Annotated in this window: 102 protein-coding genes, 5 tRNA genes, 1 rRNA gene, 1 pseudogene and 1 riboswitch (1 of these 110 running past the window's edge); of the genes and pseudogenes, 54 read left to right on the forward strand and 55 right to left on the reverse strand. The window is 56.0% G+C overall.

Going from position 1 to position 115,343, the window contains the following annotated elements; translation table 11 throughout:
• A 16S ribosomal RNA gene (locus BFG58_RS20545) occupies window positions 1-142 on the reverse strand; the annotation flags it as partial.
• Window positions 143-703: 561 nt separating this feature from the next.
• Here BFG58_RS20545 and purH point away from each other — a divergent pair.
• Window positions 704-2,293 carry a bifunctional phosphoribosylaminoimidazolecarboxamide formyltransferase/IMP cyclohydrolase gene (gene purH / locus BFG58_RS20550; protein ID WP_069720473.1) on the forward strand — a complete coding sequence of 530 codons (1,590 nt, stop codon included), beginning with the start codon at window positions 704-706 and terminating at the stop codon, window positions 2,291-2,293.
• 15 nt (window positions 2,294-2,308) lie between these two features.
• A complete protein-coding gene (gene purD / locus BFG58_RS20555) occupies window positions 2,309-3,601 on the forward strand; it encodes a phosphoribosylamine--glycine ligase (protein ID WP_045909512.1) in 1,293 nt (430 codons plus the stop codon).
• Between the two features lie 96 nt (window positions 3,602-3,697).
• Here purD and BFG58_RS20560 read toward each other — a convergent pair whose 3' ends face one another.
• The 6 genes from BFG58_RS20560 to nudC all read right to left on the reverse strand — a co-directional run bounded on the left by BFG58_RS20560 (window position 3,698) and on the right by nudC (window position 8,050).
• The gene (locus BFG58_RS20560) at window positions 3,698-4,390 is read right to left on the reverse strand and encodes a DUF1481 domain-containing protein (protein ID WP_045909513.1); all 693 of its coding nucleotides are present in this window, start codon (window positions 4,388-4,390) and stop codon (window positions 3,698-3,700) included.
• 11 nt (window positions 4,391-4,401) lie between these two features.
• On the reverse strand, window positions 4,402-4,674 hold the full coding sequence (gene hupA / locus BFG58_RS20565) for a nucleoid-associated protein HU-alpha (RefSeq protein ID WP_002445246.1): 273 nt from the start codon (window positions 4,672-4,674) through the stop codon (window positions 4,402-4,404).
• Window positions 4,675-4,860: 186 nt separating this feature from the next.
• Window positions 4,861-5,451, reverse strand: a complete 591-nt coding sequence (locus BFG58_RS20570) for a YjaG family protein (RefSeq protein WP_008503468.1) — start codon at window positions 5,449-5,451, stop codon at window positions 4,861-4,863.
• A 41-nt stretch (window positions 5,452-5,492) separates the two neighbouring features.
• The gene (gene nfi / locus BFG58_RS20575; RefSeq protein ID WP_069720474.1) at window positions 5,493-6,164 is read right to left on the reverse strand and encodes a deoxyribonuclease V; all 672 of its coding nucleotides are present in this window, start codon (window positions 6,162-6,164) and stop codon (window positions 5,493-5,495) included.
• 9 nt (window positions 6,165-6,173) lie between these two features.
• On the reverse strand, window positions 6,174-7,238 hold the full coding sequence (gene hemE / locus BFG58_RS20580) for a uroporphyrinogen decarboxylase (protein ID WP_069720475.1): 1,065 nt from the start codon (window positions 7,236-7,238) through the stop codon (window positions 6,174-6,176).
• 38 nt (window positions 7,239-7,276) lie between these two features.
• A complete protein-coding gene (nudC, locus tag BFG58_RS20585) occupies window positions 7,277-8,050 on the reverse strand; it encodes an NAD(+) diphosphatase (protein ID WP_045909515.1) in 774 nt (257 codons plus the stop codon).
• Between the two features lie 95 nt (window positions 8,051-8,145).
• Between nudC and BFG58_RS20590 the strand changes: the two genes are divergently transcribed.
• The 10 genes from BFG58_RS20590 to BFG58_RS20635 all read left to right on the forward strand — a co-directional run bounded on the left by BFG58_RS20590 (window position 8,146) and on the right by BFG58_RS20635 (window position 16,916).
• A complete protein-coding gene (locus tag BFG58_RS20590) occupies window positions 8,146-8,631 on the forward strand; it encodes an Rsd/AlgQ family anti-sigma factor (protein ID WP_069720476.1) in 486 nt (161 codons plus the stop codon).
• 54 nt (window positions 8,632-8,685) lie between these two features.
• Window positions 8,686-8,794, forward strand: a riboswitch (TPP riboswitch).
• A 79-nt stretch (window positions 8,795-8,873) separates the two neighbouring features.
• Entirely contained in the window at window positions 8,874-10,769 is a 1,896-nt protein-coding gene (gene thiC / locus BFG58_RS20595) for a phosphomethylpyrimidine synthase ThiC (RefSeq protein ID WP_045909517.1), read from the forward strand.
• Complete coding sequence (thiE, locus tag BFG58_RS20600; RefSeq protein WP_069720477.1) at window positions 10,769-11,404, forward strand: thiamine phosphate synthase; 636 nt, start codon at window positions 10,769-10,771, stop codon at window positions 11,402-11,404. Before thiC ends, thiE begins: the two co-directional genes overlap by 1 nt.
• A complete protein-coding gene (locus BFG58_RS20605; RefSeq protein ID WP_069720478.1) occupies window positions 11,397-12,152 on the forward strand; it encodes a HesA/MoeB/ThiF family protein in 756 nt (251 codons plus the stop codon). Before thiE ends, BFG58_RS20605 begins: the two co-directional genes overlap by 8 nt.
• Window positions 12,136-12,336: a sulfur carrier protein ThiS gene (thiS, locus tag BFG58_RS20610; RefSeq protein ID WP_032644502.1), complete on the forward strand. Its 201-nt coding sequence runs from the start codon at window positions 12,136-12,138 to the stop codon at window positions 12,334-12,336. Before BFG58_RS20605 ends, thiS begins: the two co-directional genes overlap by 17 nt.
• Before the next feature lies 1 nt (window position 12,337).
• The gene (gene thiG / locus BFG58_RS20615) at window positions 12,338-13,108 is read left to right on the forward strand and encodes a thiazole synthase (RefSeq protein WP_063622995.1); all 771 of its coding nucleotides are present in this window, start codon (window positions 12,338-12,340) and stop codon (window positions 13,106-13,108) included.
• On the forward strand, window positions 13,105-14,232 hold the full coding sequence (gene thiH / locus BFG58_RS20620) for a 2-iminoacetate synthase ThiH (RefSeq protein WP_069720479.1): 1,128 nt from the start codon (window positions 13,105-13,107) through the stop codon (window positions 14,230-14,232). Before thiG ends, thiH begins: the two co-directional genes overlap by 4 nt.
• A 336-nt stretch (window positions 14,233-14,568) precedes the next feature.
• Window positions 14,569-16,110, forward strand: a complete 1,542-nt coding sequence (locus BFG58_RS20625) for a sensor domain-containing diguanylate cyclase (RefSeq protein WP_045909522.1) — start codon at window positions 14,569-14,571, stop codon at window positions 16,108-16,110.
• 180 nt (window positions 16,111-16,290) lie between these two features.
• The gene (locus tag BFG58_RS20630; protein WP_008503456.1) at window positions 16,291-16,599 is read left to right on the forward strand and encodes a PTS sugar transporter subunit IIB; all 309 of its coding nucleotides are present in this window, start codon (window positions 16,291-16,293) and stop codon (window positions 16,597-16,599) included.
• Window positions 16,599-16,916 (forward strand): PTS lactose/cellobiose transporter subunit IIA, encoded by a 318-nt coding sequence (locus tag BFG58_RS20635; RefSeq protein WP_008503455.1) that lies wholly within the window; start codon window positions 16,599-16,601, stop codon window positions 16,914-16,916. The genes BFG58_RS20630 and BFG58_RS20635 overlap by 1 nt, the downstream gene beginning before the upstream one ends.
• Before the next feature lie 57 nt (window positions 16,917-16,973).
• Here the strand turns inward: BFG58_RS20635 and rpoC are convergent, their stop codons facing one another.
• From rpoC to BFG58_RS20705, 13 genes are all read right to left on the reverse strand, one after another.
• Window positions 16,974-21,197 carry a DNA-directed RNA polymerase subunit beta' gene (gene rpoC, locus BFG58_RS20640; RefSeq protein ID WP_045909523.1) on the reverse strand — a complete coding sequence of 1,408 codons (4,224 nt, stop codon included), beginning with the start codon at window positions 21,195-21,197 and terminating at the stop codon, window positions 16,974-16,976.
• A 76-nt stretch (window positions 21,198-21,273) separates the two neighbouring features.
• A complete protein-coding gene (gene rpoB, locus BFG58_RS20645) occupies window positions 21,274-25,302 on the reverse strand; it encodes a DNA-directed RNA polymerase subunit beta (RefSeq protein ID WP_045909524.1) in 4,029 nt (1,342 codons plus the stop codon).
• A 319-nt stretch (window positions 25,303-25,621) separates the two neighbouring features.
• Entirely contained in the window at window positions 25,622-25,987 is a 366-nt protein-coding gene (gene rplL / locus BFG58_RS20650) for a 50S ribosomal protein L7/L12 (RefSeq protein WP_002445276.1), read from the reverse strand.
• A gap of 66 nt (window positions 25,988-26,053) precedes the next feature.
• Window positions 26,054-26,551, reverse strand: coding sequence for a 50S ribosomal protein L10 (gene rplJ, locus BFG58_RS20655; protein ID WP_003862338.1), 498 nt, complete (start codon window positions 26,549-26,551; stop codon window positions 26,054-26,056).
• A 291-nt stretch (window positions 26,552-26,842) separates the two neighbouring features.
• Complete coding sequence (gene rplA, locus BFG58_RS20660; RefSeq protein ID WP_006810530.1) at window positions 26,843-27,547, reverse strand: 50S ribosomal protein L1; 705 nt, start codon at window positions 27,545-27,547, stop codon at window positions 26,843-26,845.
• Between the two features lie 3 nt (window positions 27,548-27,550).
• Window positions 27,551-27,979, reverse strand: coding sequence for a 50S ribosomal protein L11 (gene rplK / locus BFG58_RS20665; protein ID WP_008503452.1), 429 nt, complete (start codon window positions 27,977-27,979; stop codon window positions 27,551-27,553).
• 155 nt (window positions 27,980-28,134) lie between these two features.
• The gene (gene nusG / locus BFG58_RS20670) at window positions 28,135-28,680 is read right to left on the reverse strand and encodes a transcription termination/antitermination protein NusG (RefSeq protein WP_003862341.1); all 546 of its coding nucleotides are present in this window, start codon (window positions 28,678-28,680) and stop codon (window positions 28,135-28,137) included.
• Between the two features lies 1 nt (window position 28,681).
• Window positions 28,682-29,065 (reverse strand): preprotein translocase subunit SecE, encoded by a 384-nt coding sequence (gene secE, locus BFG58_RS20675; RefSeq protein WP_003862342.1) that lies wholly within the window; start codon window positions 29,063-29,065, stop codon window positions 28,682-28,684.
• 229 nt (window positions 29,066-29,294) lie between these two features.
• Entirely contained in the window at window positions 29,295-30,479 is a 1,185-nt protein-coding gene (gene tuf, locus BFG58_RS20685; RefSeq protein WP_069720480.1) for an elongation factor Tu, read from the reverse strand.
• Window positions 30,480-30,597: 118 nt separating this feature from the next.
• A tRNA-Thr gene (locus BFG58_RS20690) sits at window positions 30,598-30,673 on the reverse strand.
• Window positions 30,674-30,679: 6 nt separating this feature from the next.
• A tRNA-Gly gene (locus BFG58_RS20695) sits at window positions 30,680-30,754 on the reverse strand.
• A 117-nt stretch (window positions 30,755-30,871) separates the two neighbouring features.
• Window positions 30,872-30,956 (reverse strand) — tRNA-Tyr (locus BFG58_RS20700).
• Window positions 30,957-30,964: 8 nt separating this feature from the next.
• Window positions 30,965-31,040 (reverse strand) — tRNA-Thr (locus BFG58_RS20705).
• A gap of 317 nt (window positions 31,041-31,357) precedes the next feature.
• On the opposite strand from BFG58_RS20705, the gene coaA reads away from it, so the two are divergent.
• On the forward strand, window positions 31,358-32,308 hold the full coding sequence (gene coaA / locus BFG58_RS20710; RefSeq protein ID WP_021242480.1) for a type I pantothenate kinase: 951 nt from the start codon (window positions 31,358-31,360) through the stop codon (window positions 32,306-32,308).
• Window positions 32,309-32,351: 43 nt separating this feature from the next.
• On the opposite strand, the gene dppF is transcribed toward coaA, so the two are convergent.
• From dppF to BFG58_RS20755, 9 genes are all read right to left on the reverse strand, one after another.
• Window positions 32,352-33,365, reverse strand: a complete 1,014-nt coding sequence (gene dppF, locus BFG58_RS20715) for a dipeptide ABC transporter ATP-binding subunit DppF (RefSeq protein ID WP_032644494.1) — start codon at window positions 33,363-33,365, stop codon at window positions 32,352-32,354.
• Entirely contained in the window at window positions 33,362-34,345 is a 984-nt protein-coding gene (gene dppD, locus BFG58_RS20720; protein WP_008502772.1) for a dipeptide ABC transporter ATP-binding protein, read from the reverse strand. The genes dppF and dppD overlap by 4 nt, the downstream gene beginning before the upstream one ends.
• Window positions 34,346-34,355: 10 nt before the next feature.
• On the reverse strand, window positions 34,356-35,258 hold the full coding sequence (gene dppC / locus BFG58_RS20725) for a dipeptide ABC transporter permease DppC (RefSeq protein ID WP_008502771.1): 903 nt from the start codon (window positions 35,256-35,258) through the stop codon (window positions 34,356-34,358).
• 9 nt (window positions 35,259-35,267) lie between these two features.
• The gene (gene dppB, locus BFG58_RS20730) at window positions 35,268-36,287 is read right to left on the reverse strand and encodes a dipeptide ABC transporter permease DppB (RefSeq protein ID WP_024909087.1); all 1,020 of its coding nucleotides are present in this window, start codon (window positions 36,285-36,287) and stop codon (window positions 35,268-35,270) included.
• 177 nt (window positions 36,288-36,464) lie between these two features.
• Window positions 36,465-38,072: a dipeptide ABC transporter periplasmic-binding protein DppA gene (gene dppA / locus BFG58_RS20735; RefSeq protein WP_045907856.1), complete on the reverse strand. Its 1,608-nt coding sequence runs from the start codon at window positions 38,070-38,072 to the stop codon at window positions 36,465-36,467.
• 620 nt (window positions 38,073-38,692) lie between these two features.
• Window positions 38,693-38,769, reverse strand: a tRNA-Pro gene (locus BFG58_RS20740).
• Window positions 38,770-38,860: 91 nt separating this feature from the next.
• Window positions 38,861-40,552: a kdo(2)-lipid A phosphoethanolamine 7''-transferase gene (gene eptB, locus BFG58_RS20745; RefSeq protein WP_045907857.1), complete on the reverse strand. Its 1,692-nt coding sequence runs from the start codon at window positions 40,550-40,552 to the stop codon at window positions 38,861-38,863.
• A 256-nt stretch (window positions 40,553-40,808) separates the two neighbouring features.
• Complete coding sequence (locus tag BFG58_RS20750) at window positions 40,809-42,011, reverse strand: MFS transporter (protein WP_008502767.1); 1,203 nt, start codon at window positions 42,009-42,011, stop codon at window positions 40,809-40,811.
• A 238-nt stretch (window positions 42,012-42,249) separates the two neighbouring features.
• Window positions 42,250-42,948 carry an autotransporter domain-containing protein gene (locus tag BFG58_RS20755; RefSeq protein WP_048028038.1) on the reverse strand — a complete coding sequence of 233 codons (699 nt, stop codon included), beginning with the start codon at window positions 42,946-42,948 and terminating at the stop codon, window positions 42,250-42,252.
• A gap of 153 nt (window positions 42,949-43,101) precedes the next feature.
• Here BFG58_RS20755 and tag point away from each other — a divergent pair, with 153 nt between their 5' ends.
• Together tag and BFG58_RS20765 are read left to right on the forward strand one after the other, a co-directional pair.
• Window positions 43,102-43,683: a DNA-3-methyladenine glycosylase I gene (gene tag, locus BFG58_RS20760; RefSeq protein WP_045907859.1), complete on the forward strand. Its 582-nt coding sequence runs from the start codon at window positions 43,102-43,104 to the stop codon at window positions 43,681-43,683.
• Entirely contained in the window at window positions 43,661-44,107 is a 447-nt protein-coding gene (locus BFG58_RS20765) for an N-acetyltransferase (RefSeq protein ID WP_069720481.1), read from the forward strand. The genes tag and BFG58_RS20765 overlap by 23 nt, the downstream gene beginning before the upstream one ends.
• Here the strand turns inward: BFG58_RS20765 and BFG58_RS20770 are convergent.
• On the reverse strand, window positions 44,070-46,349 hold the full coding sequence (locus tag BFG58_RS20770) for a molybdopterin guanine dinucleotide-containing S/N-oxide reductase (RefSeq protein WP_069720540.1): 2,280 nt from the start codon (window positions 46,347-46,349) through the stop codon (window positions 44,070-44,072). The two genes, BFG58_RS20765 and BFG58_RS20770, sit on opposite strands and share 38 nt — an antisense overlap.
• A 211-nt stretch (window positions 46,350-46,560) precedes the next feature.
• Here BFG58_RS20770 and BFG58_RS20775 point away from each other — a divergent pair, with 211 nt between their 5' ends.
• The 6 genes from BFG58_RS20775 to ghrB all read left to right on the forward strand — a co-directional run bounded on the left by BFG58_RS20775 (window position 46,561) and on the right by ghrB (window position 52,615).
• Window positions 46,561-47,223: an OmpA family lipoprotein gene (locus tag BFG58_RS20775; protein ID WP_024909080.1), complete on the forward strand. Its 663-nt coding sequence runs from the start codon at window positions 46,561-46,563 to the stop codon at window positions 47,221-47,223.
• Between the two features lie 179 nt (window positions 47,224-47,402).
• Entirely contained in the window at window positions 47,403-48,419 is a 1,017-nt protein-coding gene (locus tag BFG58_RS20780; protein ID WP_045907861.1) for a LacI family DNA-binding transcriptional regulator, read from the forward strand.
• 103 nt (window positions 48,420-48,522) lie between these two features.
• Window positions 48,523-49,272, forward strand: coding sequence for a sugar phosphate isomerase/epimerase (locus BFG58_RS20785; protein WP_025910491.1), 750 nt, complete (start codon window positions 48,523-48,525; stop codon window positions 49,270-49,272).
• Between the two features lie 3 nt (window positions 49,273-49,275).
• Window positions 49,276-50,214: a sugar kinase gene (locus tag BFG58_RS20790; RefSeq protein ID WP_069720482.1), complete on the forward strand. Its 939-nt coding sequence runs from the start codon at window positions 49,276-49,278 to the stop codon at window positions 50,212-50,214.
• A gap of 117 nt (window positions 50,215-50,331) precedes the next feature.
• Window positions 50,332-51,612, forward strand: a complete 1,281-nt coding sequence (locus tag BFG58_RS20795; RefSeq protein WP_045907864.1) for an MFS transporter — start codon at window positions 50,332-50,334, stop codon at window positions 51,610-51,612.
• 28 nt (window positions 51,613-51,640) lie between these two features.
• Window positions 51,641-52,615 (forward strand): glyoxylate/hydroxypyruvate reductase GhrB, encoded by a 975-nt coding sequence (gene ghrB / locus BFG58_RS20800; RefSeq protein ID WP_069720483.1) that lies wholly within the window; start codon window positions 51,641-51,643, stop codon window positions 52,613-52,615.
• Window positions 52,616-52,673: 58 nt separating this feature from the next.
• Here ghrB and cspA read toward each other — a convergent pair whose 3' ends face one another.
• The gene (gene cspA / locus BFG58_RS20805) at window positions 52,674-52,886 is read right to left on the reverse strand and encodes an RNA chaperone/antiterminator CspA (RefSeq protein WP_003860775.1); all 213 of its coding nucleotides are present in this window, start codon (window positions 52,884-52,886) and stop codon (window positions 52,674-52,676) included.
• Window positions 52,887-53,132: 246 nt separating this feature from the next.
• Window positions 53,133-53,843 carry a DUF3053 domain-containing protein gene (locus BFG58_RS20810; protein WP_024909075.1) on the reverse strand — a complete coding sequence of 237 codons (711 nt, stop codon included), beginning with the start codon at window positions 53,841-53,843 and terminating at the stop codon, window positions 53,133-53,135.
• A gap of 331 nt (window positions 53,844-54,174) precedes the next feature.
• Between BFG58_RS20810 and BFG58_RS20820 the strand changes: the two genes are divergently transcribed.
• Window positions 54,175-54,462, forward strand: a complete 288-nt coding sequence (locus BFG58_RS20820) for an HTH-type transcriptional regulator (protein ID WP_008502755.1) — start codon at window positions 54,175-54,177, stop codon at window positions 54,460-54,462.
• 39 nt (window positions 54,463-54,501) lie between these two features.
• Here the strand turns inward: BFG58_RS20820 and BFG58_RS20825 are convergent, their stop codons facing one another.
• Window positions 54,502-56,121: an ABC-F family ATP-binding cassette domain-containing protein gene (locus BFG58_RS20825; protein WP_069720484.1), complete on the reverse strand. Its 1,620-nt coding sequence runs from the start codon at window positions 56,119-56,121 to the stop codon at window positions 54,502-54,504.
• A 795-nt stretch (window positions 56,122-56,916) separates the two neighbouring features.
• On the opposite strand from BFG58_RS20825, the pseudogene BFG58_RS24375 reads away from it, so the two are divergent.
• Together BFG58_RS24375 and BFG58_RS20830 are read left to right on the forward strand one after the other, a co-directional pair.
• Window positions 56,917-57,063: pseudogene (locus tag BFG58_RS24375) on the forward strand (hypothetical protein); the annotation flags it as partial.
• Window positions 57,030-57,479: a hypothetical protein gene (locus tag BFG58_RS20830; protein WP_069720485.1), complete on the forward strand. Its 450-nt coding sequence runs from the start codon at window positions 57,030-57,032 to the stop codon at window positions 57,477-57,479. The pseudogene BFG58_RS24375 and the gene BFG58_RS20830, both read left to right, overlap by 34 nt.
• A 93-nt stretch (window positions 57,480-57,572) precedes the next feature.
• On the opposite strand, the gene glyS is transcribed toward BFG58_RS20830, so the two are convergent.
• From glyS to BFG58_RS20845, 3 genes are all read right to left on the reverse strand, one after another.
• Window positions 57,573-59,642, reverse strand: coding sequence for a glycine--tRNA ligase subunit beta (gene glyS / locus BFG58_RS20835; RefSeq protein WP_045907867.1), 2,070 nt, complete (start codon window positions 59,640-59,642; stop codon window positions 57,573-57,575).
• A gap of 9 nt (window positions 59,643-59,651) precedes the next feature.
• Window positions 59,652-60,563 (reverse strand): glycine--tRNA ligase subunit alpha, encoded by a 912-nt coding sequence (glyQ, locus tag BFG58_RS20840; protein ID WP_003860141.1) that lies wholly within the window; start codon window positions 60,561-60,563, stop codon window positions 59,652-59,654.
• Window positions 60,564-60,723: 160 nt separating this feature from the next.
• The gene (locus tag BFG58_RS20845) at window positions 60,724-61,029 is read right to left on the reverse strand and encodes a YsaB family lipoprotein (RefSeq protein ID WP_045907868.1); all 306 of its coding nucleotides are present in this window, start codon (window positions 61,027-61,029) and stop codon (window positions 60,724-60,726) included.
• Window positions 61,030-61,212: 183 nt separating this feature from the next.
• Between BFG58_RS20845 and BFG58_RS20850 the strand changes: the two genes are divergently transcribed.
• Window positions 61,213-62,208, forward strand: a complete 996-nt coding sequence (locus tag BFG58_RS20850) for an acyltransferase (protein WP_069720486.1) — start codon at window positions 61,213-61,215, stop codon at window positions 62,206-62,208.
• On the opposite strand, the gene BFG58_RS20855 is transcribed toward BFG58_RS20850, so the two are convergent.
• From BFG58_RS20855 to xylA, 4 genes are all read right to left on the reverse strand, one after another.
• Entirely contained in the window at window positions 62,201-63,121 is a 921-nt protein-coding gene (locus tag BFG58_RS20855; protein ID WP_069720487.1) for a GlxA family transcriptional regulator, read from the reverse strand. The genes BFG58_RS20850 and BFG58_RS20855 overlap by 8 nt on opposite strands.
• Entirely contained in the window at window positions 63,121-63,660 is a 540-nt protein-coding gene (locus tag BFG58_RS20860; RefSeq protein WP_063622830.1) for a cysteine hydrolase family protein, read from the reverse strand. Before BFG58_RS20860 ends, BFG58_RS20855 begins: the two co-directional genes overlap by 1 nt.
• A gap of 103 nt (window positions 63,661-63,763) precedes the next feature.
• Entirely contained in the window at window positions 63,764-65,218 is a 1,455-nt protein-coding gene (gene xylB, locus BFG58_RS20865) for a xylulokinase (protein WP_069720488.1), read from the reverse strand.
• Window positions 65,219-65,279: 61 nt separating this feature from the next.
• On the reverse strand, window positions 65,280-66,602 hold the full coding sequence (gene xylA / locus BFG58_RS20870) for a xylose isomerase (protein WP_086374966.1): 1,323 nt from the start codon (window positions 66,600-66,602) through the stop codon (window positions 65,280-65,282).
• A 371-nt stretch (window positions 66,603-66,973) separates the two neighbouring features.
• On the opposite strand from xylA, the gene xylF reads away from it, so the two are divergent.
• The 4 genes from xylF (at window position 66,974) to xylR (ending at window position 71,951) form a co-directional block, all read left to right on the forward strand.
• Window positions 66,974-67,966 carry a D-xylose ABC transporter substrate-binding protein gene (xylF, locus tag BFG58_RS20875; RefSeq protein WP_008502746.1) on the forward strand — a complete coding sequence of 331 codons (993 nt, stop codon included), beginning with the start codon at window positions 66,974-66,976 and terminating at the stop codon, window positions 67,964-67,966.
• A 72-nt stretch (window positions 67,967-68,038) separates the two neighbouring features.
• Window positions 68,039-69,580: a xylose ABC transporter ATP-binding protein gene (locus tag BFG58_RS20880; protein WP_048028062.1), complete on the forward strand. Its 1,542-nt coding sequence runs from the start codon at window positions 68,039-68,041 to the stop codon at window positions 69,578-69,580.
• Window positions 69,558-70,739, forward strand: a complete 1,182-nt coding sequence (xylH, locus tag BFG58_RS20885; RefSeq protein ID WP_045907874.1) for a xylose ABC transporter permease XylH — start codon at window positions 69,558-69,560, stop codon at window positions 70,737-70,739. The genes BFG58_RS20880 and xylH overlap by 23 nt, the downstream gene beginning before the upstream one ends.
• 33 nt (window positions 70,740-70,772) lie before the next feature.
• Complete coding sequence (gene xylR / locus BFG58_RS20890) at window positions 70,773-71,951, forward strand: D-xylose utilization transcriptional activator XylR (protein WP_069720489.1); 1,179 nt, start codon at window positions 70,773-70,775, stop codon at window positions 71,949-71,951.
• 39 nt (window positions 71,952-71,990) lie between these two features.
• On the opposite strand, the gene BFG58_RS20895 is transcribed toward xylR, so the two are convergent.
• Complete coding sequence (locus BFG58_RS20895; RefSeq protein WP_048028064.1) at window positions 71,991-72,815, reverse strand: protein bax; 825 nt, start codon at window positions 72,813-72,815, stop codon at window positions 71,991-71,993.
• A gap of 314 nt (window positions 72,816-73,129) precedes the next feature.
• Here BFG58_RS20895 and BFG58_RS20900 point away from each other — a divergent pair, with 314 nt between their 5' ends.
• The 4 genes from BFG58_RS20900 to BFG58_RS20920 all read left to right on the forward strand — a co-directional run bounded on the left by BFG58_RS20900 (window position 73,130) and on the right by BFG58_RS20920 (window position 79,948).
• Window positions 73,130-75,160: an alpha-amylase gene (locus BFG58_RS20900; protein WP_069720490.1), complete on the forward strand. Its 2,031-nt coding sequence runs from the start codon at window positions 73,130-73,132 to the stop codon at window positions 75,158-75,160.
• Window positions 75,161-75,356: 196 nt separating this feature from the next.
• Entirely contained in the window at window positions 75,357-76,613 is a 1,257-nt protein-coding gene (gene avtA, locus BFG58_RS20905; protein ID WP_069720491.1) for a valine--pyruvate transaminase, read from the forward strand.
• Window positions 76,614-76,918: 305 nt separating this feature from the next.
• Window positions 76,919-78,139 carry a collagen-like triple helix repeat-containing protein gene (locus BFG58_RS20915; protein ID WP_254665211.1) on the forward strand — a complete coding sequence of 407 codons (1,221 nt, stop codon included), beginning with the start codon at window positions 76,919-76,921 and terminating at the stop codon, window positions 78,137-78,139.
• 90 nt (window positions 78,140-78,229) lie between these two features.
• Window positions 78,230-79,948: a ShlB/FhaC/HecB family hemolysin secretion/activation protein gene (locus BFG58_RS20920; protein ID WP_069720493.1), complete on the forward strand. Its 1,719-nt coding sequence runs from the start codon at window positions 78,230-78,232 to the stop codon at window positions 79,946-79,948.
• On the opposite strand, the gene BFG58_RS20925 is transcribed toward BFG58_RS20920, so the two are convergent.
• Both BFG58_RS20925 and yiaJ read right to left on the reverse strand, forming a co-directional pair.
• Window positions 79,932-80,387, reverse strand: a complete 456-nt coding sequence (locus tag BFG58_RS20925; RefSeq protein ID WP_069720494.1) for a 4Fe-4S dicluster domain-containing protein — start codon at window positions 80,385-80,387, stop codon at window positions 79,932-79,934. The genes BFG58_RS20920 and BFG58_RS20925 overlap by 17 nt on opposite strands.
• A 3-nt stretch (window positions 80,388-80,390) precedes the next feature.
• Window positions 80,391-81,209: an IclR family transcriptional regulator YiaJ gene (gene yiaJ, locus BFG58_RS20930; RefSeq protein WP_069720495.1), complete on the reverse strand. Its 819-nt coding sequence runs from the start codon at window positions 81,207-81,209 to the stop codon at window positions 80,391-80,393.
• 224 nt (window positions 81,210-81,433) lie between these two features.
• On the opposite strand from yiaJ, the gene yiaK reads away from it, so the two are divergent.
• From yiaK to araD, 8 genes are all read left to right on the forward strand, one after another.
• Complete coding sequence (yiaK, locus tag BFG58_RS20935; RefSeq protein ID WP_069720496.1) at window positions 81,434-82,432, forward strand: 3-dehydro-L-gulonate 2-dehydrogenase; 999 nt, start codon at window positions 81,434-81,436, stop codon at window positions 82,430-82,432.
• Between the two features lie 10 nt (window positions 82,433-82,442).
• Window positions 82,443-82,910, forward strand: a complete 468-nt coding sequence (locus BFG58_RS20940) for a YhcH/YjgK/YiaL family protein (RefSeq protein ID WP_049121966.1) — start codon at window positions 82,443-82,445, stop codon at window positions 82,908-82,910.
• A 151-nt stretch (window positions 82,911-83,061) separates the two neighbouring features.
• Window positions 83,062-83,988 (forward strand): DUF4862 family protein, encoded by a 927-nt coding sequence (locus BFG58_RS20945; protein ID WP_069720497.1) that lies wholly within the window; start codon window positions 83,062-83,064, stop codon window positions 83,986-83,988.
• A 43-nt stretch (window positions 83,989-84,031) separates the two neighbouring features.
• Window positions 84,032-85,351, forward strand: a complete 1,320-nt coding sequence (locus BFG58_RS20950; protein WP_069720498.1) for an MFS transporter — start codon at window positions 84,032-84,034, stop codon at window positions 85,349-85,351.
• A gap of 95 nt (window positions 85,352-85,446) precedes the next feature.
• Window positions 85,447-86,952 carry an FGGY-family carbohydrate kinase gene (locus tag BFG58_RS20955; protein WP_069720541.1) on the forward strand — a complete coding sequence of 502 codons (1,506 nt, stop codon included), beginning with the start codon at window positions 85,447-85,449 and terminating at the stop codon, window positions 86,950-86,952.
• Window positions 86,949-87,602, forward strand: a complete 654-nt coding sequence (gene ulaD / locus BFG58_RS20960; protein WP_048226564.1) for a 3-keto-L-gulonate-6-phosphate decarboxylase UlaD — start codon at window positions 86,949-86,951, stop codon at window positions 87,600-87,602. The genes BFG58_RS20955 and ulaD overlap by 4 nt, the downstream gene beginning before the upstream one ends.
• 2 nt (window positions 87,603-87,604) lie before the next feature.
• A complete protein-coding gene (locus tag BFG58_RS20965; RefSeq protein WP_069720499.1) occupies window positions 87,605-88,465 on the forward strand; it encodes an L-ribulose-5-phosphate 3-epimerase in 861 nt (286 codons plus the stop codon).
• Window positions 88,459-89,154, forward strand: a complete 696-nt coding sequence (gene araD, locus BFG58_RS20970; RefSeq protein ID WP_069720500.1) for an L-ribulose-5-phosphate 4-epimerase — start codon at window positions 88,459-88,461, stop codon at window positions 89,152-89,154. Before BFG58_RS20965 ends, araD begins: the two co-directional genes overlap by 7 nt.
• A gap of 83 nt (window positions 89,155-89,237) precedes the next feature.
• Here araD and BFG58_RS20975 read toward each other — a convergent pair whose 3' ends face one another.
• A complete protein-coding gene (locus BFG58_RS20975; protein ID WP_069720501.1) occupies window positions 89,238-89,978 on the reverse strand; it encodes a MipA/OmpV family protein in 741 nt (246 codons plus the stop codon).
• Between the two features lie 117 nt (window positions 89,979-90,095).
• On the opposite strand from BFG58_RS20975, the gene BFG58_RS20980 reads away from it, so the two are divergent.
• Window positions 90,096-91,061, forward strand: coding sequence for a LysR family transcriptional regulator (locus BFG58_RS20980; RefSeq protein ID WP_063622816.1), 966 nt, complete (start codon window positions 90,096-90,098; stop codon window positions 91,059-91,061).
• Here BFG58_RS20980 and aldB read toward each other — a convergent pair.
• The 6 genes from aldB to BFG58_RS21010 all read right to left on the reverse strand — a co-directional run bounded on the left by aldB (window position 91,058) and on the right by BFG58_RS21010 (window position 98,210).
• Window positions 91,058-92,596 (reverse strand): aldehyde dehydrogenase AldB, encoded by a 1,539-nt coding sequence (aldB, locus tag BFG58_RS20985; protein ID WP_048028094.1) that lies wholly within the window; start codon window positions 92,594-92,596, stop codon window positions 91,058-91,060. The two genes, BFG58_RS20980 and aldB, sit on opposite strands and share 4 nt — an antisense overlap.
• Window positions 92,597-92,682: 86 nt before the next feature.
• Window positions 92,683-94,530: a selenocysteine-specific translation elongation factor gene (gene selB, locus BFG58_RS20990; protein WP_069720502.1), complete on the reverse strand. Its 1,848-nt coding sequence runs from the start codon at window positions 94,528-94,530 to the stop codon at window positions 92,683-92,685.
• Complete coding sequence (selA, locus tag BFG58_RS20995) at window positions 94,527-95,912, reverse strand: L-seryl-tRNA(Sec) selenium transferase (protein ID WP_069720503.1); 1,386 nt, start codon at window positions 95,910-95,912, stop codon at window positions 94,527-94,529. The genes selB and selA overlap by 4 nt, the downstream gene beginning before the upstream one ends.
• 103 nt (window positions 95,913-96,015) lie before the next feature.
• Window positions 96,016-96,624, reverse strand: a complete 609-nt coding sequence (locus BFG58_RS21000; protein WP_045907894.1) for a glutathione S-transferase — start codon at window positions 96,622-96,624, stop codon at window positions 96,016-96,018.
• A 90-nt stretch (window positions 96,625-96,714) separates the two neighbouring features.
• Entirely contained in the window at window positions 96,715-97,851 is a 1,137-nt protein-coding gene (locus BFG58_RS21005; RefSeq protein ID WP_025758413.1) for an HlyD family secretion protein, read from the reverse strand.
• A 2-nt stretch (window positions 97,852-97,853) separates the two neighbouring features.
• Window positions 97,854-98,210: a DUF3302 domain-containing protein gene (locus tag BFG58_RS21010; protein ID WP_024906600.1), complete on the reverse strand. Its 357-nt coding sequence runs from the start codon at window positions 98,208-98,210 to the stop codon at window positions 97,854-97,856.
• Window positions 98,211-98,867: 657 nt separating this feature from the next.
• On the opposite strand from BFG58_RS21010, the gene BFG58_RS21015 reads away from it, so the two are divergent.
• The 9 genes from BFG58_RS21015 to trmL all read left to right on the forward strand — a co-directional run bounded on the left by BFG58_RS21015 (window position 98,868) and on the right by trmL (window position 108,955).
• Window positions 98,868-100,775 carry a PTS mannitol transporter subunit IICBA gene (locus BFG58_RS21015; protein ID WP_045907896.1) on the forward strand — a complete coding sequence of 636 codons (1,908 nt, stop codon included), beginning with the start codon at window positions 98,868-98,870 and terminating at the stop codon, window positions 100,773-100,775.
• Window positions 100,776-100,876: 101 nt separating this feature from the next.
• Window positions 100,877-102,025, forward strand: a complete 1,149-nt coding sequence (gene mtlD, locus BFG58_RS21020) for a mannitol-1-phosphate 5-dehydrogenase (protein WP_045907897.1) — start codon at window positions 100,877-100,879, stop codon at window positions 102,023-102,025.
• Window positions 102,022-102,612: a mannitol operon repressor MtlR gene (gene mtlR, locus BFG58_RS21025; RefSeq protein WP_045907898.1), complete on the forward strand. Its 591-nt coding sequence runs from the start codon at window positions 102,022-102,024 to the stop codon at window positions 102,610-102,612. Before mtlD ends, mtlR begins: the two co-directional genes overlap by 4 nt.
• A gap of 58 nt (window positions 102,613-102,670) precedes the next feature.
• A complete protein-coding gene (locus BFG58_RS21030) occupies window positions 102,671-103,033 on the forward strand; it encodes a YibL family ribosome-associated protein (protein WP_069720504.1) in 363 nt (120 codons plus the stop codon).
• A 271-nt stretch (window positions 103,034-103,304) separates the two neighbouring features.
• The gene (gene lldP, locus BFG58_RS21035) at window positions 103,305-104,960 is read left to right on the forward strand and encodes an L-lactate permease (RefSeq protein WP_039267048.1); all 1,656 of its coding nucleotides are present in this window, start codon (window positions 103,305-103,307) and stop codon (window positions 104,958-104,960) included.
• Window positions 104,957-105,730: a transcriptional regulator LldR gene (lldR, locus tag BFG58_RS21040; protein WP_023294814.1), complete on the forward strand. Its 774-nt coding sequence runs from the start codon at window positions 104,957-104,959 to the stop codon at window positions 105,728-105,730. The genes lldP and lldR overlap by 4 nt, the downstream gene beginning before the upstream one ends.
• Window positions 105,727-106,914, forward strand: coding sequence for a quinone-dependent L-lactate dehydrogenase (gene lldD / locus BFG58_RS21045; RefSeq protein WP_023334042.1), 1,188 nt, complete (start codon window positions 105,727-105,729; stop codon window positions 106,912-106,914). The genes lldR and lldD overlap by 4 nt, the downstream gene beginning before the upstream one ends.
• A 184-nt stretch (window positions 106,915-107,098) precedes the next feature.
• On the forward strand, window positions 107,099-108,439 hold the full coding sequence (locus BFG58_RS21050; RefSeq protein WP_069720505.1) for an aromatic acid/H+ symport family MFS transporter: 1,341 nt from the start codon (window positions 107,099-107,101) through the stop codon (window positions 108,437-108,439).
• 45 nt (window positions 108,440-108,484) lie between these two features.
• Window positions 108,485-108,955 carry a tRNA (uridine(34)/cytosine(34)/5-carboxymethylaminomethyluridine(34)-2'-O)-methyltransferase TrmL gene (gene trmL, locus BFG58_RS21055; protein WP_069720506.1) on the forward strand — a complete coding sequence of 157 codons (471 nt, stop codon included), beginning with the start codon at window positions 108,485-108,487 and terminating at the stop codon, window positions 108,953-108,955.
• A 32-nt stretch (window positions 108,956-108,987) separates the two neighbouring features.
• Here trmL and cysE read toward each other — a convergent pair whose 3' ends face one another.
• The 5 genes from cysE to BFG58_RS21080 form a co-directional block, all read right to left on the reverse strand.
• A complete protein-coding gene (gene cysE / locus BFG58_RS21060; RefSeq protein WP_008502718.1) occupies window positions 108,988-109,809 on the reverse strand; it encodes a serine O-acetyltransferase in 822 nt (273 codons plus the stop codon).
• A 75-nt stretch (window positions 109,810-109,884) separates the two neighbouring features.
• Complete coding sequence (gpsA, locus tag BFG58_RS21065; protein WP_045907901.1) at window positions 109,885-110,904, reverse strand: NAD(P)H-dependent glycerol-3-phosphate dehydrogenase; 1,020 nt, start codon at window positions 110,902-110,904, stop codon at window positions 109,885-109,887.
• Window positions 110,904-111,371: a protein-export chaperone SecB gene (gene secB, locus BFG58_RS21070; RefSeq protein ID WP_003860835.1), complete on the reverse strand. Its 468-nt coding sequence runs from the start codon at window positions 111,369-111,371 to the stop codon at window positions 110,904-110,906. Before secB ends, gpsA begins: the two co-directional genes overlap by 1 nt.
• Before the next feature lie 32 nt (window positions 111,372-111,403).
• Window positions 111,404-111,655: a glutaredoxin 3 gene (grxC, locus tag BFG58_RS21075; protein ID WP_008502715.1), complete on the reverse strand. Its 252-nt coding sequence runs from the start codon at window positions 111,653-111,655 to the stop codon at window positions 111,404-111,406.
• An 11-nt stretch (window positions 111,656-111,666) separates the two neighbouring features.
• Complete coding sequence (locus tag BFG58_RS21080) at window positions 111,667-112,098, reverse strand: rhodanese-like domain-containing protein (protein WP_023309913.1); 432 nt, start codon at window positions 112,096-112,098, stop codon at window positions 111,667-111,669.
• Window positions 112,099-112,344: 246 nt separating this feature from the next.
• On the opposite strand from BFG58_RS21080, the gene gpmM reads away from it, so the two are divergent.
• The 3 genes in view from gpmM to BFG58_RS21095 are tightly spaced (at most 33 nt apart) and all read left to right on the forward strand, a layout consistent with a single transcriptional unit that may run on beyond the window.
• Window positions 112,345-113,889: a 2,3-bisphosphoglycerate-independent phosphoglycerate mutase gene (gene gpmM / locus BFG58_RS21085; RefSeq protein WP_069720507.1), complete on the forward strand. Its 1,545-nt coding sequence runs from the start codon at window positions 112,345-112,347 to the stop codon at window positions 113,887-113,889.
• 33 nt (window positions 113,890-113,922) lie between these two features.
• Window positions 113,923-115,182: a murein hydrolase activator EnvC gene (gene envC, locus BFG58_RS21090; protein ID WP_025910576.1), complete on the forward strand. Its 1,260-nt coding sequence runs from the start codon at window positions 113,923-113,925 to the stop codon at window positions 115,180-115,182.
• A gap of 3 nt (window positions 115,183-115,185) precedes the next feature.
• Window positions 115,186-115,343, forward strand: partial view of a divergent polysaccharide deacetylase family protein gene (locus BFG58_RS21095; protein ID WP_069720508.1) — the 5' end (the start) only. It continues 775 nt past the right edge of the window; 158 of the gene's 933 nt are visible here — the first part of the coding sequence; its start codon is at window positions 115,186-115,188; the stop codon falls past the right edge of the window.

Consider the following 115,343-nt stretch of genomic DNA (forward strand, 5'->3'; position numbering starts at 1 on the left):
CCATCAGGCAGTTTCCCAGACATTACTCACCCGTCCGCCGCTCGCCGGCAAAGTAGCAAGCTACTTTCCGCTGCCGCTCGACTTGCATGTGTTAGGCCTGCCGCCAGCGTTCAATCTGAGCCATGATCAAACTCTTCAATTTAAGTTTGATGCTCGTGAATTAAACTTCGTAATGAATTACGTATGTTCACTCAGAGACTTGGTATTCATTTTTTGTCCGAGGACGTTAAGAATCCATGTCACTTTGAGTGCCCACACAGATTGTCTGATAAATTGTTAAAGAGCAGTGCAACGCGGCTTTCGCTCATCGTTGCGAGGTGGCGTATATTACGCTTTCCTCTTTCAGAGTCAACCCGTTATTTCAGGATTTTTTCTCTTCAACCGAACCGCTTGTTGTGTGAAGTGATTCACATCCGCCGTGTCGATGGAGGCGCATTATAGGGAGTTCTCCGCAGGCCGCAACCGCTAAATGACAGAAAAATGACTGACTGCTGCATTCCACAGCAAAACCCCGCCTTATACCTTTTTACGCACAGACTTATCCACAATGATACGAAAAAGTAAAAATGTGCGAGCGTTGCGCAAACGTTTTCGTTAAAATGCTCGCGCTTAACAAGGATGCCTCGTCAGGTGTGTTAGATGAGTTTTTCACAGGAAAATTCATCTAACGCTCTCTGTAATCGTGAAATCCAGGGGATTTACCATGCAACAACGTCGTCCAGTCCGCCGCGCTCTGCTCAGTGTTTCTGATAAAGCCGGTATCGTCGAATTCGCTCAGGCACTTTCTGCACGCGGTGTGGAGCTGCTTTCCACAGGTGGAACCGCTCGCCTGTTAGCAGATAAAGGTCTGCCGGTAACCGAAGTGTCCGATTACACCGGTTTCCCGGAAATGATGGATGGACGCGTCAAAACCCTGCATCCGAAAGTCCACGGCGGTATTCTTGGCCGTCGCGGCCAGGACGACGCCATTATGGAACAGCACGACATCGCGCCGATCGACATGGTTGTCGTTAACCTCTACCCGTTTGCCCAGACCGTTGCCCGCGAAGGCTGCTCTCTGGAAGATGCTGTAGAGAACATTGATATCGGCGGCCCGACCATGGTGCGCTCTGCGGCCAAGAACCATAAAGATGTCGCCATCGTGGTAAAGAGCAGCGATTACACCACCATTATTAATGAGATGGACGCCAACGAAGGGTCGCTGACCCTGGAAACGCGTTTCGACCTCGCCATCAAAGCCTTCGAACACACCGCGGCGTACGACAGCATGATCGCCAACTACTTCGGTAGCCTGGTACCGGCTTACCACGGTGAAAGCAAAGATCCTTCCGGCCGCTTCCCGCGCACCCTGAACCTGAATTTCATTAAGAAGCAGGATATGCGTTACGGTGAGAACAGCCACCAGCAGGCGGCCTTCTATATAGAAGAAGAGGTAAAAGAAGCCTCTGTTGCAACCGCTCAGCAGGTGCAGGGCAAAGCGCTCTCCTATAACAACATTGCCGACACCGACGCCGCGCTGGAATGCGTGAAAGAGTTCAGCGAGCCGGCCTGCGTTATCGTCAAGCACGCCAACCCATGCGGCGTGGCGGTAAGCACATCGATTCTGGAAGCTTACGATCGCGCATACAAAACTGACCCAACCTCCGCGTTCGGTGGCATCATTGCCTTCAACCGCGAGCTGGATGCTGAAACGGCTCAGGCCATCATCTCCCGCCAGTTTGTCGAAGTGATCATCGCGCCATCGGCCTCCGAGGAAGCGCTGAAAATCACGGCGGCAAAACAGAACGTGCGCGTACTGGTTTGCGGCCAGTGGGCAGAACGCGTACCGGGCCTGGACTTCAAGCGCGTAAACGGCGGTCTGCTGGTTCAGGATCGCGATCTGGGTATGGTGACAGAAGCCGACCTGCGCGTGGTGACCAAACGTCAGCCGACCGAACAGGAACTGCGTGACGCGCTGTTCTGCTGGAAAGTGGCGAAGTTCGTGAAATCCAACGCCATCGTCTACGCCAAGGAGAACATGACCATCGGGATAGGCGCAGGCCAAATGAGCCGCGTTTACTCTGCGAAAATCGCGGGTATTAAAGCAGGTGACGAAGGCCTGGAAGTCAAAGGCTCCGCCATGGCCTCTGACGCCTTCTTCCCGTTCCGTGACGGTATCGACGCCGCAGCCGCTGTTGGCATCACCTGCGTGATCCAGCCTGGCGGTTCAATCCGCGACGACGAAGTGATTGCCGCTGCCGACGAACACGGCATCGCGATGATCTTCACCGACATGCGCCACTTCCGCCATTAATTCCCGGAGCTGAAAATGAAAGTATTAGTGATTGGTAACGGCGGACGCGAGCACGCGCTGGCGTGGAAAGCGGCGCAGTCTCCGCTGGTGAAAACGGTCTTCGTGGCACCGGGCAACGCCGGTACCGCACTGGAACCCGCGCTGCAGAACGTGGCTATCGGCGTGACCGACATTCCGGCGCTGCTGAGTTTTGCCCAGAGCGAGAAAATCGACCTGACCATCGTCGGCCCGGAAGCGCCGCTGGTGATTGGCGTGGTGGATGCGTTCCGCGCAGCGGGCCTGAAAATCTTCGGCCCAACGGAAGGCGCCGCGCAGCTGGAAGGCTCCAAAGCCTTCACCAAAGATTTCCTCGCGCGTCATAACATCCCGACGGCGGAATATCAGAATTTCACTGAAGTGGAGCCTGCTCTGGCCTACTTACGTGAGAAGGGCGCGCCGATTGTTATCAAGGCCGACGGACTGGCCGCCGGTAAAGGCGTGATCGTCGCGATGACGCTCGACGAAGCCGAAGCCGCGGTTCAGGACATGCTGGCAGGTAACGCCTTTGGCGATGCGGGCCACCGCATCGTGATTGAAGAGTTCCTCGACGGTGAAGAGGCGAGCTTTATCGTCATGGTCGACGGCGAGCACGTTCTGCCGATGGCCACCAGCCAGGATCACAAGCGTGTGGGTAATGGCGACACGGGTCCTAACACCGGCGGGATGGGCGCTTACTCCCCTGCTCCGGTCGTGACTGACGACGTCCACCAGCGCACCATGGATCGCATCATCTGGCCTACCGTGAAGGGAATGGCAGCAGAAGGGAATACCTACACCGGTTTCCTTTACGCAGGTCTGATGATCGACAAGCAGGGTAACCCTAAGGTCATCGAATTCAACTGCCGCTTTGGCGATCCGGAAACGCAGCCAATCATGCTGCGCATGAAATCCGATCTGGTGGATCTGTGCCTGGCAGCCTGCGATGGCAAGCTGGACGAGAAAACCTCCGAGTGGGACGAGCGTGCGTCTCTCGGCGTGGTGATTGCTGCGGGTGGTTATCCGGGCAACTACAGCACCGGAGATGAAATCCACGGTCTGCCGCTGGAAGAGAGGGAAGGTGCGAAGGTATTCCACGCCGGTACGAAGCTGGCTGAGGACGATCGCGTTCTGACCAACGGCGGCCGCGTGCTGTGTGCAACCGCGCTGGGCCATACCGTGGCAGAAGCGCAGAAGCGCGCCTATGCGCTGATGGCGGATATTCACTGGAACGGTAGCTTTAGCCGTCAGGATATCGGCTATCGCGCGATTGCGCGCGAGCAGGGGGAGTAATTCCTCCTCGCCCTCACCCTAACCCTCTCCCATGGGGAGAGGGGATCGTTCGTAGGCCGGATAAGCGTCAGCGCCATCCGGCTTAATCCACAGAACTCAGAAACTTTTCTCTGTCGGCTGCCAGGTGCAGAAGTCTTCGTTCGCCACCAATAGCAATTGAGAACCTTCCGGCGCCTCAAGCCACGCCACACTCACTTCCATTGATGAATGACGCTGACGGCGTTGAATGTGTTCGGTCGCCCAGGACTCGAGCTCAGGCTTGACCGTTTGCCCTTCGCAGGTCGTCACCGTCCCGTCGTTATGCCAGCGCCCCTGGCGTAGCACGACGCGTCCCAGACGAAGCGCATCGCTGGTCTGGCGGATTTGTTCGGCCCGGTAACGGTAGAGGGCGATTTGATCGCTTGAAAGCTGCTGTTTTTGACCGCTGACTTCGCGCTGCATAAAGCTCAGCTCGCCATGGTCGTCAAAACGCACTTTCACGTGTTCGGGGGTCTTGCTGTAGACGTTCAGCTCAATCAGCGACAGGTCATCTCCCTGCCAGCGATACTCCGCCGTCGACGTATTGCCGCTATGCCACGGGCTGAAGGCAGAAAGCAGATGCACTTCGCCGCCGGAATCTTTACGCCAGATCCTGACCGCGCCCTGGTTGTCCGCGTAGCCGCTGGCGGTAAACGGCGGCAAAGCGGTGTCGTGGCTACAGGCTGACAGCAGCAGCATGCCTGCCAGCGCGAGCGTTCCGCGCCAGAAAGACAAAAGGGGCGTTGCCGCCCCTTCGCTAAAACTGTTCACTGCCACGCGTCTTACTTAACTGCGTCTTTCAGTGCTTTACCAGAAACAAATGCCGGCACGTTCGCTGCGGCGATTTTGATTTCTTTACCGGTCTGCGGGTTGCGGCCAGTACGCTCAGCGCGGTGGTTCACTTTGAAGGTACCGAAACCAACCAGTTGTACAGCATCGCCTTCTTTCAGAGACTCAGTAATAGCAGCCAGGGTAGATTCCAGAGCAGCTTTAGCCTGCACTTTAGACAGATCAGCCTTGTCCGCAATTACATCAATCAGTTGAGTCTTGTTCATAAGTTATCCTTTCAATGTGTTTATCGCTTGCTAAGCATCGAGTGCGACGAAAATGCCAAAAAAGCACTCTCCTGCATACACGCACCGATAGCCACTTTTTTTCGCCCCCCAAATGTAGACCAGACAAGGGGCGAAAGGGAAGAGTCGAGGAGCGACAAAACGGGCGTTATCTCAAGTTTTCTTATCTCATTGGTTAAAAATTATACCAATATTACTCTCACCGGCCTCACGTAAGTCCGCACGCAGCCCTTTTATCAGTTCAATATCGCGTTCTTCACACTCTGCCAGCAGGCGGAAAATTTCCCACTGGATATCCCATTCTTGCTCAACGGCCGGGTTTGCGCGCAGCTCTTCGTCGGTCATTTCGCGACCTTCCTGGGTCATTTCCAGCATCGCTACGGTAGTGATAGAGGCCTTACTGACTTCGATAGCGTGCTCCAGCGTCTCACCGCTCAGGCGGGAGTGGAGCAATTCGCTTAACGCCACACAGGCATCAATTGCCGGGTAGACGCCGTACAGGTCAAAATCATCCGCCACCGGAATCGCCTCTTCCAGCTTTTCGAGCTGAGAGTCGAAATTCACCTTCGCGTCTTTCACCGTCAGCGTTTCCCAGATCAGATCCAGAATGCGGCGGTAGATATGGCCATCACCAAAGCCCGTCTGCTTGCAGAACGCGGCATAGTTGGGATACATGCGCTCGCACAGGCAAGCCATAAAGGTGACGTGCTGCCAGCTTTCCAGCTTTTCAAGGCGCAGGTGAATCGGGTTTTGTAGCATGATGATCTCTCGAATCGAAAATTAGGCGCAGTTTACCTGAATCATCGCTGAATTTCCTGCCAACGAACAAAAGCCGGACGCGAAGAGGCGACCGCGTCAGCCCAGCGCGTCGGCTCCGGTAAGCGGTAGCCATTCATGCAGCGCTGTACCCACGCCAGAGCACTGTCCATGCTCACCCGATGGCCGGTGGCGATGAACAGCGGATTACAGCGAGCCTTACTGCGCCAGACCCACGCCAGCTGCTCGCCTTTATGGATGAGCGGCGCCAGCGCACCCGGCTCGGCGGAGAGTGGCTCAAACGCGCCGCACAGGCGTTTCTTGGCAACGCCAATGGTCGGCACATCCACCAGCAGCCCAAAGTGGCTGGCAACGCCTAAGCGGCGCGGGTGTGAGATCCCGTGCCCATCGACAAACAGCAGGTCAGGTTTTTGCGAGAGCTGCTCCCACGCTGCCAGCAGCGCGGGATATTCGCGAAAGGAGAGAAAGCCGGGAATATAGGGCATGGTGGTGGCAATACGCGCGACCTTGTACTCCACCAGCTCGAGCGAAGGGTACTTCAGTACCACCATCGCCGCTCGCGTCACGTCCCCACCCTGCTCGAACCCGACGTCTGCTCCGCCAATGTACTGCGGAGGATCCTTATCCAGACGATCCTCGCGGATCACCGATGAGGCCAGTTCGATTTGTTGAGCGCGTAGCGACGCGAGATCCATAACGACTCCTTACTTGTGATACTGGGCAGAAAGCCGATGCACCGCCTCCACAAATACGCCTGCGTGCTCTGGCGGTACATCCTGATGAATACCGTGGCCGAGGTTAAAGACGTGGCCTTCCCCCTGGCCGAAACCAGACAGTATAGTCGACACTTCTTCTTCAATGCGGGCAGGCGGCGCATAGAGCATGGACGGGTCCATATTGCCCTGCAGCGCCACTTTGTCGCCCACGCGGCGGCGGGCATCGGCAATATCGGTGGTCCAGTCGAGACCCAGCGCGTCGCAGCCGGTGGCCGCCATCGCTTCCAGCCACTGGCCGCCACCTTTGGTGAACAGCGTCACCGGCACGCGGCGACCTTCGTTTTCACGCAGCAGGCCGTCGACGATTTTATGCATGTAGTACAGGGAGAACTGCTGATAATCGCGGCCGGTCAGCACGCCGCCCCAGGTGTCGAAAATCATCACCGACTGCGCACCCGCCTTAATCTGCGCGTTCAGATAGAGCGTGACGCTCTTCGCCAGCTTGTCGAGCAGCGCATGCAGGGCCAGCGGCTCGGCGTACATCATCTTTTTAATCAGGGTGAAGGCTTTACTGCTGCCCCCTTCCACCATATAGGTCGCCAGCGTCCACGGGCTGCCGGAGAAGCCAATCAGCGGCACTTCGCCTTTCAGCTCGCGGCGAATGGTGCGCACGGCGTTCATCACGTAGCCCAGTTCACCTTCCGGATCGGGGATCGGCAGCTTGTCCACGTCGGCTTTGCTTTTAATCGTAGAGGTGAAACGCGGGCCTTCACCCGTTTCAAAGTACAGGCCCAGGCCCATGGCATCCGGAATGGTCAGAATATCCGAGAAGAGGATCGCCGCATCCAGCGGGAAGCGGCGCAGCGGCTGGAGCGTCACTTCACAAGCCAGCTCGGCGTTTTTGCACAGCGACATAAAATCGCCCGCCTGCGCGCGCGTGGCTTTGTACTCTGGCAGATAGCGTCCCGCCTGGCGCATCATCCACACCGGGGTGACATCAACGGGCTGGCGCAGCAGCGCACGCAGATAACGATCGTTCTTCAGTTCGGTCATTTTTGCAGTTCCTTAAGCGTCATGGCCTCAGTGTAACACTACTCATACTCGGCCCGACACATCGCTACGGTATCTTCTATCAGCCGGCGCGCCACGGTGCCCGGCGGTGGTAACAGCGGTAAATCGTCGTAGCGATACCAGTTCGCGTCCAGCAGCTCTTTCTGATCGATAACGATCTCGCCGCTGTCGTATTCGGCCATAAAGGCCGTCATCAGCGACTGCGGGAACGGCCACGGCTGGGAGGTGACGTAGCGCAGGTTCTTCACTTTGATCCCGCTCTCCTCCATCACCTCGCGCGCCACCGCCTGCTCCAGCGTTTCGCCCACCTCGACGAAGCCGGCCAGCACGGTGTGAACGCCGTTGCGATGGCGGGTATGCTGCGCCAGCAAAATAGAATCATCCCGGCGGATAGCGACGATGATGCACGGCGCAATCTGCGGATAGTAGCGCTCGCGACAGTGGCTGCAGAGCATCGCCCACTCGGTTTTGCTCGGACGCATGGTATGACCGCAATAGCCGCAGTATTTATGCGAGCGGTAAAACTCCGCCAGCTGCACGCCGCGCCCCGCCAGCTGGAACAGGCCCACGTCCAGATCCAACACCTGGCGAACGGATCCCATATCCTGACGACGCGCTTGCTGGATCAACCACACGGGCTCACCCTGCCACTCGCCGATCTTTAGCGCTGGCTGGCCCACCAGATCGAACGTTTCCGCCGCACCGTAGGGCAGTTCTCCACCGGGCAACCATAATTTTTGTTCGTGGCTGACGATCCACCAACCCAGATCTGATTTTTCAATAATACGATCCATATCTATTGCACTACCTTCGCTTCACTGACATGTTGTTAGCATTGTGGTTACATTCTGGATAAGCAGATTCAATCCTACACTTTGCGGAGTCGACCATGTTAAACCAGCTAGAAAGCCTGACTGAGCGCGTTAGAGGAAGTAACAAACTGGTGGATCGCTGGCTTCATGTGCGCAAGCATCTACTCGTGGCTTATTACAATCTGGTCGGCATTAAGCCTGGCAAAGAATCGTTTATGCGGCTGAACGAAAAAGCGCTGGATGATTTTTGTCAGGGCCTGGTCGACTATCTGTCCGACGGCCATTTCAATATTTATGAACGCATTATCCGCGAAATGGAAGGGACAACGCCGTATTTAGCGGCCAGCAAACTCTATCCGCTGCTGGAGGCCAACACCCAGCAGATCATGGATTACTATGATTCCACGCTCGAGAATGCCATCGATCACGATAACTACCTTGAGTTTCAGCGGGCGTTATCCGACCTCGGTGAAGCGCTGGAGGAGCGATTCACGCTGGAAGATAGGCTGATTAGCCTCGCCCTGGATGCCAGTCCCGAAGATAACGTCGCGCGCCCGGCTTGAGTTCTTAATCGTTAACGAGTAATTTACAACCATTCGCCCCTCTCACGAGGGGGATTTTTCTTGTCGGAGTGCCCAGAGCGAAAGCCGGGCTGAGACCGTTAATTCGGGATCCGCGGAACCTGATCAGGCTAATACCTGCGAAGGGAACAAGAGTCACACTGCTGTTGTATCGCCCCCCGGGCGATCCTCTCTTGCTTCATCCGTCGTCTGACAAGCCATGTCCTTCACTTTTGGAATGAGCTATGTCTACTGCAAAACTGACCCGCCGCGAACAGCGCGCACAGGCCCAACACTTCATCGACACCCTGGAAGGCACCGCTTTCCCGAACTCGAAACGCATCTACATTTCCGGCTCGCAGGCCGATATCCGCGTCCCGATGCGCGAAATCCAGCTTAGCCCGACGCTTATCGGCGGCAGCAAAGAGAATCCGCAGTATGAAGACAACGAAGCCGTACCGGTGTATGACACCTCCGGCCCGTACGGCGATCCCTCTGTTACGATCAACGTTCAGCAGGGTCTGGCAAAGCTGCGCCAGCCGTGGATAGAGGCGCGTAACGACTGCGAAGAACTGAGCGTACGCAGTTCTGCGTACACCAAAGAACGCCTGGCCGACGACGGTCTGGACGCGCTGCGCTTTACCGGCCTGCTGACGCCAAAACGTGCCAAAGCGGGCAAATGCGTGACCCAGCTGCACTACGCCCGCCAGGGGATCGTCACGCCGGAGATGGAGTTCATCGCCATCCGCGAGAACATGGGCCGCGAGCGTATCCGCAGCGAAGTGCTGCGCTACCAGCATCCGGGAGAGGGCTTTGGCGCGCGACTGCCGGAGAACATCACGCCGGAATTCGTGCGTGACGAAGTGGCCGCCGGGCGCGCGATTATCCCCGCCAACATCAACCACCCGGAATCCGAGCCGATGATTATCGGCCGCAACTTCCTGGTGAAGGTTAACGCTAACATCGGTAACTCGGCCGTCACCTCCTCCATCGAAGAAGAAGTTGAAAAGCTGGTCTGGTCAACGCGCTGGGGCGCGGACACGGTAATGGATCTCTCCACCGGCCGCTATATTCACGAAACCCGCGAGTGGATCCTGCGTAACAGCCCGGTTCCGATTGGCACCGTCCCGATTTATCAGGCGCTGGAGAAGGTCAACGGCATTGCCGAAGATCTGACCTGGGAAGCGTTCCGCGACACGCTGCTGGAGCAGGCCGAGCAGGGCGTCGACTACTTCACCATTCACGCGGGCGTGCTGCTGCGCTACGTGCCGATGACCGCGAAGCGTCTGACCGGTATCGTCTCGCGCGGCGGTTCCATCATGGCGAAGTGGTGCCTCTCCCATCACCAGGAAAACTTCCTCTACGAACACTTCCGCGAGATCTGCGAAATCTGCGCCGCTTATGACGTCTCGCTGTCGCTGGGCGACGGCCTGCGCCCGGGCTCCATCCGTGACGCCAACGACGAAGCGCAGTTTGCCGAGCTGCACACGCTGGGCGAACTGACCAAAATCGCCTGGGAGTATGACGTGCAGGTGATGATTGAAGGCCCGGGACACGTGCCGATGCAGATGATCCGCCGCAACATGACCGAGGAGCTGGAGCACTGCCACGAAGCGCCGTTCTACACCCTGGGACCGTTAACCACCGATATTGCGCCGGGCTACGACCACTTCACGTCAGGCATTGGCGCGGCGATGATCGGCTGGTTCGGCTGCGCCATGCTCTGCTACGTGACGCCGAAAGAGCACCTCGGCCTGCCAAACAAAGAGGACGTGAAGCAGGGGCTGATTACCTACAAAATTGCCGCCCACGCGGCGGATCTGGCCAAAGGCCACCCGGGCGCGCAAATCCGCGATAACGCCATGTCGAAGGCGCGCTTTGAATTCCGCTGGGAAGATCAGTTCAACCTGGCGCTGGACCCGTTCACCGCCCGCGCCTACCACGACGAAACCCTGCCGCAGGAATCGGGCAAAGTCGCGCACTTCTGCTCCATGTGCGGACCAAAATTCTGCTCGATGAAAATCAGCCAGGAAGTGCGCGACTACGCCGCCACGCAAACCATTGAAGTGGGTATGGCGGACATGTCTGAAACCTTCCGCGCCAAAGGCGGCGAAATCTACCTCAAAAAAGAGGAGGCGTAATGTACCAGCCCGATTTCCCACCCGTCCCCTACCGTTTAGGGCTCTATCCGGTGGTGGACAGCGTGGCGTGGATAGCGCGACTGCTGGAGGCAGGCGTTCGCACCCTCCAGCTGCGCATCAAGAATAAGCGCGATGACGAGGTGGAAGCCGATGTGGTTGCCGCTATTGCGCTGGGGCGTCGGTATAACGCCCGCCTGTTTATCAACGACTACTGGCGGCTGGCCGTTAAGCACCGGGCGTACGGCGTGCATCTGGGTCAGGAGGACCTGGAAACAACGGATCTGAGCGCAATCCGTGAAGCCGGGCTGCGTCTTGGCGTGTCAACGCACGATGACATGGAGATCGACGTGGCCCTGGCGGCCCGTCCCTCATACATCGCGCTCGGTCACGTCTTCCCGACGCAAACCAAGCAGATGTCCTCCGCACCGCAGGGTCTGACGCAGCTGGCGAGTCACGTTAAACGCCTTGCCGATTACCCCACCGTCGCCATCGGCGGAATCAGCCTTGAACGTGCCCCGGCGGTGCTGGAGACCGGCGTCGGCAGCATCGCCGTCGTCAGCGCCATCACACAGGCCGCAGACTGGCGGTCCGCCACCGAACAGCTTTTACAGCTGGCAGGAGCAGGCGATGAATGATCGCGACTTTATGCGCTACAGCCGTCAGATCCTGCTGGAGGATATCGCCATCGACGGCCAGCAAAAACTGCTCGCCAGCCGGGTGCTGATTGTTGGCCTGGGGGGATTAGGTGCACCCGCCGCGCTCTATCTGGCAGGTGCGGGTATCGGCACGCTGGTGCTGGCCGACGACGATGAGGTCCACCTCAGCAATCTGCAGCGGCAAATCCTCTTTACTACCGACGATATCAACCAGCCGAAAGCGAAAATCACCCGGCAGCGGCTGAACCTGCTTAACCCGGATATCGAGCTGATTGCCTTACAGGAGCGTCTTAGCGGTGAAAGCCTGCACCGTGAAGTCGCCCTTGCCGACGTAGTGCTGGACTGTACCGACAACATGGCGACGCGCCAGGCGATCAACGCCGCCTGCGTGGCCAATCATACGCCCCTTATCACCGCCAGCGCGGTGGGGTTCGGCGGGCAAATGATGGTTCTGACGCCACCGTGGACGCAGGGCTGCTATAGCTGCCTGTGGCCGGACGATGCCGAACCGACGCGCAACTGCCGTACGGCGGGTATTCTGGGTCCGGTGGTCGGCGTGATGGGCACCATGCAGGCGCTGGAGGCGATCAAGCTGCTCAGCGGCATGGAGACGGAACGCAATACGCTGCGGCTGTTTGATGCCCGCTCCAGCGGCTGGCGCCAGCTGGCGTTACGCCGCGCCAGCCGCTGCCCGGTATGCGGAGGCCGCGATGCGCATTCTGTTTAACGATGAGCCGATGAGATGCGACGACGGGCTTACCGTTGCCGCACTGCTCGACAAGCTGCGTCAGCTCAAGCCGGGAACGGCGCTGGCGCTCAATCAACAGATCCTGCCGCGCGAGCAGTGGGAACATCAGCAGGTCAATGAAGGCGACCAGATCCTGCTGTTTCAGGTTATCGCAGGGGGCTGAGATGTTACGTATTGCCGATAAGGTTTTTGATTCGCATCTGTTTACCGGAACCGGAAAATTCGCCTCGCCGCAGCTGATGGTGGATGCCATTCGTGAAAGCGGCAGCCAGCTGGTGACGCTGGCGCTCAAGCGCGTGGATCTGCGCCATCACAGCGATGCCATTCTGGCTCCGTTGCTGGAAGCAGGCGTGACGCTGCTGCCCAACACCTCCGGAGCGAAAACCGCCGAAGAGGCGATTTTTGCCGCACAGCTGGCGCGTGAAGCGCTCGGCACCGGCTGGCTGAAGCTGGAAATCCATCCGGATGCCCGCTGGCTGCTGCCCGACCCGATTGAAACGCTGAAAGCGGCTGAAAAGCTGGTTCAGCAAGGATTTACCGTTCTGCCTTACTGCGGGGCCGACCCGGTGCTGTGCAAACGTCTCGAAGAGGTCGGCTGCGCCGCCGTCATGCCGCTGGGGGCCCCCATTGGCTCCAACCAGGGGCTGGAAACCCGCGCGATGCTGGAAATCATTATTGAGCAGGCTACCGTGCCGGTGGTGGTTGATGCGGGCATTGGCGTGCCCAGCCATGCCGCGCAGGCGCTGGAAATGGGGGCTGACGCGGTGCTGGTCAATACGGCTATCGCGGTTGCCGACGATCCGGTCATGATGGCGCGGGCATTCCGCCTGGCCGTGGAGGCTGGCCTGCTGGCAAGGGGATCCGGCCCCGGCTCGCGCAGTTTCCAGGCGCAGGCCACCAGCCCGCTGACCGGTTTTCTGGAGGCGATCTCATGAGCACGTTTACCGAGCGCTGGCGACAGCTTAACTGGGACGACATTGCCCTGCGCATCAACAGCAAAACGGCGGCAGACGTGGAGCGCGCGCTGCATGCCCGTCAGCTGACCCGCGAGGATCTGATGGCCCTGCTCTCCCCGGCGGCCAGCGCGTACCTCGAACCGATGGCTCAGCGAGCGCAGCAGCTCACCCGCCAGCGTTTTGGCAACACGGTGAGCTTCTACGTGCCGCTCTATCTCTCCAACCTGTGCGCCAATGACTGCACCTACTGCGGCTTTTCCATGAGCAATCGCATCAGGCGAAAAACCCTTGATGAGGGTGAGATTGCCCGTGAGTGTGCAGCCATCCGTGAAATGGGCTTTGAACACCTTCTGCTGGTCACGGGCGAGCATCAGGGGAAGGTGGGAATGGACTATTTCCGTCAACACCTTCCCGCCATTCGCCGTCAGTTTGCGTCGTTGCAGATGGAAGTGCAGCCTCTGTCGCAGGAGGAGTACGCGGAGCTCAAAACGCTCGGGCTGGACGGCGTTATGGTCTATCAGGAAACCTACCATGAGGCGACGTACGCCCGGCACCACCTGAAAGGCAAGAAACAGGATTTCTTTTTCCGCCTGGAAACGCCCGACAGGCTGGGTCGCGCCGGCATCGACAAAATCGGTCTGGGTGCGCTGATCGGGCTCTCCGACAGCTGGCGGGTGGATTGTTACATGGTGGCGGAACATCTGCTGTGGCTTCAACAGCGCTACTGGCAGAGCCGTTATTCCATCTCCTTCCCGCGCCTGCGTCCCTGCGCGGGAGGAATTGAACCGGCTTCGCTGATGGATGAACGCCAGCTGGTGCAGACCATTTGCGCGTTTCGCCTGCTTGCCCCGGAAGTGGAATTATCGCTCTCAACGCGCGAGTCCCCGGCGTTTCGCGATCGCGTCATCCCGCTTGCGATTAACAACGTCAGTGCATTTTCCAAAACGCAGCCAGGCGGCTACGCCGACGATCGTCCGGAGCTGGAACAGTTTGTACCGCATGATGGCCGACGTCCGGAAGCGGTCGCTGCCGCCCTGACAGCGCAGGGTCTGCAGCCTGTCTGGAAAGACTGGGACAGCTGGCTGGGAAGAGCCTCGCAGTAACGTTGAAACGCACTGCAACACGTTAAAAAATTATCGAGGCACAACGAAAAGGCAAAACCGGAGGATTGTCAGCGATCGTCCGGTTTTTTATTGTCACACGGTCAGCAACGGATGCTGACCAGGGCGAAAAGCTTCTTCCTCGTTTCGCCCTGCCTCTGGTGCATTACACGAACGGTCCCTGCCAGTTTAATAAGTATTTTCTTAATGGTTCTTAAGATAAATCATCCCGTCAGAAATCGTGTGCCGTATAATTCACCGCTAACCGCAGGACAGCGACTATGCTGAGAGGATATCGGCAGACGAAAAGTATTCACCATCAGGAACGATGTACAGCTCATGGCACTTCACAGCAAAAAGCTCTCTTTTACCCGGCCCATTATGCTCAGCTTCGCGGGGATCCTCTGCAGTTTTGCGGTGATCGCGATCGCGGTGACGCTTTCGCAACGGAAGGATTTTCTTGAGGATTATCATAAGATTAATAGCAACTTCACGCATAACCTGGCGGTGAACTACACCGAATCTATCCTGCGTGAAAACGACTATATCCTGGGCCGTTCCGCGATGTACTTTGCGCGCGACGACAGGCTAAACGAGACGCTCAACGTCAATCCGACGCAGGGACTGCAGATGATGATGCATCTGCAGAACCTGATGCCGACCGTCTCCTCCATCTCGCTGGCGGACACGCAAGGGCATTATCTCCGCGCACCGGAAGTGCTCCCCACGGAGACGAGTAAAACCTTCGATCCCCGGACGCGACCGTGGTTTGTCGCTCAGGCGGAAGCCAGCATCTTCAGCCACTATACCCGTCCCTACATGGACTACTTCACCGGCCATCCGACGGTGACGCTTTATAAGCCTTTGATATCGCCTGAAGGGAGGTTGAAGGGAACACTCGCTTTCCATCTCGATTTGACCTCAATGGGCTTCACCCTGCGTCAGATGGTGGCGCCCGTTCAGGGGGAATTCTTCGTCGTCGAACGCGATGGTGCCGTGGTGCTGCATCCAGATACCGGCGCGCTCTTCAAGCAGTATGTGAGCGAAGCGCTGATGGACAAAATGACCAGCGGCGAAGGTCATCTTTACGACAAGAAAAGCAACGCCTGGTATTACTACTATTCGTTTACCAACCCGGACTGGTTTGTCATCTACCGGGTATCCGGCGCGACGCTCACCGATATTACCCGCCACGAAACGACGATCGTTGGCTGGGGGTTTGCACTGGCGGCCATCATCATCATCCTTTTCGGCTTATACCTCCGCCACGCCTCGCGTAGCGTGTTGATGCACATTATCAATGCCATCAAAACCGGCGATGTCAGCGAGGCGCCGCGCCTGGAAGCGATGCTGAGCCACACGATTCAGTCCAATAAAGAGCGCGAAATGGCGTATGTGCGCCAGGCCACCCATGATGCGCTGACGGGCTGTAAAAACCGCCGCGCGTTCGACAGCGATGTCGCAGAGCTGCTGAATACTCAGCAGCCTTTCGCGATGGCGCTGGTGGATATCGATAACTTCAAGTCAATTAACGACACGCTGGGTCACCTGACCGGTGATATCGTTCTGCGCAACGTGGCTCGGGAAGGGATCCAGATTATGCAGCCACATCATGTTTCGGTTTACCGTTATGGTGGAGAAGAGTTCGCGGTCATCTTCCAGGCGGAGCAGATGTCTTCCGCGCTCTCCTTGCTCGAAGCATGGCGTACCGCCGTTGAAAATCGCGTCTGGCGGGAAGAAAACCTGCGGGTTACGTTCAGCGGTGGTCTTGGGGAGTGGCATTTTGAACCGCTGGAACAATTCGTCGGAAGCGTTGATAACGCCCTCTACAGCGCCAAACAGCAGGGAAAAAACCGCATCGTTCGCACATCCATCAGTTAATCCTCTCTCCTTCACCCTGCCCGTTTCGACGGGCCGGGTACCCGCCAGTGTAAAATTGTAACCGGTTTCAGAAAATCGCCTGTTTCTTTGTGATGCCTGACACACAATCGCGGTAAAGCGGTTGTTGAAGCGGTCTGCACGGGATAATTATCAATAAACACATGTAGATCGAGGCTGATTATGAAGAACATCGTTTTATGCTGTGCAGCGGGAATGTCAACCAGCATGCTGGTTCAACGTATGAAAGACGCCGCGCAGAAAAAAGGGGTTGAAGTCACCATTAAAGCCGTTCCGGTTGCGGAGTTTAAAGACAACATCGCGACGGCCGACATCGTATTACTGGGACCACAGGTTAAATACGAGCAGGCTAAATTACAGGCACAGGCCGACCCGTTAGGTAAAAAGGTCGCGGTGATCGACATGATGGATTACGGCATGATGAAAGGTGATGCCGTACTGGATAAAGCGCTCAAACTTCTGGAGTCATAATGGAAGACTTAGAAACCACGATTATGGAACTGCTTGTTAACGCAGGCGCAGCGCGCAGTGCGGCCCTGACGGCGTTGCAGATGGCGCGTAAAGGTGAGTTTGACGAAGCTGAAAAAGCGATGGAAGAGTCGCGTGAATATGTGAAGCATGCGCACACCATACAGACGCAGCTTATTGGTCTTGATGAGGGGACCGGGAAGCTTCCGGTTAACCTGATCACCGTTCACTCTCAGGATCACCTGATGAACGCCATGGTCATTCAGGACCTGGCAGGCGATATGATTGAGCTTTATCGCCGGATCCCGTTAGTGAATTGAAAACATGCAGATATAAAAAAACCCGCCGAGGCGGGTTTTTTATTAGCGGCTCAACGATTACTCGTTGTCGGAACCACCCAGACCTGCGTTCAGCAGTTCTGCCAGGCTCGCGGATGCATCTTCAGCAGTCACCTGCGGTGCAGCTGGCAGTTCGCCCGCAGCACGACGACGCATACGATCCTGATGGTACGCATAACCGGTACCAGCCGGGATCAGACGACCCACGATAACGTTCTCTTTCAGACCGCGCAGTTCATCACGTTTACCTGCAACAGCGGCTTCGGTCAGGACACGAGTCGTTTCCTGGAACGATGCTGCAGAGATGAAGGACTCGGTTGCCAGAGACGCTTTGGTGATACCCAGCAGATCGCGCGAGAAGGTCGCACCGATTTTGCCGTTCGCTTCCAGTTCGCGGTTAGCGATCTTGACGCGTGAGTATTCAACCTGCTCGCCTTCCAGGAACTCGGAGCTGCCCGCGTTTTCGATGGTTGCTTTACGCAGCATCTGACGAACGATAACTTCAATGTGCTTATCGTTGATCTTAACGCCCTGCAGACGGTAAACGTCCTGTACTTCGTTGGTGATGTAACGCGTTACCGCGTGTACGCCACGAAGACGCAGAATGTCGTGCGGCGCTTCTGGACCATCGGAAACCACGTCACCACGTTCTACACGTTCACCTTCGAACACGTTGAGCTGACGCCACTTAGGAATCATCTCTTCGTACGGTTCGCTGCCATCTACTGGCGTGATAACCAGACGGCGTTTACCTTTGGTCTCTTTACCGAAGGAGATGATACCGCTGATTTCAGCCAGGATTGCAGGCTCTTTCGGACGACGCGCTTCGAACAGGTCCGCAACGCGTGGCAGACCACCGGTGATGTCCTTGGTACCGCCGGATTCCTGAGGAATACGCGCCAGGGTGTCACCAGAGCTGATCTGTACGCCATCTTCCAGCTGTACAATCGCTTTACCCGGCAGGAAGTACTGCGCAGGCATATCGGTACCAGGGATCAGAACGTCGTTACCCTGAGCATCAACGATTTTCAGTGCAGGACGCAGATCTTTACCACCGGTAGTACGTTCAGCAGAATCCAGAACCACCAGAGAAGACAGACCGGTCAGCTCGTCGGTCTGACGAGTAATGGTCTGGCCGTCAATCATGTCAGTGAAGCGGATGAAACCACTTACTTCGGTGATAACCGGCATGGTGTGTGGATCCCAGTTTGCAACGGTTTCACCGCCGGCAACCTGCTCGCCATCACCTTTCGCCATAACCGCACCGTAAGGCACTTTATAGCTCTCTTTGGTACGACCGAATTCGTCGATCAGCTTCAGCTCGGTGTTACGGGAAGTGATAACCAGTTTACCGCTGGAGTTCACAACCGACTTCGCGTTGCTGAGCTTGATGCTACCTTTGTTTTTCACCTGGATGCTGGATTCAGCAGCCGCACGAGATGCCGCACCACCGATGTGGAACGTACGCATCGTCAGCTGTGTACCCGGCTCACCGATGGACTGTGCCGCGATAACGCCGATGGCTTCACCTTTGTTGATGATGTGGCCACGCGCCAGGTCACGACCGTAGCAGTGTGCACATACACCAAAGTCGGTGTCACAGGATACAACGGAACGGACTTTCACGGAGTCAACAGAGTTCGCTTCCAGCAGGTCACACCAGTGCTCGTGCAGCAGCGTGTTGCGTGGAACCAGAATGTCTGCCGTACCCGGCTTCAGAATGTCTTCCGCGGTTACACGACCCAGAACGCGATCGCGCAGTGGCTCTTTAACATCACCACCCTCGATAACCGGGGTCATGGTGATACCTTCGAGGGTGCCACAATCGTCTTCGGTCACAACCAGGTCCTGCGCAACGTCAACCAGACGACGCGTCAGATAACCGGAGTTCGCTGTTTTCAGTGCGGTATCCGCCAGACCTTTACGCGCACCGTGCGTGGAGATGAAGTACTGGAGTACGTTCAGACCTTCACGGAAGTTCGCGGTGATTGGCGTTTCGATGATGGAGCCATCTGGCTTCGCCATCAGACCACGCATACCTGCCAGCTGACGAATCTGTGCTGCAGAACCACGCGCACCGGAGTCGGCCATCATGTAAATGCTGTTGAAGGAAACCTGCTGCTCTTCTACGCCGTCACGGTTAATCACGGTTTCGGTCTGCAGGTTATCCATCATCGCTTTGGATACACGATCGTTCGCCGCGGCCCAGATATCGATAACTTTGTTATAGCGTTCGCCCGCGGTAACCAGACCAGACTGGAACTGCTCCTGGATCTCAGCAACTTCAGCTTCCGCTTCAGAGATGATCTCGTGTTTCTTCTCTGGGATGACCATGTCATCGATACCAACAGATGCACCTGAACGCGCTGCATACGCAAAGCCGGTGTACATTGTCTGGTCAGCGAAGATAACGGTCGGCTTCAGACCCAGAATGCGGTAACAGGTGTTCAGCATTTTGGAGATCGCTTTCTTGCCCAGCGCCTGGTTGACGATGGAGAAAGGCAGACCTTTCGGTACGATCATCCACAGAATGGCACGGCCAACGGTCGTGTCTTTCAGGCTGGTTTTCGCAACGAATTCGCCGTTTGCATCTTTTTCGTATTCGGTGATACGCACTTTAACGCGCGCATGCAGAGAGGCCAGGCCAGCGCGATAAATACGCTCAGCTTCTTTCGGACCAGTCAGCACCATGCCTTCGCCTTTGGCGTTAACACAGTCACGGGTCATGTAGTACAGACCCAGAACAACGTCCTGAGAAGGAACAATGATTGGCTCACCGTTCGCTGGAGACAGGATGTTGTTGGTAGACATCATCAGCGCACGCGCTTCGAGCTGGGCTTCCAGCGTCAGCGGTACGTGAACAGCCATCTGGTCACCATCGAAGTCGGCGTTATATGCCGCACAAACCAGCGGGTGCAGCTGAATAGCTTTACCTTCGATCAGGACCGGCTCAAATGCCTGGATACCCAGACGGTGCAGGGTTGGTGCACGGTTCAGCAGTACTGGGTGTTCGCGGATCACTTCGTCCAGGATATCCCAAACGACAGCTTCTTCACGCTCAACCATTTTCTTCGCGGCTTTGATGGTGGTGGCCAGGCCACGCAGTTCCAGCTTGCCGTAGATGAATGGTTTGAACAGCTCCAGTGCCATTTTCTTCGGCAGACCGCACTGATGCAGACGCAGGTATGGACCTACGGTGATTACAGAACGACCGGAGTAGTCAACACGCTTACCGAGCAGGTTCTGACGGAAACGACCCTGTTTACCTTTGATCATGTCGGCCAAAGATTTCAGAGGACGTTTGTTAGAACCGGTGATCGCACGACCACGACGACCGTTATCCAGCAGGGCATCTACCGCTTCCTGCAGCATACGTTTTTCGTTGCGTACGATGATGTCCGGCGCAGCCAGATCCAGCAGACGTTTCAGACGGTTGTTACGGTTGATCACGCGACGATACAGATCGTTCAGATCGGACGTTGCGAAACGACCACCATCCAGTGGAACCAGTGGACGCAGATCTGGCGGCAGAACCGGCAGAACGGTCAGGATCATCCACTCTGGCTTGTTACCAGACTGAACGAACGCTTCCAGCAGTTTGATACGCTTGGTCAGTTTTTTACGCTTGGTTTCGGAGTTGGTTTCGTTCAGCTCTTCACGCAGCTGCTCGCACTCTTGCTCCAGATCCATGCTCTTCAGCAGGGCCTGAATAGCTTCCGCACCCATCTTCGCGTCGAATTCGTCACCGAACTCTTCCAGCGCGTCCAGATACTGCTCTTCAGTCAGGATCTGATGACGTTCCAGGTTCGTCATCCCGCCTTCGATAACCACATAAGATTCGAAGTACAGAACACGTTCGATATCACGCAGCGGCATATCCAGCAGCAGACCGATACGGGACGGCAGGGATTTCAGGAACCAGATGTGAGCAGTTGGAGACGCCAGCTCGATGTGGCCCATACGCTCACGGCGTACTTTGGTCTGGGTCACTTCAACGCCGCACTTCTCACAGATCACACCACGGTGTTTCAGGCGCTTGTACTTACCGCACAGGCACTCGTAATCTTTTACTGGCCCGAAAATACGCGCACAGAAAAGGCCGTCACGCTCAGGTTTGAACGTACGGTAGTTGATGGTTTCCGGCTTTTTAACTTCACCGAAAGACCATGAACGGATCATGTCTGGCGAAGCCAGAGCAATTTTGATCGCATCAAACTCTTCGGTTTTAGTCTGCGCTTTCAGAAACTTTAATAAATCTTTCACGGATTTGCTCCCGTCGGAGTTAGCACAATCCGGTGCCGGGGATTAACCCGGCACCAGTGACCTGTTTGAGCGAGAATTACTCGTCTTCCAGTTCGATGTTGATACCCAGCGAACGAATCTCTTTCAACAGTACGTTGAAGGATTCTGGCATGCCCGGTTCCATCTGATGGTTGCCGTCCACGATGTTTTTATACATCTTGGTACGACCGTTCACGTCATCAGACTTAACGGTGAGCATTTCCTGCAGGGTGTATGCCGCGCCGTATGCTTCCAGCGCCCACACTTCCATCTCCCCGAAGCGCTGACCACCGAACTGTGCCTTACCACCCAGCGGCTGCTGAGTAACCAGGCTGTAAGAACCGGTAGAACGAGCGTGCATCTTGTCGTCGACCAGGTGGTTCAGTTTCAGCATGTACATGTAACCTACGGTTACCGGACGTTCGAACTGTTCACCGGTACGGCCGTCAAACAGCGTAATCTGACCAGACGTTGGCAGACCACCCAGTTGCAGCAGCTCTTTAATTTCAGCTTCTTTTGCACCGTCGAATACCGGCGTTGCAATTGGCATACCTTTGCGCAGGTTTTCTGCCAGACGCAGCACTTCTTCATCGCTGAAGGTGTTCAGGTCGACTTTCTGACGCACGTCGGTACCCAGATCGTAGGCACGCTGGATGAATTCGCGCAGTTTCGCGACTTCCTGCTGCTGTTTCAGCATGGCGTTAATCTTGTCGCCGATGCCTTTCGCAGCCATACCCAGGTGAGTTTCCAGGATCTGACCAATGTTCATACGAGACGGTACGCCCAGTGGGTTCAGTACGATATCTACCGGCGTACCGTTAGCATCGTGCGGCATATCTTCGATCGGGTTGATCTTAGAGATAACACCCTTGTTACCGTGACGACCTGCCATCTTATCACCAGGCTGGATCTGACGTTTAACAGCCAGATACACCTTAACAATCTTCAGCACGCCTGGTGCCAGATCGTCGCCCTGAGTGATTTTGCGGCGTTTCGCTTCGAGTTTTTTCTCGAACTCGTGTTTCAGTTCGTCATACTGCTCAGCCAGCTGTTCCAGCTGATTTTGTTTCTCTTCGTCGGTCAGGCCCAGTTCCAGCCAGCGATCGCGTGGCAGTTTGTCGAGCTTCTCAGCTTCAACGCCACCGGCAACCAGCACCGCATAGATACGGCTGAACAGACCCGCTTCGAGGATCTGCAGTTCTTCAGACAGGTCTTTCTTAGCCTGTTTGAGCTGCATCTCTTCGATTTCCAGCGCACGCTTATCTTTCTCAACGCCGTCACGAGTGAAGACCTGAACGTCGATAACCGTACCGGAAACACCGTTTGGTACGCGCAGAGAAGAGTCTTTAACGTCAGACGCTTTCTCACCGAAGATGGCACGCAGCAGTTTCTCTTCTGGCGTCAGCTGGGTTTCACCTTTAGGCGTAACCTTACCTACCAGAATGTCGCCGCCGGTCACTTCCGCACCGATGTAAACGATACCGGATTCATCCAGTTTGGAGAGCGCAGCTTCACCTACGTTAGGGATGTCAGCGGTGATCTCTTCTGGCCCCAGCTTGGTGTCACGGGACACACATGCCAGTTCCTGAATGTGGATGGTGGTGAAACGATCTTCCTGAACCACACGCTCGGAGACGAGGATGGAGTCTTCGAAGTTGTAACCGTTCCACGGCATGAACGCTACGCGCATGTTCTGACCGAGCGCCAGTTCACCGAGGTCGGTGGACGGACCGTCTGCCAGCACGTCGCCGCGCTCAACTGGCTCACCCAGAGATACGCAAGGCATCTGGTTGATACAGGTGTTCTGGTTAGAACGGGTGTATTTGGTCAGGTTATAAATGTCGATACCTGCTTCGCCCGGATACATCTCGTCTTCGTTAACTTTGATAACGATACGGGATGCGTCGACGTACTGAACGGTACCGCCACGCTTAGCAACTGCAGTAACACCGGAGTCAACGGCAACAGCACGTTCCATACCGGTACCAACCAGCGGCTTATCAGCGCGCAGAGTTGGAACGGCCTGACGTTGCATGTTCGCACCCATCAATGCACGGTTGGCGTCATCGTGTTCCAGGAACGGGATCAGGGACGCACCGACGGATACCACCTGCTGGGTGGATACGTCCATGTAGTCAACCTGGTCGCGGCTGAACAAGCTGGATTCGCCTTTGCTACGGCAGGTCACCAGATCTTCTACAAAGTGGCCTTCGTCATCCAGGTTGGAGTTCGCCTGAGCGATAACGTAGTTGCCTTCTTCGATAGCAGACAGGTAGTGAATTTCGTCGGTTACAACACCGTCAGTCACTTTACGGTACGGCGTCTCAAGGAAACCGTATTCGTTCGTCTGTGCGTACACGGACAGGGAGTTGATCAGACCGATGTTTGGACCTTCAGGCGTTTCGATTGGACATACGCGACCGTAGTGCGTCGGGTGTACGTCTCGAACTTCAAAGCCTGCGCGTTCACGGGTCAGACCGCCTGGGCCGAGTGCAGAGATACGACGTTTGTGCGTAATCTCAGACAGCGGGTTGTTCTGGTCCATGAACTGAGACAGCTGGCTGGAACCAAAGAACTCTTTCACTGCTGCAGAAATCGGCTTGGCGTTGATCATATCCTGAGGCATCAGGGTATCCAGATCGCCCAGAGACAGACGCTCTTTCACCGCACGCTCTACACGCACCAGGCCAACGCGGAACTGGTTTTCCGCCATTTCGCCGACGGAACGGATACGACGGTTGCCGAGGTGGTCGATATCGTCCACTTCGCCTTTACCGTTACGGATATCGATGAGCTTCTTCATCACTTCGATGATGTCGTCTTTGCTCAGGATACCGGAACCTTCAATTTCGTCGCGCAGCAGAGAACGGTTGAACTTCATACGACCAACCGCAGACAGATCGTAGCGGTCTTCGGAGAAGAACAGATTCTCGAACAGGCTTTCCGCCGCTTCGCGAGTTGGTGGCTCACCAGGACGCATCATGCGGTAGATTTCAACCAGCGCACTCAGACGATCGGTCGTTGGGTCGACGCGTACAGTCTCAGAGATGTACGGACCGTGGTCCAGATCGTTGGTGAACAGCGTTTCGATACGTTTGTGGCCAGCCTGACTCAGCTTAGCCAGCAGATCCAGGCTCAGCTCCATGTTCGCCGGGCAGATCAGCTCGCCAGTTGATTCATCAACGTAATCTTTCGCGGCTACTTTTCCTGCAATGTATTCAACCGGAACTTCGATGTGTTTGATATCATCTTTTTCCAGCTGGCGGATGTGGCGCGCGGTGATACGGCGACCTTTTTCCACATACACTTTGCCGTCGGCTTCGATGTCGAACGACGCGGTCTCACCACGCAGACGTTCCGGCACCAGCTCCATCTGCAGCTTGTTGTCGCGGATTTCAAAGATCACTTTCTCAAAGAACAGGTCCAGGATCTGCTCAGTGGTATAGTTCAGTGCACGCAGAATGATGGTTGCAGGCAGTTTACGACGACGGTCGATACGGACAAACAGGTTGTCTTTTGGATCGAACTCGAAGTCCAGCCAGGAACCACGGTAAGGAATGATGCGTGCGTTATACAGTACTTTACCGGAAGAGTGTGTTTTACCTTTATCGCTGTCGAAGAAGACGCCCGGGCTACGATGCAGCTGGGAAACGATAACACGCTCAGTACCGTTGATAACGAAAGTACCGTTGTCAGTCATGAGTGGAATTTCACCCATGTAGACTTCTTGTTCTTTAATGTCTTTTACGGTGCCTTCCGGCGCTTCGCGCTCGTAGATCACCAGACGCAGTTTTACGCGCAGCGGTGCGGAATAGGTCACGCCACGGATCTGACATTCCTGAACGTCAAACACCGGTTCGCCAAGGCGGTAGCTGACGTACTGCAGCTCGGAGTTACCGCTGTAGCTCTGAATCGGGAACACGGAGCGGAAGGCTGCTTCCAGACCGTACTGCCCTTCAGGATCTTGCTCGATAAACTTCTGGAACGAGTCAAGCTGGATAGAAAGGAGATATGGAATGTCCAGAACTTGTGGACGTTTACCAAAATCCTTACGAATACGTTTTTTCTCGGTATAGGAGTAAACCATAGGGTTCCTCAGCTCGCTGACAAGTCGACCCATCTGTCCGACGAAGGGACAGTTTGTGCAACACCATTTTGTGGACCGGAAAATTGAATACTTTCCGCAATACCTGTTGCTATCACGCTTAAATCATTTCGTCGCGATTTACACAGAGCGAGCACCCTGTCGCAATATATTAAGTCGTCGATAGAAACATGCATTGTCAGGACAATCAGCAGTCAAACAGTGTGAAATGCTACTGATGCCTTACAGCGCAAAAAGGCTGGTGACTAAAAAGTCACCAGCCATCAGCCTAATGACTTAGGCTGCAACCAGAAAAGTTGGCTTATTTAACTTCAACTTCAGCGCCAGCTTCTTCCAGAGATTTTTTCAGTGCTTCTGCGTCGTCTTTGCTCACGCCTTCTTTCAGCGCAGCTGGAGCAGATTCTACCAGGTCTTTAGCTTCTTTCAGACCCAGGCCAGTTGCGCCACGTACTGCTTTGATAACAGCAACTTTGTTCGCGCCAGCAGCTTTCAGAATTACGTCGAATTCAGTTTTTTCTTCAGCAGCTTCAGCCGGGCCCGCAGCTACAGCTACAGCAGCAGCAGCAGAAACACCGAATTTTTCTTCCATTGCAGAAACCAGCTCTACAACGTCCATTACGGACATAGCTGCTACTGCTTCAATGATTTGATCTTTAGTGATAGACATTTAAATTGTTCCTGAAAATCAGAATAAGTTTATACGTAAGCAAATGCTTTATAAAGATAACTGCGATTAAGCAGCTTCTTTCGCATCGCGTACAGCAGCCAGAGTGCGAACCAGTTTGCCAGCCGCAGCTTCTTTCATGGTTGCCATCAGGCGTGCAATTGCTTCTTCGTAGGTCGGCAGGGTTGCCAGGCGATCGATTTGCGATGCCGGGATCAACTCACCTTCAAAGGCTGCAGCTTTGACCTCAAATTTTGCATTCGCTTTCGCGAACTCTTTGAACAGACGAGCAGCAGCGCCCGGGTGTTCCATAGAGTATGCAATCAGGGTCGGACCAACAAACGTGTCTTTCAGGCACTCGAACTGAGTACCTTCAACTACGCGGCGCAGCAGGGTGTTACGAACAACACGCATGTATACGCCAGCTTCACGACCTGCTTTACGCAGTTCAGTCATTTTGTCTACAGTAACGCCACGGGAATCCGCAACTACTGCAGACAGCGCGCCTTTGGCTACTTCGCTGACTTCAGCAACAATCGCTTGTTTGTCTTGAAGATTTAAAGCCATTAGCTTTGCTCCTGGATGTTTGCCGGAACTCATGTTCCGGAACTCACTTCACTCTTCCCAACGGAAAGAGCGTCTTAATACGGTGAGCAGAAACAAGCCAGAGTATCCAAAAATAATCTTAGCGTTCTGTCACCGTCTACGCAGGGGATTAAGTCTCTTGCGAAACACCTGCGGTCTTCGACGGAGGCCTGGATTAGGCCAGGCTCCAACGAACAAATCTTTTAGCCGCTAACTTTTGTTAGCAAACGTGGGGGTAAGATTGTAGACAAAATCACCGCCCACGTAAAGGCATTAGTTTGCAGCAGCGCTCAGGCCAGCCTGGTCAACTGCAACACCTGCACCCATGGTGGTGGAGATGCTAACTTTCTTGATGTACACGCCTTTCGCCTGAGTTGGTTTTGCTTTTTTCAGCGCAACCAGCAGAGCTTCCAGGTTTTCTTTCAGTTTGTCAGCGTCAAAGTCCACTTTACCGATGGTGGTGTGGATGATGCCGTTTTTGTCGTTACGATAACGAACCTGACCTGCTTTAGCGTTCTTAACCGCTTCAGCAACGTTAGGCGTTACAGTACCCACTTTCGGGTTTGGCATCAGGCCGCGTGGACCCAGAACCTGGCCCAGCTGGCCAACAACGCGCATTGCATCTGGAGAAGCAATAACAACGTCAAAGTTCATTTCGCCTTTCTTGATCTGATCAGCCAGATCTTCCATACCTACCAGTTCAGCGCCGGCAGCTTTAGCAGCTTCAGCGTTTGCACCCTGAGCAAATACAGCTACACGTACGGAACGGCCAGTACCGTGTGGCAGTACAGTTGCGCCACGAACGTTCTGATCAGATTTACGCGCGTCGATGCCCAGGTTAACGGCAACGTCAACGCTTTCAACGAACTTAGCAGTTGCCAGTTCTTTCAGCAGAGCGATAGCTTCGTTGATGTCGTACTGTTTGGTCGCATCAACTTTGTCACGGATCACGGACATGCGCTTGGTCAGTTTAGCCATTTCTTAGTCCTCCACTACCAGGCCCATGGAACGTGCAGTACCTTCGATTGAGCGAGTCATCGCTTCAATGTCGGCACCAGTCATGTCGGCAGCTTTGGTCTGCGCGATTTCCTGCAGCTGAGCGCGGGAAATTTTACCCACTTTGTCTTTGTTCGGTTTACCGGAACCAGACTTGATACCAGCCGCTTTCTTCAGCAGAACTGCTGCTGGAGGGGTTTTGGTAACGAAAGTGAAAGAACGGTCAGCGTAAACAGTGATTACGACTGGGATTGGCAGACCTTTTTCCAGGGATTCAGTTTTTGCGTTGAACGCTTTACAGAATTCCATGATGTTCACACCCTGCTGACCCAGAGCTGGACCAACTGGTGGACTTGGGTTCGCCATACCAGCTGCAACCTGCAGCTTGACGTAGGCTTGTACTTTCTTAGCCATTCTAAAATCCTCTGATTGGGTAATAGCGCCTCAGTGAGGCTCCCCGTGAATAAAATTCGTTTTACGGGCCGGGCCCATAAAAACAAAAGGCGCGAAATTGTATTCCAATCTCGCGCCCTGTGCAACGATTAAATCGTCGCTTTTTTGATCGCTGCTTAGGCTTTTTCGACCTGAGCAAAGTCCAGTTCTACCGGGGTCGCACGACCGAAGATAGATACAGAAACTTTCAGGCGGGACTTCTCGTAGTCCACTTCTTCAACGACGCCGTTAAAGTCAGCAAACGGACCGTCATTAACACGCACCATTTCACCCGGTTCAAACAGCGTTTTCGGACGCGGCTTATCACCAACCTGCTGCAGGCGGTTCATAATCGCATCCACTTCTTTGTCGCTGATTGGCGCCGGACGGTCAGACGTGCCGCCGATAAAGCCCATCACGCGCGGTACGCTGCGCACCAGGTGCCAGCTCGCGTCGTTCATCACCATCTGAACCAGCACGTAACCCGGGAAGAATTTGCGTTCGCTTTTGCGACGCTGGCCGCCACGGATCTCGACCACTTCTTCGGTCGGAACCATAACTTCGCCAAATAACTCTTCCATGTTGTGTAATTTGATATGCTCACGCAGCGACGTTGCTACGCGGCCTTCAAAACCGGAAAACGCCTGAACGACGTACCAGCGCTTTTTAGGGGCTTCAGACATCTCAGAACCTCAGGCCAGTGATAAAGGATACCAGGCGAACCAGAATACCATCCAGTCCCCACAGGATCAGTGACATTACAGCGGTAACCGCCGCTACGATCAGCGTGGTGTGCAATGTTTCCTGGCGAGTCGGCCAAATTACCTTACGGACTTCGGTACGCGCTTCGCGAGCAAAAGCGACAGTCGCTTTGCCTTTCGTCGTCAACAGCGCGACACCACCCGCTGCAGCAATCAGAATTACCACTGCAAGCGCGCGTAGCGGCAGCATCATGTCACGATAAAGGTAGTTGCCGACAATCGCTACGATCAGCAGAACGGCTACTACTACCCATTTCATCGCTTCCAGGCCGCGCCCGCTCCCTTGAGCTTCGGTATTCGCACTCATAAACCAACCTGTCAGAAGTATTCTACAAACATTTTCACCCCGCGATTGCGAGGCAAACCAAATCGAAATGCTAATTCGCTTTTCGAATTATACGCTCTCTGCAGAGCCTGTCTCAGCAATGATTATGACAAAAATAATCACTGATGAGCCAGGTTCTGACGTGAAAGCGTGCAAAAAGGGCATCAAATGATGCCCTTTTATTGCGCATTGCGTCAAATGTTATCAGCAATTAGCCGAGAACTTTAGCAACCACGCCCGCGCCAACGGTACGGCCACCTTCACGGATTGCGAAACGCAGACCGTCGTCCATCGCGATTGGGTGGATCAGCGTCACAACCATCTTGATGTTGTCGCCTGGCATTACCATCTCAACGCCTTCTGGCAGTTCGATGGTACCGGTCACGTCAGTAGTACGGAAGTAGAACTGTGGACGGTAGCCTTTGAAGAACGGAGTATGACGGCCGCCTTCGTCTTTGGACAGGATGTACACTTCAGATTCGAACTTGGTGTGTGGCTTGATTGAGCCTGGCTTAGCCAGAACCTGACCACGTTCGATTTCTTCACGTTTGATACCACGCAGCAGAACACCAACGTTCTCACCAGCACGGCCTTCGTCCAGCAGTTTGCGGAACATTTCAACGCCAGTACAGGTAGACTTCGCAGTCTCTTTGATACCAACGATTTCAACTTCTTCACCAACTTTGATGATACCGCGCTCTACACGACCGGTAACAACGGTACCACGACCGGAGATGGAGAATACGTCTTCGATTGGCAGCAGGAATGGCTTGTCAATCGCACGCTCTGGTTCTGGGATGTAAGAATCCAGGAARCCAGCCAGTTCGATGATTTTCGCTTCCCACTCAGCKTCGCCTTCCAGCGCTTTCAGAGCAGAACCACGAACGATTGGGGTATCGTCGCCTGGGAAATCGTACTGAGACAGCAGTTCACGAACTTCCATCTCTACCAGTTCCAGCAGCTCTTCGTCATCAACCATGTCGCACTTGTTCAGGAACACGATGATGTAAGGAACGCCTACCTGACGACCCAGCAGGATGTGCTCACGAGTCTGCGGCATTGGGCCGTCAGTCGCAGCAACAACCAGGATCGCGCCGTCCATCTGCGCAGCACCGGTGATCATGTTTTTAACATAGTCGGCGTGGCCTGGGCAGTCTACGTGTGCGTAGTGGCGAGTCGGGGTGTCGTACTCAACGTGTGAGGTGTTGATGGTGATACCACGAGCTTTTTCTTCTGGTGCGTTATCGATCTGGTCGAATGCACGAGCAGAACCACCGTAGGTTTTTGCCAGAACGGTAGTGATTGCAGCGGTCAGCGTTGTTTTACCATGGTCAACGTGGCCGATAGTACCGACGTTAACGTGCGGTTTTGTACGTTCAAACTTTTCTTTAGACATCGATTGTCCCTCTAAGACACGGATAAATCGGTGATATCACCACATCAACCAGGCGAAATGCCTGAATTGTTGAATACAGTAAAATTGAAACAGAGAGAAACGGGAAGGAGAAGTGAAGTGGTGCTGATACCCAGAGTCGAACTGGGGACCTCACCCTTACCAAGGGTGCGCTCTACCAACTGAGCCATATCAGCACGTATTGGAGCGGGCAGCGGGAATCGAACCCGCATCATCAGCTTGGAAGGCTGAGGTAATAGCCATTATACGATGCCCGCATCCTGAAACTCGGCTACCCAGTTCTTTCTGTAACAAAAAAAGAGATTTCTCTCTTTTTCAGTTTGAGCTGGCTAATTTTTCCAACCAGCTCCGGCGGCATTTACGCTGCCAGAAAGTGGTGGTGGGGGAAGGATTCGAACCTTCGAAGTCTGTGACGGCAGATTTACAGTCTGCTCCCTTTGGCCGCTCGGGAACCCCACCGGACTTGATGGTGCCGACTACCGGAATCGAACTGGTGACCTACTGATTACAAGTCAGTTGCTCTACCTACTGAGCTAAGTCGGCATCAAGTAGCGCGCATTCTATGGATACCTGCGCGGTCATGCAACTAAAAATTTGCATAAAACGTTCTTTCGCTCACATTTTATGCGAACGAAGCGCTAAGCGCTGTAAAAGTAGTCATTGCGGGTCAAATAATCAACATGCACGCGTGATTTACACTATATACACCATAGCGTGACGGCTTCCGCGTAACGCAGCGCTATCCATCTTTTTTCTTATTATTCCTGCCATCTGGTGTTAACCTCCTGCCCATTGTCCAAAATTAACTGTGTGATGAGCCACGATCCGGCAGTATAGCGCTGGCTCACTGAAGCATGCTTATGAGCAAAAAAGAGCAAACGTTAATGACGCCTTATCTTCACTTTAACCGCAGCCAGTGGGCTGCCCTGCGTGATTCCGTCCCTATGACGCTGACGGAAGGTGAAATCGCACGGTTAAAAGGGATAAACGAAGATCTGTCCCTTGAAGAGGTGGCAGAAATTTATCTCCCCCTCTCTCGCTTGCTTAACTTCTATATCAGCTCGAACCTGCGTCGTCAGGCGGTGCTGGAGCAGTTTCTCGGGACGAACGGTCAACGCATTCCTTATATCATTAGTATCGCAGGCAGCGTGGCCGTGGGTAAAAGTACCACCGCACGCGTTTTGCAGGCGCTGTTGAGCCGCTGGCCGGAACACCGCAGCGTGGAGCTGATCACGACCGACGGCTTCCTGCATCCAAACGAAGTCTTAAAAGAACGCGGGCTGATGAAGAAGAAAGGCTTCCCGCTCTCTTATGATATGCACCGTCTGGTGAAATTTGTCTCTGACCTGAAATCCGGCGTGCCTCACGTGACAGCGCCGGTCTATTCGCACCTGATCTACGATCGCATCCCGGGTGGGGATAAAACGGTGGTCCAGCCGGATATTCTCATTCTGGAAGGTCTGAACGTGCTGCAAAGCGGCATGGACTATCCTCACGACCCGCATCACGTCTTTGTCTCGGATTTCGTCGATTTCTCTATTTACGTCGATGCGCCGGAAGACCTGCTGCAGAACTGGTACATCAACCGCTTCCTGAAGTTCCGCGAAGGGGCCTTCACCGATCCGGACTCCTATTTCCACCACTATGCTCAGCTGTCTGAAGAAGAAGCGATCAATGTGGCGACGGGGCTGTGGAATGAGATCAACTACGTGAATCTCAAAGAGAACATCCTGCCGACGCGCGAGCGTGCGAGCCTGATCCTCACCAAGAGCGAAAAGCACGCCGTCGACCAGATTCGCCTGCGGAAATAATAAAGCAGACATAAAAAAACCGGCTTAACGCCGGTTTTTTTCGTTATGCATGTGGCTTCTCGCCGTTTTCATCCTGATCGACCGCAAAGCAGGCCACCAGCTGGCCGCCATAATCCTTCAGCTGCGGCTGTAGCTGGGTGCAGGGGCCAAAGCGACGGCTGCAGCGGGCATTGAATGCACATCCCGGCGGCGGATTTAACGGGCTTGGCAGCTCTCCCGTCAGCTTAATACGCTCACGACGATCGTCCGGGTTCAGACGCGGCGTCGCGGACAGCAGCGCCTGGGTGTACGGGTGACGAGGGTTATTAAAGATCTGGTCTTTGGTCCCCTTCTCCACGCAGCGCCCCAGGTACATCACCATCACTTCATCGGCAATATGCTCCACCACCGACAGGTCGTGGGAGATGAACACGTAAGAGAGTCCCAGCTCCTGCTGCAGATCCATCATCAGGTTCAGCACCTGCGCACGCACGGAGACGTCGAGCGCCGACACCGGCTCGTCGGCAATCACCACGTCCGGGTCAAGCATCAGACCGCGTGCGATGGCGATACGCTGACGCTGACCACCGGAGAACATATGCGGATAGCGGTCGTAATGCTCGGTTTTGAGGCCGACCTTCGCCATCATCGCCAGCGCTTTTTCACGGCGCTGTTCTTTGCTCAGATTGCTGTTAATCAGCAGCGGCTCTTCCAGAATCTGCCCCACTTTTTTACGCGGGTTCAAAGAACCATACGGGTTCTGGAACACAATCTGGATTTTCTGGCGACGCAGCTTCTGCGCCTGCGGATCGTGCTTGAGCAGATCCTGGCCCTGATAATAAAGTTCACCGCCGGTCGGCACTTCAATCATCGTCAGCAGACGGCCCAGCGTCGATTTCCCGCAGCCTGACTCTCCCACCACCGCCAGCGTTTTACCGCGTTCGAGGTTAAAGGAGACGCCGTCCAGCGCTTTCACCAGGCGTTCAGGGGCAAACAGTCCCTTCTTCACCGGGTAATATTTTTTCAGGTCGATGGCCTGCAGCAGCGGCTGTTGCGTGGTGGCCTGTTGCGTACTCATAGTGTTGGCCTCCCGGCATCATCGAGTGGGTAGTGGCATTTCGACTGACGACCGTCAGCCAGCTGGTTCAGCTCTGGCTCTTCCGCCCGGCATTTGTCCGTCGCATACGGACAGCGCGGATTGAGCAGACAGCCCTGCGGACGGTCATATTTACCCGGCACCACACCCGGCAGCGATGCCAGACGCGCTTTATCCTGAGCAAACTCCGGCAGCGCGCGTAAAAGCGCCTGGGTATACGGGTGACGCGGCGCGCGGAAGATATCGTGCGAATTTCCGGTCTCGACCACCTGGCCGGCATACATTACGATGATTTTGTGTGCAGCTTCGGCCACCAGCGCCAGATCGTGCGTAATCAGCACCAGCGCCATATTCTCTTTCTGCTGCAGCTCTAGCAGCAGCTCGATGATTTGTGCCTGAATGGTCACATCCAGCGCCGTCGTCGGTTCATCCGCAATCAGCAGCTTTGGCCGACAGGCAATTGCCATGGCGATCATCACGCGCTGGCTCATCCCGCCGGAAAGCTGGTGCGGGTAAACGTCCAGACGCGAAGCCGGGTCAGGAATACCCACCTGGTTCAGGAGATCGATCGCCCGCTGACGACGGGTTTTCTTATTCCCGCCCTGGTGCACCTTAATCGCTTCCATAATCTGGAAACCGACGGTGTAGCACGGGTTCAGGCTGGTCATCGGATCCTGGAAAATCATCGCTACTTCCGCGCCCACCAGCTGGCGGCGCTGTTTTTCAGAAATGCGCTTCAGGTCCTGACCGTTGAACTGCAGGTTTTCCGCCATCACGCGGCCCGGATAATCAATCAGCCCCATGATCGCCAGCGAGCTGACGGACTTACCGGAACCGGACTCTCCTACGATACCCACCACTTCGCCCTGATTTACGCTGTAGCTGATGCGGTCCACGGCGCGAAACGGGGTGCCTTCATCGCCGAAGTGCACCGATAATTTATCTACATTTAATAACGCCATCTCGTGCCTCTTACTGCTTCAGTTTGGGATCAAGCGCATCACGCAGGCCATCACCCATCAGGTTAAATGCCAGCACCGTCAGCAGGATTGCCAGACCCGGGAAGGTGACAACCCACCAGGCGCTTTGTGCGAACTGCAACACGTCGGAGAGCATGGTGCCCCACTCCGGTGTTGGCGGCTGCGCACCCATGCCCAGGAAGCCAAGAGCGGCCATATCAAGAATGGCGTTAGAGAAACCGAGCGACGCCTGAACGATCAGCGGCGCAAGGCAGTTCGGGAAGATATTGACAAACATCTGGCGCATCGCACCGGCCCCCGCTACGCGAGACGCCGTGACGTAGTCGCGGTTCACTTCCACCAGCACCGCCGCGCGGGTTAAACGCACGTAGTGAGGAAGCGCCACGAACGTCAGCGCCAGGGCGGCGTTACCGATCGACGGCCCGAAGATCGCCACTAGCACCAGCGCCAGCAACAGGCTTGGCAGCGCCAGCATGATGTCGACGATACGCATGATGATGTTATCAACAATGCCGCCGAAGTAACCGGCAACCAGACCCAGTACGATCCCCATAATCAGGGATAACACCACCACCAGACAGCCGACCAGCAGCGACAGGCGCGCACCGTACATCAGACGCGACAGCACATCGCGGCCCACATCATCGGTCCCCAGCAGGTGCGCCAGGCTACCGCCGTCCTGCCAGGCAGGCGGGGCGAGCAGCGCATCGCGGAACTGATCCGCCGGGTTATACGGCGCCAGCACGTTTGCGAACACCGCAATCAGGATCATGATAGCGACATACACCAGCCCCACCACCGCACCTTTGTTGCGCTTGAAGTAGTGCCAGAACTCCTGCATCGGCGTCATCGGAACCGGTGCAGCAACAACTTTGTTTTCAGAAACCTGTGACATGATGGCCCCTTACTTCTTATGACGAATACGCGGGTTCACCACGCCGTACAGCAAATCGACCAGCAGGTTGACGAGGATAATCATCGTCGCGACCAGCAGTACACCGCCCTGCACAACCGGATAGTCACGGCGCTGCAGCGCGTCAATCAGCCAGCGGCCCAGGCCCGGCCAGGAGAAGATGGTTTCGGTCAGGATCGCCCCCGCCAGCAACGTCCCCACCTGGAGACCGATAACGGTCACTACCGGCAGCATGGCGTTACGCAGCGCATGGACGATAATGACGCGCATACGCGTCAGGCCCTTGGCGCGGGCGGTGCGGATGTAATCCTCACCCAGCACTTCCAGCATCGATGAACGGGTCATACGGACGATCACCGCCAGAGGAATGGTGCCCAGCACCATGGCAGGCAGGATCATGTGCGCGACAGCATCCATGAAGTTGCCTTCTTCACCCCAGATAGCCGTATCAATCAGCATAAAGCCGGTGAGCGGGTTGGTGTCATCCAGGAAGACCATATCGCTGACGCGCCCGGAGACCGGTGTCAGGTTAAGCTGCACCGAGACCAGCATGATCAGCATCATGCCCCACCAGAAGATAGGCATGGAGTAGCCGGTCAGCGCCAGGCCCACGGCGGTATGGTCAAAAATAGAGCCACGCTTGACGGCAGCCAGTACCCCGACAGGAATACCCACCGCGGTGGCGAAAATCATGGCGCAGACGCCAAGCTCCAGTGTCGCTTTAAAACGCGGCACGAACTCGTCCCACACCGGAAGACGGCTTTTCAACGAAATCCCTAAATCACCGTGCAGCACGCCCCAGATATAGTGGAGATACTGCTGCCACATCGGCTTATCGAGACCGAGTTCAGCCAGCAGCTGTGCATGGCGCTCAGGGGAAATACCACGCTCGCCCGCCATAATCATTACCGGGTCGCCGGGGATCATATGGACGAAGGCAAAAGTGAGAAGGGTGATACCGATAAACGTGGGGATAACAAGTCCCAGACGTCGGAGGATGAACTGCAACATAACCCGGATTCTCTCTGATGACGCACGACCAGTGGCGTGACGTCTGTATTGCTCATAAATCTTATCCCCTCTCCTTTCAGAGAGAGAATTAAGCACTGCTGCCGGGTGGCGCTACGCTTACCCGGCCTACATACCGTAGGCCAGTGCAAGCGCAGCGCCGCCTGGCGTTGCTTTTAATTATTCAACCGATACGTTTTCGAAGTGGTGTTTGCCCAGTGGATCAACCACGTAGCCTTTCACTTCTTTACGCACTGGCTCGTACACGGTGGAGTGAGCAACAATCAGCGCCGGAGCCTGATCGTGCATAACAACCTGTGCCTGCTTGTACAGTTCAATACGTTTGTTGTGATCGTCGGTCGCACGCGCCGGCTGGATCAGGTCTTCAAACGGCTTGTAGCACCAGCGAGAGTAGTTAGAACCGTCTTTTGCCGCCGCGCAGCTGAACAGGGTGGCGAAGAAGTTGTCCGGATCCCCGTTATCACCGGTCCAGCCCATCATGACTGCCTGGTGCTCACCCGCTTTGGCGCGCTTCAGGTACTCGCCCCACTCGTAGGTCACAATCTTGGCCTGAACGCCAATCTTAGCCCAGTCAGCCTGAACCATTTCTGCCATACGGCGTGCGTTCGGGTTGTACGGACGCTGTACCGGCATCGCCCACAGCTCGACGGTGAAGCCTTTATCCTGACCCGCTTCTTTCAGCAGCGCTTTCGCTTTCTCAGGATCGTAGGAGTAGTCTTTAACGTCGTCGTTATAGCCCCACATGGTTGGTGGGATCAGGTTTTTGGCTGCAACGCCAGCGCCCTGGTAAACCGCCTTGATAATCGCTTCTTTGTTCACCGCGTAGGTCAGCGCCTGACGCACTTTCACGTCATCAAACGGTTTCTTCTCGGTGTTGAAGGAGAGATAGCCCACGTTCAGGCCAGCCTGCTCCAGCAGGTTGATGTTCTTGTCCTGCTTCATGCGGGCGATGTCTGCCGGGTTCGGGTATGGCATCACCTGGCATTCGTTTTTCTGCAGTTTTGCATAACGTACGGACGCATCTGGCGTGATGGAGAAGACCAGACGGTCAATCTTCGGCTTGGTGCCCCAGTAGCCTTCGAATGCTTTATACAGAATACGGGAGTCTTTCTGGTACTGCAGCAGCTGGAATGGACCGGTACCGATTGGGTTCAGATCGACTTTCTCCGGCGTACCGGCTTTCAGCATGTTATCTGCGTACTCTTTGGACAGAATAGAGGCGAAGTCCATGGCCAGGTCAGCCAGGAACGGCGCTTCAGGACGCGTCAGCACGAACTGAACGGTATTATCGTCCACTTTTTTCACTTCAGAGATCAGATCCGGCAGGCCCATCCCTTCGAAGTATTCATAGCTGCCGCCAGAGACTTTGTGGTACGGGTTCTGGGCGTTTTTCTGACGATCGAAGGAGAACACAACGTCGTCGGCATTAAAGTCGCGCGTTGGTTTGAAATCTTTGCTGTCCTGCCACTTCACGCCCTGGCGCAGGTGGAAGGTATAGGTTTTACCGTCTTCGCTGACGTCCCACTTCTCAGCCAGACCCGGAATCACTTCCGTGGTACCGGTTTTGAATTCAACCAGACGGTTATAGATCGGTACAGAGCTTGCGTCGTACGTCGTACCAGAGGTAAAGAGCTGTGGGTTAAAGCCTTCCGGCGAGCCTTCAGAACAGTAAACCAGGGTTTTTGCCTGTACGCTTGCTGCCACGGTCATAGCCACCAGGCTCAGACCAAGCTTCAGCATCCCTGACTTCTTCAAGGAAATACTCATTATTCTGCTCCAATGTGATGTTTTGCTTTGTTGTGTTACGCCGCCAGACCTTTATTTATTTTTTACCCGGTCCGGTCGGAGGTGCCCGAAGGCGTTAAAGGGATGGAGAATCCTTTCAGAAGAGCGTTTGAGTTGCAGCGCAGATCGTCCCTGAAATGCCCCTCATGCCCTACAATCTGTCAACAGAATGTGAAAACGTCAATACAGGTGACGGGGATTTACGCTGAGTGTGAGAAACCGCAAACAAAGATTAAAAAAACCATGAGCGCCAGTTTTCAGCAGGGAAATTTATGCTACTCGCCATGTTGCAGCACAACTCTCTCCCTATTTCGCCACAATCAGTGATTAACTTTTATTCAGAATGGGTAAATTTTCTTGCAGAATGGTGATTATCTGAGCACTAAATACCGCGAACGTTAAAACGCACAGCGAAAAATGCTGAGGTTATCCATAAGCAACGCGAAAAAAGATCAATCTATATATAAAAAAATACAATGGATTATGTCACAAAATCGTTAACAGACAGGGAGAAGCCGGTCTAACAGGCGTTTTGGATACTCTGGTGGGGTAAGGTCATAATGCAAAAAGGGCTAACCTTGCGGTTAGCCCTTTTCAGAATGTGGTCGGCGAGAGAGGATTCGAACCTCCGACCCACTGGTCCCAAACCAGTTGCGCTACCAAGCTGCGCTACTCGCCGAATGCGGAGCGCATCTTACTGCTGAGGTGCGCCCCCGTCAATCCCTTATTTTCAAAAAGCCATTCAACTGGCGATATTCTCGCCAGAGCAGCTACTGCGCGGCTTTTGCGCTGTTATCGGGGAGTTTACACCAGTTGTTGTTTTCGTTAATTCCACCATCCGGTGAGGTATAGCCGAGACACCCCATGATGGTGTCATACAGCTCAACGTGACGACGCGGCACCTTCATCTCCGCCTCTTTCTTCAGCTGAGCAAACATCTTCGCTTTCTCCGGGTCTTCCAGATACTTGTCGGACATCCACACCATCATTGGCACGCGGAACTGCTCCGGCGGCGCCATCTTGCGTGGCGTACCGTGGAGATGCTCGTATTCATTGATGGATTCACCGTGGTCTGCCGCATAGAAGACGATCGCTTTCTTATCACGAACCTGGTCAATCACCGTATCAATAAAGTGATCCACATACATTACGGAGTTATCGTAGGAGTTAATCAGCTGCGCTTTGGTGCAGTCTTTATCCACCCCGACACATTCCGGCGTCCATTTGGCAAAGCTACGCGGATAGCGTTGGGTGTAATTAAAGTGCGACCCTTTGGTATGCAGGATGATCATGTGCTTGCCATCAGGCTTACCGTTGAGGGAGAGTTTCATCTCATCTATCAGCAGCATGTCATCGACAGGTTTTCCACGGTTGCGCGCCTCTGCGCCAATCTGCTCGCGGTAGGAAATGTTTTGCGCCATGGTGTTGCTGTAGAACCACATCTCACTCTGCATCGCATAGAGGTCAGACGTAAATCCAAGCTGATGCAGCACCGAGAAGACGTTTTGCTCTTTTAGCGTACGCTGCGGGTTGTCACTCGCCCCGCCTTCGCGCACAAACATGCAGCGCAGGGAGAGCTTGGTGGCGGTATCACAGGAATAGCCACGATAGGCAATCAGGTTCTTTTCCTGCGCCAGTTTCGGCGTGGTATCTCGGTTATAGCCGAGAATACCCATATGATCCCAGCGCGTGGTCTCTCCGATAATAAAGACGACGTAGGTATCGTCGATATCCTTTGGCGCAACATAGGTAAATTTCTTCGCCGGGTTTATCAGCGACTTATTATCCGAGGATTCATCCACCTGCGCCCACGCATACAGCCCCAGCGCGGAGATCCAGTTAGACGGCAAATACGAGTTGGCGACCACACCGCCATAGCTTGGCAGATCCACGCCGGAGGTACGTTCATCATTCTTCTGCTTCACTTCCAGCAGGCGAATCGGCCCCCAGACCATCAGGCCCGCCAGCAACACCACGGCGACGCTTCTGAATCGCTTTCCGGGCGTGCGGATCTGGTGAACCAGCGTGTAGCGGCAGCGGTTGCTCCAGATGAGCAGCAGCGGCAAGGCGCTGACGGCCACCAGCCAGAGAATAAAGTGGAGCCCTACAACCTCTTTAGAGAGGTCGATATCCGTGGTCATCACCGAGGCAATAATGCCGTAGCCAATCACCACGTTCATAAAGGTCATGTAATAGCTGGCACCCGCCGAGCACAGCACGATAAACGTTGCCAGCACTCGCCACACGCGACGGCCAAACAGGGTAAGAATACGGAATAAAAAGAAGGTGACCAGTACCGCAGCGACCAATTCGACAACCGCTGCAATTCCTTTCCAGACGGTAAAATCATGCGCATAACCGTCAAACCGACGAAAAAAAACTGCGCCATTCATAAACAGGCCGATGTACAACGCCAGCAAAAAGCAGAGCTTTTGTTGCGCCATCGATTTAATGTATTTCATGCAAGCTACCCGGAACAAGGGACAGTACCACCGCCCACGCTGATTATTACGTGGGCAGATTACATATACGCACAGGGGATCGTTCAGTGAAACGACGACAGGCGTGGTAAGTAGACCACAGAGGAAGGGAAAAGTGGCAGCAGAGTGTGTGATCGGTACAGTTATTTACAAAAAACACTTCAGGAATTTGACAACGCCAGCAAAGCCTCGGTTTTCACATAAGAAACAGGCCGGATAACCGGCCTTATTTAACGTCTCAGGCGTGCACCTCTTTGAAGACTTCACGCTGCGGCTGACGAATCGTCGTGGACAGCGCCAGCGAGATAATCAGCAAGGCAAAGATCACGCAGAAGGTCACGTAGAACCCGCCGAACAGGGAGGCAATCAGCGAGCCGCAGATACTGCCAATCCCGAAGCCCAGATAGATAACCCCATAGTTTTTCGCCAGATTGTTCAGGCCAAAGAACTCGCTCACCAGTGACGGGAAGACGGTAATGGTGCCGCCGAAGTTAAAGGCCACGCAGGCAATCGCCGCGAAGAAGGTGGCTTCATTCAGCGGAGCAAACAGCAGCGCCGCCATACCGACCAGCGAAACCACCTGCCCAATCGTAATCACGCGGATGCGGGCAATTTTGTCAGACAGAATACCGAGGACCAGACGACCTGAGAGGTTAGCAATGGAAATCACGGTCACCGCGTTGGCCGCCGTGGCTGCATCCAGTTTCACCATCCCCTGCGCGATATCTTTCGCCACGCCGATGACATACAGACCGCTCATGCAGGCCGTCAGGAACATCACCGCCAGCATCCAGTACTGTGGCTTACGCATGGACTGCGCGAGGGTGAAGTCGTTCTCCACCACGCCGTTTACAGATTTCACTTCCTGCTGCGGCGCATCTTTCATCAGCGTGGCGCCGAACAGAATCATCACCAGCACGATAGCGCCCCAGATCATGAAGGTTTTTTCGAGACCGACGGACGCCAGCAGATGGGCGTCGATAAATTTGAACCCGAGGCTGCCTAAACCGTAAGAACCAATGGCAAACGCGGAGATTAAGCCTTTACGTTCCGGGAACCACTTCACGCAGTTTGACAGCGTCAGCAGATACCCCGCACCGTCCGCCAGCCCCACCAGCACGCCAGCGCTTAGCCACAACATCATCAGGTTGCTGGAATGCGCGGTCAGGAAAAAGCCCAGCCCCAGCAGGATACCGGACGCCATGGTCACGCGCTTCACGCCAAAACGCTCCTGCAGCTTGCCCGCGACGGAAGATGAAATCGCCAGACCCAGGCTCAGCAAACCAAAGGAGAACGCGACCTGACTGACCGGGGCGCCGAGTTTGTCGGAAAGCGCGCTGTTAAACAGGCTCCAGGTATAGACCGACCCCAGCGCAAACTGAGTGACGATGGTACCAAAGAGCGTGAGCCAGCGCGTGCGGTTATAGGTTGATGTGTTCATGGCAGTTGTCCTGCAAGAGAAATTAAGGAAGTTCGCTGAGGACAACGATAAACAAAACCTTAATATGCCTGGGGTAAAATGGCATGAAATGCAGGCGGAACGGAATGAAATGCCTGGAATCGGGAATGAATGACCTGGCACGGGAATAAAGCGATAGCGTGTTAGTACCTGCTATCGCTGTAAACCCTGTGGTTGTTGTATTCGAGATGTTATCGTAACGTTTAAAAAAGTAACAACTCTAGAAATTCGCGCTGACGCCGAGGGTGTATAAAAACTCCTCACCGGTAGTGGTATGCTCCCCCTGAGCCAGCGACGCATAGGCCGCCATGTGCGTATTAAAGGGAATATCCGTTCCTACGGTGACATCCATCCAACTACCGTTTTGAGCAGGGGCGGGCGTTTGTGGCATACCAAACTGCGATTTCCACTGATTTTCACCAAACTGCTGGTTATAGCTGATCTGCGCCCAGGGCCGGAGATCGCCGTACTGGGTATTCACGCGCCACCCCAGCGTGCTGATGCTGGCATGCCAGAGCGGGTCCGTGACTGACTGTGTCGACGCGCTATCCCCAAACTCGTTGATCATCATGGGAGCCGTGCCGTCATAACGCCACGCCACCACCGGGCCAGTGGTGATGCGCGCTGAAACTGGAAAATTCCAGCCCACGCTCATCGCCCCCTCTGCCGTACTGCCAGACGGTATATTCAGGGCAAGACCCGGGGCGTTTTGCGAAGACTGAATACGCTCAGCGAGAATATCCTCATAGCGCGGTTGGTGATCCGCGTCCCATGTATAGCGTTCCGCCGTATTATTTTGGGCGTCTGAAACGATATATTCCTGTTGCCAGGCAGACGCTGTATTACAAAAAAACAGGCAGGCTGAAATTCCCACCAGGCCAGACACAGCATGGCGACCACTGATTTTTTTTATCATCATCAACGCGACCCCAGAGAGAGCCGAATTCGGCGATATTTGTCGTTATTCAGGAAGAGCTTATAGCCCTGTATTAACTATTGTCTTTATAGTAAACACGTCAAGCCAGTCAGAACGAAATTTTTGCGAAATCAGTATCAATAAGGGAGATGACGGATGGAACGTTGCGGTTGGGTAAGCCAGGATCAGCTTTATATCGACTATCACGATCGGGAATGGGGCGTGCCGGAAACGGATGGTAAAAAGCTCTTTGAGATGATCTGCCTTGAGGGCCAGCAGGCGGGGTTGTCATGGATTACGGTACTGAAGAAACGCGAAAATTACCGCAACGCCTTCCATCAGTTCGATCCCGTCGCCGTCGCCGCGATGACCGATGAGGACGTCGAGCGACTGGTGCAGGATGCCGGCATCATCCGCCATCGCGGTAAGATCCAGGCCATCATCGGTAACGCACGGGCTTATCTGGCGATGGAACAAAACGGCGAATCATTTTCAGATTTTGTCTGGACGTTTGTGAACAACACTCCGCAAGTCACGCAGGCCGCCACGCTCGCGGACATCCCGGCCTCCACTCCAGCCTCGGATGCGCTCTCGAAGGCCCTGAAAAAACGCGGCTTTAAGTTTGTCGGCTCCACCATCTGCTACGCCTTTATGCAGGCCTGTGGCCTGGTCAACGACCACGTTACCGGCTGCTTCTGTCATCCGGGAGGCCATCATGATCCGCAAATGGCAAAGTGAAAATACCGCGCCGCTTCTGAGCCTGTGGCTTGAAAGCACTACAGAAGCGCATCCGTTTATCGCGCCGAATTACTGGAAAGAGAATGAGGCCATGGTGCGGGATGTTTACCTGCCCTCCGCTGAAACCTGGGTCTGGGAACAGGACGGCGAACCTTGCGGATTTATCAGCGTGATGCAGTCTCAGTTTGTCGGCGCCCTGTTTGTGGCGCCGTCATGCATCGGGAAAGGCATCGGGCGCGCGCTGCTGAACCATGTTCAACAGCGCTTTCCGCACTTAACCCTGGAGGTGTATCAGAAAAATGTCCGGGCAGTGAACTTCTACCATGCGCAGGGCTTTCGCATTGAAGACAGCGCCTGGCAGGATGACACCCAGCACCCGACGTGGATCATGAGCTGGCAGGCGGATCAAATGCCGTTAAGGTAAGCTCGGGACCCGTATATTTCTCGACCCAGGCCAGCGCCGTGTTTCCTGCGCAGCCATTCCCCAGCTTCGAGCTGGGGAGATCTTTGGTCAGCACGTTAACCGCCCCGTTTTTACAGATACCGCCTTCGGCGAGCTCAAGGTCAGGCCATGCGCCCTGATGAATGCAGATCACGCCCGGCTTAATACCGTCGCTCACCACCGCCCCTGCCAGCACCTGTCCACGCGAATTCCAGACGCGCACCACGTCGCCGTCCGCAATCCCGCGCGCTTTCGCGTCGAGGGTATTCAGCGTGATCGGCTCTCGTCCGGCGACCGCATACTGCTCGCGCAGGGAGGTATAGTTAAGCTGACTGTGCAGACGGTGCGCGGGATGGGCAGACAACACCTGCAGCTGATCCGGCCGGGCGTTGCCGTGCCATTCGTCCGGCTCGAGCCACGTAGGATGCGGCGGGCAGTCAGCATAGCCAAAGCTGGCGATACGCTCGCTGTAGATCACAATCTTTCCGCTCTCGGTTTTCAGCGGATGGTTCTCCGGATCGCGTCGAAAATCAGCGAAACGAACAAACTGCGCGTTCTGTTCGCTCTCCGGCATTTCAATAATCTGGTTCGCCTCCCAGAACTCAGCAAATGGCGGAAGCGTCACGCCCTGCGCCGCGCCGCGCTGCCCGGCAATCTGGTAGAACGTCTCCAGCCATTGCAGATCGCTTTTCCCTTCAGTAAAACGCGCCCGACCGCCCGCTTCCCACAGTTCGCTCAGTTCAGCAAACACGTCAAAATCGTCACGCGCTTCATCACGCGGGGCGACAACGCGCTTCATCGGGACCATATGCTGATTGCTGTAGTCGCCGGTCATGGTGAGATCGTTACGCTCAAACGAGGTGGTCGCCGGGAGGACGATATCGGCGTGTTTCGCCGAAGCGGTCCAGAAGCACTCTGAAATCACCACCAGCTCCGGCTTCTGCCAGGCGCGGATCAGGCGATTGGTATCCTGATGGTGCGTGAAGTTTGACCCGCCCGCCCACCAGACAAATTTAATATCCGGGAAGTGGCGGTCCAGACCATTGTGCTGATAGAACCCGCCCGGATTTTCCAGGGCTTCAACAATACGCGCCACCGGGATTTTATCCACCGCATCCACGCCGCCCTGCACCGAGCCCTGCAAAGACGCCAGCACCGCCGCTTTACGCGTGGGGTTACCGCCATTGGCAAAATGATAGGAGAGACCAAAACCGCCGCCCGGCGTACCGATCTGCCCAAGCATCGCGGCAAGGGTCACCAGCATCCAGTGTTTCTGCTCGCCAAACTGCTGGCGTTGCATCCCCCAGCCGGACATTAACATCGTGGCATTTTTATGGAATAACGCCGCCAGTTCGCGGAGTTTATCCGCAGGAACACCGCAAATCTCTGCTGCCCACTCTGCCGTTTTCGCCACGCCATCGGACTGGCCCGTCAGGTAGTCGGCGAACTTATCGAAGCCGGTGGTACAGCGCGTCAGGAATTCGACATCGTGCCAGCCGTTTTCCACCAGCGTATGGGCGATACCCAGCATCATTGCCACGTCGGTGCCCATATGCGGGGCAATCCACTCGGCGCTGTCGCCGAAGAAATCCAGGGTTTCAGAGCGCATCGGGTCAATGCAGATGATGCGCTTGCCGCTTTTGCGCAGCGCGTCGAAATAGCCAATGCCCTGCTCGTCGCTGGCATTCCAGGCAATTTTCAACGTGTTAAGAGGGTTAGCGCTCCACAGCACTACAACGTCGGTATGCGCCAGCACCAGCGGCCAGCTGGTCTGCTGCTGATACACTTCGTTCCCGCCCACGACGTACGGCATGATCGCCTGCGCCGCACCGGTGGAGTAATCCCCCAGATGACCGGTATAGCCTCCCGCCAGGCTCATATAGCGCTGCAGCAGCGTCGACGCCTTATGCAGCACCCCATTAGAGCGCCAGCCGTAGGACCCGGCGAAAATCGACGACGGACCGTAACTGTCGCGAATGCGCTTGTGCTGGGTGTGGATCAGCGCCAGCGCGTCATCCCAGCTCACGCGAACAAACTCATCCTGCCCGCGAATACCCTGCGGCTTGTCCGGCGAGGCCAGAAAACCTTTACGCACCATCGGCCAGCGCACGCGCGTTTTGCTATGCACCTGATCGCGAACGACGGTCTGTAAAGAGTTGGGATGTTGTGTTGGCAATGCTCCGCGAGATGACAGAACGTTTTCGCCGTCGGTTTCGACCAGCATCGGCCCCCAGTGGGCGGCGGTCAGAATGGTTTTCGTTGAGGTGCTCAAGCGTGCGCTCCTGGTTGCGTGCAGGTTTACGGCCTTCTTGTTGAGGCCGTTTATGGTTTGTCACAAATTTCAGAGTTATACCCGGAATTTTCTCCGTATCTGGACGTCATAATCAACTGCCACGCTCGCCGTGGCAAAGAATAAAAAGGATTAAGGAAAGAAGATGAAAAAACGCGTACTCGTTATTGCCGCTCTGGTGAGCGGTGCCCTGGCTGTTTCTGGCTGCACAACCAACCCTTACACCGGTGAACGCGAAGCGGGTAAATCCGGCATTGGCGCGGGTATCGGCTCGCTGGTCGGCGCAGGCGTTGGGGCGCTCTCCTCCTCCAAGAAAGACCGCGGCAAAGGCGCGCTGATTGGCGCAGCAGCGGGCGCAGCGCTGGGCGGCGGCGTTGGCTATTACATGGACGTGCAGGAAGCAAAACTGCGCGACAAAATGAAGGGAACCGGCGTGAGCGTGACGCGCAGCGGCGATAACATCATCCTGAACATGCCGAATAACGTGACCTTCGACAGCAGCAGCGCAACGCTGAAACCGGCTGGCGCGAATACCCTGACCGGCGTGGCGATGGTGCTGAAAGAGTACAACAAGACCGCGGTGAACGTGATGGGCTATACCGACAGCACCGGCAGCCAGGATCTGAACATGCGTCTGTCCCAGCAGCGCGCCGATGCCGTGGCCAGCTCACTCATCACCCAGGGCGTTGAAGCAAACCGCATCCGCACCAGCGGCATGGGCCCTGCCAACCCTATCGCCAGCAACAGCACGGCGGAAGGCAAAGCGCAGAACCGCCGTGTTGAGATTACGTTAAGCCCAATTCAGTAGGTAAAAGCAAAACGGCAACCCCGTTGCCGTTTTTAGTGTTTGCGCCCTCTCCCGTGGGAGAGGGTTGGGGTGAGGGCATCAGACCGCAACCTCCGGTAAGCGCAGCGCCACCGGGCAAATTACTTGATTCGTCCGATTTTCCCGCTAAGGTATTCTCACTAAATTCAGGGAAATCAGTGATGAGCAAACCAGCCCGGGCCACCATCAGCGACGTGGCGAAAGCCGCCAAAACCGGTAAAACCAGCATTTCGCGCTATCTTAACGGCGAGAAACACCTGCTGTCCGATGCGTTGCTGGCGCGTATTGAACAGGCCATTGCCGATCTCGACTACCGTCCCAGCCTCATGGCGCGCGGGCTCAAACGCGGCCGCACCCGCCTTATCGGGCTGATCATCGCCGATATCACCAACCCCTACTCCGTGAACGTGCTCAGCGGTATCGAAGCCGCCTGTCGCGAGAAAGGCTTTACGCCGCTGGTCTGTAATACCAACAACGAAGTCGACCAGGAACTGCATTATCTCGACCTGCTGCGCAGCTATCAGGTGGAAGGGATTGTGGTCAACGCGGTAGGCATGCGTGAAGAAGGATTAAATCGCCTGCAGCAATCCTCCCTGCCCATGGTCCTCATCGACCGTAAAATCCCGGAATTTGCCTGCGACGTGGTCGGGCTGGACAACACCCAGGCCGCGACGACCGCCACCGAACATCTGATTGAACAGGGCTTCGAGGCCATTCTGTTTCTGAGTGAACCGCTGGGGATGGTCAACACCCGTCGTGAACGCCTGAGCGCATTTCGCGCCACGCTGGAGCGTTATCCCGGCGTGATCGCCGAAAATGCCGAAACGCCGCTGCACGAAGCCGCGCAGCTCGACAACACCCTGCGTCAGTTCCACATGCGCCATCGTGGGATGCGAAAAGCCGTTATCTCCGCCAACGGGGCGTTGACCCTGCAGGTTGCCCGCTCGCTCAAGCGCATTGGCCTGCACTGGGGCAGCGACATTGGTCTGCTGGGATTCGATGAACTGGAGTGGGCGGAACTGGCTGGCGTAGGCATTACCACCCTCAAACAACCCACCTGGCAGATTGGCTATGCTGCTGTTGAACAAGTGGTTCGTCGTATTGAAGGCACCAGCGATGCCGTTCGCGAGCAGGTCTTCTCCGGTGAACTGATCGTTCGTGGCTCTACCGCGCGTTAAATTTCCCTTGTGATAGCGATCATAAATTCAACATCCTGACCTTTTCTTTGGAACCGGTTCCATCTAGCGTAATAGTATTGATATGTTGCGATGGAGTCCGAAGATGGGCAGAAAAATTATGGTGGTCACCGCCGCGTACGGTGCGGAACAGGTGCGGCAGGCGGGAGGTCAACGGGCGATGCTCCCTGTTATTGCTGGCGCGGGGGCAGACGGCGTGGAGATCCGCCGCGAGCTGTTCAACAGCGAAGAGCTGCTGGCGCTGCCTGCGCTGGGCGAATCCATTGAGCTGCTGGGCCTGCTGGCGTGCTACTCCGCACCCGCAGCCCTGTTTATGCCTGACGGCACCCTCAACCCGGACCTGCCCCACTATCTCTCTGAAGCCAACACCCTGAACGCCCTGTGGCTGAAGGTTTCCCTCGGCCATTTCAGCGACACGCAACCGCTCGACGCCCTGCGTACGCTATTGAACACCAGCGGTATGGCGCTGGTCGTGGAGAACGATCAGACCGACTGCGGACAGCTCGCGCCCATGCAGCGCTTCCAGGCCGCCTGTCGGGAAATGGCGCTCCCCGTCACGCTGACCTTCGACATGGGGAACTGGCTGTGGGTGGGCGACTCGCCGGAAGAGGCCGCGCGTCATCTGGCCCCTGCAGTGAGCTATATCCACGTGAAAGCCGCCGTGCCGCATAAAGATAACTTCCGCGCCGTCGCACCGGACCGCGCCGATGCACGCTGGCTGGATCTGCTCGGCCAGCTGCCTGCCGATGCCCCGCGCGGTATCGAATTCCCGCTGGAAGGGTCGGATTTAACCGCCGTTACCCGCCATTACGTCAACCTGCTGCGCGAGGAGTAAACCATGCACAAGACGCTGGATGTCATCACGATTGGTGAAGCCATGGCCATGTTTGTCGCCACCGAAACGGGTGAGCTGAGTGCGGTGGAGCACTTTATCAAACGCGTCGCAGGCGCAGAACTGAACGTCGCGACCGGCCTGGCGCGTCTCGGCCTGAACGTGGGCTGGGTCAGCCGCGTGGGGGATGACAGCTTTGGCCATTTCGTTCTCGATTCGCTGAAAAAAGAGGGGATTGATGCCACTGGCGTCACCCTCGACGGACGCTTCCCTACCGGCTTTCAGCTTAAATCTAAGGTTGAAAATGGAACCGATCCCATCGTGGAGTATTTCCGTAAAGGCTCGGCCGCAAGCCAGCTCTCTGTCGCGGATTACCACGCCGATTACTTTGCCTCCGCGCGCCATCTTCATCTGAGCGGCGTGGCAGCCGCGCTGTCTGCCAGCTCGTATGAACTGCTGGATCATGCGGCAGCTACCCTGAAAGCCCAGGGCAAAACGATCTCGTTCGATCCGAATTTGCGCCCGGTGCTGTGGAAAAGCGAAGCGGAAATGGTGGAGAAACTGAACCGTCTGGCGTTCAGGGCGGACTGGGTTCTGCCAGGCCTGAAAGAAGGGATGATCCTGACCGGCGAAAGCACGCCGGAAGGCATTGCTGACTTCTACCTGAATAAAGGGGTAAAAGCGGTGGTGCTGAAGACCGGTGCCGATGGCGCATGGTTTAAAACGGCCAACGGTGAACAGGGTGCGGTCGCGGCAGTGAAGGTCGAGAACGTTGTCGACACCGTCGGCGCGGGCGACGGCTTTGCCGTGGGCGTGATTAGCGCCCTGCTGGAAGGCAAAACGCTGCCGCAGGCCGTCGCGCGAGGCAACAAGATTGGCTCGCTGGCCATTCAGGTGCAGGGCGACAGCGAAGGATTACCAACGCGAGCACAGCTCGGCGTTTAAATTCTCTCTCCCTGTGGGAGAGGGCCAGGGTGAGGGCAGCAAGCCGCACCAAATAATTAAGCCACCGTGTACCCTACAGACAACGGCGGTAACAACCTCAACAACAGAGGCAAGCCTATGAATAGTTCGACCAATGCAGTAAAACGCTGGTGGTACATCATGCCAATCGTGTTTATCACGTACAGCCTGGCGTACCTTGACCGTGCCAACTTCAGCTTCGCGTCCGCAGCGGGGATCACCGAGGACCTCGGGATCACCAAAGGTATCTCCTCCCTGCTGGGTGCCCTTTTCTTCCTGGGTTACTTCTTCTTCCAGATCCCCGGCGCGATTTATGCGGAACGCCGCAGCGTGCGTAAGCTGATCTTCATCTGTCTGATCCTGTGGGGCGCCTGCGCGTCACTGACCGGCATGGTGAACAATATTCCTGCCCTGGCCGCCATTCGCTTTATCCTCGGCGTCGTTGAGGCGGCGGTTATGCCCGCGATGCTGATCTACATCAGCAACTGGTTTACCAAATCTGAGCGCTCGCGCGCGAATACCTTCCTGATCCTCGGTAACCCGGTCACGGTACTGTGGATGTCGGTGGTGTCGGGCTACCTGATCCAGTCCTTCGGCTGGCGCGAGATGTTTATCATTGAAGGGGTGCCGGCGATTATCTGGGCCTTCTGCTGGTGGGTGCTGGTGAAAGATAAACCTGCCCAGGCGAAGTGGCTTTCCGAAGATGAAAAAGCGGCGCTGCAGGCGCAGCTGGATAAAGAACAGCAAGGTCTGAAGGCGGTACGTAACTATGGTGAAGCCTTCCGCTCGCGTAACGTGATCCTGCTCTGCGCACAGTATTTTACCTGGAGCATTGGCGTGTACGGCTTTGTGCTGTGGCTGCCGTCCATTATCCGCAGCGGCGGTGAAAACCTCGGCATGGTCGAAGTAGGCTGGCTGTCATCCGTACCGTATCTGGCGGCAACCATCGCGATGATTATCGTCTCCTGGGCGTCGGACAAGCTGCAGAACCGCAAGCTGTTTGTCTGGCCGCTGCTGCTGATTGCTGCCTTCGCCTTTATTGGCTCCTGGGCCGTGGGCGCAAACCACTTCTGGGTCTCTTATACGCTGCTGGTGATTGCCGGTGCCGCCATGTATGCCCCGTACGGACCGTTCTTCGCCATCATCCCCGAGATGCTGCCGCGTAACGTTGCGGGTGGCGCGATGGCGCTGATTAACAGTATGGGTGCACTGGGTTCGTTCTGCGGCTCCTGGTTCGTGGGTTACCTGAACGGTGCCACCGGCAGTCCGTCCGCATCGTACATCTTTATGGGGGTGGCGCTTTTCGCCTCGGTGTGGCTTACTCTGATTGTTAAGCCTGCTAATAATCAACAACACCCTGTCGGCGCTCGCCACGCCTGAATCCTTAAAAAAATCAACGGAGATTAGCATGAAGCCGTCCGTCATTTTGTATAAAGCCCTGCCGGAAGATCTGCAGAAACGTCTTGAAGAGCACTTCACCGTTACGCAGGTGAAGAACCTGCGCCCGGAAACCGTGGCACAGCACGCCGACGCGTTCGCCAGCGCCGAAGGCCTGCTGGGTTCAAGCGAAAAAGTGGATGTCGCCCTGCTGGAGAAAATGCCGAAGCTTCGTGCTACCTCAACCGTTTCCGTGGGTTACGACAACTTCGACGTAGATGCCCTAAACGCCCGCAAGATCCTGCTGATGCATACGCCGCATGCCCTGACGGAAACCGTTGCCGATACGCTGATGGCGCTCATGCTCACCACGGCCCGTCGCGTGGTGGAAGTGGCTGAGCGCGTCAAGGCGGGCGAATGGACAAAGAGCATTGGTCCGGACTGGTTCGGTGTGGATGTTCACGGCAAAACGCTGGGCATTGTCGGTATGGGGCGTATCGGGCTGGCGCTGGCGCAGCGCGCGCATTTTGGTTTTAACATGCCGATTCTGTATAACGCGCGTCGCCATCACAGTGAAGCCGAAGAGCGCTTCAACGCCCGTTACTGCGAGCTGGATACTCTGCTGCAGGAAGCCGATTTTGTCTGCCTGGTTCTGCCGCTGACGAACGAAACCCGTCATCTGATCGGCAAAGAGGCGTTTGAAAAGATGAAGACGTCCGCCATTTTCATCAACGCGGGTCGTGGCCCGGTGGTGGATGAGAAGGCGCTGATTGAGGCCCTGCAAAACGGTGAGATCCATGCAGCAGGTCTGGACGTGTTTGAGCAGGAGCCGCTGCCGGTGGATTCGCCACTGCTTTCGCTGCCTAACGTGGTTGCCCTGCCCCACATCGGCTCAGCCACCCATGAGACGCGCTACAACATGGCGGCCACCGCGGTTGATAATCTGATTGCCGCATTAGGTGGAAAGGTGGAGATAAACTGCGTGAACCCGCAGGTGCAACGGTAGAAACGAAAAAACCCGCCAGAAGGCGGGTTTTTAAATTCTTTGCTACTGGGTTGGAAGCTTACAGGCTTACAACGTTACCAGCTGCTGGGCCTTTAGCGCCGCTTTCGATGGTGAAGGACACTTTCTGACCTTCGTCCAGAGATTTGTAGCCATCGTTCTGGATAGCAGAGAAGTGTACGAACACGTCTTTAGAGCCATCGTCAGGAGTGATGAAGCCGAAACCTTTATCAGCGTTGAACCATTTTACCAGACCAGTCATTTTAGCAGACATAGAAATTACCTTATTAACAAATATATTGTGCCTTCCGGCTTGATGGATTGCGTTACAGATTTTTAAGCGATGAAGGAAGGGTCACTACGAAGGGTATCTATGGATAACAATCTGGACTGCTTTACTAAACTGCTTTAGGTCTGTGTAACAAACCGACGGGAACAGTTATACCGATGTGGTAGAGGAATGACAAGCGTTATTTTCTGTATGCATAAAAAAACCCCGCCAGAAGCGGGGTTTTTCGTCTTATTCTGTGGCAGTGACTGCCGCACTCCAGGCCTGGCTAAAGGCCTGATGCTGGGAGGCCAGCGGCCCAATCAGCGTATTGTACTGGCTTGCCTGCTGCGAGGTCGGGAACTGAATACCGTTGGCAACAAAGCTCACCTGCGTATTCTGCTGGGCGATAAAGTCACCCACCTGGACCAGCTGCTGCGTGAAGATTTGCGCGGCTGGAATTAACGGCTGCAGTGCTTCAGACGGTTTGGTCACCACTTTCTCATACACTTTGTCGAAGACCGGTTTGAGATCGTCACCCTGCTTCAGCGCAGAACGTGACGCGTCAGCCTGCATTTTCGCATTTTGCAACTGCTGGCTCAGCACGCCAAGCGCACCGTTGGACTGGCGCAGCGGTTCACGTTGCGTCATATAATCCTGTGGAACGCGGATGGCGTTCACGCTATCCACTACCGGGCGGATACCGGAATCCATCGCCTGGCTCACCTGCTGTGAATAACCATAAAGAATGGCGTAATCGGACACGAAGGGGCCAAACTGTTTTTTCTGATCCGCAGTCAGCGTCGGCAACCGCTCGCCGCTGCGCATCACTGTATTCTGCAGAAAATCGATAAACGCTTTGCGCTGATCACCTTCTTTATCAAAACACCCACTCAGGCTAACAACCATCAACAACGCCGCAATAGGCGCAAACCAGCGAGAGCAGGACTTTCCTGTCGCCATTTTATTACTCCTTTCACCCAAAAAAGCGCACACCGGCACACGCGTGCCCGACGCTGACAAGGATAGTCCAGGTCAGCCTTGCAAGATACTCTTTTCATGCAAAACGGCTATTGCCGATTTATTTCTTATCATTTACAAAAAAATACCTGGCGAAGCCGACATATGACTAATCAGGGAATTAGCATAACTCTCCATATTGCTGAATCGGATACAGCGATCGTTACCGCACGATTAATCACACCCGTGACGATCCTGGGTTGGTATTAGGGACTATTCTTAATTGGCTCTCTGATGTTCTTGATCACGATGTGAGATTTAAGAGGAGTCCTCAATGGAATATAAAGATCCTGAGTTTGAACTGCTGAGCAGTCTGGAACAGATCATTTTTAAAGATGTACCGCAGACGATTACCCTGCAACAAAAATCCAATCCCTTTACAGAATATGAGCAATTGCGCAAAGGGACAGGACTGAAAACCGAAGAATTCGCCAGAGCGATGGGTGTCAGCGTGGCTATGGTGCAGGAGTGGGAGTCAAAACGTGAGAAACCCACCCCAACCGAGTTAAGGCTGATGCGCCTGATTCAGGCCAACCCTGCACTCAGCAAACAGATAGCGTAGTGAAGATTGAATGCCCCCGCCTTTGCGGGGGCTTGTGTTTTACAGGCTATCACAACGCCAACCCGCCTCTTCCCACACCAGCGCATGCGTTAACGTTAAGCCGCTTAAAAACGCCTCATCGTGTGATACCACCAGCAGTGCCCCAGGGAAACCGGCCAGCGCCGCTTCAATGGCCTGGACTGAAGCCAGATCCAGATGGTTGGTCGGTTCATCCAGCAGCAGAAGCTGCGTGGCCTCCGCGCGCCACAGCACGCAGGCCAGGGCAGCCTTAAGACGCTCACCGCCGCTGAGCGCCGCCAATGGGAGCATCACTTTGTCAGCCCCCAGTTGAAGCTGCGCCAAACGGGTTCGCAATACCCCCTCTTCCAGAGGGGTATGACTCAAATTGAGATGCGTCATGACCGACTGCGAGAGATCGAGCCGGGAGAGATGCTGGTCGAGATAAGCACAGCTAACGGAGACCTTACAGGTACCCGAACGGGGAGCCATCTCGCCGAGGATAGTTTTTAACAGCGTCGATTTTCCGCAGCCGTTCGGTCCCTTCAACGCCACGCGCATCGGTCCGTCCATACGCCAGGTAAGTGGTGGAACAGGCACATGCGGCAGCACCAGATCCTCCAGCACCAGTACCTGCTTGCCCTCCGGGACCTGACTCCCCGGCAGAGTGAACATCACCGGGTTATCGTCTTCAACCCGCTCACGCGCCTTGTTAACCGCAGCGTTCAGCGCTTCATTTTGCTCGCTGTGCTGTTTTTTCCAGGAGCCGATACGTTCCTTTGCCGCGCCTTTATATTTGACCCGCTCAAACGACGCGATATTCAGGGTATCGACGGTGCGTAACGTCTTTGCCGACCGCCGCTGGCTGTCATCATGCTCTTTTTGCATGCGTGCGCGGGTGCGTTTGCGCTCGGTTGCCGCATGTTCCAGCGCCGCGCGGGCCGCCTGCTGTTCGGCATCGCGCTGGGCTTGATAATCCGCATAATTTCCGCCGTAGCTGCGCAGACCCGAGGCGCTCAGCTCAAGGATACGGGGTACCTGAGCCAGTAACTCACGGTCATGGGAGGCCACCAGTACGCCGCCCTGATACCGACTCAACTGGTCGTAGAACCACGCCCGGCCTTGTCGATCCAGATGGTTAGTGGGTTCGTCCAGCAGCATGAAATCCGCTTCAGCCGTAAATGCCCCGCACAGCAGGGCACGAATGCGCTCGCCGCCGCTGAGTTCACCGGCAGGTTTATCCGGATCAAACGGCGGAAGCTTCGCATTGATAAACGCTTCGCTCAGACGTTCGGCTATATCCCAGTAACCATCGAGCAACGCCAGATCGTCGGGCTGATAATCGCCGCTGTCGATGCGCTTACGCGCCGCAAAAATCGCGTCATATCCGAGCAATTCAGCCAGCGTCGTCTGCGAAGAAATGACGTGCTGCTGCGCCACCCAGGCATGCGAGCCAAAGCGTTCGATATGACCGGTAGCCGGTTCGTCCAGCCCCGCCAGCAGACGCAGCAGACGCGTTTTTCCGCTGCCGTTGCGGCCAACCAGCGCGCACAGGGAGAGTTCCAGCGAAAGATTCAGCGGACCAAAAAGGGTATCGCCCGTCGGAAACTGACAGGTGACCTGATGCAAAATAAAAGAAGGGGACTGCGCAAAATGAGCCATAAGCACTCCTGAATGAAATCAAAACATCCCCTGCCGACGCGGTGGCGTTTAGCAAGGATCGAAATTCATCAGTCGTGTTTGTTCATTTTTGGGGGGTGCTCCAGCGCGAGTAAGTTAACGCGATAAGGATAGCGGTAATGTGTTGACGGTTTCAAGGTTAAATTTTGGACGACTTATACTCCCTCTCCCTTTGGGCTGAGGGATCCCCACAAATTAATGCGAGCAGTGAACAATCCCCTCGCCCCTTTGGGGAGAGGGTTAGGGTGAGGGGGAGCATACGGCTCTGGTGGTCATTCCGTTCACTTTATGTTCCTTGCTACTCTGTAACGACAATACCCGTGAACGTGCCAGGGTGGCTCAGTCGCCACCACCCTGGCTACCCGGGCTCCCGGCGGTAAATCGCCGCTACGCGGTACCTTCGGCTTATTCCTTCCGGCTTATCGGGGACGGGCGGAGGTTACATCCCTGTAAAGCCCGCCCTCTCGGCGCATCCATGCGCTCGCCCCGGCCTGCAGGAAACGCCTCAGCGATTTACAGCCGGACCATAGCGTCGCTGTAAGACCTCTGCCCGCAGTATGCTTTTCATTGCGGTAATTTTGCGAGTCTCTTTCCAGAAATGGTAATATCCTCAGAGGCATAGCTCAAATCTGTTGCCGCCTGTTTTGATGAGCAGTAAGTTCTCTTTGCACCTGCAAAATCAGGTGCCGGGTTTAGCATCCTGGCTTATCTTATCGGCGGCACATTTTGTGCAGCATGCTTTGCTACATCTCAATGGTGGGCTGAGCAGGGGCATCGAAAGATGCGCCGGTATCCGATAAGGCCGGTAATGCTAACTCTGTTCAGTCCACCACCAGCGAAGTTAGCATTTCCGGTGGTGGAAGCTTTATCACTTATCGGAGGCTGCCAATATGGCTACTACCCCAACCCAAGTTCATTCTTTAATCACTCTGCCCTTCAACCACGCCACCGACTTCACCGAACTGGCGGATAACTGCGAACGTTTTACCGACGCACTGGTAGATTGCGAAGAACCCGCCCCAAAAATGGCGCTTTACGGCAGACTTTATGCCTGCCTGAATCTTCTGCAACCCACGCTTCTGGATCCTGTTCCGGACGCTTTAAAAGCCCGCCTGACCGTGAAGGAACTCCCGTCACGCGTTCCGGCTTTTGAACCCGAGTGCGATCAGCTGGGGCGCTACTGTCAGGAGATTACGCAGTTGCTGATGAACGGCTCACTGCCGCGACAAACTGAAATCGTGATGGAAGATTTGCTGTGTGAACTGGTCAGCTACTTTGCCGATACGCTGAAGGCACCGCGCTGGCTGCAGACGGATGAAGGTACAGTCGCGATCGGCTAAACCTGCCGGATGACGCTGCGCTTATCCGGCCTACAAAAGATCCATAAAAAAACCCGCCGAAGCGGGTTTTTAGCATTTGTCACAACGGGCACATTACTGCAGCAGCGAAATATCCGCCACGCGCAGGAACAGCTCACGCAGTTTCTCGAGCATAGAGAGACGGTTAATACGCAGCTCTTTATCTTCTACGTTCACCATCACTTTCTCGAAGAAGGCGTCGATAACGTCACGCAGCTCGGCCAGCTCCACCAGCGCTTCCTGGTAGCGACCTTCCGCGAAGACCGGCTCGAGCTTGTCGCGCAGCACCACAACCTGCATCGCCAGGGCGATCTCTTCCGGCTCTTTCAGCGTCGCGGCGTTCACACGCTCGTTCAGCGTCTCGTCGGATTTCGCCAGAATGTTGGATACACGCTTGTTGGCCGCCGCCAGAGCAGAGGCCGCTTCCAGCGTACGGAAGTGGGAAACCGCCTTCATACGCGCATCGAAATCAGCCGGACGGGTCGGACGACGCGCCAGCACCGCCTGAATGGTGTCGACGGTGTAACCTTCATCCTGATACCAGGCGCGGAAACGACCGAGCATAAAGTCGATCACGTCATCCACCACGTTCGCGTTGGTCAGCTTGTCGCCGTACAGACGCACCGCTTCTTCGGTCAGGGTCTGCAGATCCAGGTTCAGGTTCTTCTCAACGATGATACGCAGCACGCCGAGCGCAGCACGACGCAGCGCAAACGGGTCTTTGTCGCCTTTCGGATGCTGACCGATACCGAAGATACCCGCCAGGGTGTCCATCTTATCGGCAATCGCCACCGCGCACGCAACAGGGTTAGACGGCAGTTCGTCACCCGCAAAGCGCGGCTGATACTGCTCGTTCAGGGCCACGGCCACGTCTTCCGCTTCGCCATCGTGACGCGCGTAATGCATACCCATCACGCCCTGGGTGTCGGTAAATTCGAACACCATGTTGGTCATCAGGTCGCATTTAGACAGCAGGCCAGCACGCGTTGCGTGATTAACGTCCGCACCGATTTCACGGGCAATCCAGCCGGACAGCTCCGCGATACGGTCGGTCTTGTCGCGCAGCGTACCCAGTTGCTGCTGGAACAACACGGTCTGCAGGCGTGGAAGATGATCTTCCAGACGCTTTTTACGGTCGGTATTGAAGAAGAATTCGGCATCCGCCAGACGCGGACGAACGACCTTCTCGTTACCAGAGATAATCTGGATCGGATCTTTCGATTCGATGTTTGCCACGAAGATGAAGTTTGGCAGCAGTTTGCCGTCGTTGGCATAGACCGGGAAGTACTTCTGGTCACCCTTCATGGTGTACACCAGCGCTTCAGCCGGAACGGCCAGGAATTTCTCTTCAAACTTCGCGGTCAGCACAACTGGCCATTCCACCAGCGAGGTCACTTCTTCCAGCAGGCTGTCGCTCAGATCGGCTTTACCGCCAATCTTGCGCGCCGCGTCTTCCGCGTCCGCTTTGATTTTGGCTTTACGCTGTTCGTAGTCAGCAATGACCTTGCCGCGCTCCAGCAGGATCTGCGGATACTGGTCGGCATTGTCGATGGTGAACTCTGGCTCGCCCATAAAGCGGTGGCCGCGGATCACGCGATCGGACGCCACGCCCAGAATGGTGGCCGGAATAACGGTGTCGCCCAGCAGCAGGGTCACGGTGTGAACCGGACGCACAAAGTGCACGTCAGACGCGCCCCAGCGCATCAGCTTCGGAATAGGCAGCTTCGCCAGAGACGTGGCAATCATGTCCGGCAGCAGCGCTTCCGCACTTTCGCCCTTCACGTGCGCACGGTACAGCAGCCACTCGCCTTTATCCGTGGTCAGACGCTCGGCCTGATCGACGGTGATGCCGCAGCCGCGCGCCCAGCCTTCCGCCGCTTTGCTCGGCTTGCCTTCCGCGTCAAAGGCCTGGGCAATCGCCGGGCCACGTTTTTCGACTTCGCGATCTGGCTGGGACGCCGCCAGATTTGCCACTTTTAGCGCCAGACGGCGCGGCGCGGCAAACCACTCAATTTTACCGTGTGCCAGGCCAGCGTTATCCAGCTCGGCAGTCACGTTCGCAGCAAAAGATTCAGCCAGGCTGCGCAGGGCTTTTGGTGGCAGCTCTTCGGTGCCGATTTCCACCAGGAAAGTTTTCTCAGACATGGCCGCCTCTTATTTGTTTCGGTTGCACATCGGGAAGCCAAGGGCTTCACGGGACGCGTAGTAAGCTTCTGCAACGGCTTTGGTCAGGGTACGAATACGCAGAATGTAGCGCTGACGTTCAGTCACGGAGATGGCTTTACGGGCGTCCAGCAGGTTGAAGCTGTGGGCGGCCTTCAGAATACGCTCGTAGGCAGGCAGCGGCAGCGGAGTCTCCAGCGCCAGCAGCTGCTGCGCTTCTTTCTCATACTGCTCGAAGCAGGTGAACAGGAAGTCCACGTCCGCGTATTCGAAGTTATAAGTGGATTGCTCCACTTCGTTCTGATGGAACACGTCGCCGTAGGTGGTTTTACCCAGCGGGCCGTCGCTCCAGACCAGGTCGTAAACGCTGTCTACGCCCTGAATGTACATGGCCAGACGTTCCAGACCATAGGTGATCTCACCGGTGATCGGCTTACATTCCAGACCGCCCACCTGCTGGAAGTAGGTGAACTGGGTCACTTCCATGCCGTTCAGCCACACTTCCCAACCCAGACCCCAGGCACCCAGCGTTGGGTTTTCCCAGTTATCTTCCACGAAACGGATGTCGTGGATGGTAGGATCCATACCCAGCTCTTTCAGCGACCCGAGGTACAGTTCCTGAATATTGTCGGGTGATGGCTTAATCACCACCTGGAACTGATAGTAATGCTGCAGACGGTTCGGGTTTTCACCGTAACGACCATCGGTCGGACGACGGGAAGGCTGCACATACGCGGTCGCCATTGGCTCTGGCCCCAACGCGCGCAGGCTGGTCATCGGGTGTGAAGTGCCGGCGCCGACTTCCATGTCCAAAGGTTGAACAATGGTACAGCCCTGACGAGCCCAGTAATCCTGTAAGGTCAGGATCAGGCCCTGGAAGGTCTTGGTATCAAACTTTTGCATAGTATTTCGTGCTGGATACGTGTGGTTTTAAATGGAAGGGACCAGTATACCCGCTGGCTGCAAGATATACAGTACGAAACGGGGTTGTTTAGGGAAAATTGGGAAATAAGCCTTCCGGCCAGAACGCTGACGGCGTCTGGCTGTTGATTATCCGAGCAGGCTAGCGCATGGAGAGGTGTAAAAACTGACCGTCCGCATCAAACGAGCAGACAAAGCCCTCTTTACGCGACGTATGGCCCCGCAGCTCATAGCTGCCCTGAAAACGTTCAAAACCGGTAACGTCAATTTTCTGCACGTCCGAGTTATAGCGGCGAGCGGCCCGATCTTTACAGAGCGCTTCCATATTCAGTGAACGTTCCGGGCTCATTTTACCCTGCTGCGCTTTTTGCACAGGTGCTTCCTGTGGCGCACTGCATCCCGCCAGTATGAACAGCAGAAAGAGTGACGCCACACGCTTCATCATCATTTTTATTACCGCCCTGGTCAGTGGCTGTTATTTTTAGTATCAACGCTTTTATAGATTATGGTCCGGCATTCTGCGAATCTCGTGGCCTCCCGACAAGCCTGCGGAATAAAACTCAGAATTTTCCAAACGAAGACATTTGGACAATGGGAGTCACACTCAATTTACAGGGAATACGAGGAACTGATGCAGTCAAAAATTAACTGGATTGATAACCTGCGAGGAATAGCCTGTCTGATGGTGGTCATGATCCACACGACGACCTGGTATGTCACGAATGCGCACAGCATCAGCCCCGTTAACTGGGATATCGCCAATATTCTCAACTCTGCGTCGCGCGTCAGCGTGCCGCTGTTCTTTATGATTTCCGGCTTTCTCTTTTTTGGCGAGCGCAGCGCGCAGCCAAGGCACTTCATCCGCATCGCGGCCTGCCTGGGGTTCTACAGCGCCGTTGCCTTGCTCTATATCACGCTGTTCACCTCAATAAACGCCGGACTATCGCTAAAATACGTGCTGCAAAAGCCGGTGTTCTACCACCTGTGGTTCTTTTTCGCGATTATCGTGATCTATCTGGTCTCCCCCCTCATTCAGGTGAAAAACGTCAGCGGAAAAATGCTTCTGGCCCTGATGGTGGTGATTGGCATTGTCGCCAACCCAAATACGGTCTCGCAGAAAATCGACGGATTTGAGTGGCTGCCGGTGAACCTTTATATCAACGGCGATACCTTTTACTACGTGCTTTACGGCATGCTGGGGCGCGCCATCGGGATGATGGACACGCAAAAACGTGGTCTGAACTGGCTCTGCGGGTTGCTGTTTATGGCTGGCGTGGCGGTGATTTCACGCGGGACGCTGCATGAGCTGCAGTGGCGCGGCAATTTTGCCGATACCTGGTACCTGTACTGCGGGCCGATGGTCTTTATCTGTGCCGTATCGCTGCTCACGCTCGTTAAAAATACCCTGAATACGCGTCCCCTTCCCGTACTGAGCGTCATTTCACGACACTCTCTCGGGATTTACGGTTTTCACGCGCTGGTGATCCACGCGCTTCGGACAAGAGGCGTTGAGCTTAAAAGCTGGCCGGTGCTGGATATCGTCTGGATTTTTGTCGCGACCCTGGCGATCAGCCTGCTGCTGTCGATGCTGCTGCAAAAAATCGACACTCGCCGCTTCGTCAGCTAATGCTTCGCTGCCGGGCGCGATGGTACTGGCGCGGGGAGGAAAACCCTGCCGCCAGTGAAGCCTGCTCCACGCCGCGCCCCTGCAATAGCCACTGCTCCGCCACCGCCAGACGCAGCTGCTCCAGATAATCGCGAACGCTAATCCTTAAATGTGACTGAAAAAGCCGGGTGAGATGGCGCGGGCTGACGTGCGCCAGCGCGGCGATAGCAGGCAAGCTCCAGGCTTTTTGTGGCTCGGCGGTGAGCGCATCCTGCGCCCGATGAATCGCCGGATGAAGATGATTGCGGTAGCGCAGCCACGGGGAGAGCTGGGGATCGTCACCGGAACGGCGGAACCAGACCACCATCTCGCGCGCCACGGCCAGCGCCTTTTCGGGACCGCACAGGCGGTTAATCATATGCAGCGCCAGATCGATGCCAGACGTGATCCCCGCGCTGGTCCAGATGTTCTCATCCTGCACAAAGATGCGGTTTTCTTTAATCGTCGCCGTGGGGGCTGCGGTGCGTAAACGGCTGATAACGTCATGGTGAGTTGTGCACTGTTTGTTATTCAGCAGGCCCGATTTCGCCGCCAGCAGCGCGCCTGAACAGACGCACATCACCGTGATATCCCGGCGCTGAATGACCGGCTGCAGGCGCATCAGCCAGTGCTGTATCTGTAACGCCTGTGGTGTCGAAAACTGAGTGCGGGAGTCGCTCACGCCGGGCAATACCAGCAGGCTCCCCTCAGGAAGCCTTTCCGGTAGCGGCTGAATGCCGCTCATCGTCAGGCCTATCGACGTCGGAACGTCCGGTTGCGGCCCAATGTAATGCAGACGAAACGCGTCGCCAGAAAGCATAAAGGTCTCTGCCGGGCCTGTCATATCTAATGACAGCACCCCGGGCAACATGACGAACCAGACGTCGATGGGCATTACAGTGACTCCAGCGTCTCCGCTACCGTTTTAATGTCGGCAAAACGCCCGGACAGTACCGTTTCGGTACGGTGGCGAATTTCCGCTGCACTCAGGGTAATGCCTCTGTACGTCATGGGGAACGTCAGCGTGGCCTCGCTAACAAAGGTCACAGCATAACCCAGATCGGATGCCACCCGGGCGGTGGTTTCGCAGCATTGCTCCGTGCGAATGCCGCAGATAATCAACTGGTTGATATCACGTTCACGCAGCCAGCGATCGAGCCCGGTATCCGTAAAGGCATTATGGACGTGTTTCTGGAAAACCACATCCGGCTGATGACGCAAAAAGGCCATGGGTTTAACAAAGCCGCTTTGCAGCGTGAAGGGGCCGTCTTCATCTACATGGAAAATATCAACGACCGGAATACCGCGCGCCTGGCAGCCTTCAATCAGCCCCAGCATCGCCTGCTGAAAGGCAGGAATGTCGTCCTCCTGCCAGTAATTGCGATGATGGAACGACTGCTGAGTATCAATATTGATGAGTGCAATGCGTGACATGGTGGATCTCCTCGCCAGTGGGTGTGACACCATACTGGCAAGGAAATAAAGGCACGCACAGACCAAAAAAGGACATCCTCGTGCCGCGGTCGGACAAGCGTGTTTACGACATCAGCGGCAGCAGCTGCTGGTAGATTTTGCGGAACACGTCGCGCCTTTCCGCGTACCGCGCATGGTTTGCCGCATCAGGGAAATGCGCCTGCTCAAGGGTAAGTTGCGGCAGCAGTTGCGAAAGCGGTTGTTCCGGATGAATGGCTATCTGCGCCAGACGCGCGGCGCCGAGCGCGGGGCCAACATCGCCACCGGTGCGGAAATCCAGCTGCAACCCGCTGATATCCGACAGCATCTGTCGCCAGTAAGGGCTTCGCGCACCGCCGCCAATCAGGGTGACGCTTGCGGGTTTCAGGCCGCAGTCATGGACCACGTCCATTCCGTCGGCCAGCGCATACCCCACTCCTTCCAGAACCGCACGCGCCAGTTCTGCCGGGCCATGCTGATGGGTTAAGCCAAAGAACACCCCTTTCGCTTCCGGGTTGTTGTGCGGCGTACGTTCTCCAGAAAGATACGGTAAAAACCAGACGGCACCCGCAGCGTCATCCGCCTGCTGTGCTGCGGCGATCAACGCAGGAACATCAGCCATCCCGGTCAGTTTCGCCGCCCAGTCCAGGCAGGACGCCGCGCTCAGCATCACTGACATCAAATGCCATTTTCCTGGCAGCGCATGACAGAAACTGTGCACCGCGCTTTCGGGATTACTGCGATAGCCGTCGCTGACGGCAAAATAGACGCCAGAGGTTCCCAGAGACAGCATCGCCTGCCCTGCCTCAACCATGCCGACGCCCACGGCACCCGCAGCGTTGTCACCGCCCCCGGCAACCACCGGTACGGCAGGCATATTCCAGCGTTCCGCAACGTCTGGCAGCAGTGTGCCTGTTACCTCGCTACCTTCGAACAGCGCGGGCATGTGTTCACGGGTCAGGTGGCAGGCATCCAGCATCGCCTCGCTCCAGTCACGTTTCGCCACGTCGAGCCACATCGTGCCGGCGGCATCGGACATGTCGGAAGCAAAATCGCCCGTCATACGAAAGCGCAGATAGTCTTTCGGTAGCAGGACTTTCGCCACCTGCCGGAAAATCTCCGGCTCGTGTCGCTGCACCCACAGCAGCTTGGGCGCGGTAAAGCCGGGCATCATCAGGTTGCCGGTGATCTCACGAGACGTAGGTACGCGCGCCTCAAGAAGCGCACACTCTTCCGCACAACGGCCGTCATTCCAGAGGATCGCAGGACGCAACACGCGATGCTCGCTGTCCAGCAAGGTAGCACCGTGCATTTGCCCGGCAATCCCCAGCGCTTTCACGTCACGCAGAGAATGCTGTTCACCTAACGCCTTGATTGCACGATCCGTTGCTTGCCACCACTGCTCCGGGTCCTGTTCCGACCACAGCGGATGCGGACGTGAAACCTGCAGCTTTTCCGTCTGCGTTGCTAACACCTCGCCCTGTTCGCTTAACAGGATGGCTTTCACACCCGATGTGCCAAGATCGATCCCGATATACATTACGGTGACTCCTTTAACAGAAATGCCCGGTGGCGCTAACGCTTACCGGGCCTACGTGCTGTTATTTATCGAACAGGTAGTGATTGACCAGATTTTCCAGTAACTCCTGGTGCCCACTCTGGTGCTGCGGCGCCAGCTGATGTTGTTCAGCGTACTTCGCGATGTCCGCTAGTGATAACTGACCTTTCAAAATTTGCTGGCCCAGCTCACTGTTCCAGCCGCTGTAACGCTTCGCCACGCGTTTATCGAGCTCACCGTCTTCAATCATACGTGCCGCCACTTTCAGCGCCAGCGCCATGGTGTCCATCGCGCCAATGTGGCCGTAGAACAGATCGTATTTGTCGGTGCTCTGGCGACGCACTTTGGCGTCAAAGTTCAGGCCGCCGGTAGTGAAACCACCCGCTTTGATGATTTCGTACATCACCAGCGCGTTCTCTTCCACGCTGTTCGGGAACTGGTCTGTGTCCCAGCCCAGCTGCGCGTCGCCGCGGTTAGCATCGACCGAGCCGAAGATGCCCAGCGCAATCGCAGACGCGATCTCGTGGTGGAAAGAGTGGCCCGCCAGCGTGGCGTGGTTGGCTTCAATGTTCACTTTAATCTCTTTTTCCAGACCGAACTGCTTCAGGAAGCCATACACCGTCGCCACGTCGTAGTCATACTGGTGCTTGGTCGGTTCCTGCGGTTTCGGCTCGATCAGCAGCGTGCCGCGGAAGCCGATTTTGTGCTTATGGTCGACAACCATCTGCATAAAGCGGCCAATCTGCTCGCGCTCCTGACGCAGATCGGTGTTCAGCAGCGTTTCATATCCTTCACGGCCACCCCAGAGGACATAGTTTTCGCCGCCCAGCTGATGCGTGGCATTCATTGCCGTCACCACCTGCGTGGCTGCCCAGCTAAACACTTCCGGATCCGGGTTGGTTGCCGCACCCGCGCCGTAGCGTGGGTTAGTGAAGCAGTTTGCTGTGCCCCAGAGCAGCTTCACGCCGCTTTGCTGCTGTTTTGCAGCCAGTACATCCACCATCTGCGCAAAGTTGTTCAGATACTCTTTCAGCGATGCGCCTTCCGGTGACACGTCGACGTCATGGAAGCAGTAGTACGGCACGTTCAGCTTGTGGAAGAACTCAAACGCCACATCGGCTTTGCGCTTTGCCAGTTCGATGGCCTCACCCGGCTGCTGCCATGGGCGGTCAAAGGATCCCACGCCGAACATATCGGCACCGTTCCAGCAGAAGGTATGCCAGTAACAGGCGGCAAAGCGCAGATGATCTTCCATGCGCTTACCCAGCACCAGCTCATCCGGGTTGTAGTGACGAAATGCTAAAGGATTGGTCGTTTTCGGGCCTTCGTAACGAACACGATCGAGTTGGTCGAAATAAGCTTGCATATTGAGCTCCATAATCAGGGTATGCGGCGAGTCGTTGATACAGGAGTAATAGTGAATAGACATTTTGGGTTGCTCAATTACGTTATTTCACACTGCTATTGAGAGAATGCACAACTGTGCGCTGGCTCGCAAAATAATGCGCAGACAAACTATTTTTCGGCGCGGATTCCAGAATCAAATGTAATTAAGACGTTACGTATTTTAAAATCCGATCGCGGTCATAAATTCAGAAATAAACCAAATATCGTAATGAGAAGATAAAAATCTGTAATTGCCAGCCCGCCTTTCCGCGTTAAAAATTTGCTGCGTCTCAGCAGTGAATGTTTCTTTTATCTCAGCAACACATACCCCTACAAAAAGGCCTAATAATTATGAAGATAAAGAACCTGACCCTAACGCTCTGCACTACGCTCCTGCTTGCCAGTTTTGCCGGTCATGCCAAAGAGGTCAAAATTGGCATGGCGATTGACGACCTGCGTCTGGAGCGCTGGCAAAAAGATCGCGATATCTTTGTAAAAAAAGCGGAATCCCTCGGCGCAAACGTGTTTGTTCAGTCGGCTAACGGCAACGAAGAAACGCAAATGTCGCAGATCGAGAATATGATTAACCGTGGCGTCGATGTGCTGGTCATTATCCCCTATAACGGCCAGGTATTAAGTAACGTGGTAAAAGAAGCCAAACAAGAAGGCATAAAAGTGCTGGCTTATGACCGCATGATTAATAATGCGGACATTGATTATTATATTTCGTTCGATAATGAAAAAGTCGGCGAATTACAGGCACAAAGCCTGATCGACAAAGTGCCTCAGGGCAATTATTTCCTGATGGGCGGCTCTCCGGTGGATAACAACGCCAAGCTGTTCCGCGAAGGGCAAATGAAGGTCCTTAAACCGTACATCGACAACGGGAAAATTAAAGTGGTTGGCGATCAATGGGCCGACGGCTGGCTGCCAGAAAACGCGCTGAAGATTATGGAAAATGCGCTGACGGCCAACAACAACAAAATTGATGCGGTTGTGGCCTCTAACGATGCCACCGCAGGCGGTGCGATTCAGGCATTAAGCGCCCAGGGGCTGGCGGGTAAAGTCGCCATTTCTGGACAGGACGCCGATCTGGCTGGCGTAAAACGCATTATCGCAGGCACCCAAACCATGACGGTCTACAAACCGATTACCGAGCTTGCCAATACGGCGGCGGAAATCGCCGTGGAACTTGGCAATGGCAAGCAACCTAAAGCAGACGCAACGCTGAATAACGGGCTGAAAGACGTTCCGGCTCGCCTGCTCACCCCTATTGAAGTCAATAAAGAGAACATTGACGCCACCGTCATTAAAGACGGCTTCCACAAGAAGAGCGAACTGTAATCCGGCGCGGCCCCTGCTTTGCAGGGGCGCATCACGTTGTACTGTTCTTCCCTCGGTTTATGTGGAGCAGTTATGCCTTATTTACTTGAAATGAAAAGCATCACCAAGCGCTTCGGCACGGTGAAAGCCGTCGATAACGTCAGTCTCCGGTTGAACCCCGGCGAAGTCGTTTCGCTGTGTGGCGAGAACGGCTCAGGCAAGTCAACGTTGATGAAAGTGTTGTGCGGGATCTACCCGTATGGCAGTTACGAAGGCGAAATCGTTTTTGCTGGCGAAGTTATCCAGGCGACTCACATTCGTGATACCGAACGTAAAGGCATCGCCATCATCCACCAGGAACTGGCGCTGGTGAAGCATCTCACCGTGCTGGAGAACATTTTCCTTGGGGCCGAAATTTCCCGCCACGGCGTGCTGGATTACGACACCATGACGCTACGTTGTGAAAAGCTGCTCGCGCAGGTGAGCCTCAGCATTTCACCGGATACCCGCGTGGGCGACCTGGGACTGGGGCAACAGCAGTTGGTTGAAATCGCTAAAGCGCTCAATAAACAGGTCAGGCTGCTGATCCTTGATGAGCCCACGGCCTCGCTCACCGAACAGGAAACTGCGGTACTGCTCGATATCATTCGCGATCTGCAAAATCACGGCATCGCCTGCATCTACATTTCGCACAAGCTGAACGAGGTTAAAGCCATTTCGGACACCATCTGCGTGATCCGCGACGGGCAGCACATCGGCACGCGTGAAGCCGCGGGCATGAGTGAGGATGACATCATCACCATGATGGTAGGACGCGAGCTGACGGCGCTCTACCCGAATGAGCCTCACACCAAAGGTGATGAAGTGTTGCGCGTGGAAAATCTGACCGCGTGGCACCCCGTTAACCGCCACATCAAGCGTGTGAATAACGTCTCGTTTTCTCTGCACAGCGGCGAAATCCTCGGTATCGCCGGGTTAGTCGGCGCCGGGCGCACGGAGGCCGTACAGTGTCTGTTTGGCGTGTGGCCAGGGCGCTGGGAGGGCACGATTTATATCGACGGCCAGCCGGTGAAAATCGACAACTGCCAGCAGGCGATCGCCCGCGGCATTGCCATGGTGCCGGAAGACCGCAAAAAAGACGGCATCGTGCCGGTTATGGCTGTGGGGAAAAACATTACGCTGGCGGCGCTCGATCGCTTCTCCGGCGCGCTGAGCAGCCTGGACGATGCCGCCGAGCAGCAGTGCATCCTTCAGTCACTCACCCGGCTGAAGGTCAAAACCTCCTCACCGGAACTGGCCATTGGCCGTCTGAGCGGTGGCAACCAGCAGAAGGCGATTCTGGCGCGCTGCCTGCTTCTCAATCCACGCATATTAATCCTTGATGAGCCGACGCGCGGAATTGATATCGGTGCCAAATATGAAATCTACAAACTGATTAATCAGCTTGTACAGCAAGGGATTGCCGTCATTGTCATTTCGTCTGAGTTACCCGAAGTGCTCGGCCTGAGCGACCGTGTGCTGGTCATGCACGAGGGAAAACTGAAAGCCAACCTGATTAACCAGAACCTGACGCAGGAGCAGGTGATGGAAGCCGCTTTAAGGAGCGAACGTCATGTCGAAAAGCAATCCGTCTGATATCAAAGTCGCCGTTCCGACGCCCGGTGCGTTCGCAGGTCTAAAAGCGCTGAACCTGCAGGTTTTCGTGATGATCGCGGCAATTATCGTCATCATGCTCTTCTTTACCTGGATGACCGATGGTTCGTACCTCAGCGCGCGTAACGTCTCTAACCTGCTCCGCCAGACCGCTATCACCGGCATTCTGGCCGTCGGCATGGTGTTCGTGATTATCTCCGCGGAAATCGATCTGTCGGTCGGTTCAATGATGGGGCTCCTCGGCGGTGTGGCGGCGATTTTTGACGTCTGGCTCGGCTGGCCGCTGCCGCTGACCGTGGCGGTCACGCTGGTATTAGGGCTGGTACTGGGGGCCTGGAACGGCTGGTGGGTAGCCTACCGTAAAGTGCCGTCGTTCATTGTCACTCTGGCGGGGATGCTGGCCTTCCGTGGGATCTTAATCGGCATTACTAACGGCACCACCGTCTCCCCTACCAGTGCGGCCATGTCGCAGATTGGTCAGAGCTACCTCCCGGATGGCGTGGGCTTTACCATCGGCGTGGCGGGATTGCTGGCGTTTGTTGCATGGCAGTGGCGTGGACGCATGCGTCGTCAGGCGCTGGGGCTGGCGTCGCCAGCATCCACGTCGGTGGTGGGACGTCAGGCGCTCACGGCCGTCATTGTGCTGGGCGCCATCTGGCTTTTAAACGACTATCGCGGTGTTCCGACCCCCGTGCTGCTGCTGACGCTTTTGCTGCTGGGCGGCATGTTTATGGCCACGCGCACCGCGTTTGGCCGCCGTATTTATGCCATCGGCGGCAACCTTGAGGCTGCCCGCCTCTCGGGCATTAACGTTGAACGCACCAAACTCGCGGTCTTCGCCATTAACGGCCTGATGGTCGCCATCGCCGGGTTGATCCTCAGCTCGCGTCTGGGGGCGGGTTCACCCTCCGCCGGTAACATCGCCGAGCTGGATGCTATCGCCGCCTGCGTTATTGGCGGTACCAGCCTCGCAGGGGGTATCGGCAGCGTCGCGGGCGCGGTCATGGGGGCATTTATCATGGCGTCGTTGGATAACGGGATGAGTATGATGGACGTCCCGACGTTTTGGCAGTATATCGTCAAGGGGGCCATTCTTTTACTGGCAGTCTGGATGGACTCGGCCACCAAGCGACGGGCCTGATAACGGTATTGTGACTTAATTGGGAAGTGAGCCATGTTTGAAAAGCGTCACCGCATTACGTTGTTATTCAATGCCAACAAAGCCTACGACCGCCAGGTGGTAGAAGGCGTGGGTGAATATTTGCAGGCGTCGCAATCCGAGTGGGATATCTTTATTGAGGAAGATTTTCGCACCCGTCTGGAGAACATCAAAGACTGGCTTGGCGATGGCGTTATCGCCGACTATGACGACCCCGTCATTGAGCAACTGCTGACCGACGTCGACGTTCCGATCGTGGGCGTCGGCGGCTCCTACCATTCGCCCGAACACTATCCGCCGGTTCACTATATCGCCACCGACAACCATGCCCTGGTCGAGGCCGCGTTTCTCCATTTAAAAGAGAAAGGCGTCCATCGCTTCGCGTTTTATGGTTTACCCGCCACCAGTGGCAAGCGCTGGGCCGTTGAGCGTGAGCACGCGTTTTGCCAGCTGGTCGCGCAGGAGAAGTATCGCGGCGTGGTCTATCAGGGGCTGGAAACTGCCCCGGAAAACTGGCAGCACGCACAGAACCGTCTCGCTGACTGGCTGCAAACGCTTCCGCCGCAAACCGGCATTATTGCTGTGACGGACGCCCGCGCGCGGCACGTGCTGCAGGTCTGCGAACACTTACACATTCCGGTGCCCGAAAAACTGTGCGTGATTGGCATCGATAACGAAGAACTGACCCGCTACCTGTCCCGCGTGGCGCTCTCTTCCGTGGCTCAGGGCACGCGTCAAATGGGCTATCAGGCAGCGAAGCTGCTGCATCGCCTGCTGGATAAAGAAACTCTGCCGCTTCAGCGCCTGCTGGTGCCTCCGGTTCGCGTCGTAGAACGTCGCTCAACCGATTATCGTTCCTTAAGCGACCCGGCCGTCATTCAGGCCATGCACTATATTCGCAACCACGCCTGCAAAGGGATTAAGGTCGATCAGGTGCTGGATTCGGTAGGCATTTCGCGTTCGAATCTGGAGAAGCGTTTTAAAGAAGAGGTGGGCGAAACCATTCATGCCGTTATCCATGCTGAAAAGCTGGAGAAAGCACGCAGCCTGCTCATCTCCACGTCGCTGTCGATCAACGAAATCTCGCAGATGTGCGGTTACCCGTCGCTGCAATATTTTTATTCAGTGTTTCGCAAAGAGTATGACACCACGCCGAAGGAGTATCGGGATCGCCACAGCGAGGTGCTGATCTAGAAAAGAAAACGCCTTCCAGTGGAAGGCGTTTTTTTGAGATTACATATGAGCGGCGATTAAGCGCTGGTTATCCTGGTACATAGCGAACAGATAGTTGTTATAGCTCTGTCCCTTCGTCGAATACCCTTTCAGCTTGTGGATCATCGTACTGGCCGTCACTTCCTGGTCCGCTTTACGCAGTTGAGCGCGTGATTTACGGAACGATGAGTAGGCCGGGTGCGTGTTCAGATTCACCACATAGGCGTTCACGGAATCCTTCACGGATTCAAACTGCGAATAGCCTTTCACCTTGCCAGGCGCATTCGTACAACGGCCTTTCACGCATTTCATGCCGAAAAGGTTGTTGTTGTTACGCGCAAGCTTAGACGTTCCCCAGCCGCTTTCGGCTGCAGCCATGGTCGCAACCATGCTGCCCGGGATGATATCCACACGCTCAAGGAGAGCATTCCACGGTACACGACGCGTGTTACCGTTCCAGCTCAGCTTGTAGCGCTTCGTGATATCTTTCAGACGCGCGCGCTCTGACGGCGACCAGCGGCTATCGTACTGTTTGGAAATCAGCCAGTTACGATCCGCAGTAATCGCGGCATTTTGACTCGTGATGTAAGGCATTACCGTCCGGAGAAACGCTTTTTTCCTTGGTGTTCCGGAAGGGTATTTTCGCAAATCAGGAAGTGAACTACTCTTTGCACTATTGCGAGAATACTCTTGTTTACTGCTAACCTTACTACTTGTCGTCTTTATTACGTGGGCTTTCTTACTCGTTGTATCCGTGTGCGTCTTCGCAAGCACCTCACCCGAAAATGCCGTGGTGAGTAACATGAGTATCGCAGCCCCATATCGTCGAATGGGAGTCGATATCATTAGGTCTCCTGGTCGGATGTAATCATCCTAACACCTTATTTTTTTCACAAATTTGAGAGCGGAATCTCAAATCATATCAAAAATAGACTTCAAGAGCACGTATAGAAATAGTCCAATTCCGAAACTATGTCACCTGAAACTTGCTCATAAAAACATCATTTCCGGAAAAATGTGTGCGTTATCGCAGATAACTGCCTAATTTTGCGCAAGATCACTCATCCTCACGCATCCTCCTGGCAGAAAGCGACAGGGGATGAGTTTTTCCCGCCCGCCTGCTGGCACACTGGTTAAAAAATCCGCGACAGGAACCAGGAATGAAACGCACCGCAATAGCCTTTCTGATGTTACCCGCACTGGCACATGCCGACTGGTCATCGCCGGGGTTTGGCGCATTTCGCGCCGAGGGCACCGGGATTTTCACCAGCCAGGCAAAGCTTGCGAAGGGTACGCGTCCTCTTACGCTGAGTTTTGACAAGACGTGCTGGCAGCCCACAGGCGCGATAAAACTCAATGAGATGCTGTCGCTCAAGCCCTGTGACGGCGCTCCGCCGCAGTGGCGCCTTTTCCGCGACGGTGAATACCAGATGCGGATTGATACCCGATCCGGCACGCCCACCCTGCTGCTGGCGGTTCAGAGCGCGACAGAACAGCCGGTGGCCAACGTTATCCGCCAGTGTCCGAAGTGGGACGGTAAGCCGCTGACGCTGGACGTCAGCCATACCTTCCCGGAAGGCTCCGTCGTGCGCGACTACTACAGTAAACAGACGGCGACCGTACAAGATGGGAAAATCACCCTGCAGCCAGCCGCCAACAGTAACGGCCTGCTGCTGCTTGAGCGCGCCGAAACCGACAAGCCGGCACCGTTTAGCTGGCAAAACGCCACCGTCTATTTTGTACTGACCGACCGCTATGTAAATGGCGACCCGAGCAACGACAACAGCTATGGCCGCCATAAAGACGGCATGCAGGAGATTGGCACGTTCCACGGTGGCGATCTCAAGGGGCTGGTCAGCAAGCTCGATTACCTGCAGCAGTTGGGGGTGAATGCGCTTTGGATAAGCTCCCCGCTTGAGCAGATCCACGGCTGGGTAGGCGGCGGAACCAAAGGTGATTTCCCGCATTATGCTTACCACGGCTACTACACCCAGGACTGGACAACGCTCGATGCCAACATGGGCACCGAGGATGACCTGCGTCAGCTTGTTGATGAGGCACATAAGCGCGGCATTCGCATCCTGTTTGATATCGTCATGAACCACGTTGGCTATGCCACGCTGGCAGACATGCAGGAATTTCAGTTTGGTGCCCTGTACCTTCAGGGTGATGAACTGAAAAAGACGCTGGGAGAACGCTGGACGGACTGGACGCCTGGCGCAGGCCAGACCTGGCATAGCTTCAACGACTACATCAACTTCAGCGACAAGGCCGCATGGGAAAAATGGTGGGGCAAGAAATGGATCCGTACCGACATCGGTGATTACGATAATCCCGGCTTCGACGATTTAACGATGTCGCTGGCGTTCCTGCCCGACCTGAAAACGGAATCCACCGTCCCTTCCGGATTACCCAATTTCTATCAATACAAGCCCGATACCCACGCGAAAGCGATTCCGGGTTATACCCCGCGCGACTACCTGACCCACTGGCTCAGCCAGTGGGTACGTGACTACGGCATCGACGGTTTCCGGGTGGATACCGCGAAACACGTTGAGCTTGCGGCCTGGCAACAGCTGAAAGACCAGGCAAGCCAGGCGCTGGCCGCCTGGAAAGGTGCTCACCCGGATAAAAAGCTCGACAACGCACCGTTCTGGATGACCGGGGAATCCTGGGGCCACGGCGTCATGCAGAGCGATTATTACCGCCACGGTTTTGACGCGATGATTAACTTTGATTATCAGGAGCAGGCGGCAAAAGCGGTGGATTGTCTGGCCGATATGGATCTCACCTGGCAGCAGATGGCGGAGAAACTGCAAAGCTTCAACGTGCTGAGTTATCTCTCATCCCACGATACACGCCTGTTCCGCGAAGGGGGTCAGCGCGCGGCGGAGCTGCTTCTGCTGGCACCGGGCAGCGTGCAAATCTATTACGGGGATGAGTCCGAGCGTCCATTCGGGCCGACAGGCTCCGACCCGCTGCAGGGCACCCGCTCAGATATGAACTGGCAGGACGTCACGGGCAAGCAGGCCTTAACCGTCGCCCACTGGCAAACGCTGGGTCAGTTCCGCGCCCGCCACCCGGCGATTGGTGAAGGCAAACAAACCACGCTGTCGCTGAAAGAGGGGTATGGCTTCGTGCGCGAGCACAAGGGCGATAAGGTGATGGTGGTATGGGCGGGTAATCAATAGATCAATCCCCTCACCCTAACCTTCTGCCCTAAGGGGAGAGGGCCGGGGTGAGGGAAATTCCACCAGAACTATTCACTACACAAGCCCACTCCTGCCCTATAAAACAACAAATCCGACCACACCACCCGATTTGCACCAACACGGTGCTAGCGTTATGGTTACCCACTTTCAAAATAAGCTCGACAGATCACCTGCTATGACGTTTTCACTTTTCGGCGACAAATTTACCCGCCATTCAGGCATTACTCGCCTGATGGAGGACCTCAACGACGGGCTGCGCACACCGGGCGCAATCATGCTCGGCGGCGGAAACCCGGCTCAAATCCCGGAGATGAATACCTATTTCCAGACCCTGCTCGCTCAGATGCTGGAAAGCGGCAAAGCAACCGATGCGCTTTGCAATTACGACGGCCCGCAGGGTAAAACCGAACTGCTGGCACTCCTCGCCGAAATGCTGCGTGACGAGCTGGGCTGGGATATAGAACCACAGAATATTGCACTGACAAACGGCAGCCAGAGCGCGTTTTTCTACTTGTTTAACCTGTTCGCAGGACGTCGCGCCGACGGCACCACCAAAAAAGTGCTGTTCCCGCTGGCACCGGAGTATATCGGCTACGCTGATTCCGGCCTGGAAGAGGATCTGTTCGTCTCCGCGCGCCCGAACATTGAGCTGCTGCCGGAAGGCCAGTTCAAATATCACGTCGATTTCGAACACCTGCATATTGGCGAAGAGACGGGCATAATCTGCGTATCGCGCCCGACTAACCCAACGGGCAACGTGATCACTGATGACGAACTGATGAAGCTGGATGCGCTGGCAAATCAGCACGGCATCCCGCTGGTGATCGATAACGCCTACGGTGTACCGTTCCCGGGCATTATCTTCAGCGAAGCACGTCCGCTGTGGAACCCGAACATTGTCCTGTGCATGAGCCTCTCTAAGCTGGGTCTGCCAGGCAGCCGCTGCGGCATCATCATCGCTAATGAGAAAATCATCACCGCCATCACCAATATGAACGGCATTATCAGCCTTTCTCCGGGCGGCATTGGCCCGGCGATGATGTGCGAAATGATCAAACGCAAGGACCTGCTGCGTCTGTCGAATGACGTGATCAAGCCTTTCTACTACCAGCGCGTTCAGGAGACGATCGCGACACTTCGTCGCTACTTGCCGGAAGAACGTTGTCTTATCCACAAACCGGAAGGGGCAATTTTCCTGTGGCTGTGGTTTAAGGATTTACCTATCACCACCGAACTGCTTTACCAGCGCCTGAAAAAGCGCGGCGTACTGATGGTGCCGGGCGATTATTTCTTCCCAGGTCTGGATAAGCCGTGGCCGCATACCCATCAGTGCATGCGCATGAACTACGTCCCCGATCCGGAAAAAATCGAAGCGGGTGTTAAAATTCTCGCCGAAGAGATCGAAAAAGCCTGGCGCGAAGGCAATTGTTAAATAATAAGGCTCTTCAAATGAAGAGCCTTATTTTTCCGTGATCTTAATCTTATATTAAGGATATATCCTGTAGCGTTTTATTTATCATCCCCCTTGAGTTTCCTTAGGAATATTCCTTTAATTTACGCTCACTAACTTTCCCCTCAATAATTAAGCATCGATTAAAGATCTTAACTTATTGTTATTTTGAAATAACCCTCCGCAACGCAGGGAAATACCTTCCAGAGTCACTTTCATGCATATTTAAAAATAGGGCATATACTCACTAATACGCCGCTCGGCGTTCTTTTGCGTGGAGTATTCATATGCTACCTAATAATGTTAGTCGCATCAGCGCTATCGCTGTTGCGGTACTGCTCGCGTTCTCTCTTTCTGCCTGCAGTGGAAGCGGTGGCGGCTCTCATCACTCAACGGCCAAAAATAACCCTGCGACGGGAAGCAGCAGCGGCTCAGGTGATGGAAGTGGCACGACCGCGAACAATGGCGGTTCGGGCAGCAACGGCTCGGGTACCGGGACGGGTTCAGGTACCGGGACAGGCGCTGGTGGCGGAACGGGTTCTGGTTCAGGATCGGGCTCAGGCTCAGGCTCAGGAGGCAATGGCAGCGGAGGAACCGGAACAGGCAATACGGGCGGTGGCGGAACCACTACCGCAGGCGTAAATACGATACTGGGTGATGCCGGTAAAACCGTAACCAGCGTCGGATCGACGGTGGATGGCCTTGGAAGCCAGCTTCCGACAAATAATCCCGTCACATCAACCGTTTCAACCACCGTCAGCGGTGTTGGCAGTGCCGTGTCCACCGTGGGGACAGGCGTCACGACTGGCGTTGGCGATCCAAACAACCCGAACGGTGTGGGTACCACGGTTAAAGGAGTGACCACGTCGGTCACCTCCCTTGGCAATACCGTTTCAACGGTAGGTACGGGCCTGGCGAGTTCCACTTCCGGAACACCGGTCAGCGGCGTAACCGGCCTGACGGGCAGCGTGGTCAACAGCACCGGGCAACTGGTCAGTAACACTGGCACGGGTCTCACCAACACGGTAAGCAGCCCAGCGGTCACTCAGGTAACAACCGATACCACGGCCCTGGCTAACAAGACGCTGGGCGGGGTACAAGGCGTGACGCAAAGCGTGGGCACCACAACGGGTCTCGGCACACCTGTCAACGGTCTGCTGACCCAGGTGGGTGGCACCGTCAGCGGCGTGGGGACCAACATTAGCAGCAGCAATAGCGGGCTTAGCGGTGTCGGTCAGGTCGTTCAAAATGTAGGCCAGACGGTCACGGATAGCGGTACGCTAGTGAAACCCACATCAACCACCGGAGGCAGCGGCACAGGATCTCTGACGGCCGATGCCAATGTGACAGCCACAAACAATAGCCTGAGCACAACGGTCAATACCACCCTCAATACGCTGACTGCGGGTGTAACGGCCAATGCAGGCACAACCCAAAACACATCTACGACAAACCCGATTAACGGACTCAACACGTTAACCACCGGTCTGCTGACGCCAAAACAGTAACCTGCTTATTGTCATTCTGCGCCCCTGGTTCAGGGGCGCTTTATACAGCGACACTCCCCCTAACCGGGAATGATGAACAGGGATAGCGCGATGAAACACCACTTCCTTTTTTCGCTGACGGGGCTGGTTGTGCTGAGCATGGCCCGCGCCGATACACTGCCCTCTATTATTAACCCTGATAACCCGGCGCAAGTTTCTCGTAACGTTGCCCCCGAACAGACGGAGGCCGTCCCGCAGCCGAAAGTCAAAATAGAAAAACCGCAGTCAACGCTGACGCCTGAAACGCCCATTACCATTAATCACATTCAGTTTATTGGCGGCACGCGTTATCCCTTGCAGGAATTACTTCAGCCCTTCAGGCCTTACGCCGGAAAAACCGTGCCGCTAAAAACGCTCACCGGGCTGGTAAACGATATTACGGCGCGCTATAAGGCTGACGGTTTTCCGCTCTCCTATGCGTGGCTGCCCGATAATAATTTCCAGCAGGGGAATATTAAAATTGTTCTGGTTGAAGGCTATGTCGCTCACAGCGACATCACCAGTAATAACCCGCACATCGCCGAACGTCTTAAACGTTTGTCCGAAAAAATCATGGCGGAAAAACCGCTGTCTCAGGATACGTTCGATCGCTACAGCCAACTGATGACGCGCACCCCGAACGTTCCGGTCACGGCTAACGCACAGTTGCCAACCAATATTTATGGCGCGGCGGCGATGCAGATTACCGGTAATCAGGAGCGGAGCTGGAATATCGCCTCGACGATCGATACCCGTAAAGGGCAAGATTTAATGATGCTGAACGGCACGCTCAGCAACATGACAAGTTATGGCGATCAGCTTGGCGTGGCCACGCTTGTGCCGTTAGATAGCAACACGCGAAAAAACTATGTTGGGCTCAACTGGCAGCAGTTTTTAAACGATGAAGGGCTGACGATGCAGCTCAAAGGCAGCTATTACCGCGAAGATCCGCGAGATTTTTCGCCCCTGCTCTCTTTGCCGAATAATATCAGCGTCGATTCGAAGCAAAAAACAACGCAATACAACGGTGGCGTGACGTTTGGCTATCCCCTGCTGCTGACGCAAAAATCACAAATTAATCTGACCGGCGGTTTTGATTACACCGACCGCCAGGATGATTATGCTCTTCAGGCCAGACTGCAGGGCAAAACCTATCGTCTGGACTCCGTCAACCAGCACGCGCGTTATCCGGCGCTGGAAGTGGGCGTTAATGGTGCGCATCAGTTCACAACCGCCAGCATCAGCGGCCGACTCAACGTGCGTCAGGGCATTGATGCGATGGGTGCCGATATCGTCTCGGCCCCCAGACCCGATATGAATTTTACGCTCACGAAAAGCTATCTGGACGCAGCCTGGCTGTTTGCCGACAAGTGGCGGCTTTCAACGTCCTGGGAGGGTGACTGGTCAAATAACACGTTGCCAGAACCCGAACGCGTTAGCTTCGGTGCCCAGCGGTTTGGCCGTGGATACCAGGACAGTGAAGCAAGCGGTGATTACGGCTATGGCGGGCAGGTAGAACTGCGCTATATCCAGATGCGAAAAGAGAGTACCTGGCTTGCCACAATCCAGCCCTACATCCTGGCCGATACCGCGCAAACCTGGTTTAACACCTCCGGCTTGCCTCATCAGCGGCTCGGGTCAGTGGCGGCCGGCGTGATGGTAGGCGATACCCGCCACTATAGCGTCACGGTTGAGGCGGCAAGACCCGTAGGGGATGTTCCGACAGACAGTCGCAACAGAGACTGGCGCTACAGTCTGACATTTACGTGGAATTTCAATAAAATGCAGTAAGCCTTTCAGCCCGAATACTGACAGGATCAACGCAGCGCAGCGCGTGGGTTGGACAGGCCTCCACGCAGGCCGGTCCGCCTTCGCGATGACGGCACAAATCACATTTCAGCGCTTGTGCCCTGTTTCCCACCAGCCGTACCTGCATCGCCCCAAACGGACAGGCGACCATACAGCTCTTGCAGCCAATACAGCGCGTCTGCTCAACAAGCCAGGCGCCCGCCGTACGGCTGATGGCATGGGTTGGGCAGACGTTGGCACAGGGGGCGTCCTCGCACTGATGACACCCCACCGCCGTTGTGTAGTCGTCCCCTTTCACTACCCGAAGGCGGGAGGTAAAAGCCTGCGCGGTGAAATCGTCCTGATGCGCGACCGCACAGGCCACTTCACAGGTGCGGCACCCGATGCATTTTTCCGCATCCGCCATGATAAATCGGTTCATCTGTTACGCCTCGCGTACGTTAAAACCCAGCTCTTTTGAGATAGCCTCTGCCGTTTCGCGCAGCGGTTTGAGCAGGTTCTTCTCGCCCACCTGCTTCATGCGCGACGTCGATAGCGAGATAGAGATCGCATACGGGACGCGGCCGTGAATATCAAACACCGGCACGGCAATACAGGAGACGCCCAGCTCGTTCTCTTCTTTGTCCATCGCCATGCTGCGATCGCGAATTTCCGCCAGTTCATCATACATGGCGCTCAGTTCAGTGATGGTGTTGCGCGTCAAAGGTTGGAGCTGTTCCTGGTGGCTTTCCCAGTAGCTCGCCACGTAATCCTGATGGCCAAACGCCATGTAGATCTTGCCCATCGCGGAACAGTAAAGCGGCATATGCTGGCCAATATAGGCGCGCGTGCGCAGCATACCGGTTGTCGGTTCGAGCTTATAAATCAGGATTGCGTGGTCATCTTCCCGGCTGGAGAAGTTCACCGTCTCGCCGGTCGCGATGTTCAGCGCTTCGAGGTGCGGAGCGGCCACGTGAATGATATTCAGCGACGACAGCGCCTTTTGCCCGACGGCGATAAATTTGGTGGTCAGGCGATAGCTTCCCGCGGCGGGTGCCGGGGTCACGTACCCGCACGACTGTAGCCCCTGCAGCAAGCGGTGCACGGTGCTCTTGTTCAGCCCCGCCAGTTCCGATAAATGCGCAAGCGGACACCCGTTCGGATAGTTGCTGAGGATCTCAATCAGCATCAGGCCACGAAACAAGCTCTGGCTGCCTGCTGGCCTCTCTTTTTCTTGCGTCATTTCGCTCTCTTTCATGCTCATTACATGGCTCCTTTTCATCGCGACCTGATGGTAGCGCAAAGTGTGGGTCAGTTCACGATCTCAACAGAAAAAACACAACCAGTTGATTTTAATAGATTTTGAAAAACATGAATGTCGTTGATCTGACAAAATTTGATCGCTATATTTGAAATCAGATTTCGCATAGTGGAATTTAGCGATAAAAAAGCACTCACACTTGCCCTTAAAAGAACAGGAGAACAGGGATGAAAGTGACCTTCGAAGAGTTGAAAGCGGCGTTCAATCGGGTTCTGCTCGATCGCGGCATAAAAGCGGAAACCGCAGACGCTTGCGCCGAGATGTTTGCCCGCACCACGGAATCCGGCGTCTATTCGCATGGTGTGAACCGCTTCCCACGCTTTATTCAGCAGCTTGATGCAGGCGATATCATCCCCGACGCTCAGCCCAAACGGATGATGACATTAGGCGCCATCGAACAGTGGGATGCCCAGCGCTCCATTGGCAACCTGACGGCGAAGAAGATGATGGATCGCGCCACCGAGCTGGCGTCCGATCACGGTATTGGTCTGGTGGCACTGCGTAACGCGAACCACTGGATGCGCGGCGGCAGCTACGGCTGGCAGGCGGCGGAGAAGGGCTATATCGGCATTTGCTGGACCAACTCGATTGCCGTGATGCCCGCGTGGGGATCAAAAGAATGCTGCATCGGCACGAACCCGCTGATCGTTGCCATTCCGTCGAACCCTATCACCATGGTCGACATGTCGATGTCGATGTTCTCCTACGGCATGCTGGAGGTGAACCGCCTGGCCGGGCGCGCGTTGCCGGTAGATGGCGGCTTTGACGACGAAGGTCACCTCACCAGAGAGCCGGGCGTGATCGAGAAAAACCGCCGTATTCTGCCCATGGGCTACTGGAAAGGGTCCGGCTTATCCATCGTCCTCGATATGATCGCCACCCTGCTCTCAAACGGATCTTCCGTCGCGGAAGTGACCCAGGACAACAGCGACGAGTACGGCGTATCGCAGATCTTCATCGCCATTGAGGTGGATCGTCTGATCGATGGCCCAACCCGCGATGCCAAACTGCAGCGCATTATGGACTTCATCACCACCGCCGAACGCGCGGATGAGAATGTCGCCATCCGCCTGCCGGGGCATGAATTTACCCGTTTGCTTGAAGAGAACCGCTGCAACGGCATCACGGTTGACGACAGCGTGTGGGCAAAAATCCAGTCTCTGTAAGGAGTGGGCCATGATATTCGGACATATTTCCCAGCCAAATCCGTGTCGCCTGCCGCGGGCAATTGAAAAAGCCCTTCATTTTCTGCGCACGACGGATTTCTCTCTCCTGGCGCCAGGCGTAGTAGAAATTGAAGGTCGCAACATTTTTGCCCAGGTTCTGGATCTGACAACAAAGGATCTGCACGAGAATCGCCCGGAAGTGCATCGCCGCTATCTGGATATCCAGTTCCTGGCCTGGGGTGAAGAGAAAATCGGTATCGCGATTGATACCGGTAATAACGAAATAAGCGAATCATTGCTGGAACAGCGCGATATTATTTTTTATCACGACAGTGAAAATGAGTCGTTTATCGAAATGACACCCGGCAGCTATGCCATATTTTTTCCGCAGGATGTGCACCGTCCTGCCTGTATTAAAAACAAGGAAACCACAATTCGTAAAATTGTGGTGAAAGTGGCAATCAGCGAATTAGATTAATTTTCTGATATACCCTAAATAATTCGAGTTGCAGGAAGGCGGCAAGAGAGTGAATCTCCAGGAGCTTACATAAGTAAGTGATTGGGGTGAACGAGCGCAGCCAACGCACATGCAACTTGAAGTATGACGGGTATAAATACAGGAACGCGAAATGACCAACACCAGTTTTATTATTGGTGCGTACCCCTGCGCACCCTCGTTTCACCAGAAAGGGGAACAAGAAGAACAAACCTTCTGGCGGGAACTTTCCGACACGCCGAATATTCGCGGGCTGGAACAGCCTTGCCTTGAAAATCTTCATCCCCTTGGTGACGAATGGCTGTTCCGCCATACCCCGGGGGACTGGCAAATCGTGGTCACGGCAGTAATGGAAACCATGCGCCGCCGCGGCAGCAACGGCGCATTTGGCCTGGCCTCGGCTGACGACGCGCAGCGTAAAGCATGCGTGGACTTTTACCGACATCTGCACCAGAAAATTAACGCCGTGAATGCCCATTATCCAGGCAAAGTGATTGCTCTGGAAATGCAGGCCGCCCCGCAGGCGGGCAATGCTTCCGTCGAACAGGCTACAGAAGCGTTTTCCCGCTCGGTTCGGGAAATCGCGGGCTGGGACTGGGACTGCGATCTGGTGCTGGAACACTGCGATGCCATGAACGGCCCGGCACCGCGCAAGGGCTTCCTGCCCCTGGAGCAGGTGCTGGAGGTGGTGAAAGACACGGATATCAGCGTCTGCATCAACTGGGCGCGGTCGGCCATCGAAGGCCGTAACACCACCCTTCCCCTTGACCACGTTCAGGCCGCGCTTAATGCCGGGAAACTGGGTGCGCTGATGTTTTCAGGCACCACCCCCGGTGGGGAATACGGTGAATGGCAGGATCTGCACGCGCCATTTTCCTCCTTCTGTGCCGACAGTCTGATGTCCACTGAACGTGCAAAAGCACTCTTTACTGCGGCGAGCGCCGCAACGTTGAAATTCTCCGGTATTAAATTACTGGAAATAAATGCTAATGCTGATGTCAGCCATCGCATCGCCATTTTGCGCGACGGTATCAGCGCAATGAATAAAGCAACGCAATAACAATAAGAAAAGTTTATTCCGGTTACCTACTGAGAGATTAACTATGAATATTTCTACTCATGCTCTACATGCGGACATTCCGCGCCAGCGCTGGCTAAGAATCATTCCTCCTATTCTTATCGCCTGTATTATTTCATATATGGACCGCGTGAATATCGCGTTTGCAATGCCGGGAGGGATGGACGAAGAATTAGGTATTACCGCCACCATGGCAGGCCTCGCGGGTGGCATATTCTTTATCGGCTATCTGTTCCTGCAGGTACCCGGCGGCAAGATTGCGGTGCACGGTAGCGGCAAGAAATTTATCGGCTGGTCACTGGTCGCCTGGGCAGTGATCTCGGTGCTCACGAGTCTCGTGACGAATCAGTACCAGCTGCTGGTGCTACGCTTCTTACTCGGCGTGGCGGAAGGCGGGATGCTACCCGTTGTGCTCACCATGATCAGCAACTGGTTCCCGGATGCCGAACGCGGTCGCGCCAACGCAATTGTGATCATGTTCGTACCCATCGCCGGGATAATCACCGCCCCGCTGTCGGGCTGGATTATCACCGCGCTTGACTGGCGCTGGCTGTTCATCATTGAAGGTCTGATGTCCATTGTTGTGCTGGTGCTCTGGGCATTCACGGTCTACGACCGTCCGCAGGAAGCCCGCTGGATCTCAGCGGCCGAGAAAAACTATCTGGTACAAACGCTGGCGGCTGAACAACAAGCCATCGCCGGAAAAGAGGTGAAAAATGCCTCGCTCAGCGCGGTGCTGTCTGACAAAACCATGTGGCAGCTGATCGCCCTGAATTTCTTCTATCAGACCGGGATTTACGGTTACACCCTCTGGCTGCCGACCATTCTGAAGGAGCTGACGCACACCAGCATTGGTCAGGTGGGGATGCTCGCCATCCTGCCCTACATCGGCGCCATTGCGGGCATGTTCCTGTTCTCCTCGCTTTCTGACCGCACCGGCAAGCGCAAGCTGTTTGTCTCCCTGCCGTTGATTGGTTTCGCGCTCTGCATGTTCCTCTCCGTAGCCCTGAAAGCAAACATCTGGCTGGCCTATGCCGCACTGGTGGGCTGCGGTTTCTTCCTGCAATCCGCCGCCGGCGTGTTCTGGACGATCCCGGCAAGACTGTTTAGCGCAGAGATGGCGGGCGGCGCGCGCGGCGTGATCAACGCCCTGGGCAACCTCGGTGGCTTCTGCGGCCCGTATGCCGTTGGCGTGCTGATCACCCTGTACAGCAAAGATGCGGGCGTCTACTGCCTGGCCGTTTCACTCGCGCTGGCGTCGCTGCTGGCCCTGCTGTTGCCGGCGAAATGCGATGCCGGGGCAGAGCCCAATCCCACGGTAAATCCCCATAAACGTGCGGCCTGATGCCCTCACCCCAGCCCTCTCCCACGGGGAGAGGGAGAAAACCAAACCGTAGGCCGGGTAAGCGCAGCGCCACCCGGCAATTAAGCGAGATGAAGATGAGTGAAAAAGAGACCTTCTGGCTGGGTATCGATTGTGGCGGTACTTATCTGAAAGCCGGTTTATACAACAGCCAGGGCAAAGAAGTCAGTATCGAACGCCGCTCCGTTGCCACGCTCAGCCCGCGAGCGGGCTACGCCGAGCGGGATATGCATCAGCTGTGGCAGCACTGCCACGCAACCATCGCCGCGTTGCTCAAGAATGCAGGCGTAAACGGCAACCAGATCAATGGGGTCGGCATTTCTGCTCAGGGTAAAGGGCTCTTTCTGCTCGATAAACAGGACCAACCGTTGGGCAATGCCATCCTCTCCTCCGATCGCCGGGCACTGGAGATTGTGCAGCGCTGGCAGCAGGACGGCATTCCCGAAAAACTCTACCCGCATACGCGCCAGACGCTGTGGACCGGGCATCCGGCCTCGCTTCTGCGCTGGGTCAAAGAGAACGAGCCGCAGCGCTATCAGCAGATTGGCTGCGTGATGATGGCGCACGACTATCTGCGCTGGTGCCTGACCGGCGTGAAGGGCGGTGAAGAGAGCAACATCTCCGAGTCCAATCTCTACAACATGAATACCGGGCAGTATGACCCGCAGCTTACGCGCTGGCTCGGGATCAGCGAGATTGACGGCGCCCTGCCGCCGATTGTCAGTTCAGCAGAAATCTGCGGGGAAATCACCGCTCAGGCAGCCGCCCTTACCGGTCTCGCGGCGGGCACGCCCGTCGTGGGGGGACTGTTTGATGTGGTTTCCACCGCGCTCTGCGCCGGACTGCAGGACGAGCACACGCTGAATGCCGTGATGGGCACCTGGGCCGTCACCAGCGGGATAGCCAGTGCGCTTCGCAGCAACGAACCCTTCCCCTACGTTTATGGCCGCTACGTGCATCCGCAGCAGTACATCGTTCACGAAGCCAGCCCGACCTCGTCTGGCAATCTTGAGTGGCTCACCGCGCAGTGGGGCGACATGTCGTTCAGCGAGATCAACCACGCCGTCGCCAGCCTGCCGAAAGCCGAAAGCGATGTGTACTTTCTGCCGTTCCTCTATGGCAGCAACGCCGGGCTGGAGATGACCAGCGGCTTCTACGGGATGCAGGCGCTACACACCCGCGCGCACCTGCTGCAGGCGGTTTATGAGGGCGTGGTGTTCTGCCACATGACCCACCTCAACCGCATGCTTGAACGCTTTACCCACGTTCATGCCCTGCGCGTGACGGGTGGCCCAACCCATTCGGACGTGTGGATGCAAATGCTTGCGGACGTCAGCGGGCTGGCGATTGAACTGCCACAGGTAGAAGAGACCGGCTGTTCTGGCGCGGCGCTGGCCGCCCTGGTCGGCACCGGCGTGTATCCCGATTTCCATACGGCGCAATGCGCCCTCCGACACGACATTCGTGTCATTGAGCCTGACATGCGCGCCCATGCGGCCTATCAGCGCAAGTATCAGCGCTATCAGCTACTGATTTCAGCACTACAGGGCTATCACGCCCGAGTTAAGGAGAACAACTTATGAGCCGACCATTACTGCAGTTGGCGCTCGACCATACCTCTCTTCAGGCCGCGCAGCGTGATGTCGCAACGCTTGCCGATCACGTTGATATCGTCGAAGCGGGCACCATTTTGTGCCTGACCGAAGGGCTAAACGCCGTGCGCGCCCTGCGCGAGCAGTGCCCGGATAAAATCATCGTTGCGGACTGGAAAGTGGCCGATGCCGGAGAAACGCTGGCAGAGCAGGCATTTGGCGCGGGGGCAAACTGGATGACCATTATCTGCGCCGCCCCGCTGGCCACCGTCGAACGCGGCCACGAGGTAGCCCTGCGCCGCGGGGGAGAAATCCAGATGGAGCTCTTTGGTCACTGGACGCTGGACGATGCTCGCGCATGGCATCGCATCGGCGTGAAGCAGGCCATTTATCACCGCGGACGTGACGCACAGGCGAGCGGCCAGCAGTGGGGTGAGGCGGATCTCGCAAAAATGAAAGCGCTCTCCGATATCGGTTTGCAGCTTTCGGTTACCGGCGGTATCACCCCCGCCGACCTGCCGCTGTTTAAGCAAATCAACGTCAAAGCCTTTATTGCCGGACGCGCGCTGGCAGGTGCCGCCAATCCACCGCAGGTGGCACAGGCATTCCATTCGCACATTCGCGACATCTGGGGAGCGTAACCATGCGTCAGCATCCGTTAGGTATTTACGAAAAAGCGCTGCCAAAAGATCTCTCCTGGCCCGAGCGGCTGGTACTGGCGAAAAGCTGCGGATTCGATTTTGTCGAGATGTCTGTCGATGAAACCGACGAGCGATTATCACGCCTCGACTGGAGCACCACGCAGCGCGCCTCTCTGGTGGAAGCGATGCTGGAAACCGGCGTGGCGATCCCTTCTATGTGCTTGTCTGCCCACCGTCGTTTCCCGTTTGGCAGCCGCAATGAGACCGTGCGCGAACGCGCCCGTGAGATCATGAGCAAAGCCATCAGGCTGGCGCGTGATTTAGGCATTCGCACCATCCAGCTTGCCGGGTATGACGTCTATTACGAAGCGCATGACGAGGGGACGCAACAGCGCTTTGCCGACGGGCTGGCCTGGGCCGTAGAACAGGCCGCCGCCGCACAGGTGATGCTGGCGGTGGAGATCATGGACACCGCGTTTATGAACTCCATCAGCAAATGGAAAAAGTGGGACGACATGCTCGCCTCACCGTGGTTCAGCGTTTATCCGGACGTTGGCAACCTGAGCGCGTGGGGTAACGACGTCACCGCCGAGCTGACGCTGGGCATTGACCGCATTGCGGCTATTCACCTGAAAGATACCCAACCCGTCACCGCACAAAGCCCCGGGCAGTTCCGCGACGTGCCGTTTGGCGAGGGCTGCGTCGATTTCGTTGGCGTGTTTAACACGCTGCATCAACTGAACTATCGCGGCGCATTTCTGATTGAAATGTGGACCGAAAAAGCAAAAGAGCCGGTGCTGGAGATTATCCAGGCGCGCCGCTGGATTGAAGCCCGTATGCAGGAAGGAGGCATGACATGCTAGACGAACTTAAAGCCGAGGTACTGGCAGCAAACCTGGCGTTGCCCGCCCACCAGCTGGTGACGTTTACCTGGGGCAACGTCAGCGCAGTGGACCGCAAAAGCGGCATGATGGTCATTAAACCGTCCGGTGTGGAATACAACGTGATGACGGCGGAGGATATGGTGGTGGTGAATATCGCCACGGGCCAGGTTATTGAGGGGAATAAAAAGCCCTCTTCAGACACCCCTACCCATCTTGCGCTGTATCGTCGTTACCCGGAGATTGGCGGCATCGTGCATACCCATTCGCGCCACGCCACTATCTGGTCCCAGGCGGGGCTGGATTTACCGGCCTGGGGTACCACGCACGCGGACTATTTCTACGGGACCATCCCCTGCACACGCCTGATGACCACGGCAGAGATTGCTGGGGAATACGAATACCAGACGGGTGAAGTGATCATCAAAACCTTCGAGGAGCGCGATCTTAGCCCGATGCAGATCCCGGCGGTGCTGGTCCACTCCCACGGTCCGTTCGCCTGGGGTAAAGACGCTGCCGATGCGGTTCACAATGCCGTGGTGCTGGAAGAGTGCGCCTATATGGGCCTGTTCTCTCGCCAGCTCGCGCCACAGCTTCCGGTTATGCAGCAGGAACTGCTCGACAAGCATTATCTGCGCAAGCATGGAGCGAATGCCTATTACGGGCAGTGATCATTGATAGAGGCTTTAGGGAACAGCAGTACAGGCACGATCGTAGGCCGGGTAAGGCGAAGCCGCCACCCGGCTTTACCACATCAGAAACGCCAGGTCAGGCCGGTCATCAGCGCGAAGCTGTCGTCGCGGTCGATCATCGGGCTATTCTTCACGTCGTCAGGCAACACGGTGTAGACCGCGCTGGCATTGAGATACAGCTTCTGGGTTAACTGATATTTAGCCGCCAGACCAACGTATGGCGTCCAGCTGTCACCGGCAGTGTATTGATCCAGTCCGGAGCGGCGAGACTCGCTGCCGGATACGCCGTAGTAGTAGTCGTTATAGCTTTCGTCGCTGTAGAACACACCCACAGAAGGCGTCAGGGTCAGGTGATCCATTTTGATTGGACGGAAGTATGATACTTCGCCGATCACGCCGCCGCTTTCATCCGTGGCATCACCAGAGACCGCCACTTTCAGCGACCCCCAGCTCTCGTGGCGGTAGTACGCACCGCCGAGGAAGGCGGACGCTTTACGCTCATCCAGCTGCTTCATCTGATGATCATCATTATCGTCAGGGTCGAAATGCAGCGGCATCCACGTTGCGGTCAGGCTTAATTCATTTTTTGCATCTTTCCACAGGATCCATCCGCCCGTGGTCTGGCGAACGTAAAAGCGATCGCCTTCGTAGCTAATTAACGGTACCGCAGTCGTATTTTCGTTATAGCCTTTGTATGGAGACTCATTAAATACAGCCCCCGCTCCAAGTGAAAATTCCCCGGCCATGGCAGACGTTGATGCAAATAACGTGGCAGCGATGAGTAAATTGTATTTAATAGTCATTCTATGTAATCCATTTAAATGCCAAACAAGCGAGGCGCATAATAATGGTTACAAAATTGCCAATGCAACGCTGCGGTTTATATAATATTATATATAAAATCATATAGATGGGTGTGCATGATGAGTACATTACAGCTAAAACCACGCGAATTAAAAATTATCTCCGTCATCGCCGCCACCCACAGCATTGGTGATGCCGCCGCCCTGCTGGGTATGGCGCAGGCCAACGTCAGTAAATATCTGTCTGATTTTGAAACGCGGGTTGGGCTCAAGGTTTTTGAGCGCACCACGCGCCAGCTGGCCCTGACCCAGTTTGGTGAAGCGTTACTCCCCTACGTGAACGCCACGCTGGATAAGAACAGTCAGCTTGTTAATTTCATTGCTGATTATAAGCATGAAAAGCGCGGAAAAGTGACGATCTATGCCCCAACAGGTATCGTGACCTACCTCGCGCGACACGTGATCCATCAGATAGAAGACATCGGTGACATCCGTATCTCCCTGAAAACCTACAATCTGGACCGGAATGAATTTTCTGAAGGCGTTACCTTTCCGGATGACTGCGACATTTTAATTACCTATGCTCAGCCAAAAGACGAAAGTCTGGTTGCCAGCGTGCTGACAAAATATTCCGTTACGGCCTTCGCAACCGTAGAATATTTAAATAAACATCCCTTAACCGGACCTGAAGATTTAATTAATCACTCCTGTATTCTCATTGACTCCATGCTGGTCGATGATGCCAACATCTGGCGTTTCCGCGTGCACGGCAGCGATGACGTGCATGACTACCGGGTGACCGGTAATTATATTTGCGACAATACGCAGACGGCCCTGGAGCTGGCCAGAAATAATCTTGGGATTGTTTTTGCACCAAAAGAGAGTCTGAAAAAAGAATTAACGAAAGGCATGCTGGTCCCCTGCTTCCCGCATCAGGAAGAGTGGTGGCTCGATCTGACGGCCATCTTCCGCAAACGCGAATACCAGCCCTGGCGCGTGCAATACGTTCTGGATGGCGTCCTTAACTGCCTGCGCCAGCAAATTGCTCAGGCCGCCCACGGACGGCCTGAGCTTGGCGACTAGAACAGCCCCAGTGGTTTATCGGAATAGCTGACCAGCAGACATTTGGTCTGCTGGTAATGCTCCAGCATCATTTTGTGGGTTTCACGTCCGATGCCCGACTGCTTATAACCGCCAAATGCCGCGTGCGCCGGATAGGCGTGGTAGCAGTTGGTCCAGACGCGCCCGGCTTGAATGCCGCGGCCCATTTTATAGGCCAGATTACCGTTGCGACTCCAGACGCCTGCGCCCAGGCCATACGGCGTGTCGTTGGCAATCTCCAGCGCCTCCTCTATCGTTTTAAAGGTGGTCACGGCCAGCACCGGGCCGAAAATCTCCTCCTGGAAAACGCGCATGTTGTTCTGGCCGAAGAGGATCGTCGGCTCAAGGTAATAGCCGTCCTGCAGATCCCCTCCCAGCACCTTACGACGCCCGCCGGTGAGAATATCCGCCCCCTCTTTCTTGCCGATGTCGATGTAGTTGAGGATCGTTTCCAGCTGTCCGTGCGAGACCTGCGCCCCCATCTGTGTAACATTATCGAGCGGGTTACCGCTGCGGATAGACTCGACGCGGCGAATGGCCCGCTCCATAAAGCGCTCGTAGATGGATTCCTGCACCAGCGCGCGGCTTGGGCAGGTACAGACTTCGCCCTGGTTAAACGCAAACAGCGCAAACCCTTCCAGGGCTTTATCGAAGAAGGCATCCTCTTCCTCCATCACGTCCGCGAAGAAGATGTTCGGGGATTTCCCGCCCAGTTCCAGAGTCACCGGGATAATGTTCTGCGTGGCGTACTGCATGATCTGCTGGCCCACCTCCGTCGACCCGGTAAACGCCACTTTGGCGATACGTTTTGAGGTAGCCAGATATTCGCCTATCTCCCCGCCCGCGCCGTTCACTACGTTAATCACGCCCGGCGGCAGGAGATCGCCAACGATTTCCATCAGCAGCAGGACCGAGAGCGGGGTCAGACGCGCCGGTTTGAGCACAATACAGTTTCCGGCCGCCAGCGCGGGCGCCATTTTCCAGCTCGCCATCAGCAGCGGGAAGTTCCACGGAATAATTTGCCCGACGACGCCCAGCGGTTCGTGGAAGTGATACGCCACGGTGTCGCTGTCAACTTCGCTGATCCCGCCCTCCTGAGCGCGAATACAGGAGGCAAAATAGCGGAAGTGGTCAATAGCCAGCGGCACGTCAGCCGCCATCGTTTCCCGGATCGGCTTGCCGTTATCCCAGGTTTCCGCCGTCGCCAGCAGCTCCAGATTCTGCTCCATCCGGTCGGCGATTTTGAACAGGATCGCCGCCCGATCCTGCACGGAGGTGTGAGCCCATTTCTCTTTCGCTTTGTGCGCCGCATCCAGCGCCAGGTCGATATCACGCTTACCGGAGCTGGCAATCTCGCACAGCGGCTGGCCGGTAACCGGGGTCAGGTTGGAATAGTATTCGCCGTCGACGGGAGCGACCCAGTCGCCGCCAATAAAGTTGTCATAACGGGGCTTCAGCTTGAGGGGAAAACCATACTCGCCGGGCTGGATACGCGATGAGGGAGGATTGTTTGTCATGTCCGTCTCCTTGCTGTTGGTGTACAACAAGGGTAGTTCCGGCCGGCGATTTTCTCGCCAGCCGGTAACGGTGTTTACGACGGAGGTCACGGAGTTTCAGGAAATAATAACGAATCGCGTAACAGATGATCGTTACCGCGACGGCGGGTAAAGCCGATGCGGTTGAAGTATTCCAGGATCTGGATCGCCAGCTTGCGCCCCACGTTCAGCCGATCGCGGAAATCCGCGGCGCAGGTCGAACCGCGCGCCTGATCCAGCTCGCGGATCAGGTTGGCAAACGCCACAATGCGATCGTTACGGTAGTAACGATCTTTCACGATCGCGACGATTAGCCCCTGCTGCGCCGCATGGCGCAATACCTGGCGCATCACCTGCTCATCGGTGTTGGTTTCGTGAGCCAGATCGCGAACCCACCACGGCTCATCGCCAAACAGCGGGGCCGCTTTTTGCCATATGGCCTCTTGCTCGGTGGTGAACCCGGCCTTGTGATCCGGCAGGTGCAGCCAGCCGTGGTGGCTTTTAATCACGCCGCTTTCACGCATGTTTTCGATCAGCAGCAGCACCAGCGCATCGTCTTCCATCGGCAGCGCCATGCGTCGCAGACGCTCGCGCCCCGGGCCAGGCTCGTCCTGATGCTGTTCATGGTAAGTCGCAAGCGTGTTCAGTATCTTACGCTGCCAGTGCGCAGCAACCGGGGCATTGAGCAGGCTGTTGCCGGCCTGAATAAAGCCCGGCTCCTGGGTCAGCTGCCGTAAGCCTTCCCCGCTCAGCTGGCGTGCCCATGCAAAATCACGCAGGCTCACCGCTCCGCGATCGAGGTGCACCCGCAGCGCGGCGTTATCCTCTCTGGCGTCTGCCAGCGCGGCAAGCCACTGCAAATATTCCGGCTTACGCTTGCCGCGTCGGGGTGGGTTAAGCGCCACCACGCGCGCGCCCGCCAGCGTTTCCCTTGCAGAAATGTCACGCAGTACCAGACGATCGTTATCTGCCAGCCAGAGCGGCGAATCGAATACCAGCTCGGCAAGGTCGTTTTCCAGTAGCGACACGCGCCCGGTGATATGGCTTGCCGCGTGGTGAATATGCAGCGGCTGCCATTGGGTCAGCGGCATGTGTGTCTGCAGGGAGACAATCACGCGTTCAGACGGTTCCGGCGGGGCATCGGCCAGCAGCCAGTCTCCGCGATTAAGCTGCTCTTTTTCCGCATCCCCGGCAATGTTCAGCGCGATACGCTGCCCGGCGTGGGCACGGTCAGCGGGCTGGTTTTGTGCATGCAGCCCGCGCACGCGCATCGGTTTATTCACGCCCGTCAGCCAGAGCGTATCTCCCACGCTGACTTCACCACTCAGCGCGGTGCCGGTCACGACCAGCCCCGCACCTTTTACGGTAAACGCCCGGTCGATCGCCAGACGAAAACGATGATGGCTGGCGTGGTCGCGTGATGAAAGGTGCTGCAAATGGTGGCGAAGTTCGTCGATACCACGCCCTTCTGTCGCCACGGTGACAAAAAGCGATGCGTCGGCAAAACCATACTCCCGCAGGGTCGCCTGGACCGTTTCGCGCACCTCGCTGACGCGCGCATCATCCACGCGATCGGCTTTGGTCAGCGCCACGGTCAGCTGCGGGTTGCCGGTTAGCTGCAGGATCGCCAGGTGCTCGCGGGTTTGCGCCATCACGCCGTCATCGCAGGCCACCACCAGCAGGGCATGATCGATGCCACCCACGCCCGCCAGCATGTTGGACAGAAACTTTTCATGCCCCGGCACATCAATAAAGCCCAGCACGCGACCATCAGGCTGGGGCCAGTAGGCATAGCCCAGATCGATGGTCATGCCGCGCTTTTTCTCTTCCGGCAGGCGATCGGCGTTTACGCCGGTAATGGCCTGCAGCAACGTGGTTTTTCCGTGGTCGACGTGACCGGCGGTGGCAATAATCATTTCAACAACATCTCCAGAAATCGCTCTTCATCTTCAAGGCAGCGCAGATCCAGCCACATTCGGCCGTCGTAAATCCGCCCGATAACCGGCGTCGAGAGACCGCGCCAGCGCGACGACAGCGCCTCAAGCTGGCTGCCGCGCCCGTCACGCGGTGTGAACGTCAGCGCCTCACTCGGTAGCCTGTCCACCGGCAGCGACCCGCTGCCAATCTGCGACTGGCAGGGCTCAATGCGAACGTCAAAATCGGGGTAGTGCGCGGCGACGCGCGGCAGCAGCAGTTCGGCCTGGGCGCGAATCGAGGCGGCATCGCGGCTTAACAGACGCAGCGTGGGCAGACGGTCAGCCAGTTTTTCCGGGTGGAGATAGAGCCGCAGCGTCGCTTCCAGCGCGGCAAGCGTCATTTTATCGGCGCGCAGGGCGCGCTTAAGCGGGTGCTGCTGCAGCTGCGCAATCAGCTCGCGCTTGCCGACGATAATCCCGGCCTGCGGCCCGCCCAACAGTTTGTCGCCGGAAAAACTGACCAGGCTAACGCCCGCCGCAATCATCTCTTGCGGCATCGGCTCTTTTGGCAGCCCGTACAGGCTCAGATCCACCAGCGAGCCGCTGCCGAGATCGGCAATCACCGGTATATTCAGTTCGCGCCCAATCGCCGCCAGCTCCGCCTCTTCAACCGTTTTGGTGAAGCCTTCAATATGGTAATTGCTGGTGTGAACCTTCATCAACAGGGCGGTATTTTCATTCACCGCCGCGCGATAGTCTTTCGCATGGGTACGGTTTGTCGTGCCCACTTCATGCAACGTGCAGCCTGCCTGGCGCATCACGTCCGGAATACGAAACGCCCCGCCAATCTCCACCAGCTCGCCGCGGGACACCACTACCTCTTTACCACTGGCGGTGGCCGCCAGCATCAGCAGCACCGCGGCGGCGTTGTTATTCACAATGCAGGCATCTTCCGCGCCGGTCAGCTGGCACAGCAGCTCCGCCAGCGCGCGGTCGCGGTGCCCGCGCCCGGCACCGTCCAGATCGTACTCCAGCGTCACGGGCGTTCGCATGGCCTGCACAACCGCGGCAACGGCCTCTTCCGCCTGCTGCGCGCGCCCCAGGTTGGTATGCAGCACGGTACCCGACAGGTTTATCACCGGGCGTAACGCGCTTTGCGCCTTCTCATCCAGCCGCTGTTCAACTTCCTGCTCCCACGCGCTACACCAGTCGGGCAAGGCGTTTTCTGCCTGAATCGCGCAGCGGGCTTCGTCCTGAAGCAGGCGTAACATTTCCACCGTCGCGGTATGGCCGAAACGCTCAACAACAGCATGAATGCGGGGTTCGCGAAGAAGACGGTCGGTAGCGGGGATCTGGCTGTACAGCGAATGATGAGTAGTCATGAAAGCGCCTGGCGAGTAAATATCTTCCCCCCTCCCGACGGGAGAGGGAGTTAACATGTGAGGGGATTGTACCGCCTCCGACGGCGAAGTGTTATAACCCGCGTCAAGCCTTTGGCGGTTCGGTACGGGCAAAGCTCTCGCGACTAAACAGCGTGTCTGCAAGCTTCACCAGCAGCGGACGGTCGACGCACCAGCCCGGGGAGACGCGGCGGAAGTTGAGATAACCAATCGCGCAGGCGATGGCGATGGTCCCCAGGTTCAGGCTGTCGGTGTCGATCTTACCCTCCCGGATTAGCTGTTCGCATCTGTCCAGGCTGCGGCTGATTTTTTCCCGCTGGCGTAACAGTTCCGTTTCCGACTGCTGGGCGGCGGGCCTTGCCTGTTCCCGTACGGAGGTTAACGCCGCATCCATAATGCCATCGGCCAGGGCTTCAACCTGCTTCACCGCCAGCGCCGCTTTTGGGTCTGCTGGAAGCATTGCCGGGGCAACGCCCAGCAGCTCGATATACTCCGCAATAATCGGGGAATCAAACCAGTATTCGCCCTCGTCCGTGACCAGCGCCGGGACTTTCCCCAGCGGGTTGTACTGCGCGACGCCGTTTTCCGCGTTGTAGGGCTGTTCATTCACGAATTCAAATTCAATCCCCTTCTCCAGCAGGAGAATCGAGATTTTTCGCACGAAGGGACTGGTATAGCTGCCGATGAGTTTCATTGCCTGATCCTTGATGCCGGAAAAAAGTCAGTATGGATCAAGCGATGAAAAAAGGGCAGGTCTGCATGTCGCATTCCTGCCCTGGAAGGATTAGTGATCGAGGTAGAGGTAGTGCATCCAGCTGGTCATACGCAGCAGTACTTTACGCATAACCGAGACGTGGGCGAAGTGGTCCGAATAGACCGCCACCTGGGCATAGATACCGTCCGGCAGGGCATCGACTTCCGCGTTGGGTTCCAGCTCAATAAGTGCCTGAACGCCGTCCGTTCCCGGCACCACCGTCAGCGACTGCAGCGCGCCCTGCGCCTGATAGGTTCCCCCCGGCACCACCGGCAGAATACTGGTGAGCTTCCCGGAGAACACCTGGCCCGGCAGCGCGTTAAACACCACTTCCGCTTCATCGCCCGGCTTCAGACGCAGCAGAGAGTTCTGGCGGAACTGGGCCACAATCTGACGCTTCTGTTCAGGAATGAAGACCATTACCGGACGCAAAGGCAGCGCGGCGGCATAGGTTCCCGGACGAATCAGTACCTGAGTGATATAACCATTGCTCGGCGCACGCACCACGGTCTGGTCCAGGTTATATTTGGCTTCGGCAAGCTGGGCACGTAACGACGCAATCTGCGACTGTTCACCGTTCACCATGCTGTCTAACTGGCTTTGAATCTGCACCTGCTCAGCCACGGAGCCTTTCACCAGCGCATCCTGTGCCAGATAGTTCTGACGCGCGTTGTCGATATCGCTTTCAGAGAACGGATTCACCTTCGCCTGGCTGCCTTTCAGGTAGCGCTGATAATCTTTATAGAGGCGATCGCGTTCAGCGGAGACGCGTGTGGTATTGGCAACGGCTTCCGCCAGCTGCGCTTTCAGATTATCGATATTGTGCGTCGCGGTCACCAGGTCAGCCTGAAGTCTGTCGACGCGCGCCTGATAGCGGCCTGGATCCAGTTTAAATAACACTTCGCCTTTTTTAATTAGCTGGTTATTTTTATCGGTCACTTCGCTGACCACACCGGTCACCTGCGGCGTGATTGGAATAGAAATAACCGCTTTTTGCGCCGTAAAGGTATACGGGTGGTTATAGTTCATTAACAGAATAAGTCCGGCAACAATAAATACGCCGCCTAATGTTGCGGTGGCAAGCGTCCACTGGTTGACCGGAATTCGGAATATTTTAAAGATGGCCCAGGCAAATGCCACGTAGGTCAAAATAATCAACAGATCCATGATTAGCGCTCCAGCGTGTTCTTATCAGCAGCAGGCTTTACCGCGGCCAGCTTTTGTTCGAGTTCCGCCACGCGTTTGGCGAGCGCATCCATGCCCGGGACTTCATCAGGCTTTGTGATGTGGTTTTGCATGCCCCAGCCGCGATCTTCGCGGTACAGCGTGGCCCAAATCCACAGGAATGGCCAGATGGCATGGAGCGTAAACAGGCTAATCCAGCCAGCCGTATGAATGGCATCGGCATGCGGATGGTTACGCTTTTTGGCCATATTATAAGGAATATCATGGATGGCGATGATTCCGTAAAAGAGAACCAGAAATACAAAAATCAATACGCCCAGCGCAAAATAGTTGAGAAACATATTCTCCTCACTTAAAAAACGTCAACTCATTAAATTAATAAAACGGTACGCAACCTAATTAATTTTTTATAAACACGGGGTTGTGCTTACTATTTCCGAGCCGGGGAGTATCGGTTTTTATAATATCTCCATGCAAGTTTATAAGCGTGTCAAAATATATCCTGAATAATAATAGACTTAACCTTACAATATGAGCGTAATCCACCTTTTAACTTTTCGCCATACCACACATCAAAAGTGGTTTTTTAGCTTATCGTGTCGTGCAATCTCATCCTGGCGCTGAATCGCGAAGCAGAGTTTGCCGCCGATCACAGCCGGAGAAATCCGCATAAAAATATTTTGTGAAATCAGTCACAATCCAGAAACAAACCCATCAGAACAAAATGTGACAACAATCACATAAAAGGGTGGATTTTGCTTTTTTTGTCGCCATTGTATTTTTTTTGCCCACGAATTTTGTGATTGAGATCACTCCATTGATATCCCTACCCCCTGCCTTTACGTGATGTGCATCACACAAATTTTCCCTGTCTGGACAGTTGAACGATTCAGTGCCAGATTTCACAGCATCAGAACAGGGTCCGGCTACCTCTGCCGCCTCATTAACAATAAACCTCGGGCCGCAAGCCTAAGCGTAAACAGAAGAAGGGGTGTTTTATGTCATCCGATTTCAAGATCAAAGTTCAAAGCTTTGGTCGTTTCCTCAGCAACATGGTGATGCCAAATATCGGCGCGTTTATCGCGTGGGGTATCATCACCGCATTGTTCATTCCGACAGGGTGGTTGCCTAACGAAACGCTGGCGAAACTTGTTGGCCCAATGATTACCTATCTCCTGCCGCTGCTCATCGGTTTCACCGGGGGTCGTCTGGTGGGCGGTGACCGTGGTGGCGTCGTGGGTGCTATCACCACCATGGGTGTTATCGTCGGTGCAGATATGCCGATGTTCCTCGGTGCGATGATTGCCGGTCCTCTGGGCGGCTGGGCGATTAAGAAATTCGACGTCTGGGTTGATGGTAAGATCAAATCCGGCTTCGAAATGCTGGTGAACAACTTCTCTGCGGGCATCATCGGGATGATCCTCGCCATTCTGGCGTTCCTCGGCATTGGCCCTGCGGTTGAAGTGCTGTCCAAAATTCTGGCGGCAGGCGTTAACTTCATGGTGGCGCACGAGATGCTGCCGCTGGCGTCTATCTTCGTTGAACCGGCGAAAATCCTGTTCCTTAACAACGCCATCAACCACGGCATCTTCTCGCCGCTGGGTATCCAGCAGTCTCACGATCTCGGCAAGTCTATCTTCTTCCTGATTGAAGCCAACCCGGGTCCTGGTATGGGCGTTCTGCTGGCGTACATCTTCTTTGGCCGTGGCAGCGCTAAACAGTCTGCTGGCGGTGCGGCGATCATCCACTTCCTGGGCGGTATTCACGAAATTTACTTCCCTTACGTGCTGATGAACCCACGTCTGATCCTGGCCGTTATCCTCGGCGGTATGACCGGTGTGTTCACCCTGAGCGTGCTGGGCGGCGGTCTGGTTTCTCCGGCCTCTCCGGGTTCTATCCTGGCGGTACTGGCGATGACGCCAAAAGGCGCTTACTTCGCGAACCTCGCGGCTATCTTTGCGGCAATGGCCGTCTCCTTCGTGGTCTCTTCTATCCTGCTGAAAACCAGCAAAGTGAAAGAAGATGATGACATCGAAGCCGCAACCCGTCGTATGCACGACATGAAAGCCGAATCCAAAGGCGCGACGCCACTGGCAGCCGGTGATGTCTCTAACGACCTGAGCCACGTGCGTAAAATCATCGTTGCCTGCGACGCCGGTATGGGTTCCAGCGCAATGGGTGCAGGCGTGCTGCGTAAGAAAGTGCAGGATGCGGGCCTGACCAACATCTCCGTGACCAACAGCGCCATTAACAGCCTGCCGCCGGATGTTGACCTGGTTATCACGCACCGCGACCTGACCGAACGCGCCATGCGTCAGGTACCACAGGCACAGCACATTTCGCTGACCAACTTCCTCGACAGCGGCCTGTATACCAGCCTGACCGAACGTCTGGTTGCCGCGCAGCGTCACGAAGACAACGAAGTGAAAGTGCGTTCGAGCCTGCAGGACAGTTTTGACGAGAGCAACGCCCACCTGTTTAAGCTGGGTGCGGAAAACATCTTCCTCGGTCGTACCGCGGCCACCAAAGAAGAAGCGATTCGCTTTGCCGGTGAGCAGCTGGTGAAAGGCGGCTACGTTCAGCCTGAATATGTCGACGCGATGCTGGAACGCGAAAAACTGACCCCGACCTATCTGGGCGAATCCATCGCGGTGCCGCACGGTACGGTTGAAGCGAAAGATCGCGTCCTGAAAACCGGCGTCGTATTCTGTCAGTACCCGCAGGGCGTTCGCTTCGGTGAAGAAGAAGACGACATCGCCCGTCTGGTGATTGGTATCGCCGCTCGCAACAACGAGCACATTCAGGTGATTACCAGCCTGACCAACGCGCTGGATGATGAGTCCGTCATTGAGCGTCTGGCCAACACCACCAGCGTTGAAGAAGTTCTGGCTCTGCTTAACAAATAACGGTACTCCTCCCTCTCCCCCCCGGGGAGAGGGCTAGGGTGAGGGGAAAACGTTCCTCACCCCAGCCCTCTCGGGTAAAAACATTGATGAAGGTTAACACTATGAAAGCATTACATTTTGGCGCGGGTAATATCGGTCGTGGTTTTATCGGTAAACTGCTGGCAGACGCGGGCATTACCCTGACATTCGCCGATGTGAATCAGGTTGTCCTGGATGCCCTGAATGCCCGTCATAGCTATCAGGTCCATGTGGTCGGTGAAAACGAGCAGGTTGAGACAGTATCTGGCGTCAACGCGGTCAGCAGTATCGGCGACGACGTTATTGACCTTATCGCCAGTGTCGATCTGGTCACCACCGCCGTGGGTCCGGTTGTGCTTGAGCGCATCGCCCCTGCGGTCGCGAAAGGCCTGGCAAAACGTAAAGCGCAGGGTATCGACACCCCGCTGAACATCATCGCCTGTGAAAACATGGTGCGCGGCACCACGCAGCTGAAAGGCCACGTGCTCAACGCTGTGGCAGATGAAGATAAAGCCTGGGTGGAAGCGCACGTCGGTTTTGTGGATTCCGCCGTTGACCGTATCGTCCCGCCGTCAGAATCTGCGACCAACGATCCGCTGGAAGTGACCGTAGAAACCTTCAGCGAGTGGATCGTCGATAAAACCCAGTTTAAAGGCGCGCTGCCGACCATTCCGGGAATGGAATTAACCGATAACCTGATGGCATTTGTCGAACGCAAACTCTTCACGCTGAACACCGGGCATGCTATAACCGCGTACCTCGGAAAATTGGCCGGTCATCAGACCATTCGTGACGCGATCCTCGATGAGAAGATCCGCGCGGTGGTAAAAGGGGCAATGGAAGAGAGCGGCGCGGTGCTGATTAAACGCTACGGTTTCGATGCGGATAAACATGCAGCATACATCCAGAAAATCCTCGGTCGCTTTGAAAACCCGTATCTGAAAGATGACGTTGAGCGCGTGGGCCGCCAGCCGCTGCGTAAGCTGAGCGCGGGTGACCGCCTGATTAAGCCGCTGCTGGGCACGCTGGAATACGGTCTGCCGCACGCCAACCTGGTGAAGGGGATTGCCGCCGCAATGCACTACCGCAGCGAGCAGGACCCGCAGGCGCAGGAACTGGCTCAGCTGATTGATACCCAGGGCGCGCAGGCTGCGCTGGCGCAGATTTCCGGTCTGGACGCCAACAGCGACGTGGTTGTGGAGGCGGTTAACGCATACAACGCAACCAAATGATGCACAATGCGGCGCAGGTTAGCCTGCGCCCGGATAACAGATTGTCAGATATGCAGGCAATAATGGAACAAACCCAGGCCTTTGAAAATCGTGTGCTTGAGCGTCTGAATGCTGGCAAAACCGTACGAAGTTTCCTGATTGCCGCCGTCGAGCTGTTAACCGAGGCGGTGAATATCCTGGTGCTTCAGGTGTTTCGCAAAGACGACTACGCGGTAAAATATGCTGTAGAACCGTTACTGGACGGAGACGGACCGCTGGGCGATTTATCCGTGCGTCTGAAACTGATTTATGGTCTTGGCGTGCTGAACCGCCAAGAGTATGAAGATGCGGAGCTGCTAATGGCGCTGCGCGAAGAACTCAACCATGACGGTAATGAATACACCTTCACCGACGATGAAATCCTGGGGCCGTTCGGCGAGCTGCACTGCGTCACCGCGCTTCCTCCGGCACCGCAGTTTGATAACAGCGACCCTGAGCTCTACGCGATGCAAAAGCTGCGTTATCAACAGGTTGTCCGTTCCACAATGGTTCTGTCCCTGACTGAGCTGATTTCCCGAATCAGCTTAAAAAAAGCGTTTCAGAAGTAAGCCTGCTCACATTGGTGTATCCTTCCCTGTAAATTCCCCGTTTTCAGAGTTATTTGTCATGAAAGAAGTCGAAAAGAACGAAATTAAACGCCTGAGCGACCGTCTGGATCTCATCCGCCACCAGATGGCGGGCCTGTCACTGGTCGAGTCCGCCGAGAAGTATGCCGAGCTTGAAAAAGAGACCGTAAAGCTGGAAGCGGAGATCGAGCGCCTGCGCGAAGTCAAAGGCCAGAAGCTGAGCAAAGAAGCGCAGAAGCTGATGAACATGCCGCACCGTCGTGCGATTACCAAAAAAGAGCAGGCCGACATGGGCAAGCTGAAGAAAAGCGTCCGTGGTCTGGTGGTGGTTCACCCGATGACCGAGCTTGGCCGCGAAATGGGCCTGAAAGAGATGACGGGTTTTTGTAAGACGGCGTTCTGATTTCATGCCGGGTGGCGCTGCGCTTACCCGGCCTACTCTTTTCCCCTTCGTGTGAATTGGTCCAACCAATAGCGCAACCAATCCTCCCCCGGTTCACAATTCTATTATTTCCGCTCACAAAACCATTGCTAGCTCATAACATCTGGTTAACCATTCATTGTCATTAACCCTACAACACAATATTGGCAGGACCACTTTTACACAGACTGTGACGCAGAGATGAGCGGAGACTCACCCGCGGCGCAGGCTGTCTGGTCCCCAGGAGACCTGCATGAGCCTCTGGCAACAAAACTACGACCCGGCCGGCAATATCTGGCTGTCGAGCCTGATCGCATCGCTTCCGATCCTGTTCTTCTTCTTTGCGCTGATTAAGCTCAAACTGAAGGGCTACCTTGCCGCGACGTACACCGTCGCCATCGCCCTGCTGGTGGCGCTGTTCTTCTACAAAATGCCGGTCGATCGCGCGCTGGCCTCCGTCGTCTACGGTTTCTTCTACGGCCTGTGGCCGATTGCGTGGATCATCATCGCCGCGGTCTTTGTCTATAAAATCTCGGTGAAAACCGGGCAGTTCGACATTATCCGCTCGTCGATTCTCTCCATTACGCCGGACCAGCGCCTGCAGATGCTGATTGTCGGCTTCTCCTTTGGGGCGTTTCTGGAAGGCGCGGCAGGCTTTGGCGCACCGGTGGCGATCACCGCCGCGCTGCTGGTGGGCCTGGGCTTTAACCCGCTGTATGCCGCAGGCCTGTGCCTGATTGTGAACACCGCACCAGTGGCGTTTGGCGCGATGGGTATTCCGATTCTGGTTGCGGGCCAGGTGACCGGCCTGGACAGCTTTGAGATTGGCCAGATGGTGGGGCGCCAGCTGCCGTTCCTGACCATTATCGTTCTGTTCTGGATCATGGCGATTATGGACGGCTGGCGCGGCGTGAAGGAGACCTGGCCTGCGGTGATGGTGGCGGGCGGTTCGTTCGCGATTGCCCAGTACCTCAGCTCGAACTTCCTTGGCCCGGAACTGCCGGACATCATCTCTTCGCTGGTTTCCCTGGTCTGCCTGACGCTGTTCCTGAAACGCTGGCAGCCGGTCCGTATTTTCCGCTTCGCCGACATGGGCGCCTCGCAGGTCGATCAAACCCTGGCCCGCACCGGTTATACCGCAGGACAGGTGATTCGCGCCTGGTCGCCGTTCCTGTTCCTGACCGCCACGGTTACGCTGTGGAGCATCCCGCCGTTTAAAGCCCTGTTCGCCCCGGGCGGCGCGCTGTACGACATGGTGATTAACGTTTCGGTACCGTTCCTCGACAAGATGGTCGCCCGTATGCCGCCGGTGGTGCACGCCGCCACGCCGTATGCCGCAGTCTATAAATTCGACTGGTTCTCCGCCACCGGGACCGCCATCCTGTTTGCCGCTATTCTTTCCGTGGTGTGGCTGCGCATGAAGCCTGCGGCCGCGGTGCAAACCTTTGCGGCGACCGTTAAAGAGCTGATGCTGCCGATCTACTCCATCGGCATGGTGCTGGCGTTCGCGTTTATCTCGAACTACTCCGGCCTCTCATCAACGCTGGCACTGGCGCTGGCGCATACCAGCCACGCCTTCACCTTCTTCTCGCCGTTTCTCGGCTGGCTGGGGGTGTTCCTGACCGGTTCCGATACCTCGTCTAACGCCCTGTTTGCCGCGCTGCAGGCCACGGCAGCCCAGCAGATTGGCGTGTCGGACGTCCTGCTGGTGGCCGCAAATACCACCGGCGGCGTGACCGGGAAAATGATCTCCCCACAATCCATCGCCATTGCCTGTGCGGCGGTGGGACTGGTCGGTAAAGAGTCGGATCTGTTCCGCTTTACCGTGAAACACAGCCTGATATTCACCTGCATGGTCGGGGTGATCACCACCCTGCAGGCCTATGTCTTAACCTGGATGATCCCATGATAGTGATGCCCAGACGCCTGTCCGACGAGATTGCCTCTCGCGTGCGGGCGCTGATTGAAGAACAACAGCTGGAAGCGGGCATGAAGTTGCCCGCCGAACGCCAGCTCGCCGCCCAGCTTGGCGTGTCGCGCAATTCACTGCGCGAGGCGCTGGCGACGCTGGTCAGCGAAGGGGTGCTGGTAAGCCGTCGCGGCGGCGGCACCTTTGTACGCTGGCAGCATGACGACTGGTCCGAGCAAAACATCGTTCAGCCGCTGAAAACGCTGATGGAGAACGACCCGGACTACAGCTTCGACATCCTTGAAGCGCGTCACGCCATCGAAACCAGTACCGCCTGGCACGCGGCCATGCGGGCAACCGACGCCGACAAAGAGAAACTCATCGCCTGCTTTGAGGCCACGCAAAGCAGCGACCCGGACATCGCCTCCCAGGCGGACGTGCGTTTTCACCTGGCGATTGCCGAAGCGTCGCATAACGTCGTGCTGCTCCAGACCATGCGCGGGTTCTTCGACCTGCTGCAATCCTCCGTGAAGCAGAGCCGCCAGCGTATGTATCTGGTTCCGCCGGTGTTTGCCCAGCTGACCGAACAACACGAGGCGGTGCTCAACGCTATTCTGGCCGGTGATGCCGAAGCCGCGCGCAAAGCGATGATGGCGCATCTCGGTTTCGTGCATACCACCATCAAACGATTCGATGAAGACCAGGCTCGACAGGCGCGTATTACCCGTCTGCCTGGCGACAGTGATATTTCCAGGGAGAACAAAGCATGATCATTTCAGCAGCCAGTGACTATCGCGCCGCGGCGCAGCGCATTTTGCCCCCGTTCCTGTTCCACTATATCGACGGCGGAGCGTATGCCGAATACACCCTTCGCCGCAACGTGGAAGATCTGTCGGAGGTGGCTCTGCGCCAGCGCGTGCTGAAGAATATGTCTGACCTGAGCCTTGAGACAAAACTGTTTAACGAAACGCTTTCCATGCCCGTCGCGCTCGCACCTGTCGGTTTATGCGGCATGTACGCCCGTCGCGGTGAAGTGCAGGCCGCCGCCGCCGCAGATGCTAAAGGCATTCCGTTTACCCTCTCTACCGTCTCGGTTTGTCCGATTGAAGAGGTCGCCCCGACCATCAAGCGGCCAATGTGGTTCCAGCTGTACGTCCTGCGCGATCGCGGCTTTATGCGTAACGCGCTGGAGCGCGCCAAAGCGGCGGGCTGCTCCACGCTGGTCTTTACCGTTGATATGCCGACCCCCGGCGCACGCTATCGTGATGCCCACTCCGGCATGAGCGGCCCAAATGCGGCGCTCCGCCGCTACTGGCAGGCGGTAACGCATCCACAGTGGGCGTGGGACGTTGGCCTGAACGGTCGTCCACACGATCTGGGCAACATCTCGGCGTATCTGGGTAAACCCACCGGGCTGGAGGATTACATCGGCTGGCTGGCGAATAACTTCGATCCGTCCATCTCCTGGAAAGACCTGGAGTGGATCCGCGAATTCTGGGATGGCCCGATGGTGATCAAAGGGATCCTCGACCCGGAAGATGCCCGTGATGCGGTCCGCTTTGGCGCAGACGGGATTGTGGTCTCTAACCACGGCGGACGCCAGCTCGACGGGGTGCTCTCCTCCGCCCGCGCCCTGCCGGCCATTGCCGATGCGGTGAAAGGCGATATCGCCATCCTGGCCGACAGCGGGATCCGCAACGGGCTGGACGTGGTGCGCATGATTGCGCTGGGTGCCGACAGCGTGCTGCTGGGACGCGCGTATCTGTATGCCCTGGCGACGGCCGGTCAGGCAGGCGTGGCGAATCTGCTTAATCTGATCGAAAAAGAGATGAAGGTGGCGATGACGCTGACCGGTGCGAAAACCATTAGCGAAATCAGTAAGGATTCCCTGGTGCAGGAGTTAAGCAAATTACCGGCCGCGCTGGCTCCGCTTGCTCAGGGAAATGCGGCCTGAATTCTCACCCACTTTAAATTCTCTTTCTCACGCGTCCGATCTCCCCCTCGGGCGCTTTTTTATGCCAAAAATAACATCCAGATAACATATTGGATAAGAAAATTTGACATATACATGCCGTCCGCAATTGTATAGACAAGCAAAGACAAGAACACAAAAACAACATCACATCAGAGGGGAGCGTATGACCTATTCAGGTAAGGTGGATATTCAGCAGGTGATCGACGACAGTCGCTTTTCAGGGTTTCACTGGCTACTCATTGTGCTGGGCTTTCTGGTTCTGGCGATCGATGGCTTTGATACGGCGGCAATGGGCTATATCGCGCCCACGCTGTCGGCAGAATGGGGGATCCATAAACAGGATCTGGGGCCGGTGCTGAGCGCGGCGCTGCTGGGGCTGTCGTTGGGCGCGCTGATCGCCGGTCCGGTATCGGACCGGATGGGCCGCAAGCGCGTACTGGTCTTTTCGTGTCTGTTCTTCGGCCTGGCAAGCCTGGGCACGGCCTGGGCGCAAAGCCTCAACACCCTGACGCTGTGGCGCTTTCTGACGGGCCTGGGGCTCGGCGCCGCCATGCCTAATGCCATTACGCTGATCTCCGAGTTTGCCCCCCAGCGCTGCCGCGCCATGGCGATTAATACCATGTACTGCGGCTTCCCTCTGGGTGCGGCGGGCGGCGGCGCGATCTCGTCCTGGCTTATTCCCCACCACGGCTGGCGAAGCGTGCTGCTGACCGGCGCAATTGCGCCGCTGATTTTAACGCTGCTGCTGGCACTGCTGTTGCCGGAGTCGGTGAAGTTTCTGGTGCAGCGCGGGAAAGACGTCATGCAGGTTCGCCGTATCGCCAGCCGGTTCGCCCATAGTACGCTGGAGGGCGTCACGGGCTTTTTCCTGGCGGAGGAGAAAACCGCGTCTAAAAAAGGGAGCGTGTCGCAGCTGTTTTCGATGCCCTGGCTGCCCGGCACCCTGATGCTATGGGTGACCTACTTTATGGGGCTGGTCATCTACTACGTCCTGCTGAGCTGGATGCCGACGCTGATGCAGGGTATGGGTTATGCGCTGGCGGAGTCCGCCTGGCTCACCTCGCTGTTCACCTTCGGCGGCACGGCCGGCATTCTGCTCGCCGGCTGGATGATGGACCGCTGGGAAGCGCACAAGGTTGTCGCGGGCGGGTTTATCCTGACGATGGGGCTGATCCTGCTACTCGGCATGGAGCATAACCATATCGCCCTGTTTGGCGGGTTGATTTTCCTGATGGGGATCGCGATGAACGGCGCGCAGTCGGGCATGCAGACCCTGGCCGCCACCTTTTATCCCACCGAGTGCCGCGCGACGGGCATCGCCTGGATGCAGGGGATTGGCCGCTTTGGCGGCGTGGCGGGCACCATGACCAGCGCCCAGCTTCTTTCGATGCAGTGGCAGGCAGACAGTATTTTAATGATCCTCAGCGTGCCCGCCCTGCTAGCCGCGGCGGCAACTGTCTACAAAATGCTGTACAGCCGCTCTCAGGAACCCGGCGTCGCGTAGTTCCTCTCTTTTCTGCTATCCTGCCCCCGCAATTAAGGGGGCAGCATGCTTAACATCGTTTTATTCGAACCAGAAATTCCGCCGAATACCGGCAATATTATCCGCCTGTGCGCCAACACCGGTTTTCGTCTGCACATCATTGAGCCAATGGGCTTTACGTGGGACGACAAACGCCTGCGCCGCGCGGGGCTGGATTATCATGAATTTACCGCCGTTATTCGCCACCACGATTACGCCGCGTTTCTGGAAGCTGAGCTGCCGCAGCGCATGTTCGCCCTGACCACCAAAGGTACGCCAGCGCACAGCGCCGTAAGCTATCAGGAGGGTGACTATCTGATGTTTGGCCCGGAAACCCGCGGCCTGCCTGCCACGATTCTGGATGCCCTGCCCGCTGAGCAGAAAATCCGTATTCCGATGATGCCGGACAGCCGCAGCATGAACCTGTCGAATGCGGTGTCGGTAGTGGTGTATGAAGCATGGCGCCAGTTGGGTTATCCTGGCGCTATTCTAAGGTAGGCCCGGTAAGCGCAGCGCCACCGGGCAAAATGTCAGATGCCGTCACCATACTCAAACGTATGGTGAATACCGTTGAAGTGCTGATCCATATCCATGGACGGCTTGTCGCTGTCTGGCTTACCGACGATGCGCGCCGGTACGCCAGCGGCGGTGGTGTGCGGCGGAACCGGCTGGAGCACCACGGAGCCTGCGCCGATCTTCGCGCCGCGCCCGACTTCGATATTGCCGAGGATTTTGGCACCCGCGCCTATCATCACCCCTTCGCGAATTTTCGGATGGCGATCGCCGCTGGTTTTCCCGGTACCACCCAGGGTAACCGACTGCAGGATCGAGACGTCGTCTTCAATCACGGCCGTTTCCCCGACAACAATCCCGGTGGCGTGGTCGAGCATGATCCCACGGCCAATCTTCGCCGCCGGGTGAATATCAACCTGAAACGTCACGGAAACCTGGTTTTGCAGGAAGATGGCCAGCGCGCGGCGGCCTTCATTCCACAGCCAGTGCCCAATGCGGTACGCCTGCAGAGCGTGGAAGCCTTTCAGGTACAACAGCGGGGTAGAATATTTATCGACCGCCGGGTCACGCGTGCGCACGGCCTGGATATCACAGGCGGCAGACGCGATCATTTCCGGGTCAGCGGCGTAAGCCTCCTCCACCACCTCACGAATGGCAATCGCGGGCATGATCGAGGACGCCAGCTTGTTGGCGAGCATATAGCTGAGCGCGCTGCCGAGGTTTTCGTGCTTAAGTAGCGTTGCGTGGTAGAAACTGGCCAGCATAGGCTCACAGTCGGCCAGCGCCCGGGCTTCGGCTTTAATGTTGTTCCAGACGATATCCAGTTCTTCACACGGCATTGCTAACTCCAGACGATAGTATAATGACCAGCCAGTTCTGCGCTGGCTGGGTCATTCAGGTGACAACGGTTCCGACTAGTTACTGCTGCGCTCGTCCTTGCGCGCACGACCTAATAAGGTCAATGCTGCCTCGCGCGCATTTTTTCCGCAATACAATACCTGATAAATTTCCTCGGTTATTGGCATTTCGACACCGAAACGGTGCGCCAACTCGCGGACTTCTTTGGTATTGCGGTAGCCTTCAACCACCTGACCAATCTTCTCCTGCGCGTCTTTCACATCGCTGCCCTGTCCGAGCATCATGCCAAAGCGGCGGTTACGAGACTGGTTGTCGGTACAGGTCAACACCAGGTCGCCCAGGCCAGCCATCCCCATAAAGGTGGCCGGATCCGCACCCAGCGCTTCGCCCAGGCGGGACATTTCGGTCAGCCCTCGGGTGATCAGCGCCGTACGGGCGTTAGCACCAAAACCAATGCCGTCGGACATCCCGGCGCCAATCGCAATGACGTTCTTCACCGCTCCGCCCAGCTGCACACCGATAAAATCGGGGTTGCTGTAGACGCGGAAGCTCTTGCCGCAGTGCAGCAATTGCTGGAGATCGTCGGAGAAGGCCTGGTCGGTGGAGGCCAGCGAAATCGCCGTCGGCAGGCCAGCGGCCAGCTCTTTGGCAAAGGTCGGGCCGGAGATGACCGCCAGCGGGATCGCATCACCCAGCGCTTCGCGGGCAACGTCCTGCAGCAGGCGTCCGGTTTCGGCTTCCAGTCCTTTTGTCGCCCAGACAATACGCGCATCCGGGCGCATCAGCGGCTTAATCTGACGCAGCACGTCGCCAAAGACATGGCTCGGAACCACAATCAGAATGTTGCGGCTGGCCGCCAGCGCGGTCGCAAGGTCGCTTTCAAGGTGCAGGGAGTCAGGGAACGGAACGTCCGGGAGAAACGCGACGTTGCAACGATCGCGCTGCAGCGTGGCGATATGTTTTGGGTCGTGGCCCCACAGGACCACCTCGTGACCATTTCTTGCCAGAGTAATGGCAAGAGCGGTGCCGTATGAGCCGGCACCGATCACAGTCATTGACGCATTAACAGTGCTCATCAGGCATCCTGATGTTGTTCAGCACCTTCGCCAGCCTGCTGCTGCAGATAGTTCATGAACAGCGCATCAAAGTTAACTGGCGCAAGGTTCAGTTGCGGGAATGTACCGCGAGAAACCAGGCTGGTGATGCATTCACGTGCATACGGGAACAGAATGTTCGGGCAGTACGCACCCAGGCAATGCGCCATCTGGTTGCCTTCGATGCCGCCGATAGAGAAGATACCGCCCTGCTGTACTTCACACAGGAATGCAGTTTCTTCGCCCAGAGAGGCGGTAACGGTCACACGCAGCACGACTTCATACACGTCATCTGCCAGCTGGGTAGATGCGGTATCCAGATCAAGTTTAACCTCTGGCTGCCAATCTTTCTGGAAAACGTGTGGCGCATTTGGCGCTTCGAAAGAGACATCTTTGGTGTAGATACGCTGGATCTGGAAAGTCATCTCGGTGTTGTTTTGTTCTGACATGGAAATACCCTTTTTAATTGTCCTAAAGTCTCTTAGCTCAGCAGCGGATCGAGTCCACCACGGGCGTCGAGCGCATACAAGTCATCACAGCCGCCAATGTGCTGCGCATCAATAAAAATCTGTGGAACCGTCGTACGACCACTACGTTGGATCATCTCTTCGCGTTTAATCGCGTCACCGTCGATCGGCAGTTCCTGGAACGTGACGCCTTTACTGTTCAGCAGCGCTTTCGCACGATGGCAGAACGGGCACGTCGCTTTGGTATAGATCTCAATATGGGCCATGACTGAACTCCTTATTTACCGCGCACCAAAGGAAGATTTTCCCCGCTCCAGCCGGAAATACCTTCTTTCAGCACCGTTACGTTTTCGAAGCCTGCTTTATGAAGCGCGCTGGCAGATTCCTGTGCCTGCATGCCGGTCGCATCCACAACGATAATCGGCTGGGCTTTGTGTTTTTCAAGCTCACCGACGTTGTTCGCTTTGATTTCAGCTGGCAACAGGTTGATTGCGCCCGCAATGTGACCTTTGCGGAAATCGTCACGCTGACGCAGATCGACAACGACGGCATCTTCTTTGTTAATCAGACGCGTCGCTTCACCACGGGTGATAACCTTAATCTTAGACGTCAGGCTCTTAAATGTGGTGAACAGCACAGCAGCCAGCAGGCCAATCCACGCGATGCTCAGAACCGGATGGCGGCTAACGAATTGCATAATTTCTTGCATGGAGGGTAACTACTCCCGACTAAGTGATAAAAAAACCAGGACAGGAGTATACCTGTGCGTTCTGGCAAATACAGCCAGCGACCCTAACCTAATCCATTTTCTGCGGCATGCCACCTAAAAAAATGCCTCAAAATGGTCTGGTCAGCATCTTGCCCCTGCGCTTTCTTTGATCTTCCGCGGCTATTTGATCGATTCAGCTGTAGTAAAATTACGCAAATTTTGACTCTTGAGCATGAGGTTGTCGCAATGTCGGTTTCTAAAAAACCTATGGTACTGGTGATTCTGGATGGCTATGGCTACCGTGAAGACAGCCAGGATAACGCTATTTTCAACGCCAAAACCCCGGTCATGGATGCCCTGTGGGCAAAACGTCCGCATACGCTGATTGACGCGTCTGGCCTGGAAGTGGGCCTGCCGGACCGCCAGATGGGCAACTCCGAAGTCGGTCACGTTAACCTGGGCGCCGGGCGTATTGTGTACCAGGACCTGACGCGTCTGGATGTTGAAATCAAAGAACGCACCTTCTTCTCCAACCCAACGCTGTCTGGCGCGGTTGATAAAGCCGTTGCCGCTGGCAAGGCCGTTCACATCATGGGCCTGCTCTCTGCTGGCGGCGTTCACAGCCACGAAGATCACATCATGGCGATGGTTGAGCTGGCCGCTGAACGCGGTGCGGAAAAAATCTATCTGCACGCCTTCCTGGACGGCCGCGACACGCCACCACGCAGTGCAGAAGGCTCCCTGAAAGCCTTTGAAGACAAATTCGCCGCGCTGGGCAAAGGCCGCGTGGCCTCCATCATTGGTCGTTACTACGCCATGGACCGCGACAACCGCTGGGATCGCGTTGAACAGGCCTATGACCTGCTGACCCTGGCAAAAGGGGAATTCCAGTTCGCGACCGCCGTTGAAGCGCTGGAAGCCGCCTACGCACGTGATGAAAACGACGAATTCGTGAAAGCATCCGTGATCCGTGCTGAAGGCCAGGCCGATGCCGCGATGGAAGACGGCGATGCACTGATCTTCATGAACTTCCGCGCTGACCGCGCGCGCGAAATCACCCGTGCGTTCGTCAACAGCGACTTCGACGGTTTTGCCCGTAAGAAAGTGGTAAACATCGACTTCATCCAGCTGACCGAATACGCGGCAGACATCAAAGCCCCATGCGCTTACCCACCTGCCTCGCTGGCCAATACCTTCGGTGAGTGGATGGCGAAGAATGACAAAACGCAGCTGCGTATTTCCGAAACGGAAAAATACGCACACGTGACCTTCTTCTTTAACGGCGGCGTTGAAGAGCCGTTCAAAGGCGAAGAGCGCATTCTGATCAACTCCCCGAAAGTCGCCACTTACGATCTGCAGCCAGAGATGAGCTCTGCAGAATTGACTGAAAAACTGGTTGCGGCCATCGAGAGCGGTAAGTACGACACCATCATCTGTAACTACCCGAACGGCGACATGGTCGGTCATACCGGGGTGATGGAAGCGGCAGTGAAAGCGGTTGAAGCGCTGGACCACTGCGTTGAGCAGGTGGCGAAAGCAGTTGAATCCGTTGGCGGCCAGCTGCTGATCACCGCGGATCACGGTAACGCTGAACAGATGCGCGACCCGGCGACCGGCCAGGCGCACACCGCCCACACCAACCTGCCGGTTCCGCTGATTTATGTGGGTGATAAATCAGTGAAAGCCGTAGCAGGCGGCAAGCTTTCTGACATCGCGCCAACCATGTTGTCGCTGATGGGGATGCCGATCCCTGAAGAGATGACTGGTAAGCCGCTGTTCATCGTGGAATAATCGCTCCCCATGAGGGGAAAGGCGATTTTTTCAATCACATGGGTCGTGAAGCCGCTTAGGTTATCAGTCAGACCTCTGTTTTACGCCAGCGCACTCAGCGCTGGCGTATTGCTGTGCGCCGCATCCGCCCACGCGGATGACCGCGACCAGCTGAAATCCATTCAGGCCGATATCGCCGCCAAAGAGCGTGCGGTACGCCAGCAGCAGCAGCAGCGCGCCGCCCTGCTCGCCCAGCTTAAGCAGCAGGAAGAGGCCATCTCCGCTGCCACGCGTAAACTCCGTGAAACACAAAACACCCTCGCCCAGCTGAATAAGCAGATCGACGAGATGAACGCGTCGATTGCCAAACTCGAGCGCCAGCGCGATGCGCAGGAGCGCAATCTTGCGGCACAGCTTGATGCCGCATTCCGCCAGGGTGAACATACCGGACTCCAGCTGATCCTCAGCGGCGAAGAGAGCCAGCGCGGCCAGCGCCTGCAGGCCTACTTTGGCTATCTGAACCAGGCGCGTCAGGAGACGATCGCGCAGTTGAAGCAGACGCGCGAAGAGGTCTCCACGCAAAAAGCCGAACTGGAAGAGAAGCAGAGCCAGCAGCAGACGCTGCTCTACGATCAGCAGGCCCAGCAGGCGAAGCTCGAGCAGGCGCGCAACGAGCGTAAGAAAACCCTGGCCGGTCTCGAGTCCTCGATTCAGGAAGGGCAAAGCCAGCTGAGCGAAATGCGCGCCAACGAATCCAAACTGCGTAACAGCATCGCCCGTGCGGAAGCCGCGGCGAAAGCGCGCGCCGAAAAAGAGGCTCGCGAGGCGCAGGCCGTTCGCGACAAGCAGCAGGAAGCCTCCCGCAAAGGCACCACCTACAAGCCAAGCGAAAGTGAACGTTCCCTGATGTCGCGTACCGGTGGTCTGGGCTCACCTCGCGGCCAGGCTTTCTGGCCCGTTCGTGGTTCAATTCTGCATCGCTATGGCGAACAGCTGCAGGGTGAGCTACGTTGGAAAGGGATCGTTATCGGTGCGTCTGAAGGTAGCGAAGTGAAAGCGATTGCCGATGGTCGCGTGATTCTGGCCGACTGGCTGCAGGGTTACGGACTGGTGGTGGTAGTCGAACACGGTAAAGGTGATATGAGCCTTTACGGCTACAACCAGAGCGCGCTGGTCAGCGTCGGCACGCAGGTGCGCGCGGGCCAACCCATCGCCCTTGTGGGCAGCAGTGGCGGTCAGGGCCGCCCGTCACTCTATTTCGAAATTCGTCGTCAGGGTCAGGCGGTCAATCCACAGCCGTGGTTGGGAAGATAAGTTTTGCTTCAATTTCGTCGAATCGTTTTCTCCGTCGTCAGCACGCTGGCGCTGGCTGCACCGGTATACGCAGGTAAGCTCGCTATCGTGATTGATGACTTTGGTTATCGTCCACACTATGAAAATCAGGTGCTGGCGATGCCGTCAGCCATCTCCGTTGC

Source organism: Enterobacter sp. ku-bf2 (assembly GCF_001742765.1).
Taxonomy (GTDB): domain Bacteria; phylum Pseudomonadota; class Gammaproteobacteria; order Enterobacterales; family Enterobacteriaceae; genus Enterobacter; species Enterobacter quasiroggenkampii.

Coding starts and splice junctions, on each gene's coding strand:
- purH (WP_069720473.1), top strand. CDS start 704: ATGCAACAACGTCGTCCAGTCCGCCGCGCTCTGCTCAGTGTTTCTGAT.
- purD (WP_045909512.1), top strand. CDS start 2,309: ATGAAAGTATTAGTGATTGGTAACGGCGGACGCGAGCACGCGCTGGCG.
- hupA (WP_002445246.1), bottom strand. CDS start 4,674: ATGAACAAGACTCAACTGATTGATGTAATTGCGGACAAGGCTGATCTG.
- BFG58_RS20570 (WP_008503468.1), bottom strand. CDS start 5,451: ATGCTACAAAACCCGATTCACCTGCGCCTTGAAAAGCTGGAAAGCTGG.
- nfi (WP_069720474.1), bottom strand. CDS start 6,164: ATGGATCTCGCGTCGCTACGCGCTCAACAAATCGAACTGGCCTCATCG.
- hemE (WP_069720475.1), bottom strand. CDS start 7,238: ATGACCGAACTGAAGAACGATCGTTATCTGCGTGCGCTGCTGCGCCAG.
- nudC (WP_045909515.1), bottom strand. CDS start 8,050: ATGGATCGTATTATTGAAAAATCAGATCTGGGTTGGTGGATCGTCAGC.
- BFG58_RS20590 (WP_069720476.1), top strand. CDS start 8,146: ATGTTAAACCAGCTAGAAAGCCTGACTGAGCGCGTTAGAGGAAGTAAC.
- thiC (WP_045909517.1), top strand. CDS start 8,874: ATGTCTACTGCAAAACTGACCCGCCGCGAACAGCGCGCACAGGCCCAA.
- thiE (WP_069720477.1), top strand. CDS start 10,769: ATGTACCAGCCCGATTTCCCACCCGTCCCCTACCGTTTAGGGCTCTAT.
- BFG58_RS20605 (WP_069720478.1), top strand. CDS start 11,397: ATGAATGATCGCGACTTTATGCGCTACAGCCGTCAGATCCTGCTGGAG.
- thiS (WP_032644502.1), top strand. CDS start 12,136: ATGCGCATTCTGTTTAACGATGAGCCGATGAGATGCGACGACGGGCTT.
- thiG (WP_063622995.1), top strand. CDS start 12,338: ATGTTACGTATTGCCGATAAGGTTTTTGATTCGCATCTGTTTACCGGA.
- thiH (WP_069720479.1), top strand. CDS start 13,105: ATGAGCACGTTTACCGAGCGCTGGCGACAGCTTAACTGGGACGACATT.
- BFG58_RS20625 (WP_045909522.1), top strand. CDS start 14,569: ATGGCACTTCACAGCAAAAAGCTCTCTTTTACCCGGCCCATTATGCTC.
- BFG58_RS20630 (WP_008503456.1), top strand. CDS start 16,291: ATGAAGAACATCGTTTTATGCTGTGCAGCGGGAATGTCAACCAGCATG.
- BFG58_RS20635 (WP_008503455.1), top strand. CDS start 16,599: ATGGAAGACTTAGAAACCACGATTATGGAACTGCTTGTTAACGCAGGC.
- rpoB (WP_045909524.1), bottom strand. CDS start 25,302: ATGGTTTACTCCTATACCGAGAAAAAACGTATTCGTAAGGATTTTGGT.
- rplL (WP_002445276.1), bottom strand. CDS start 25,987: ATGTCTATCACTAAAGATCAAATCATTGAAGCAGTAGCAGCTATGTCC.
- rplJ (WP_003862338.1), bottom strand. CDS start 26,551: ATGGCTTTAAATCTTCAAGACAAACAAGCGATTGTTGCTGAAGTCAGC.
- rplA (WP_006810530.1), bottom strand. CDS start 27,547: ATGGCTAAACTGACCAAGCGCATGTCCGTGATCCGTGACAAAGTTGAT.
- rplK (WP_008503452.1), bottom strand. CDS start 27,979: ATGGCTAAGAAAGTACAAGCCTACGTCAAGCTGCAGGTTGCAGCTGGT.
- nusG (WP_003862341.1), bottom strand. CDS start 28,680: ATGTCTGAAGCCCCTAAAAAGCGCTGGTACGTCGTTCAGGCGTTTTCC.
- secE (WP_003862342.1), bottom strand. CDS start 29,065: ATGAGTGCGAATACCGAAGCTCAAGGGAGCGGGCGCGGCCTGGAAGCG.
- coaA (WP_021242480.1), top strand. CDS start 31,358: ATGAGCAAAAAAGAGCAAACGTTAATGACGCCTTATCTTCACTTTAAC.
- dppF (WP_032644494.1), bottom strand. CDS start 33,365: ATGAGTACGCAACAGGCCACCACGCAACAGCCGCTGCTGCAGGCCATC.
- dppD (WP_008502772.1), bottom strand. CDS start 34,345: ATGGCGTTATTAAATGTAGATAAATTATCGGTGCACTTCGGCGATGAA.
- dppC (WP_008502771.1), bottom strand. CDS start 35,258: ATGTCACAGGTTTCTGAAAACAAAGTTGTTGCTGCACCGGTTCCGATG.
- dppB (WP_024909087.1), bottom strand. CDS start 36,287: ATGTTGCAGTTCATCCTCCGACGTCTGGGACTTGTTATCCCCACGTTT.
- dppA (WP_045907856.1), bottom strand. CDS start 38,072: ATGAGTATTTCCTTGAAGAAGTCAGGGATGCTGAAGCTTGGTCTGAGC.
- eptB (WP_045907857.1), bottom strand. CDS start 40,552: ATGAAATACATTAAATCGATGGCGCAACAAAAGCTCTGCTTTTTGCTG.
- BFG58_RS20750 (WP_008502767.1), bottom strand. CDS start 42,011: ATGAACACATCAACCTATAACCGCACGCGCTGGCTCACGCTCTTTGGT.
- BFG58_RS20755 (WP_048028038.1), bottom strand. CDS start 42,948: ATGATGATAAAAAAAATCAGTGGTCGCCATGCTGTGTCTGGCCTGGTG.
- tag (WP_045907859.1), top strand. CDS start 43,102: ATGGAACGTTGCGGTTGGGTAAGCCAGGATCAGCTTTATATCGACTAT.
- BFG58_RS20765 (WP_069720481.1), top strand. CDS start 43,661: ATGATCCGCAAATGGCAAAGTGAAAATACCGCGCCGCTTCTGAGCCTG.
- BFG58_RS20770 (WP_069720540.1), bottom strand. CDS start 46,349: ATGCTGGTCGAAACCGACGGCGAAAACGTTCTGTCATCTCGCGGAGCA.
- BFG58_RS20775 (WP_024909080.1), top strand. CDS start 46,561: ATGAAAAAACGCGTACTCGTTATTGCCGCTCTGGTGAGCGGTGCCCTG.
- BFG58_RS20780 (WP_045907861.1), top strand. CDS start 47,403: ATGAGCAAACCAGCCCGGGCCACCATCAGCGACGTGGCGAAAGCCGCC.
- BFG58_RS20785 (WP_025910491.1), top strand. CDS start 48,523: ATGGGCAGAAAAATTATGGTGGTCACCGCCGCGTACGGTGCGGAACAG.
- BFG58_RS20790 (WP_069720482.1), top strand. CDS start 49,276: ATGCACAAGACGCTGGATGTCATCACGATTGGTGAAGCCATGGCCATG.
- BFG58_RS20795 (WP_045907864.1), top strand. CDS start 50,332: ATGAATAGTTCGACCAATGCAGTAAAACGCTGGTGGTACATCATGCCA.
- ghrB (WP_069720483.1), top strand. CDS start 51,641: ATGAAGCCGTCCGTCATTTTGTATAAAGCCCTGCCGGAAGATCTGCAG.
- cspA (WP_003860775.1), bottom strand. CDS start 52,886: ATGTCTGCTAAAATGACTGGTCTGGTAAAATGGTTCAACGCTGATAAA.
- BFG58_RS20810 (WP_024909075.1), bottom strand. CDS start 53,843: ATGGCGACAGGAAAGTCCTGCTCTCGCTGGTTTGCGCCTATTGCGGCG.
- BFG58_RS20820 (WP_008502755.1), top strand. CDS start 54,175: ATGGAATATAAAGATCCTGAGTTTGAACTGCTGAGCAGTCTGGAACAG.
- BFG58_RS20825 (WP_069720484.1), bottom strand. CDS start 56,121: ATGGCTCATTTTGCGCAGTCCCCTTCTTTTATTTTGCATCAGGTCACC.
- BFG58_RS20830 (WP_069720485.1), top strand. CDS start 57,030: ATGGCTACTACCCCAACCCAAGTTCATTCTTTAATCACTCTGCCCTTC.
- glyS (WP_045907867.1), bottom strand. CDS start 59,642: ATGTCTGAGAAAACTTTCCTGGTGGAAATCGGCACCGAAGAGCTGCCA.
- glyQ (WP_003860141.1), bottom strand. CDS start 60,563: ATGCAAAAGTTTGATACCAAGACCTTCCAGGGCCTGATCCTGACCTTA.
- BFG58_RS20845 (WP_045907868.1), bottom strand. CDS start 61,029: ATGATGATGAAGCGTGTGGCGTCACTCTTTCTGCTGTTCATACTGGCG.
- BFG58_RS20850 (WP_069720486.1), top strand. CDS start 61,213: ATGCAGTCAAAAATTAACTGGATTGATAACCTGCGAGGAATAGCCTGT.
- BFG58_RS20855 (WP_069720487.1), bottom strand. CDS start 63,121: ATGCCCATCGACGTCTGGTTCGTCATGTTGCCCGGGGTGCTGTCATTA.
- BFG58_RS20860 (WP_063622830.1), bottom strand. CDS start 63,660: ATGTCACGCATTGCACTCATCAATATTGATACTCAGCAGTCGTTCCAT.
- xylB (WP_069720488.1), bottom strand. CDS start 65,218: ATGTATATCGGGATCGATCTTGGCACATCGGGTGTGAAAGCCATCCTG.
- xylA (WP_086374966.1), bottom strand. CDS start 66,602: ATGCAAGCTTATTTCGACCAACTCGATCGTGTTCGTTACGAAGGCCCG.
- xylF (WP_008502746.1), top strand. CDS start 66,974: ATGAAGATAAAGAACCTGACCCTAACGCTCTGCACTACGCTCCTGCTT.
- BFG58_RS20880 (WP_048028062.1), top strand. CDS start 68,039: ATGCCTTATTTACTTGAAATGAAAAGCATCACCAAGCGCTTCGGCACG.
- xylH (WP_045907874.1), top strand. CDS start 69,558: ATGTCGAAAAGCAATCCGTCTGATATCAAAGTCGCCGTTCCGACGCCC.
- xylR (WP_069720489.1), top strand. CDS start 70,773: ATGTTTGAAAAGCGTCACCGCATTACGTTGTTATTCAATGCCAACAAA.
- BFG58_RS20895 (WP_048028064.1), bottom strand. CDS start 72,815: ATGATATCGACTCCCATTCGACGATATGGGGCTGCGATACTCATGTTA.
- BFG58_RS20900 (WP_069720490.1), top strand. CDS start 73,130: ATGAAACGCACCGCAATAGCCTTTCTGATGTTACCCGCACTGGCACAT.
- avtA (WP_069720491.1), top strand. CDS start 75,357: ATGACGTTTTCACTTTTCGGCGACAAATTTACCCGCCATTCAGGCATT.
- BFG58_RS20915 (WP_254665211.1), top strand. CDS start 76,919: ATGCTACCTAATAATGTTAGTCGCATCAGCGCTATCGCTGTTGCGGTA.
- BFG58_RS20920 (WP_069720493.1), top strand. CDS start 78,230: ATGAAACACCACTTCCTTTTTTCGCTGACGGGGCTGGTTGTGCTGAGC.
- BFG58_RS20925 (WP_069720494.1), bottom strand. CDS start 80,387: ATGAACCGATTTATCATGGCGGATGCGGAAAAATGCATCGGGTGCCGC.
- yiaJ (WP_069720495.1), bottom strand. CDS start 81,209: ATGAGCATGAAAGAGAGCGAAATGACGCAAGAAAAAGAGAGGCCAGCA.
- yiaK (WP_069720496.1), top strand. CDS start 81,434: ATGAAAGTGACCTTCGAAGAGTTGAAAGCGGCGTTCAATCGGGTTCTG.
- BFG58_RS20940 (WP_049121966.1), top strand. CDS start 82,443: ATGATATTCGGACATATTTCCCAGCCAAATCCGTGTCGCCTGCCGCGG.
- BFG58_RS20945 (WP_069720497.1), top strand. CDS start 83,062: ATGACCAACACCAGTTTTATTATTGGTGCGTACCCCTGCGCACCCTCG.
- BFG58_RS20950 (WP_069720498.1), top strand. CDS start 84,032: ATGAATATTTCTACTCATGCTCTACATGCGGACATTCCGCGCCAGCGC.
- BFG58_RS20955 (WP_069720541.1), top strand. CDS start 85,447: ATGAGTGAAAAAGAGACCTTCTGGCTGGGTATCGATTGTGGCGGTACT.
- ulaD (WP_048226564.1), top strand. CDS start 86,949: ATGAGCCGACCATTACTGCAGTTGGCGCTCGACCATACCTCTCTTCAG.
- BFG58_RS20965 (WP_069720499.1), top strand. CDS start 87,605: ATGCGTCAGCATCCGTTAGGTATTTACGAAAAAGCGCTGCCAAAAGAT.
- araD (WP_069720500.1), top strand. CDS start 88,459: ATGCTAGACGAACTTAAAGCCGAGGTACTGGCAGCAAACCTGGCGTTG.
- BFG58_RS20975 (WP_069720501.1), bottom strand. CDS start 89,978: ATGACTATTAAATACAATTTACTCATCGCTGCCACGTTATTTGCATCA.
- BFG58_RS20980 (WP_063622816.1), top strand. CDS start 90,096: ATGATGAGTACATTACAGCTAAAACCACGCGAATTAAAAATTATCTCC.
- aldB (WP_048028094.1), bottom strand. CDS start 92,596: ATGACAAACAATCCTCCCTCATCGCGTATCCAGCCCGGCGAGTATGGT.
- selB (WP_069720502.1), bottom strand. CDS start 94,530: ATGATTATTGCCACCGCCGGTCACGTCGACCACGGAAAAACCACGTTG.
- selA (WP_069720503.1), bottom strand. CDS start 95,912: ATGACTACTCATCATTCGCTGTACAGCCAGATCCCCGCTACCGACCGT.
- BFG58_RS21000 (WP_045907894.1), bottom strand. CDS start 96,624: ATGAAACTCATCGGCAGCTATACCAGTCCCTTCGTGCGAAAAATCTCG.
- BFG58_RS21005 (WP_025758413.1), bottom strand. CDS start 97,851: ATGGATCTGTTGATTATTTTGACCTACGTGGCATTTGCCTGGGCCATC.
- BFG58_RS21010 (WP_024906600.1), bottom strand. CDS start 98,210: ATGTTTCTCAACTATTTTGCGCTGGGCGTATTGATTTTTGTATTTCTG.
- BFG58_RS21015 (WP_045907896.1), top strand. CDS start 98,868: ATGTCATCCGATTTCAAGATCAAAGTTCAAAGCTTTGGTCGTTTCCTC.
- mtlD (WP_045907897.1), top strand. CDS start 100,877: ATGAAAGCATTACATTTTGGCGCGGGTAATATCGGTCGTGGTTTTATC.
- mtlR (WP_045907898.1), top strand. CDS start 102,022: ATGATGCACAATGCGGCGCAGGTTAGCCTGCGCCCGGATAACAGATTG.
- BFG58_RS21030 (WP_069720504.1), top strand. CDS start 102,671: ATGAAAGAAGTCGAAAAGAACGAAATTAAACGCCTGAGCGACCGTCTG.
- lldP (WP_039267048.1), top strand. CDS start 103,305: ATGAGCCTCTGGCAACAAAACTACGACCCGGCCGGCAATATCTGGCTG.
- lldR (WP_023294814.1), top strand. CDS start 104,957: ATGATAGTGATGCCCAGACGCCTGTCCGACGAGATTGCCTCTCGCGTG.
- lldD (WP_023334042.1), top strand. CDS start 105,727: ATGATCATTTCAGCAGCCAGTGACTATCGCGCCGCGGCGCAGCGCATT.
- BFG58_RS21050 (WP_069720505.1), top strand. CDS start 107,099: ATGACCTATTCAGGTAAGGTGGATATTCAGCAGGTGATCGACGACAGT.
- trmL (WP_069720506.1), top strand. CDS start 108,485: ATGCTTAACATCGTTTTATTCGAACCAGAAATTCCGCCGAATACCGGC.
- cysE (WP_008502718.1), bottom strand. CDS start 109,809: ATGCCGTGTGAAGAACTGGATATCGTCTGGAACAACATTAAAGCCGAA.
- gpsA (WP_045907901.1), bottom strand. CDS start 110,904: ATGAGCACTGTTAATGCGTCAATGACTGTGATCGGTGCCGGCTCATAC.
- secB (WP_003860835.1), bottom strand. CDS start 111,371: ATGTCAGAACAAAACAACACCGAGATGACTTTCCAGATCCAGCGTATC.
- grxC (WP_008502715.1), bottom strand. CDS start 111,655: ATGGCCCATATTGAGATCTATACCAAAGCGACGTGCCCGTTCTGCCAT.
- BFG58_RS21080 (WP_023309913.1), bottom strand. CDS start 112,098: ATGCAAGAAATTATGCAATTCGTTAGCCGCCATCCGGTTCTGAGCATC.
- gpmM (WP_069720507.1), top strand. CDS start 112,345: ATGTCGGTTTCTAAAAAACCTATGGTACTGGTGATTCTGGATGGCTAT.